The organism is Natrinema sp. H-ect1 (genome assembly GCF_041821105.1).
In the GTDB taxonomy this organism is placed as follows: Archaea; Halobacteriota; Halobacteria; order Halobacteriales; family Natrialbaceae; genus Natrinema; species Natrinema thermotolerans.
In genome coordinates, this window is sequence record NZ_JBGUBA010000003.1 from 445,710 (window position 1) to 555,646 (window position 109,937).

Below are 109,937 nucleotides of genomic sequence, written 5' to 3' on the forward strand. Positions count from 1 at the left end.
GGCCTGCTCGCGGTCCATGTCGTCGGCCGATTTGGGGCCGGAACCGACTACCTCCGTCATCAGGCGTTTCAACGGCCAATCGCCGAACTCCTGGGATGCCTGCGCCATGGGCGAGGCTTCGGACGGCCACCGCAAAAACCCCGCGTTTCCGGGATTCCCGCGGCCGTCAAACGACGGGTTCGATGTCGCTCGAGCGACGCGGCGCCACGGCGATCGTCCGGCGCTCCCGTCCGCCGAGACGACCCGAAAACGATACGGTCCCCTTCTCCCTAGGACGACCAATGAGTGCCCTGTCGGGGAACTGGCGCGACGCCATCGACGACGTGGACGCGGCGCTGATCGACGGCTATCAGAGCGGGTTCCCGATCGAGGAACGCCCGTTCGACCGCGTCGGTGCCGACCTCGGGATCGACGAGTCCGCCGCGGTCGACCGCGTTCGAGCCCTGCGAGAGGCGGGGATCGCCCGCCGGTTCGGAGCCGTCCTCAACCCGCCCGTGATCGGCTCTTCGACGCTTGCCGCGATCCAGGCCCCCGCGGACCGCTTCGACGAGATCGCGGCGATCGTCAACGAGTACCGGCAGGTCAACCACAACTACGCCCGCGACCACGAGTGGAACATGTGGTTCGTCGTCACCGCCGGCTCCCGCGAGGCCCGTGACGAGATCCTCGCCGAGATCGAGACCCGAACCGGCTGTGACGTGTTGAACCTGCCGATGCTGACCGATTACTACATCGATCTCGAGTTCCCCGTCGTCAACGCCGACCGCTTTGCGCGCGAATCGCTCGAGGCCGGCACCGACTCCTCGGCGACCCGGATCAGCGAGGCGGCGACAGGCGATCTCTCCGCGCTCGAGGCCGACCTCCTGCTCGAGATTCAGGACGGCTTCCCCCTCTCGGCGACGCCGTACCGGGACATCGCCACGGCGCTCGACGCCCCCGTCGACGACGTCCTCGCGGCCGTCGAACGCCTGCTCGCGACCGGCTGTATCAAGCGGATCGGCTGCGTGATCAACCACGTCGCTACGGGCTTCGACGCCAACTGCATGGTCGTCTGGGACGTTCCCGACGAGGACCTCGACGCGTGGGGCGAGCGGGCTGGCGGGTTGCCCTACGTCACCCTCTGCTATCATCGGCCCCGCCGGCCCGAGCAGGACTGGCCGTACAACCTGTTCACGATGATCCACGGCCGCGATCCCGACGCGGTCGACGAGAAGATCGACGAACTCGCCGCCGATTACCTCCCCGTCGACCACGAGCGACTCTACTCAACCGAGACGCTGAAACAGACCGGCGCGCGCTACGACGACCTGCTCGGTACGTAGCCGGGACGACCGCTCTCGTCGGTGTCGACGCCGCTACTCGAGCAAGTCGGGAGGCGGGAAACGTATTTCCCTTCTCGTCGCTTACGAGGGGACACAATGATGGCGACGACCCACGCGCTGCTGGGACTGCTCCTGGCGTTGCCCCTGCTAGCGGTCGCTCCGGACCTCGCGCCGGCCGCGTTCCTCGCGGGACTGGTCGGTGGGGTGGCTCCCGATCTCGACCTCTACACCGGCCATCGGAAGACGCTTCATTACCCCGTGTACGGCTCGATCGCGACGGTGCCGGCAGTCGTCATCGCGGCGCTCGTCCCCACGCCCGTGACGGTCGCGATCGCCGTCGGTCTCGCGGCCGCGGCGCTTCACGCCGTCGCCGACGCAGCCGGGAGCGGCCTCGAGTTGCGGCCCTGGCAGGGGACCTCCGAGCGGGCGGTCTACAGCCACTATCACGGTCGCTGGGTTCGCCCGCGACGGTGGGTCCGATACGACGGCGCTCCCGAGGACCTCTTCGTCGCCGGGGTCGTTGCGGTGCCGCTCGTCATGCTCGGCGACGGCCCCGTGACTGCTCTCGCAGTCGGCCTCGTCGCGGTGTCGGCCGTCTACGTCCTGTTGCGCAAGCCGCTCGCGACCGTCGCCGAGCGACTCGTTCCGTTGCTCCCGGCGGCGGTTCGCCCTTACGTCCCCGCGCGGTATCTGTGACGGGTCGGCACGACTGAACGGTATTTTTATCAGTCAGCGCTCCAACCGATTCCGCAATGAACGGAGAACGGACGGCCGAACGCGGCGTCCGAGCGGCACTCGTCGCCGTCCTCGTCGCGGGCGTACGCCAACGCGATCCGGGTGCGGTCGTCAACGCCATTGTCGCGTTCGCGGCGACCTACACTCCCGACGTCGTCGAACGCGTCTTCGGACTCGAGTTTCGCCCGTGGCAACGCGCGTACGTCGACGGTGCGATGCTTACCCACGCCATCGGCATGCTCGGCCCCTACGACGACGTCTGGTGGTGGGACCACCTGACTCACGCCTATTCGTCGACGCTCGTGGGCAGCGCCGCCTTCGCGGCCGCCCGTCGCCGCGGTGACGATCCCTCCCCGCGCGTCGTCGCCGCCGTCGCCGTCGCCGGCTGCTGCTGGGAACTCCTCGAGTACGTCATCCATGCGACCGCGAACCGGCTCGGTCTCGAACCGGTACTGGTCACCTACGGCAAACGTGACACCGCGCTGGATCTCGTCTTCAATCTCATCGGGGCCGCCGTCGTCCTCTTGCTGGGCGACCACGCCCTCGAGAACTTCGCCCGAGTGCCCGCAACCGACGACTGATCGGCCGCTTCGGAATACGGACTTCGAAGTCGTTCCGGCGGACCGTCTCACTCGAGCGCGTCGGCGACGACTTCGATCGGCGTCGGCGGTTCCTCGGTGGCGTCCGGCCGGTTCTCGAGTTGCGTGCGACAGGACGCGCCGGGAGCGACGACCCGGCCCCCGGGACTGTCCTCGACCTGCTCGTAGAGGATCTCGGCGATGGCGTCGCTCATCGAGGCGTGTTCGGACTCGTAGCCGAAACTGCCGGCCATCCCGCAACAGCCCGAATCGAGCGGATCGACGGCGTAGCCCGCTCGGCGAAGGATGCCGACGGCGTGGTGGTCTTTCGCGACCGACTGCTGGTGGCAGTGGCCGTGATAGACCAAGTCGTCGGTGGCCGCTCGCTCGTCGAAGGCGATCCCCTCGTCCAGTCGGAAGGTGTCGAGGTACTCGCAGACGCCGTACGTACTCCCCGCCAGCCGCTCGGCGGCGTCCGAGCCGAGCAGGTCGAGGTAATCGGACTGGAACATGACCGCGTCGGAGGGCTCGATGACGACCACGTCCCAGCCGTCGGCGACTCGCGGCGCGAGCGCAGTGACGTTCTCCCGGGCCGTCTCTCTGGCTTTCTCGAGGAACCCCTTCGAGAACGCGGGCCGGCCGGTGTCGCCGAGGTCGTCCGGGACCGCGACGTGAACGCCCGCAGCCTCGAGGACGCGGACGGCCGCCTTCCCGGCCTCGGGGTGGCTGTAGTTGGTGTAGGTGTCGGGGTAGAGGATGGCTTTGCGGGTCGCGTTACGCTCGTCGATTCTCGCGCCGCCTCGCTCGTGGAACCAGTCCCGGAACGTCTTCGCGCGGAACGTCGGCAGCGGCCGGTCCGAATCGATCCCGACGACGGCCTCGAGGGCCGTGCGTGCGCCCGGCAGTTTCGGGAGGACGTTCGAGAGCGGCGCGAGCCGGCTCCCCCACTTCGAGAGGGTCGCGACGTTGGCGAAGAGCCGATCGCGCAGCGTCGCGCCGTTTCGCTCGTGGTACTCGTGGGTGACTTCGGCCTTGAGCTTCGCCATGTCGACCTCGCTGGGGCAGTCGATGGCACAGCCCTTGCAGCCGATACAGAGATCCATCACCTCCTCGACGAACTCGTCGGAGACCGCCTCGTCGGGGTCGAGATCGCCGCTCATCGCCCCCCGGAGCGCGTTGGCCCGGCCGCGGGTGGCCGTGATCTCCTCGTGGCTCGCGCGGTAGGTCGGACACATCACGCCGCCGGTCGTCGACTGCTCGCCCCGACAGCCGCCACAGCCGTGACAGAGTTCGACCATCCCCTGCATCCCGTTGTCGGTGTCCCACTCGAGTGTCGGCTCGAAGCCGGCGTCGAACTCGTAGTCGGGATCGAACCGGAGATTCTCCCGGAGGTCGGTCGGTTCCGCCTCGCGGAAGACGACCTGTCCCGGGTTCAGGATCCAATCGGGATCGAACGCCGTCTTGAGGTCCTGAAAGGTCTCCCAGAGGTCGTCGCCGTAGCGCTTGCGATTCCACTGGGTACGGGCGCGGCCGTCGCCGTGTTCGCCCGAGACCGAGCCCCCGAGTTCGACCACGAGGTCCGTCACGTCGTCCGCGATGCCGTGGAGTTGCTCGAGGCCGATCTCGGTCTTCGTGTTCACCAGTGGCCGGACGTGAAGCACGCCGGGCCCGGCGTGGGCGTAGAAGCTCGCGTAGGTGTCGTGGGCCTCGAGGATCGCCTCGAAGCGCTCGACGAACTCGGGGAGCTTCGCCGGCGGGATCGCGGTGTCCTCGATAAACGAGATGTGTTTCGCGTCGGTGGTCCGCGAGAGCAGGATCGGGAGGCCGGACTTCCGGAGCTTCCACAGCTTGGCGCGCTCGGGTGCGTCGTAGGCCTCGAGCGCTGCGAGAGCGGGGGTTTCGGTATCGCTTCTCGGTGCGTCGTCGGCCGGCTCCCCCGCCGGCGTCGCCGACGGGACGCGGTCGGCCAGCAGGCCCGCGACCTGCGCTTTCCCGTGGTCGGCGTCCGCGGCGTAGAACTCCACGAGCAACACGGCGTTGGTCTCTTCGGGGAGGGTCTCGGTAACGGGGCCGAACTCCGCCGTGTCGCGGGCCAGATCGAGCAACACGTCGTCCAATACCTCGACCGCCGCGGGATCGTGTGCGAGGATCGGCTCGACGTCTTCCATCGCCTCGTGGAGGTCACGGTAGCAAAGCAGGGAGACGGCCTTCGTCTCGGGGACCGGCTCGAGCGAGACCGTCGCCTCGGTGATGATCGCCAGCGTACCCTCGCTGCCGGCCAGTAGCCGCGCGAGGTTGACAGTGCCCGGCTCGCCGGTGTCCTCGCCGCCGGGAAGTTCATCGCCGCGGGCCTCGGCGACGAGCCGGTCCAGATTGTACCCCGAGACGTTGCGCTTGAGGTCGGGGTAGGTGTCCGCGATGCGGTCCGCGTCCTCCTCGAGGATCCGCTGGACTTCGGCATAGATCCGGGCCTCGAGGTCGCCGTCGGGGTCGGCCCGCTCGCCGATCTCCTCGCGAGTACTCTCGCCAAAGCGCGTCACGGTGCCGTCCGCGAGGACGGCCTCGACCCCCTCGATGTAGGCGTCGGTCTTGCCGTACTGCAGCGAGTGAGCGCCCGTCGAGTTGTTGCCGATCGCCCCGCCGATCGCGCTCTTGTCGCCCCACGCCGGATCGGGGGCGAACTTGAGATCGTGTGGCTCGAGGGCTTCGTTCAGCGTCCCGAGGATCGTCCCCGGCCGGACCGTCGCGGTCCGGCCCTCGGGATCGATCTCGCGGATCCCGTCCATGTGCCGGGTGAAATCGAGGACGACGGCCCGGTTGACCGTCTGTCCGGCGAGGCTCGTTCCCCCGCCCCGCGGGAGGACCGGGATCTCCCGCGCCTCACAGTACTCGAGGATCCCCGCGACGTCGGCCGTCGACTCCGGGAAGGCGACGGCGATCGGCGTCAGCTCGTAGGCGCTCGCGTCGGTCGCGTACAGTTGCCGGGAGTAGGAGTCGCCCCGCACTTCGCAGTCGACGACGGCCTCGAGGTCCGCGACCAGCGCCGGGCGGTCGACGTCGTCGCTCCGGTAGTCGTAGTTCGCGCGCCGGTCGGCGGCCGGGTCAGCGCTCGGCTCGAGGGACATGCGTTATCCTTCCACAGGCGCGGCTAAAAGCGCCCGCATTGCCGACAGTACTGGGGCTCGCTGGCGTCCGGTCACTCACGAGTCAATGGGAAGCGACCGGACGGCCGCTCTCGAACCGTCCGGCCCGCACGTGGGGGCGAGGTGCTGGGAGTGGTGACCGAGCGAAAAGTGGCCCCGTCGTTTTCCCACGTGCGCCCCCGGGGCCGCCGTCCGATCTCGCGGACGGTATCCGCTTCTATGGGGGACGCCGCAACAAACGATCTGCCTAACTAGTTGGGGGTTGTGCGCGCTCGAGCGGCGACGACTGCGGCTGTTACACCACGGCCGTCATGTCGCCGTTACTCGTCCCAGTCACCGCTCGTGCCGACGCGTTCGCCGTCCTCCCAGACGTAGTAGCCCTCGCCGGTCTTCTTGCCGAGCTTGCCGGCCCGAACCTTCCGGCGCAGCGACTGCGGTGGCTTGAACCGCTCGCCGAGTTCCTCGCGGAGGTATTCGGCGATGTGCAGGCGGACGTCCAGTCCGACGTGGTCGGTCAGCTCGATCGGGCCCATCGGATGGCCGTAGCCGATCTCCATCCCCTCGTCGATGTCCGCCGGGCTGGCGACGCCCTGTTCGACCATCCGGATCGCCTCGAGCCCCAGCGCCAGTCCCAGCCGCGAGGTGGCGAAACCGGCCGTGTCCCGGACGACCACGTCCTCCTTCTCGATGTCCCGGACGTAGTCGATCGCGAACTCCTCGGTTCGCTCGTCGGTCTGCTCGGCGATAATGATCTCGACGAGATCCATGATATGCGGCGGGTTGAAAAAGTGCAGGCCGACGGCCCGTTCCGGGTTCTCGAGGGCGCTTGCCATCTCGGTCACCGACAGCGAGGAGGTGTTCGACGCGATGACCGTGTCCTCGCCGGTCGCGTCCTCGACGTCCGAGAACACCTGCTGTTTGAGGTCCATGTCCTCCGGCACCGCCTCGACGACCAAGTCGGCGTCCGCGACCGCCGCCTCGAGGTCGGTCGTCCCCTCGATGCGCTCTAAGGCCGCCGCCATCTCGTCTTCGGTAAGCTTGTCCCGGTCGACCCCGCCCTGGAGGTTCTCCCGGATCCCCTCGAGGCCGTCCTCGACGAGGTCGTCCTCGACGTCACGCAGAACCACGTCGTGGCCCGCCGTCGCGGAGACCTGCGCGATGCCGTGTCCCATACTCCCGGCTCCGAGAACTGCGATTTGCATGTGCGAATCCACAGACGATGCGATCAAAAGCGTTCCTATCACTCCCCAGCGGCCGGCTGCCGACGCCTTCCTGTGGACGACTTCTGGCGATGTCAATAATATCAGTATGATGGCCAAAAAGAGATCCTGTATTATTTCTTTGATTATGCAGTCAATACGTCGGGCCATCCATCGAACGTAGTATACTCCCTTAGCTGGCCGCGTTCGCCAACAACTGCCGGTCTGCAGCCGTACTGTACTCCGGGCGGTCCACAGTGACTCGGTCGACGATTCGAGACCGTTTCAACTCGAGGTGATCGATAGTCGGACGATAGCGCCTCGAACGGTCGTTTCGCCACGAGACGTTCGTCCCGTCGCGTGGGTCGGGCCCTCGGTCGCCTCGAGTTATTCCCGATGATATGTCTGAACCATATGTATTATGAATATATTATAGTTTAGTTCATCGACGACCATCGAATGCGTTCGTTGCCACTGGCGGTCGGGTTTGCCGGCGTTCGCCTTGGGTCGCCGGTCACCGGCCGTTATCTGTCTCCGTACACGTGCTTTCGGTTTTACAGGCTCTGTTCGGACCCTTTGCTGACGCGCGATCAATTGGCGCCCGATAACAGCCACAGTTCGTACGCTACGAAGAGAGGTGACCGGATCCGGAATGCACGGAACAGTGAGCGGTTTTCGACGTCGTTCTGATATCGACCGGTATCCCTGTCAACTGGACACTGCTTCGATGTTCGAGAGGCAGTCTGCTGCGTATTTCGCCGAATTACCGACGTATCGAGCCAGGTCCGGTTCCACTCTCCGTATCACGGAACCCCGTCGCCGCGGAGCGATTGGCTACACGAATCCGTTCTGGCAAACAACTGCATCTCACTATTCGAAAACTTCCGTCACGCATACCCATGCCCGTCGATTTGGCTGGCATCAAACGCTTCTCCAACCGTCTCGTCTGATTGCTGTGACAGAGCGACCAGGAGTTTGATTCGGGCCTTGTGGGCTGGAAGGTTCGATGCGAACAGCACGCCCTCTTCCTCGAGAGCTGCGCCACCGCCTTTGGACCCGTACACTGGCGAGACGACACCGTTGCGACACCGCGTCGCAATAACGACGACAACGTCGTTGTCAACGGCGTCACCGATGGCATCTGCAACGTTTGCGGGAACATTTCCGAGTCCGAGCGCGTCGACGACGATTCCATCGACGCCGCGATCGATGGCGTGACTGATCTGTCTTCCGTCGGTGTCCGTCGACGTCGGTACGACCTCGACGGTCGCCGTGATACCTCGTGTGGGGAGCGTCACCGATAGACTCTCGGGTCGCCGGTAGAACCAAAGACCGTTCGGTGTCCGATCGGCGACCGGTCCGTAGTTGCCCGAACCGTACGCGTCGGGATTGCTGCTATGTTCTTTCGTTACTGGTCGCGCTGCGTGAAGACGGTCGTTGAAGAAGACGTAGGCACCCGTCCGAACGTGATCGTGACTCGCTGCCGCGAGGGCCCCGTGAATGTTCGCCGGCCCGTCGGGACTACGGCTATCGTACGGTCGTTGTGCGCCAGTGAGGACGACTGGGACGTCGACGTCGAGTACGAGATCGAGGTAGTACGCGGTCTCTTCGATCGTATCGGTTCCGTGGAGGACGACGACTCCATCGATATCGTCGGCAACGGCTCGCACACGATCACTCAGTGTCACGAGATCGTCGATTGTCAACTCCGAACTCGGGGCTTGCGTGAGTTGTTCCAGTTCGATATCGACGTGTTCGAACGTCTCCGGATAGGCCTGCACTAACTCCTGTACTGACTCGGTCGGGACCGTCCCGGTGTCGCTCGAGGTACTCACGATCGTGCCGCCGGTAGCAATGACGTACACAGTCGACATACGTCGTACTGCCCGAACAAAACCTATATCGGTTATGATTGACATTGGCCACGACGATCTCCGCTCGGTAAGAGAACCCTGCCGGGTACCGCACGGAGAATATCTCGACGAATCGGTCGTGCTGTCTCTGGTACCCGGACGATGCATAGCCGGATACACTTTCGTCATCAAAAACGCTGCAACGGAAGTCCCGATCCTCGCCTAGAAGCCGAGGGTCATAAACCCGAATACCAGGCAGAGATAGGCGATAACGATCCCGACTGCGGTCAGCGGAATCGATTCGACGAAACTGTACCGTCCGTTGATCCGGGTTCCGTCGGTTTTGCTTCCGTTCTCGATCGCATCGACGTCGATTTCACCGTTGTCGATGGCGTCGGTCGTCGGCATGACTTCGGGCAGATTCTTGCGGCGAGCATCGAACTTGTTCAGTGCGATGACAGCGCCCGCAGTGAGGACGACTGCTAGCGGGAGCAACACCAGCGGCGACGTCACACCGACTGCGTACAGGAGCAACATGAGGACCGTCACGCCGGCTGCGGTCATCGCGAACGGAATCTGTGTCGTCACGTGATCGATGTGGTCCGAACCGGCGAAGATCGACGACATGACGGTCGTATCACTGATCGGTGAGACGTGATCGCCCCAGATCGCGCCGCCGAACAGCACTCCCATGAGAACCGGCAGGATCGACAGTCCGGACATTTCGTAGCCAAGCGGAATCGCCAGCGGGGTCAGAATAGCCATGGTCCCCCACGACGTTCCCGTCGTAAACGCGATGAACATCGCCGCAAGGAAGATCAGCAGCGGTAGGAACGAGCCGGGGATGCTACTGTCGACCATGACGTCAACGATATACTGGGCGGTTCCGACCTGCTCAGCGGCGTGACCGATACTCCACGCGAGGACGATGATCGCGGCCGCGATCATCATCGTCTTGAACCCGCTAATCACGGTATCGCTCGCTTCCTCGAGGTCCATGGTTCCGAATCCGACGGCACCGAGCATGCCGACGGCCATGAACGCGAACGAACCGTATAGGAGACCGAGTGCGACATCGGTTTCCTGGAACGCAGTCGCGATATCGACACCGGACTGGTGGCCGCCACCGAGCCACCACATCGAGACGAGTCCGACGACCAGCAGCGACAGAATCGGTGCGAAGAAATTGATCAGCGTCGGGTTCTTCTCGCTCGGCTCACCGACGTCGGTCGTGATGTCCGAGAGCGGCGTCGCGTCGTCCCGTCGAGTTTTCTTTTCTTTGCGCGCCCGCCACTCCGCGTTCAGCATCGGACCGTAGAATCGCTGCGTAATCGAAATGAATCCGACCATGAAGAACGCTAGGAAACAGTAGATGTTCCATGGAATGCTCTGCAGGAAGAGTCCGAATGCGGTGATGCCGACTTCCTCGGCGGTGAACCGGGCAGCTTCGAACCCAACGATGATCATCGATACTTGGTACCCGATCCAGTTCGAGACGGGTCCGAATGTCGTCACCGGCGAAGTCGTCGAGTCCAGCACGTAGGCGTGCATCTCTCGAGAGGTGTTGTTTTCCTGAGACAGCTCACGAGTCGCGTTTCCAGTCACGATGGTACTCGTATACGAGTCGAAGAAAATGAAAATCCCAATGAGCCATGTGAGGATCTGCGAGTCTCGTGCCGTGTTCACCCGATGACCGATCCAGTTCTGGAGTGCGATGATCCCGCCTGACTTGTAAATAAACGCGGCACCAGCGCCCATGAACATAATCAGAATTAGAAACTTGGTGTCAAACGGTGATCTGACGACCTCGACGATCCAGTCCATTGACAACGCTGTTGCTGCGATCGGATTCCAGTCGGCGATCATCAACGCCCCGATCCATACCCCGGCGAACAACGACACGAGTACTTGGCGCGTATACATCGCGAGTGCGATCGCGATAATCGGCGGTGCCAGCGCTAGTGCCGCAATCGGAAGGGATTCGTATGACATACACACCCACTGTCTGAGTTGTACTATTTTAATCTTTTGAAGGAAAATCGGGAGAGCGCGCGGATGGGTGCCTGTAGTGCCGTTCTCTGCGGGATATTCAACGGATATCGCGGGAAAATCTATACGGACACCATTCAAGTTGCCCGTATAGCGGCTACAATTGATCGATCATCTCCTCTCTCGTCGATCCCGGGGTCGATTACAGGAGTCCCTGTGAGACCAGTTCCGTCTCGAAATTCGGGACGACTCGCTGCAGGATGTCGGGAAATTCCTGGTGGAGATCGGCGTCTTCGATCCGGTACGCCGGACCGGAGACGGTGAATCCGCCGATGACGGCCCCATTGGGGCCCTCGGCGACGACACCGGCAACGCGTTTGCCCGGAATCGACTCTTGATCGTTGATCGCGTAGCCCCGTTCCCGGATGCGCTCGAGTTCGGCATCGAGTTCCGCCCGTGACGTGATCGTCTCCTCGGTGAGTTCCGGGAGGCCCCACCGGTCGTCGATTTCGTCGATGCGTGACTCCGGCAATCGAGCGAGGATCGCCTTCCCGATGGCCGTCGTATGCATGTACTCGTAGTTGTTGAGCCGGGAACTTGGCTTGGCGGAACTACCGACCGAATCGAACAGTGTCACGATGCGACCATTCTCCTCGATTCCGAAATCGGATTCCTCGTTCGATTGCTCGGCGAGTTCGATGACGTACTTGCCCGCCAACTCGTATACTTTGCTGCGGTTTCGAACGTACATCCCGATGTGATAGAACCGCGCCCCGAGTCGGTATTCGTCGCCTTCGGAGGCGACATAGCCGTGTTTCGCGAGGGTATAGAGGTGTTTGTAGACCGCACTCTCGGATAACTCGAGTGCCGCCGCGAGTTCGGCTGGCGTCGCCCCGTCGAGTTCCTGAATCGCCTCGATCACCGCTAACGATGTTTCGGTCGTCGTCAGCAGTTGGCTGTCAGTCATACTTTCTCCGTCCGTTCGAGCCCCTATAAATCCATGTATCATGGAACCGCTGCCATTCAGTACAGCGACAACCCCACGATGACGTCGATAGTTGGGTCCCTTCCCTTGCTCAATACGAGCAGCCTGGTAACCGTGTGTCGTGATTTGTCGCTTTCCGCTTCTTGGGAGAAATCGGCTGTCTTCGGTATCCTACCTGAATCGCTGAACCGGAAGATGGGTACTCCATCCTCCCTGTCCCATCGCTTCGATCCACCACTGCTATTACATTCATATATGTGTAAATACGATCTCCCGATCCATCGCAAAACTGCGCCGGAAGCAATCCATGTATGGTAGAACGAACCCACGATCGGCGTGGACACAGCCCGAAATCAGGTCTCACCCTGATTTGTATTTATGTGTATCCAGCAACCTCTCTCATTATCGATGGTTGGGAACTATCTAGTTCTGTACCCCTCGACTATCACTTTTCAACCAAGAGTTCAATGTGGTCATTGATGGTGGCAGTATTGTATAAAAACTTCAAGAATGGGGCCCGATGCTTATCCGATTTCCCACTGACGAAGTATAGGCGCGGTCAACTCACTGTGATAGCCACATCGACCGACGAGAAATCTGTCCTCGGAACGATCGTTCTTTCGCGGAGGTTCTGTGGAAATTCAGCTGTCGATCCGTCCCATACCGACCAGCTAATACAACATCGAAAATCAACTTTGTCTCGAGGTGTGTTGTAGCATACAACCAAGACCACCTTTCGTTGATATTGTCAGAAACCCTCCAATAGGGGCCTATAATGGTGTCGCTGTCCTCAGACTGATAAATATCACTTTGTATATTATACTACTTTGAGAATGTTTCGTATCGAGTGGCGAGCGAACCGCAGCGATGATGGCAATCGACAATACTGTCGTCACCGGAGAATCTATCGGATGGCCAAACGGGGTCGCTCGAGGGCGGAGATGGCCGGGTATTCTCTGCCGGTTGTGCGAGCAGGTGCGCAATGACTTTCAGTTGCCACTTAGCGGTTCGCCGTTCAGGCCACTGATGCGGCACAGAACGGTGCGTCTTTACCGCTGTAGCGAGAGGGAACAGTTACCAATGAGCGACCGCCAGCCAGTCGTCGTGCAGGCAGTCAGAACTCCACAGGGGAAACACGGTGGCGTCTTCGCCGAGACCGGCAGCGAGGAGTTGTCGGTCCCGCTCGTCGACGAGATGCTCGAGCGGACGGGCCTTACCGGCGAGGACGTCGACGACATCCGGTGGGGCTGTGCCAAACAGGTCAACGAACAGAGCAACAACATCGCGCGGGTGATCGCTCTCCTGTCCGATCTCGGTGAGGGCGTTCCCGGCACGACGATCGACCGGCTCTGTGCCTCCTCGGCGGAGGCGATCATGAGCGCCAGCGACGCCGTCCGGGCGGGCCAGCGCGACGTCATCGTCGCCGGCGGCGTCGAGAACATGTCCCGCAACGAGCGCCGGAAGGGGATCGACTCCTACGCGGGCATCGCCGAGCAGTACGACGCGGCCGGGCTCGCGATGGGCCAGACCGCCGAGAAAGTCGCTGAAGAGTTCGACATCAGCCGCGACCAGCAAGACGAGTACGGCGCTCGGAGCCAGCAGCGCGCGGTCGAAGCGACCGAGGACGGCAAGTTCGACGCGGAGATCGTCCCGATCGAGACCGAGGCGGGCCTCGTCGAGGAGGACGAGGGGCTCCGTCCCGGCACGACCAAAGAGAAGATCGCCGGCCTTCCGCCAGCGTTCCGCGAGGAGGGTACCGTCACCGCCGCCAACGCCTCGCAGGTCTCCGACGGCGCTGCCGGCGTCCTCATCACGAGCAAGGCGTTCGCCGAGGAGCAGGGCCTCGAGATCATGGCCGAGATCGAGGACCACAACGTCGCGGGCGTCGATCCGACGATCATGGGTGTCGGCCCGGTCCCCGCGGTACGGGGAATCTGGGAGCGCAACGGCCGCTCGGCCGACGACTACGACCTCGTGGAACTCAACGAGGCCTTCGCGAGCCAGACGATCTACTGCCGGGACGAACTCGGCTTCGACGACGATCGGTTCAACGTCAACGGCGGGGCGATCGCCATCGGCCATCCGCTCGGCGCGTCGGGTGCCCGCTTGCCCGTCACGCTGATTCACGAACTCCAGCGCCGGGGCGGCGGGCTGGGGCTCTCGACGATGTGTGTCGGCTACGGGCAGGGTGCGGCCGTCGAGTTCCGCGTTCCGGAGCAGTAACGACGCCGTTCCGTCTGCGGTCCTTCTCCGAGTTCCGTGCCGGAAAACCCGTTTCAACTCGGTTGATCGTTCCTCGAGAGCCGTGGGACGGCCCTCTCGGCGGGCGGCAACCACCGTGAAAAAGACGGCGTGGATCCGTGATCGTCGTGCCGGTCTAGAGGATCTGGTCGGCGATGATGTTCTTCTGGATCTCGCTGGTGCCCTCGTAGATCTTCGTGATGCGGGCGTCGCGGTAGTAGCGCTCGGCGGGGTAGTCCGTGACGTAGCCCGAGCCGCCGTGGACCTGAATGCCCTCGTCGGCGACCTCGACCGAGATCTCGCTCGCGAAGTACTTCGCCATGCTCGAGTACTGCGCGGCGACGTCCTGGTTGTTCTGCTCGACCTGGGTCGCGGCGCGGTAGGTCAGCGAGCGGGCGGCCTCGACCTTGGTGGCCATCTCGGCGATCTTGTGCTGGATGGCCTGGAACTCGGAGATCTTCTGGTCGAACTGTTCGCGCTGGTTGGCGTACTCGATGGCGGCGTCGAGTGCGCCCTGGGCGGCACCGACGGCCTGGGCGGCGACGCTGGTGCGGCCGGAGGCGAAGAACTCCATCAGCTGGTAGAAGCCCTTGTCGACTTCGCCGATGACGTTCTTCTCGGGGATGCGGACGTCGTCGATGACGACTTCCGCGAGGTCCGAGGCACGGATCCCGAGCTTGTTGCTGATCTTGTCGGTCGAGACGCCGTCGCGGTCCATCTCGACGAGGAAGGCGGTGATGCCCTTGTGGCCCTCGCCGGGGCTGGTCTTGGCCATGCAGACGCCGACGTCGGCGACGGTCCCGTTGGTGATCCACATCTTGTTGCCGTTGAGGACGTACTCGTCGCCGTCCTTCTCGGCGACCGTCTCGATGCCGGCGACGTTCGAGCCGTGGGCGGGCTCGGAGATCATCGAACAGGAGGCGGTCTCACCGTTGGCGATCTGGGGCAGCCACTCCTCTTTCATCCACTCGTCACCGAACTCGACGATCATGTCCGTCCCGAAGCCGGCCGAGCCGACGGCGGAGCCGATCCCGGGGTCGGCACGCCAGAGTTCCTCGGTGACGATCGTCGAGGAGATCTTGTCCATCCCGGCCCCGTCGTACTCGAGCGGGATGTTCGGCGCGACGAAGTCGTACTCGGCAGCCTTCCTGCGGAGTTCCTCGGGGTATTTCCCCTCCTGATCGTGTTCCTCCGCGACCGGTTTCATCTCGTTCTCCCCGAACTCGCGGACGGCCTCACGGATCGCTTCGTGTTCGGCTGACAGCTGGAACGTCATAATAGATTGCTTGGGTTCGTCTTACAAAGTAGCTTCGGATACAATCCCCGGTTGGTGTTGTTAACCCGACTGCCGGATCGTCGGTCACGATGGAAACCGGCGACGGCCGGCGGCGGGCCGCCCGCGATCAGGCTGTCGGGGCGGGTTCAGCCGTCTATTGCTCGTTTTCGCCTTCGCCACGGAGTTCGAACTTCTGGACCTTCCCGGTCGTCGTCCGGGGCAGTGCCTGCACGAACTCGACCTCGCGGGGGTGTTTGTACTCCGCGAGGTTCTCGAGGCAGTACTGCTTGATGTCCTCGGGCGTCGCCTCGGCGTCGGGCGTCGTCACGACGAACGCTTTTACGGTCTCGCCGCGGCGCTCGTCCGGTACCCCAACGACGGCGGCGTCGGCGACGTCCTCGTGTTCGAAGAGGAGTTCCTCGACTTCGCGCGGGTAGACGTTGTACCCGCCCGTGACGATCATGTGTTTCTCGCGGTCGACAACGTAGAAGAAGTCGTCCTCGTCCCAGTAGCCGATGTCGCCGGTGTGGAACCAGCGCTTGCCGTCCTCGTTAGTGAAGGCCTCCTCGTTGGCCTCCGGCAGGCCGTAATACTCCTTCATCACGTTGGGGCCGTGGATGACGAGTTCGCCGGTGATGTCGTGGATCGCGGCCTCCTCCTCGTCGATCGGGCCCTCCGCAACGCGGGGGACCTCCTCGAAGTCCTCGTCGACGATCTTCGCCTCGACGCCCTCGAGGGGCTGGCCGATGCTGCCCTTCCGACGGCTCTCGTTGGTGTTGGCGTGGGTGACCGGACTCGTTTCGGTCAGACCGTAGCCCTCGTTGAGCTGGACGTCCCAGAGGTCCTCGAACCGCTCGAGGACTTCCAGCGGGAGACTCGAGCCGCCGGAGTTGGCAAAGCGCAGGGACTCGAACTCGTAGCTCTCGGCGTCCGGGTGGTTGATCATGTCGTTGAACATCGCGGGGACGGCGAACATGATGGTGATCTCGTCGTCCTCGAGCTGGTTCATCACCTCGGTGGCGTCCCACTCCGGCACCGGGTAGTAGGTGCCGCCGCTGTACATCGCGCCGTTCATGACGACGGACATGCCGTAGATGTGAAACAGCGGGAGCGTCCCGATGAGTCGGTCGGAGGCCTGGAAGCCGCCCGGCGGGATGACGGCGTTGGCCCGGGTCGTAAAGGCTAGGTTGTGATGGGTCAGGAGGACGCCCTTCGGCGTGCCCGTCGTCCCGGAGGTGTAGGGCTGGACCGCGACGTCGTCGTCCGCACGATCGACGACGGCTTTGGTGTCCTCGGCGAGGAAGTCGTCGAACTCGGTCGCGCCATCGACGTCAGCTCCGACGCTGACGACCTGCTCGACGTCCGTATCGTCCTGTACCTCGAGGACGTTGGGGACGAGGTCGGCAAGCGCCACGACGGCTTTCGCCCCGCTGTCGCCCAGCATGTGGCTGATCTCACGGGACTTGTACTGGGGGTTCATCGGGACGATGATCCCGCCGGCACGCAGGGTGCCGTAGAAGGCCGTGACGAACTGCGGCAGGTTCGGCAGGTAGATGCCGACGCGGTCGCCCTCGCCGATGCCACGATTCTCGAGGGCCTGTGCGAACTGTCCGGCTCGCTGCCAGAACGCCTCGTAGCTCAGTTCGGTCCCTTCGTACGCGATCGCGGGCGATTCCGGGTTCGCATCGACGGTCTCGACGACCTCCGTCACGAGGTTTGTCATACCTTGTGTATGGTTACCCCGGTCGCAAAAGGGTTGTCACTCGGCGCTTCCATTTACTTCGGTTGTTTTCGAGAAAGCGCGACTCGAGTGCCCTGTCGGGCCTCGATCAGTCGAGCGTCGTCGGATCCATGCCGGACTCGGTGCCGGTGTTGTTCGGCAGATCGTAGCCGACGACGTATCGGGCGTGTAGCAACGCGGCGACGATCGCTGCTGCGGCGACGAGTTGGATGGCGATGTGGACGATCGAGCCGAACATCGCGATTAACGCCAGGACGAGATAGAGCGCGCGAGTGATCGCGGAGAGACTCTGCGCTCCGTCGAATCCGATCGTCGTGACGATCAGACCGACCGTGCCGGCCAGCACGACGGGAAACGCGAGCAGCGTCTCGCTCGACCAGTAGATGAGACTCTCGTTCGCGATGAACGCGTAGGGGATGACGAACCCGGGCGCACCGAGCCGGAGCGCCTGCTTACACGACTGGAGGAAGCTCGCGCCCGCGATCCGTGCGCCAACCGCGACCGAGATCGCGACCGGCGGCGTGATCGCCGACAGCATCGCGAAGTAGAACACGAACATGTGCGTCGCGATGACCGGCGTCCCGAGATCAGTGATCGGCTTCGCGACCAGGATCGCCACGAGGATGTACGCCGCGGGCGTCGGCATCCCGAGCCCGAACAGGATGCTCGCGATCATCGCGAGGAACAGGACGACGAACAGCCCGCCGCCGAACCCGAGGAGGCTCACTTCGCTCATCCCGATGATGCTCGTCGCGACGCGGGCCGTCAACCCGGTCCCCTCGAGGAGCTTGATAATTACGCCCATGGCTGCAAGGACGCCGACGAGCGGTGCCATGTCGATGCCGCCCTGTTTGAACCCGTCGAGCGTCTGTTTGGTCGTCCGGGCTACACTTGCGGCGATTTCGTAGCCCGAGACGTCTTTCGTCTCGAGTTCGACTCCGTCCTCGAGATCGACTTCGAGGAATCTGACGACGAGGTTCCGGACGTACATCACACCGATGGTCGTGAAGATGGTGTACATCCCCGCCGCGAACGGTGAGTATCGGAGTACTACGAGCGTCACCAGAAGCACACCCATCGGGATGGTAAAGTGCAAGCCCCGGAGGAGGAGCCGCCAGTTGAACGACGTCAGGTCGCTCGAGATCCAGCCGAATTTGAGTATCGTGAAGTGAACGGCGAGACAGACGCTGAAGTAGAACAGCGCCGCCGGAATGACGCCTGCCTGCACGATGTCCAGATACGGGACCTGAATGATGTCGGCCATCAGGAACGCCGCGACGCCCATCACCGGGGGCAGCATCTGCCCGCCCGCGGAGGCGACCGCCTCGATCGAGGCGGCGACGTCGTCGCCGACGCCCTGGTCCTTGATCATCGGGATGGTGAAGCTGCCGGTCGTCGCGGTGTTGGCCGCCGCGCTACCGGTGATCGAACCCATGATCATGCTCGAGATGACGGCGATCTGGACGACGCCAGTCCGGAGACTCGTCCCGAGTTCCTCGCCGATCTCACGGACGAAGTCCATCAGACCGTAGGTCTTCGCGAGGCCGGCGAACATGATGAAGATCGCGACCCACGTCGACCCGACTCGCATGAGCGTGGGGTCGTAGACGCCACTGATCCCGACCGCGCCGTTCTCGGCGATCTGTTGCCAACTCATCCCCGAGTGGCGAAACACGCCGAACAGCTGCGTGCCGACCATCGAGTGAGCGTACAGGACAGAGAGGACGGCGACGGCCGCGATGACCGTCCCGAACGCTCGGCGAGTCACGTCGATCGCGAGTGCGATCAGTATCCCGCCGATGATGTGATCTGTCGTGTTGTATCCGAGGATGAACGCGTCTCCCTGAAGCCGGGTGAAGTTGAAGTAGACGTAGGCCGTCGCTGCAACGGCTGTCACGGCTAACGCGACGGCGACGTAGGGGTCGATCACCGCATAGATGCGACGGAGTCTCGCTTTGGCGTCCAAATCCGGCGATTGCGATGGCGATTCGACCGTTACATCGTCACCGGCTCCGTCGTCAGCGCTCTTCCCCGTCACGCCGAACCGATCCCCGGCGTAATCGAGATAGTACAGCGCCGTCCCCATCCCGAAGAACAGGATCATGTACCGTTCGACCCGCGTCACCCACGCCGGCTCGCCGACGATTCCCTCTAGCGGCCATCCGAACACGAGCGAGACGGCGTACAACAGAGTGAACAGCGTCAGACTGGCCCCTAACGCGTAGGTGGTGAGGTCGAATGCGCGCAGGGGAACCCCTCGTTCGGAACGCCGATTCGTTGGAGACATCGATACTACTTCTCGTCGGCTCGCTCGAAGTCCTCGTTCCAGACGCCGAGTTCGTCCTTGTAGAAGTCTGCCGCGGCGGGGTGGAACGGAACTCCGTCGTACATGTTCTTGACCCAGAAGTCGTTGCTCTCGAAGGTTCCTAGGAGACCGTGGTAGTCTGCGAGTTCCGCCTTCTTCTCGTGCATCGCCGTGAGGAAGTCGTAGACGGTATCATAGTCGAGGTCGTTACGCGCGACGAAGTTGTATGCGAACGTCGGAGCGGACACCTCGCCCGGCGTCGTCGCGTTCTCGATCTGGCCGGTGTCGACCGTCTGGGACAGCAACCGTTCGTCGTCCTCCCACGACTGCGCGGTCGAGTCTTCAACGTCGAGGACCTTCATGTCGACCTCGCTCGCGATCTGCTGGAGCCAGCTCGGGGTTATCGAGAAGTTCATCAGCGTCCCCACTCCGACGTCGAGTTGGTTCTCGTTCATCGCACCGCCCTGGCTACCGTAGCTCACGCTCGCGCGCTTGTAGCCGTCCGTAGCGTAGCCGAGCGCCTTCTCGAGGGCAGGTGCGGTCCCGGACCCCTCCGGCGTCGGCGAGACGTTCGTACCGGACCCGATGTCCGACAGCGTCTCGAGATCCGAGTCGTTGGTGATGAAGAACCACGGTAGGTCGTAGTAGTGGAAAATCTGGACCATGTCGAAGTTGAGCTGGCCGTACGGGTCGTTGCCCTGCTGAACGTCGTAGGCCGACCAGTTCTGGATGTAGACCATCTCGGCGTCCTCGCTCTGGAGAGCGCCGATGTTCGCTTCGGTCCCCTGGCTCGTTTGCGCTTCGACGAAGAGGTCGTCGGTCTGATCGTTAACCGCACTCGCGAGACCCTGGTTCGCACTGTAAGCCGTCGTACTCGAGGTCGAAGTTCGCATCCGGACGGTCTGCTCGTCGCTGTTTCCGCTCCCGGAACAGCCAGCCAGTGCCGTCGCCGCACCGACGCCTGCAGCTGCGAGAACTGATCGTCGAGTCGAATGCCTATCCGTGTGCTTGTGTTCCTTCGCCATGGGGCATCTCTTCATAGTTACCTGTTATAGTCCTTCCGCTATCTGTTGGAATTGGATCCTTATTGATGGCGCCGGATTGCAGTCATCCAGCCGACAGTATTGCTGACGGACGGGCTCCCTGTTCGGTCAGTGACGGTTCTGAGCGGCCGTCCGCCGTCGTTTCGGTGATCGCTAACGTGGCAAGCGGTATCGCAATACCTATTGTGCCATTCCCGTAGGTCTAGGTATGCTGGATTTCGTTCAGCTCGAAGAAGACCTCGATCAAGAAGAACGGATGATCCGGGACACGGCCCGGGAGTTCGTCGAAGAACACGTCAAGCCCGACATCGGCGACCACTTCGAGGCGGGGACGTTCCCGAAGGAACTCATCCCGAAGATGGGGGAACTCGGCTTCTACGCCCCCAATCTCGAGGGCTATGGCTCGCCGAACGTCTCCGAGACGGCCTATGGCCTGTTGATGCAGGAACTCGAGGCCGGTGACTCCGGGCTGCGTTCGATGGCGTCGGTCCAGGGCGCGTTGGTCATGTACCCGATCCATGCTTACGGGAGCGAGGAACAGAAAGAGGAGTGGCTGCCGGAGATGGGACGGGGCGAGGCGATCGGTTGCTTCGGCCTCACCGAACCCGAACACGGCTCGAACCCGTCGGCGATGGAGACCCGCGCCGAGCGCGACGGCGACGGCTACGTCCTCAACGGCTCCAAAACCTGGATCACGAACTCGCCGATCGCCGACGTCGCTATCGTCTGGGCGCGTGATCAGTCGGCCGAGGACGATCCCGTTCGCGGGTTCCTCGTCGAGACCGACCGCGACGGCGTCACGACCAACAAGATCGACGACAAGCTCTCGCTGCGGGCCTCGATCACGGGCGAGATCGGCCTGAACGACGTCCACGTGCCCGAGGAGAACGTCCTCCCCGGCGTCGAGGGAATGAAGGGGCCGCTGTCCTGTCTCACGCAGGCCCGCTACGGCATCGCCTGGGGCGCGGTCGGGGCCGCCCGCGACTGTTTCGAGGAGGCCCGACAGTACGCGAAGGATCGCGACCAGTTCGGCGGCCCGATCGGTCGGTTCCAGCTCCAACAGCGCAAGCTCGCGGAGATGGGCACCCAGATCACGCTGGCACAGTTGCTGGCTCACCGGCTCGCTGAACTCAAAGAGCGCGGCGAGATGCGGCCACAGCACGTCTCGATGTCGAAGCGAAACAACGTCCGCATGGCCCGAAACCAGGCCCGCATCGCCCGCGAGATGCTCGGCGGCAACGGCATCACCACCGACTACTCGCCGATGCGACACATGTCCAACCTCGAGACGGTCTACACCTACGAGGGCACGCACGACATCCACACGCTCGTCCTCGGCGAGGAGTTCACCGGCATCCCCGCCTACCAGTAACGCCGCGTCGCCGGTTCGCGTTCTCTCCCGTTTTCTCTCCTCCATCCCAACCACTGATTCTGCTCCGGCGGGGATCTCTCCGACCGAACCGACTCGGCTTCGGAAACGACCGTCCCGCTCGCCAGTACTCCCGTTCCAATATCCGAAATATTAATTGCGCCTTCCGAACAGTATCCCACATGGGCATGGATCGAGATGGGGACGACGGGGCCGGGGTTTCCACGACGCGGAAGACGTTCCGGCTCCTCGAGGCACTCAAAGACGAGGAGGGGGTCACCATCGCCGACCTCACCGAGCGGACGGATCTTCCCAAAAGCACCGTCTACCGCCACCTTCGGACGCTGACGGAGTTAGGGTACGTGATCGAACGAGACGGTCGCTACTACGTCGGGTTTCGGTTCGTCGAACTCGGGGAACAGGCCCGGTCCCGGAAGACGGGATACTCGGCCGCGAAGCGAGCGGTGTTCGAACTCGGAACGGAGACCGACGAACGCGCGGTGTTCATCGTCGAAGAGGACGACGACGCAGTCTACGTCCACCGCTACGGCAGCCTCTCGAACTCGATGATCGGCCAGCGTCGACCGTTGCACTCGATGGCCTCCGGGAAAGTGATTCTCGCGGAGTGGGACGACGATGCCGTCGCGGCCTACGCCGAACGGACCGGTCTCGAGGCACACACGGAGAACACGATCACCGATCCCGACGCGCTCTTCGACGAACTCGAGCGGGTTCGGGACCGCGGCTACGCGGTGAACGAACAGGAACATATGGACGGCCTTCGTGGGATCGCCGTGCCCGTCTATACCCCTGCCGACGAATTCCTCGGTTCGCTGGCCGTCTTCGGGCCGACGAGTCGGTTCACCGACACCTACGTTCACGACGATCTGGCGACTCGCCTCCGGGACAAGGCGGGCGAGATCAAAGTCACGCTCGCGTACGGGTGATTGTGCCATCTCGCTGCCCGACTGCCGCTCGGTCCCCCTGTTCCGCTGGCTGGAACGTAATCGATTCTTTCGTCTCGAACGACCAACAATCCGTCATGCGACCCGATTCTCGGGTTCAGTGTTCCGCTATGTGAAACACGTCTTTCGAAATGTTCGAAGGCCGCCGTCAGCACCCATACGCGTTCCCCCCGCTCTACAATCGGTCGCACGATGACCGAGACGACCGATCCCAGACCCGACGGTGTCTACCGAACGGGTAGGCGGTGGTCCCCAGCCGAGAGTTTATACGACATTCCGCGGCCAAGCGGGGTATGTCGGACCACACCCGACGACCGCGACGCACGATCCTTCAAACGCTCAGTGCCCTCGGCATCGGGGCAGCCGCCACAGTGACGACTGCCAGTGCGGCTGACGACTCTCACCCCGATGCTTCCCCAGCTCGTGGACGGCCGCCAGTCGACGACGCGGCGACCGGCGATGGAATCGACGGCAGCGATCTGTACGTCGGCGTCGTGGATCGGATCGTCGACGGTGACCACGTCGTCCTCCTGCTCGAGGACGGTGAGGCGGTCGTCGACCAACTCGTGTTGCCGGCCGAACGATTCGACGGCATGGAACCGGACGACGTTTTCCTGACTGCCGTCATCGACGGCGAGTTACGCGCCCGCCGACGCCTGCCGTCGAAACCGACTGACTGTCACGACGACAGATTCGACCGCATTTCGGAGGAGTTGTAAGCCGGTTTCACGGTCGCTCCGATCCGATCGTCCCGGAACAGTCCTGCCGGCTGAGCAGTGTGAACTTCCCACAGGGCCGGAATCAGCAAGTCCAAGGCGTAATGCTTGGCGGCCCTTCGATCCGACCACGATGGTGGACACAGCGGACGCGTTCGGAATCGGATTGGATCGACCTGGGACCACCAGCCTCCGTACCGCTTTCTTTGCCGTCTGGTTCGTCGACCTCGTCGCGACAGTGGGCTTTTTCACCGTCCCGTACGCCTACGAACTCAACCCCGTGACGGTCTTCCTCCACGATCTCTTCGGGCTCGCCGGTGTCGTCCTCGCCGCCGTCATCTACGCCGGTGCCGTGATCGCGATCGGCTACGTCCTCTCGAGGCCGTTCGACGTCGGCTTCGTCGTGGCCATCGTCTGCTGCTACGCCCTCTTCGCGAGCAACAACGTCGTCCTGTTGGTCTCCCGGGAACCGCTACTGACGCCGTTGATGCCGTGATCGGCATCGACTGTGGCGACCGGCCGTCACTCCGTTTCGGTTCCCCTTGAGTCGCGGCCAGCATCGGGAAACGCATATCCCCTGTCGCGCAGGCGGATCCAGTCCGGTGTTGCCGGTCGAGACAGTCGCCCGACCGTCACTCAAACTATTACAGATATATGCCTGTATAACTCGGCTGGCCGGGCGTCCCTTTTCGATGACCGCTCGATCGTCCGTACCGTACGCGTAGTCGGCGAATCCGATCGATTTCGCCGCTGTTGGCCGCTGTTTCACGGTGGGCCGATACACTGGCGATCGGTTCTGGAGAACCGATCGATACCAGCCTCCGTTCGCCGTACTGCCCCACGTTGGTCTCGGGTCGTAACGGGGACTAATACTGTCCACCGACTCGGTACGGCCGATTCGGCGAACACAGTTTGAATGTCTTATACCCGACTATACTTAGATACTACCAGAATTAATATACTAAAGACTCTCTATCGCTCTGGCGATTCGTGCGTGACTAAGATGCTGATAACAGTCTCAAAACGGCAGTATTCAGTGCTTGACGTAACCAGTGTTTCTCATTGATGTGAGTCAACTCGTTTCGAGATCGGCAACCTATAACCGGTAGAGCGTACGCTATTTAGCTTTTGGCATCCATAGGACCTTCTTTGGTTCCTGGGCCTCGAGATCGGCGCTCTCACTCTATCTACTCTTTCGTAACTATCTCCAAATCTGGTATGACTGTGCCACTCACGAGATTCGGACTGCGGATCGTCGCGTTCGTGTGAGTGGTGCCCTGTGTTTTAAGCGGCCACAGCTGTCGCTCAGCGACAATTGGATCTTCCGCCGGCTCACGTCCGTCGCCTCGAGACGCGGTCCGGTCGCGCTCTCTGTGTGGCTCGAGGAATCGCTCGCCGCAACCGTCTAGATCGACTCGGAGTCATATCGGAGACGGACGGTCCGGTCACCAACTGCGGCTGCTGTGGCACAGGTCCTCGTGGCAGCGCGTATGCATGACTTTCGTGGTCGATCGTCGTGAGAAGTGGGTCGATTGTCGTTCCGCCGCTCACAGCTCACTACGTTCGCGTTGTTCGCAGTAGAAAGGGGCCAACTCGGATTTGAACTACGCCAAGACGGTCCTGCTCGCCTCGCTACGCTCGGCTGTGCGGGCGTGCGACTTCTCTACTTCAAATCCGAGCAGGATTCCATATTTGCGGCTCGCGAGGTTGCTCGCCGCAAAAGTATGGGCCAACTCGGATTTGAACCACCGGAAGACGGTCTCACTCGCTTCGCTCGTGAGCGTGCGACTTCCGTAATTCAAATCCGAGTTGATTGTATTTCCGCTGCTCACGGCTCACTACGTTCGCGTTGTTCGCAGCAGAAATGGGCCAACTCGGATTTGAACCACCGGAAGACGGTCTCACTCGCTTCGCTCGTGAGCGTGCGACTTCCGTAATTCAAATCCGAGTTGATTGTATTTCCGCTGCTCACGGCTCACTACGTTCGCGTTGTTCGCAGCAGAAATGGGCCAACTCGGATTTGAACCGAGAGCCTCCACCTTATCAGAGTGGCGCTCAACCTAATTGAGCTATTGGCCCGCGTCCGTCCTTCGCACTCAGTAGTTGCTCGGTGGGACGTTTAAGCGTTTCTTTCTTCCCGACCCGTGCGAACCGCTACCGAGCGAGGGGATCGTCCTCGTCGTCGCCGTCGTCCGGCCGCTCGTCCTCGAAGTCGATCGTGTAGGCGTCCTCATCGTCGACGCTGTAGGCGTCCTCACCGAGATCATAGGTTTCACCGTCGCTCGAGTCGCCGACGTCTCGAGTCGGGTCCTCGTCGGGGAAGCCGAACGTCCAGACCCCGCCGCTGGCGAACCCGCCGGTCTTCTTGTCCGCGTAGGGGACGACTACGTAGCGTTTGAGGGCCATTCGGATCGGGACTCGGGTCAGCGGAACGGCCAGTAGGAACCCGAGCAGGTCAGTCACCAGTCCGGGGGTCAGCAGGAACGCTCCGGCGGCGATCAGCAGGCCCCCGTCGAGCAGTTCGTTCGTCGGGGGCTGTCCCTGAGCCATCGACCGTTGCATCTTCCGGATCGTCCGCCGGCCTTCGGCGCGGACGAGGAGCATCCCGACGAGGCCGGTCAGGACGACGAGCAGTATCATCCCGACCCAGTTCAGGAACCCGAACTGGGTGACGATCACCGCGAGCAACACGGCGTCGAGAAACGGGATGAGCAACAGCGCGAAGATCCACCGGAGCATACCACGATCTAGCCGCCGACGGGTGAAAATCTTTTACTCTCAGCCTGGCAACGGAACCGAGCCGCGTCGGGCCGACTGCGATACGCGAACGAAGGGCTTACGCCCGCGACTCCCGTCGCCCCGGTATGGACGATACGACCCGCGTCGAGTGGCGCGAGTGGGGACAGGCGGCCTTCGACGAGGCCGCCGAGGCCGACCGCCCCGTCTTGCTCTCGCTGACCGCGACGTGGTGTGACCACTGCCACGAGATGGACGAGGAGACCTACGCCGAGCCCCGGATCGCGGCCAACCTCAACGACAGTTTCGTCCCCGTCCGGGTCGACGTCGACCGGTACCCGCGGGTCCGCGACCGGTACAACATGGGCGGCTTTCCGTCGACGGTCTTTCTCGCCCCGAACGGCGAGGTCCTGACCGGTGCGGGCTATCTCGGCCCCGACGGGATGCGTCAGGTCTTAGACAGCGTCCGGACCATGTGGGAGACGAAAGGCAGCGGCGCGGCCCGCATTCCCCGGCCGCTGCGGGAGGACAACCCGCCGGCCGGCGAGCTGACCGCCGAGATCGAACAGGGGATGCTCGGCCATCTCACCGACACCTACGACGAAACCGCCGGCGGCTGGGGCCAGAGCCCGAAGTTCCCCCTGCCCGACGCCCTCGAGTTCGCGCTCAAACGCGACCGCGAGATGGCGCTGCGGTCCTACGACGCGGTCAGTGCGAACCTGTTAGACGAGTACGACGGCGGGTTCTACCGGTTCGCGACCGACCGGGACTGGTCGGGACTCCAGCGCGAGAAACTGCTCGATTCCAACGGCGCGTTGGTGCGGGCCTTCGCCAACGCCTACCTGCTGACCGGGAAAGACGAGTACCGCGACCCCGCCGCCGATACCATCGACTACCTGACGACGACGCTGTGGAACGACGAGGTCGACGCCTTCGCCAACAGTCAGGCCCCGGGCGACGCCGACGCCCACAGCCTCGACGCGACCGATCGCGCGGCCGCCGACGAACCGCCGGTCGATTCGGGCGTCTTCGCCGGGCCGAACGCGCTGGCGATCGACGGCCTGTTGACCTACTACGCCTACACCGACGACGAACGGGCCCGCCGCTACGCCGAACGCGCGCTCGAGACCCTCCGGACGGACCTGCTCGCCGACGGCGTGGTCGCGCACGCACGCGAGGACGCGATCGAACGCGACGGGGACGGCGACGCGCTTCCATTGCTCACCAACCAGGCCCGCACGCTGGCGGCCCTGACGACGGTCGCGAGTACCATCGAGACGGACGCGCTCACGGACGCGACCGCGGTCGCCGATGCGACGATCGAGCGGCTCCACGACGGGGACTCGTTCCTCGACGGCCCTGCCGAGGGTGTCGGGCTCTGTGATCGCCCGCTGCGGCCGCTGGACGCCAACGTCGCCCTCGCGGACGCGTTGATCGATCTGGCGGCGCTGTCCGGCGAGGACCGCTACCGCGAGTACGCACGGAACACGCTCGAGGCCTTCGCAGGGGCCAGCGAGCGCTTCGGCGTCCAGATCGCCCAGTACGCGACGGCGACCTCCCGACTGCTCGAGGGCCCGCTGGTGATTCGCGTTGGCGACGACCCCGGCTCGGACCTCCATCGGGCGGCGCTGCGGATGGCCGACCACGAGAAGGTGGTCGTCCCCGATGCCGACCGCGAGTCGGGGACGGCGTGGGCCGAACTGGGCGAAGCCGTGTCAGCCACTGCCGAAACTCCAGCCGAGTTGAGCGACGCGGTCCAGCAGCTTCTCGACTGACGTTCGGTCCCCTCACGGCCGACGCCGTCGAAACGCCAAACTACCACAGTGTTTATGTCTCTTCAGCGGGTTGCTCTCGGACATGGCCAGTCTCAGGGATCTCGGGCTCTCCGAGTACGAAGCTCGAGCTTACCGATCGCTACTCAACACCGGCCCCACAACGGCCAAAGAGTTGTCCCGGGCGAGCGACGTCCCGATGGGGCGGATCTACGACGTGTTGAACAGCATCGAACAGTACAATCTCGTCCGCAGCCAGACCGCCAGCCGGCCGAAGAAGTACGTCGCCGTCGAGCCCTCGACGGCGCTGGACCGGCTCCTCGAGGACAAGAAACGCGAACTCGAGGAGAAGGCCGACCAGTACGAGTCGATCGTCGACGACCTGGCCGACGAACTCGACGCCGCCGAGCCCGTCGAGGAGCAGTTCTGGACCGCCGCGGTCGGCCCCGAGGAGACGAAGGACCTGCTCCTGGAGCGGTTGGCGGCCGCCGACCGTGACATCGTGATGGTCTCGTCGCACCCGTCGCCCCAGTGGGACATGCAGGCCGCCAGCGAGGAGATCAACGCCCAGCTCGAGGACGCCCTCGATCGAGGCGTCTCGATCGACCTGTTGATGACGCGGGAAATGGTCGGCTCGATGTCGGAGGAAGTGGGGCGGCGCTACCGGGAAACCCTCCAGCAGCGAGACGACTTCGACGTCCGTACGAACGACGACATTACGGGCTCGTTCAACATCATCGACGGCGTCGAGGTCTGTATTCAGGTCCCTAACCCGCTGTCCTCGGGCGAGGCCTTCGCCATGATCGATCTGAAGGATCCGGAGTTCGCCGCGAACGTTCACGAGGAGTTCGTCCCGCGGTGGGACGAGGCCGAGTCGCTCGAGTTCTAACGGTCGATCTCGTCGCGCAGCGTTCCCAGCTTGACGACCCGCTCGGCGTGGGCGTTGTGCTGGTGGATCGACTCGTCGTTGGACTGACTCATCGTGATCACCGCGTCGTCGTCGAGGTGGTCGAACTCGTCGACGACGCCCTCCGCCAGCGCGCGCACGCAGTCCTCGACGAACTTCGCGTCGGCGTGGGCCGCGTAGGTCATGTGGTCCTCGTCGGGCCGTTTCGCGAGGTTGTAGATCCGCGCGCTCATCGAGTCCCGGGCGATGTCGATGATGTCGTTCAGATCGACCTCGGGGTCGCCACTGGCCTCGACGGTCAGCGTCGCGTGCCCTCGCTGGGAGTGGCCCGGCTGCGGGACTTCATCTAAGAACTCCGTGATCGTCCCCTCCTCGACGCCTAAGTCCTCGAGGGTCTCCTTCGCGCGGGCGGCGGACATCCCCTGCGAGCAGGGACAGACGGTCATCCCGGTGACCGTCGCGCCGATCTCCTCGCGGGTCCCCTCGTCGGTCGCCGTCGCCGAAGCGACGATGTCGACGGTGTGTTGGGTCTCGCGGTCGCTCGCGGGGGTCTGCTCCCGGCGCATGAACTCGGCTTCCATCGAAACCTCGGTCTTCGAGGTGTAGTCGTGTTTCTCGAGCAGCCGTTCGGCGGCTTCGCCACAGACCTCCTCGACGCCGTAGGCCTCCTCGCGGGTCGCGTCCTCGAGGATCTCGTCGATGACCTCCATGTTGCGGCTCATGTCGGCCCCTTTGCGCCAGCCCGGAAGGTCGACGAAGACCTCGAACTCGGCGGTGAGGACGATCGGTCGTTTGCCCTCGCGGGCGATCTTGACGAGCTTGTCGACGCCGGTGACGCCGACCTGACTCAGGCCGACGGTGACGTCGGGTGACGTGGCCTGCACGTCCGGCAACTGATGACTCATTGGCCGCATTCAGGGTAGCGGGCGATTCAACCTTTCGGAACCGGGGGTCGCTTGCGCCTCGATCTCGACGGCGGCTCGAGCCGTCGTTTCTTTAAGTATCTCTGGTCACAAGGTGGAGCTATGACGGGAGGTCGTCGTTCTCCGGGATTTTCGTTCGACAGTCACGACGCCGTTCTCGGCCGGCGTCGGAGGGGTGACGCCGGCATCGCTACTCACGAGTCGCGCGACCGATTTGCGAGACGCTCCGCTATGTCCCACGGGATCGAGAGGACGACCAGAAAGACCACCATTGCACCGAGGCCGATGAGGACGTCGTCCGTGACGCGTCGTGCGAGAAAGACGGCCAACGCGGAGCAGCCGATCCTCGCCACCCGGTTCAGGTCCCACTCGAACAGTGCGTCCCGGAGAGCGGACATCGATATAGCTAGCACGGCACGAGTTATAACGCTTCTTGACTGTCCGACATGTTTCCGCCGGGACGCAGGGCTCGTCTCCGCAGTCTCTCACTCACAGCCGTCGTTTCTTTAAGTATCTCTGGTCACAAGGTGGGGATATGACGGGAAGACGACGGCCGTTCTCCGGGTGTTCCGTTCGGCAGTTGCAACGCTCCCTCCGAGCTATCGCGACGGCCGGGGGTCGGCCCTTAAGTGCCTCTGGTCACAAGGTGAAGCTACGAAGGGCATTCGTCACCCGGTCTTCTCGCGGTGTCGTTCTCACCGGCCTCGAGCGACAGCTATGACTACCGTCTCGGCAGTCGTCCGTACGACCGTCGACGACCACTTGACGACGATCGAGCGCGCCCGCGACGTCGCGGTCCCGTTGGCGGTCGCCCGCGGCAGCCACGCGTGGGGCGCGGCCAGTCCCGCTAGCGACTACGACGTGGGGTTCGTCTTCGTTCCGACCGACCTGCGTCGGTACGCCCACCTCGAGGGGCCGCCGGAGACGATCGTCGAGGACCGCGGCGAATTCGAGTATCAGGGCTGGGACGTGCGGACGTTCGCGGGGTTGCTCGCGGACTCGAACGACGGCGCGATCGATCTGTTGCGGAGTCCGATTCGATACCGTCGCGCGTACGACCCCGCCCCGCTTTGGCAGTACATCGAGCGGACGTACAACCCGATCGACCTCTATCACGCGTGGCGCGGCATCGCGACGGGCAACTACCGGAAGTACATCTCGCACCATCTGGTCCGAAGCGACGACGAACTGTTTCCCATTCTGGAAGCGCGCGACGACGAATACGTCGTCGAGACCGACGACGGGACGACGGCGGTCGCGGCTGCCGACGAACGCTTTCGGGAAACCCAGACGAAACCCACAGTGAAGCGAAACCTGACCATCTACAGGGCGGCGATGGCCGCGCGGTACCTCACGGCGACCGGGGACCGCGGCGACCACGACCTGCCCGCGCTCGAGTTCGAGTCGTTTCTCACCGAGCAGGCACCGGCCGTCTTCGACGCCGACCGGATCGAACGGGCTCGAGACCTCCTCGAGCGAAAACGGGCCGGCGAGGGCAGCGAGCGAGTCGGCGACGCCGTGGGTCGGCCGTTCGCCCAGCCGCCGCGGGAGATCGATCCGGACGTTCACGCGCGGGCCGGCCCCGACCCGGCCCGACTCGACGGGTTCGTCGACGACCTGATCGCGGCGGTCCGATAGCTCGCGCCGGCGTCGTTCTTTAAGTGTCTCTGGTCACAAGGTGAAGCTACGAAGGGCTTTTCGCGAACCGCCAACACCCTCGAGCGACGGCGTTGCTCTCCGAACCGGCAGTGAACCGTCCGCTCGAGTTTCCGCCTGCCCCGGAAAACCTGTTAGCGGACCTGTCAGTCCGTCCAGCCGATCGATCCCACGGAGCGAGCCTTTTTCACGCTCCCTCTCCGAGCGACAGACGATGCAAGACGACGGTGCCGACTCCGGTCCAGCTACCGAGCCAGTCGCGGCCGAGACCGACGGCTCCCACGCCGATCCGGACGGCGAGCGCCGCCTCGAGACCCGACCCGGCTCCGGCTCGCTCTCGCGGGCGGACGTCCAGCGCGACTCGACGGTCCGCCAGTGGGGCGTCGTCACGCCGAGTGCGACGGTCATCGGGCGGGCGGAGTCGCCCGACGCCGACCTCTCCGAGAGCGTGCGCCGTCTCCACGACGAACAGCACGCGGCCACGCCGGGCTACAGTGAGCGTGCCCACCACCTCGATCGACTGCGGACCACGCAGGCGCTGTGTAACGCCTTAGAGGTGACGCCGTGGCAGCGCGATCTGGCACTCGGCGTCATGGACGAGATCGATCTCACCGAGTTCGGTAGTCAGCGCGCCATCGAGAAGGTCGCGCTGGTGGTGATCCGCCACGTGGTCGACGTCGACCGGAAGCAGTACTTCGGGCTCGACGAGATCGACGCGCAGGCGCTGTCGGCCGACCGCATGGAGGAGCTGTTCGCCCAGTACCGGGCCCACGACATCACCGACGAGGAGACGTTCGAGCGGCTCGCAGCCGACTACGGGCTGGATACGACGAGCCTGAACCGGCTCCGTCGTGTCCTGAAGGAGCAACTCGAGGACGAGTTGCCGGCCTACGGCCGCAATCCCTACCGCGATCCGAACCTGCCGGACGCGACCGAGACCGGTGACGCATCGCCGTCCGAATCGGAGTCGTAGGCGGCGTCCGCTGGACCCCGTTCGCACTGTCTCTCCGGCCGCGGCCTGAGCCGTGGCCGCCGCTGCCGGGGACCGGCGACTTTTCCCTCTCAGAACCCTACCGGTGTTATGACCGACGCTGACACCGGCCCGACTACCGAGGCGACCGATCGTATCGAGATCTACGCCGACTACGTCTGTCCGTTCTGTTATCTGGGGACCCGCTCGCTCGCCCAGTACCGCGAGGGCCGCGACGAGCCGCTTGCCGTCGAGTGGCACCCCTTCGACCTCCGACGCGGGAAGCGAAACGCGGACGGCTCGATCGATCACGACGTCGACGACGGCAAGAGCGACGAGTACTACGAGCAGGCCAGACAGAACGTCCGCCGGCTGCAGGAGGAATACGACGCCGAGATGGCCCAGGAGATCGCGACCGACGTCGACTCCTTCGACGCGCAGGTCGCCTCGTGGTACGTCAAGGGGGAGTACCCCGAGCAGTGGGGGGCATTCGACGAGGCGATCTACACCGCACTGTGGCAGGACGGGCGTGACATCGGTGACGTCGACGTGCTGGCCGATCTCGCCGACGACTGCGGGCTACCGGTCGATGAGATCCGCGACGCGGTCGCCGACGACGGCATCCGGGCGGAACTCGAGGACCTGTTTGCGGAGGCCCAACAGACGGGCGTCACCGGCGTTCCGACGTTCGTCTCGGACGGCCACGTCGCCCGCGGCGCGGTGCCGCCGGAACACGTAGAGCGACTCGTCGACGGCCAGTAGTCACTCGAGTTTGTCGAGGCCGTCGAAGAAGTTGGCCTGTGGGCCGACGAGCGTGACCGGGTCGGCCGCCAGCGAGACCGTCACCGTCGCGGGCGGCTCGAGTTGCTGTCTGTTGCGGCCGTCGCTGATCGCGTAGGCGGTGTCGGCATCGGTGACCGTGAGGCTGATTTCGGTGTCCGGTTCGACGACCAGCGGCGGCATCGACTCGGTCGCGGCCATCTGCGTGACGATGACGGCGTTCGTCGCGGGGTGGACCAGCGGCCCGCCCTCGCTCAAGTTGTAGGCGGTCGAGCCCGTCGGGGTCGCGACGAGGACACCGTCGGCGTGGCTCTCCGCGTACGACTGGCCGTCGACCCGGACCTCGATCGTCGCACCGCCGCCGTGGCCGCGTCGCCGCCCGTGGACGACGATCTCGTTGAGCGCGGGCGCGAGCGTCCAGTCCTCGTCGACGCCGGTCGCCCGGAGCCGCGCCAGTTCCCGGCCCTCGACGCGGCCCGTCCGCGCGATGTCCGCGACGACATCGGTGACGACGTCGACGGCGTTCTCGGGGGCGACGGCGTTGAGAAAGCCGACCTCACCGAGGTTGACTCCCATGATCGGCACGGGGCTGACCTCGCGGGCGACGAACAGCAGGGTCCCGTCGCCGCCGATGCTTACGACGAGGTCGCGATCGTCCATCGAGTCGACCGGTACGGGGGTCGCCGCGATCGCCGCGCCCGTGGCCTCGTCGACGACTGCGCTCGCGCCGGCCGCCTCGAGTGCGTCGACGAGGGCGGCGGCGAGGTCCTGTGCACGCTCGTTGTCGCGCTGGGCGACGATTCCGACGGCGACGTCCATCGGCGGCGGCTACCCGCCGCTACGTCAAAAACCCACGCTTGTCCGGCCAGCGGCAACAAGCTTAATCCGGATGGAACGATTCCGGTCAGGTGAACCCCTGCGACGACCCCGTCGCAGTGTCCAGTATGGCGTCGGCTTTCCCGTCTCCCACCGGCGATCGCAGTCGACACCAGCGACCGCTTTCTCCGAGGGCCGCGCTCGACAGGTGGTCCCCGTGAGCGACGACGCGGACGATCCGGACGACGACTGGTTCGAGCGCGCACTCGACGACGAGGCCGATGCCGCGGGCGACCCGGACTCGAGCGCGGGCGACGATCCGGCGGCCGTGGACGACGACACCGGCGACCCCACTCCCGAGGACGGCGACGAGTCCCTCTTCGAGGAGGACTTCGGCTCTGCCCTCCACGATACTGACGCCCCGGCCATCGACGCCGACGTCGGCCCCGGGACCGACGGCCCCGAGGGGTTCGACGACCTCGATTTCGTCCTCGGCGGCGACGAACCCGACTTCGACGAGGCGGTCGACTCGGATCTCCCGCGACTCGACCTCGGGATCGAGGGGCTCGACCGGATGATTCAGGGCGGCATCCCGAAGCGGTCACTGCTCGTCGCAATGGGCAGCGCCGGCACCGGGAAGACCACCTTCGGCCTGCAGTTTCTCACCCACGGCCTCGAGCAGGGCGAACGCGCGGTCTTCATCACGCTCGAGGAGAGCCGCGAACGCGTGATCAACAGCGCGACCGAGAAGGGGTACGGCTTCGACGAGTACGTCGCTGACGGCCAGCTAGCCGTCGTCGACGTCGACCCCATCGAGATGGCAAACAGCCTCGCCTCGATCCGCAACGAACTCCCCGCGCTCGTCGAGGAGTTCGACGCCTCGCGGCTCGTCCTGGACTCGGTCTCCCTGCTCGAGATGATGTACGAGGACCGCGCGAAACGCCGCAACGAAATCTACGACTTCGCCCGGAGCCTGAAGGAGGCGGGCGTCACCGCCTTGCTGACCAGCGAGGCCTCCGCGGAGACCGCCTACGCCTCGCGGTACGGGATCGTCGAATATCTCACCGACGCCGTCTTCGTCCTGCAGTACGTCCGTCCCGACGACTTCCGGGAGACGCGGATGGCGATCGAGATCCAGAAGATCCGTAACGCGAACCACTCCCGGGAGAAAAAGCCCTACGAGATCACCGGCGAGGGGATCTCGGTCTACCAGCAAGCGAACCTGTTCTAATGACAGTTCACACATCGGTACATTCAATCTGGGCGGTACAGGCGTTCATGGTCCGGTAAGTGCCACTTATCGATGTGTTCAAGCCCCATACTTTTGCGGGCGGGAACCGGATATGCCCGTATGGCGCAACGGACGACGGCCGACGAAACACTGCCACGAGAGGAACTCGCGGCCTACCTCAAGGAACTCGCGACGGAGTTCGAGGGCGAGAGCGAGGCGGTCTCGATACGGGTCGGCAACAAGAACGTGTCACTCAATCCGCCACACAACATCGACGTCTCGGTCGAAACGGTCGAGCGGTCCTCGATGCTCCGGGGCGACCGCGAGACGGTCGAGATCGAACTGAGCTGGAAACCCTAACATGGCTGCCGCAGACTCGATCCTGATCTTCGTCCTGAGCCTGCTGGTTGGGACGATCGGTATCCTCGCTGGCGCGCGGTTGGTGCTTGACAGGGACGCGAGCTTCGTGAACGCGGCGATCACCGCCCTCATCGGGGCGGCCGCCTGGGGGATCACGAGCTTCTTCGTCGGCTGGGTCCCCATCCTCGGCGTGTTGCTGATGCTGGTCATCTGGGTCGGCGTCATCAACTGGCGCTACCCCGGCGGCTGGGGGTCGGCGGCCGCGATCGGCTTCGTCGCCTGGATCGTCGCCGTCGGCATCCTCTATGCGCTGGCTGCCGTCGGCTTCGTCACCCCCGACGCGCTCGGCATTCCGGGCATCTAGGACGTCCGCCCGGATCGCGTCGGTGTTCCCGTCGCCGGAGACGGAGGGAAACCCCTTTTTCCGTTCGGGCGAGTGGTCCACCTAGACAGCAATGTACGAGACGATCCTGCTTCCGACGGACGGCAGCGACCACGCGGCGACCGTCGCGGCCCACGCCATCGACGTCGCGGCCACCCGTGACGCAACCCTCCACGTCCTCTCGGTCGTCGACGACCGTGCCTTTCTCGTCCTCGATGACAACCGCGTCGAGCAGGTCCGCGACGACCTCGAGGCGACCGCCCGCGAAGCCGTCGACGAGGCGGCGACCCGTGCCGCCGACCGCGGCGTCGAGACGACGACGGCCGTCGACACCGGAAACCCCGCCGAGTGCATCGTCGACTACGCCGCGAGCGAGCCCGTCGACCTGATCGTCATGGGGACCAGCGGCGACGAGTACGAACGGAACGTCGTCGGTAGCGTCTCCCAGCGGGTCGTCCGCGAGGCCCCGGTCCCGGTCACTACGGTCGGCCCCGACGTCTGAGTCCCGGCCCGCCGATGGTCGTCCGGGGGCGGTCCGAACCGTGTCCGAAACGGTCGGCATAATTACACACGGTTTGATATATACCCCGTCGCTAGTCCTTGAGAGATGCGTCGCTCGATCGTCATCGGAGCGGTACTAATCGTCCTCGCGTTCGTGTTCGTCGGCGGTCCCTCGATGTTGCTGTCGCTGTCATCCGACCAGACCGCGGCCGGCGGACCCACGGACGGGGAATCGAAGCCGACGCCGGAGTTGGTCACGCCCGAGGACTCCGAGAGCAGCTTCTGGGAGTATCTCAGCCCGCGAAAAGGCTTCCAGAAGCGCAGTCCGATCAACGTGATCGTCCGCGGCGATACCGAAGACGTCGAGCGAGTCCTGATCGAATCCGACGGCGGCGACTGGTCCGAAGTGAACGAGTCGGAGGAGGTGGCTCTCCCCGATACGTACGCGATTACCGCCGGCAACGAATCCGACAACGAGACGGACCCGATCGCGGAGTCGGGAGCGAACGACACCGCGGGTAACGTGACCGCCAACGACACCGAGAACGCAACTGCCAACGACACCGAGAACGCAACTGCCAACGACACCGAGAACGACTCGTCCGGTCGCTCGGGCGTCCTGCCGAACCTCAACTGGGGCCAGGCCGACGGCGGCACCCGCTACGCCTACGTCGATCCCGGCGGGAACGAGAGCGGCTACTGGACGACCGAGACGCGCCAACTCGAGGACGGCACCTACTACGGCCAGCGCTATCACATCAGGCTCTACGAGAGCCCCAACGAGGACGACGACTGGGTCATCATGCAGACCCACTCCGAACACTTCGACTGGTTCACGCTCAGACACCGCGTCCACGGCTCACAGGACGCCCAGACGAAGATCGAGCAGGAGTTCATGGAGCATCCGGCCGTCGACGTCCAAGACGACGTCCGACGGATCTACCTCGACAACAGCAACTCCTCGGACGCCGACGGCTGGGCGACGCTCGTCGAACTCGCCGGGCTGATCGTCGTCCCCACGCTGGTCGGCGTCGGAACCGGACGCCGCCGCCTCGAGGCCGGCGGGAGCGCCGAGGGATCGACCGAAGAGCGGGTCGCGCGGCATACCCCCCATGCGATCGACGATCACCTGACCGACGTCGACCGCCAGCGACTCGCCGCCGCCTACGACCGCCTCGAGGCCGGACACGTCCTGTTGGTCCTGGCTATCCTTGTGCTGTTCCTGGGGGTCCGGATGGGCGGACTCGTCCTCGAGCGCCGAGCCGCGTCGCTGACGCCCCACCAGATCGCCGCGATCCTCTATCCGGTGATCGCGATCGGGATCCCGACCGCGACGTACCTGATCGCACGCGGGCTCACGCGGCGACTCGACGCCGCCGTCATCGCCGCGGGCTCGCTCGCGGCCGCCATCTGGATCGATTACGGCTGGCTCGGCATCACCGCCCTGCCCGTCGACGTCGTCCTCCAGCGGATGCTCGTCGTCGTCGCGCTCGGATTGATCGCCGGCGGCGCGGCCAAACGCGCTGCGCGCAGTTCGAAGTTCAACGACATGCTGCTGGTCGGCTCGGCGATGTGGGTGCTGGTACTGGCCGGCACGCTGTTTGGCTACTTCTGAGCCCGCTTCCGGTCGTTTTTCGACCCGACAGTGACCCTCTCACCCGTTCGAGGGGGTGCGTCCTGTGCCGAGACCTTAAGTCCTTCCGCCGTCGTTACCAACATGACATGGCAAGCCCCACCCGCCAGCGCGAACGCGATCCTGAAACGACAGAAAAAACGCAGGAACCGGAGCGCGAGCGGGTGTGTGACGAGTGCGACGGCGGGACACTCGTCAAAAGCGAGGACCAGGGCGAACTCGTCTGTGACCAGTGCGGCCTGATCGTCGAGGGGAGCAACATCGACCACGGTCCCGAGTGGCGCGCGTTCAACCACTCCGAGCGCCAGAACAAGTCCCGGGTGGGCGCGCCGACGACCCAGACGATGCACGACAAGGGCCTGACGACCGCCATCGACTGGAAGAACCAGGACGCCTACGGCCGCTCGATCTCCTCGGACAAACGCAGCCAGATGCGCCGCCTGCGCAAGTGGCAGGAACGCATCCGCACCAAAGACGCCGGCGAACGGAACCTCCAGTTCGCCCTCTCCGAGACCGACCGGATGGCCTCCTCGCTGGCCATCCCCCGCTCGGTCCGGGAAGTCGCCTGCGTCATCTACCGTCGAGCCCTCGACGAGGACCTCATCCGTGGGCGCTCGATCGAGGGCGTCGCCACCAGCACCCTCTATGCCGCCTGCCGGATGGAGGGCATCCCCCGCTCGCTCGAGGAAGTCGCCGCCGTCTCCCGCGTCGAGCGCAAGGAGATCGGCCGCACGTATCGGTACATCGCCCAGGAACTCGGCCTCGAGATGGAACCGGTCAACCCCAAGAAGTACGTCCCGCGCTTTTGCTCGGAACTCGAACTCTCCGAGGAGGTCCAGGTGAAGGCCAACGAGATCATCGACGTCACGACCGAGAAGGGACTGCTCTCGGGCAAGTCCCCAACCGGCTACGCCGCGGCCGCGATCTACGCCGCCTCCCTGCTCTGTAACGAGAAGAAGACCCAGCGGGAGGTCTCCGATGTCGCCCAGGTGACCGAGGTGACGATCCGGAACCGGTATCAAGAACAGATCGAAGCGATGGGGATCCACGAGTAAGTCGGCGCTCCTCCGTTTCTCACACGGGCATCGACGACACAGATAGCTGCTATCGAATCCCGATGTCCTCGAGAAATGCGCCGGCCGGGAATTGAACCCGGGCCGCGAGCTTGGGAAGCTCGAGTCCTACCACTGGACCACCGGCGCTCACTTCGTTCGCGCCGTGGATCGCAGTTCCGTCGGAACTGCTCACCACCGGCGCACTGTACTCGCCCAATTCTACCCACCGATCCCACTTCAACGTAGCGCTCTCGAGCGAGTCCGACGACCCGCGAAAAGAACCCGGTCTCGAGTTGCAGGATCTGCGGACGGTCCGTGCCCCTTACCTATCGGCCGTGGTAGCGAGGGACGGCGAGACAGTGTGTCCGGGTTGGGGTAGTGGGCATCCTTCAGCCCGTCTCGGCTGCGACGCGCAGTTCGTTTCTCGCACACGGACCTCCCCTGTTCGATCGGCACAACCGTCACACAAGCCGTTCAGTGACGACAGAACCGTTCCATCGAAACCGAACGCCCGGTCACTTTTTTCCGGTTAGGCGAGCCTATTAGGTCACCGCAGCCGTACCCTCATGTATGATCGATCTTCGGTTTTCGGAGTCGGAACTCGAGCGGCAGCGCGAACACATCACGTCCTTCATCGACGAGCGGGTCGCGGCCGCGGGGGCCGACGGTGCCGTGCTGGGCCTTTCGGGCGGAATCGACAGTACGCTGACGGCCTATCTCGCCGTCGAGGCGATCGGCACCGAGAACGTTCACGGGCTCGTCCTCCCGGCGACGGTCAGCAGCGAGGAGAACATGAGCGACGCCGAACGGGTCGCCCAGGATCTGGGGATCAGCTACGACGTCCTCGAGGTCGAGCCGATCGTCGACGCCGTGCTGGCGGCCTACCCCGAGGCCGAAGGCGACCGCGAGGCGGTGGGCAACGCTCGCGCCCGCGTTCGAGCGGTTCTGAACTACCTCGTCGCGAACCACGAGGTGCGACTCGTTCTCGGGACGGGCAACCGGAGCGAGGCCGCGGTCGGGTACTTCACGAAGTACGGCGACGGCGCGGTCGACTGTCATCCCATCGGCAACCTGTATAAGGGGCAGGTCCGCCAACTGGCCCGCCACGTCGGCGTCCCCGAGGAACTCGCCGCCAAGACCGCCACCGCGGAGCTGTGGGCCGACCAGACCGACGAGGACGAACTCGGGATCGGCTACGATACCCTCGACTCGATTCTGGCGACCCACATCGACGGCCCGCTGTCGGTCGCCGCGACCGCTCGACTGCTCGAGGTCGACGAGGACACGGTCGAACGGGTTCGCGGCATGTACGAGCGCAGTGCCCACAAACGCACCGCCCCGCCGGCTCCCGAGCAGCTGGACTGACTACGACTGCCGGTCTCGCCACTCGTCCTCGAGCAGCCCGTACCAGTAGGTGTTCCAGTACTCTCCGTCGACGAACTGGGACTCCCGGCTGGTCCCTTCGCGGGCGAACCCGACCGACTCGAGGAGCCGCTGTGAAGCCTCGTTGAACTCGAACACGTGGGCCTCGATCCGGTGGAGGCCCAGCTGGTCGAAAGCGTACGCGATCATCAGTTCGGCCGCCTCGGTGCCGTACCCCTGCCCGTGTTCGTCGGGGTCGATCCAGTAGCCGACCTCGCCGCGCCTAGCCTCCCAGTCGATCTCGCGGAGGCCGATCGTCCCGACCGGCTCGCCGTCGGCGGTGATCAGCAGGTGGACGCCGTCGTCGGCACAGACGACGTTCTCGAAGAACTCCTGTTCCTGTGTGCGGTTGATCGGACGAGAGCCGCCGATCGGTCGCCAGATCGCCGGATCGTTGATCGCATCCCGTAAGTACTCGAGGTCGTCTTCCTCGATCGGTCGGAGATCGACCCTCTCGCCGGGGAGGAACGTCGAATCGGGCATGGTCCCGGATCTCGTCACATGGAGAAAAAGATTATGGACCGCTCACATGTCTCGTCACTCGAGCAGCGCGTCGACGTCGTCGGCGTGGGCGGCCACGAGGTCGGCGAAGGCCGCGGCCTCGCGTCGCTCCTGGGTCGCGCGCTCGCCGTCGTCTCGGAGCCGGCGTTTGAGGACTGCCAGCGCGTCCGTCGCGTTGTCAGCGATTTCCGCGGCGACTGCACGGGGCTCGTCCTCGATCCGCGAGATCAGTCCCATCCGCAGGGCCGCCTCGGCGTCGATCGACCGTCCCGAGAGGGCAAACTCGAGGGCGTCGCCCTCGCCGAGGACGCGAGGCAGCCGGACGGTGCCGCCCCAGGCCCCGAACAGGCCGAAGCTGACGCCGGGTTCGCCGTAGGTCGACTCGGGGGTTCCAACGCGGACGTCACAGGCCAGCGCGAGTTCGAGGCCGCCGCCCCGTGCGGGGCCGTCGATCCCCGCAACGACGACTGCGGGCGAATCCTCGATCGTTCGGGCGACCCGCTGTCCCAGCCGCGCGAACTCGGCCGCGCGGTCCCGATCACCATCGAGGGCGGCAACCTCGTTGAGATCGGCACCGGCGGAAAAGGCCGGTCCGCGCCCGCGCAGGTAGATTACGGGTTCGTCGGCATCGGCGACCGCCGCTTCGAGGGCCTCGAGCCCGTCGACGGTGAGTGCGTTGCGGGCCTCGGGGCGGTCGATCGTCACGGTACGAATCCGTCCGTCGGCGTCGATGTCGATCATGCCAGCAGTCGATCCGGCGTTTCCAAAGGTCTTTGGCTCCCCCGTCGTAACCCCCCGCTAATGGACAAGGCCGACAGCTGTCGGCGTGCCGCCGCCGAGGCCGTCGCGGACGTCGAACCACCACAGCTACACGAGTATCTCGGATCCGTTCTCGATCGAGCGTCGATGATACCCGCGGCGCTCACGCTCGAGAGCGCCGCCGCGATGGCGACCGAGGGCCACGGTTTCGACGAACAGCACGACCACGGGTTGGCCGACGGGACGACCCCCGACCGGGACCGCTCGTCCAGCGGTGACAACGACGTCGTCACCCACGCGGCCGGCGTCCAGCTCATCTACGAGGGGCTGCGACTGACGCGGGCGCTCGCCCACGACGAACCCTGGACGGCCAGCGACGCCGACGCGGGCGACGGCGACCTCGCGATCCTGGCCGCCGACATCCTCGTCGCGCGGGGCTTTTACCTGCTGGCTCGCACCGAGGCCGCCGGTACAGCCGTTCGCACCGTCCAGTCGTTCGGCCGCGACCAGACTCGGCGGGCCGACCTCCTAACGGATGACGATCCCGACCCGACCGGCGCGATCGACGACGACCCCACGGCGATCGACGCCAACCTCGAGCGCGACGTCCTCGAACTCGCGGTCCGCACCGGAGCCGTCGCCGTCGGTGAGACGCCCTCGCCGCGGCTGCTGGCCGTCGCCGAGGACCTCGCCGACGCCGCCGGCACCTCGTTTCCCGCCGTCGAGGACTGTCTCACCGATCTCGGCCCGTCGGTCTCCGACCGCTCGCTCGAGGACCACGCGACCGACCGGGCCACGTCGGCGACCGATCCCTGATCCGGCCTCGAGACTCCGAGACGGCACCGCGACACACCGCCGCATGGCTCCCGTGGATCGAAACGCATAAAGACATCTCCGATCAACGAAGAAGTACGCGCCTGGGTAGCTTAGCGGTAAAGCGCGTCCTTGGTAAGGACGAGAGCCCGGGTTCAAATCCCGGCCTAGGCTTCCTGCGTTTTGGTTAAATCTTGAGCTTATAAAGACGGATGCTGGTAGAACCGTCTCTACTTCTTGCCTCATCTGCGATAGTGGCGGTCTGTCAGGAGGTGAGCGCGGGTGCAATTGATCGAGACCGCGCCCCACGAGTTCGCGGCTCACTTTCTCTTCGATGAGTACGGTCTCGATCCGTTCTTCGCGTGCGACCGACGGATCAAGGACGGAGACGGGAGCCAGCATGCGGAGTTCGAATTCGAGGGCGAGTCATGGCAAGTGACACTCTCCTACCGAGACTCCGGCCTCGAGCATCCCGGCGAGCAGCTCCCGACTGGCACTGACTTCCGACTCGCGGAGATGCGCGAATTCGACCTCAGTGTTGAGAGCGGCGAAGATGTCGTCGGCGAGCGGTCGTTTCACGCTCATATCGCGCCACGATGGCAGGGAATGAGAAGCGAGGGTGGTAACGAAATCAGCGTCCCCGACGATCTCGACGAAGGAGTGAATCTTCACGTTCAGGGCTCGAATATCGAATTCGATTGTTATCATCCACTGATCCAGCATGCGGCGCGTGCGGTCGGAATCAATAGTCGGTACTTCGACGAGCTACACGAGTTTTCGACGATCCTTGATGCCGAGCGATACGTACGCATCGACAAGAACGAGAGCGGCCCAGTACATGCGCGGGACGGTCCGATAGCCCAACTGGGTCACCTGCTCGAGAACGACCGCACGGGGCGACGCAAACTCGTTCAGTACGACAGCGATGAACACGCTCGAGATCGTCCCGGATACTATCACACGGCGACTCTCGGCCCACGACGTGTCCGTGAGGCGTTTCCATCGCACGAGTTACCGAAAGAGGTGAAACACTACTACGCGCAGCAGGCGGTGAGCCTGGACAACAACCGTTCGATCGCACATCCGAAAGTCGGTGTGTCCTACCAGCGATCGTTCTGGAAGGAGCAACTCGATGCGTCCCCGGCCGATCTCGAACGTCTCAATCGTGAACTCGAGGAGACGCTTCTCAGCGTCCTCGCGGAAGCCGGTCTTCCGCTTCGATCGGGGGCCGGAACCTACGTCGACGATGCATACTTCCTGGCCAAGGACTCTGACCGCGATCGCGATATCATCGAACTCGACTTCACGCAAATCAAGCACCGTCAAGAGTCGGTCGTTATCAAGCACCTCGCGGACGGGATCGCCCCGACGGCGTGGGAATCCCTCGAGGTTCTCGTCACGGACGGTGGCGAGGTGAGTCCACAGGATATCGCTGACGAGACGGGCCGCCATCCAGGGAGTGTCCGTAGGGCCCTGAACAGAATTCCGGAGCTGGTCGAGCGGGAGTATGGACGGATCTCTCTTCGGTCGAAGTACATCGCGGATCTCGTCCACGACGCAGTGAAAGAAGCCAAGGAAGCGACGAGACGAGCTGCGGAAGCCGGTGCCAAGGCGATCGAAGCGGCCGAACGCGGACTCGATCAATCGACGAGCGCGTTCATCGCGTGGGCCGCAAAACACGATATCGATGTCCGAGATCGCGATGGGGAAGAACTTCGGCTGGAGTTTGGTGTCGTAGACGATATCAAGCGAAAGATCCGGGAAGGCTACGAGCTGTGGACTGCTGCCGATATGCCCGAGGACCGCTACCGGATGGCCAAGATCCAATACGAGAAAGAGATCGACTCTGGCCTCCGATCGATCGATAAGAGCGAGACGAAATCCTTTGCCTCAGTAGCGTGGCATCACCTCGGCTGAACCCGCCTCAGTAGTGGCAACACTATCTAGCGTGGCGATTTCGAAGCAAACTCTGCTTCTTTCTGCATAGCTCGGTGTCCCACCCCCAGGGGTACGGCACGGGAAGGCAGGAATGTGTTTTGCTGAAGTCCCCCTTAGGGACACCCCTAACAGGGAATCGAACGATCTTTGAGATTTGATCTTGCGCCACTCTAAGTCCGTGAATCCAGATATTTGAATACTATCTGTTATTCGAGCATCGAATCTTCAACTCCAATAAAATCCTCGTAGATACTAATAGCATCCCTGAGTCGACCTTGCTCTTCAATTATCGTCTCTTCAGAACTATGGTATCTGTCTAATTCATGAGCATACTTATTTCGACTTCTTTTAATAAGGTCGATGACTGTATACTCATCTTCTTCGATAAGTTGGTAGAACCTGCAAATGTTCAGAACCGTATCGAAGTTGTCATCCTCGTCTACAAATATGCCACTATTGTCATTAGGTTTTATTTTCTGCAAATGGTCCTCAACTAAATTATAGCAATGCGACTCAAAGAAGACGGAGAGAAGTACAATGAGCGGTCCTTTCTGTCCCTCTTTGTACGCTCGTAGTACCTCATTGAAGTGGAAGACTGTAGATTTAAACGAGTTCACAAACTCTTCAACATCAGGTAGATCTTCGATATCAATATTCTCGATTTCTTCAAGTATATCCGATATAGGGCCACACAGATCTTCTTGAATTTGTGCTGGGTCGGTAAGGTTTACCTCGATCACATGCTGAACATCTGAATTAGGGACGTACTGACTATGTCCGTCCGAATTGTGTATAGTAACTGTTACTGGAATATCAGAATTTTCCTCATATGCACCAGTTAGATTCTGTCCAATCCAAGTAGAAGCTGCCTCAAAGGACGATCGCTTAACGTATATTCCAATTACTGGGATCTCCATCTTTTTCTCTGGAAACCACCGTTCGATATTTTCGATCTGATCTAAGCTCTGTGGAAATCTATTCACTTCCTTCACGATAAGGATGTCTGGCCGTTCTCCTCGAAGGAAATAGGTTGAAAAATGCATCTGCGTCTGTACATTTATATTATCTCTGCCCGAAATGTATTCACAATCCTTTAGAGCAACCTCAACCATCTCCTCCAAAACTGCTTCCGGCATTACCATATCATCTATTGGAACCACTCCAAAAGAAATCTGTTGGAAATTGTCTTCATATCACTTGGAACTCGGGACCCTTCCGTCTGAATAAGACGTTTTTTAATATCGTAGCCTATTATCGATTTATGAAAGTCAATCTACCTATGGCTGTATCCGAAATACTTTTGAGTGGACTTGCAACGTTATTTGCAACGCTGGTAGGCGTCTGGATCGCATTCCAGTTAGATAGGAAGTCTGAAAATGTAAAGAAGAAGAAACGAGCCTTCCAGCATTTGAAAGCTGTTCAAAAGGAACTTGAGCAGAATGAATCGATCGGCTGGAACACTCATTCATTAATTAGAGAAATGCAGGAACTGGACGAACCAGAGGCAGATCACTATGCCCCGCAACTGTTTATGACTGATGCATGGGATGCAGCAATTGGTGATCAGCTTATTGATATTATTCCCGCAAGTCTGTACTATGAGCTACAGGAACTCTATCAAGAGACAAAATCAACAAACGAACTTATTAGACGACTCCGAATTGAGGCAATTGATCCCCGACTAGGTGATATAATTCAGGATGGCTCATGGAAATTCAAAAACTGGACATATTCGGTTTACTACTACGATCAGAACAGGGATGAGGTGGAACATCTTGGCCTTGGTCCGCTTATACTGAGGCATTGTCGGGATATCGCTGGTGATGCTAGCAGTTTACAACAGGAACTTGATGAAGTGATCAGCGAATTAGAGAAAGAATTAACAGAGAATGGTGAAGAGCAGGCCGGAAATGGACTAGATTGAAACTAATATTCGTCCTCATAGGCCCTGCGTACATTTAATCGATTTTGTCGGACAAATGACCTCATTGGAAGAGACTAACTATTCGTCAGCCAGTTTGTCGTACTTCTCGAGTACGAGACTGAGATACTCGTCGGTCATCCGGCGGGGATTCTGCACAGTGTCGAAGTCCTCAAGGATGAACTCGGTCTGATTACGGTCGAGCCCGTACGCATGGAACGCCCCGGCATCGAGTTCTGCCTGTAGATTCTCACGCTCATCTGGTTCTGTCACTGCGTCGGTGTTGAGGCGATCGCGCATCTCGGCGAACTCGTCGCCGTAGCAGTTGAGTTTAGCAGCTCGTGTCCAGATGTGATCGAACCATTCGTCGCCTTTGGTAAGCCGAGGGGCCTGTGATTCCATGATCTTGTAAAACACCAACGTTGAATCAATCTTTGTGCGCATCAAGTAATCGAACGGAACACTGTTTATCAGTCCCAGAGCAACGAATAGTTCTTTATCGGTGAAAATCCGCTCATAAACGCTATGAAGGGGATTCTCTGCTAAATCTTCTTCACTGGGATTGATCTTGTACGGTCGGAACGTCGGGATTTTGTGATGACAAACAACACCTTTTGGAATTACCGATGCAATCATGGTTCTCTCATCTGTAGATCGAGCAATATCTCGATATGCGATTCGATACTCAGTACAGTCGAGGAGTACGTCAGCCTCAGATAGCCCTTCGCCACGGTGCTCTTCTAAAAGTTCGTTCACGAACCCAATTTGAGATCCGGTTCCATCGAATGCATCGTAGAGTGCTCGCTTGAGTTTTCGCAAATTCTTTTCTCGAATTCGACGCTTTGCGCTCTTATCCGGGTCAATATCTTCAGCTACACTCCAGAATTTAGCTGATTCAATATTAACGAACGAAGGGTCGTAACTGAACTGATATATATTGCTTCCACCGTAAACTGGATAATCTCCATCAGACTTATTTTCTACAAATCTGTTAGAATCGTTGGTACGATCTAGTTCTCGATATGGATCCAAATACCAACCATCGTATGATTTGTCACTAACTGGAGGATGGGCGAGGATGGTGTTGAGAACGTCTACTTCCTGTTGAGACTGAAGGTACGGGAAGATTCGCGCCTCTGGGGAGTAATCCCGTAGAACCCGGCGAGGGATTGTCAGCGCTTCTTCATCGAGATCGTCCAGTATATCCATACCTACCTGCTGGAAGATGCCATGCAAGTCTTCAGTTCGACCACTATTTTTGAATGTGAGAATCCCAAAATTGTACTGGTTATGTATCTCTGGGAAAATGATGCCTCGATTCTCGAAGGTCACGAGTGATCTGATTGTCGTCTTGTCTAAGAGGTGAGTCCGGAGATCCTTAGTCGATGCACCGTTGAAGATGGCACCAGGGAGGACTTGAGAGACATAGCCTTCATCCTTTGCTAACTGGAATACACGCTCGAGGAACAGTGCCGACAAATCATTTTCAGTGCCCTGCGTTTTGCCCCCTATTTTAGGCGTCTGCATCTGGTATTCTGAAGAACCGTGGAAATATTCTGTAGTTATCTCTATCTCATGTTTGTAATCCTCCCACGCCTGTTTGATCTCAGGGTCACCAAGTAACTCCTGTTGGCGTTTGTCTTTTTCACTTGGGAGAAGTCCTCTAAAATTCTCATCATACCTCAAGAAGAATTCATCCCTATTCGGAGTAAGCATGTCCCACGGTGGGTTTCCTACAATTACGTCGAATCCACCGTCAGCATATACTTCGGCAAATTCGAGTACCCAATGGAATGGCGTGTAGCTGTCGAGATCGTCCTGAGTAACGTCATCAACGATATCCTGCAAGTCGTTGAGGATGTCCTGGTCGAGTTCTCCGCGGTACTCCTCGAGCAGGTCGAGCGCGTTTTGGCGGTGCTGTTCGGCCTTTTCAGGAAAAGCTTTGTACTCTTCGTAGAGTTGGATCTCATTGATCACGTCCTCGTAGCGGGATCTGACGCTGTCCTCGGTCCATCGCTCGAATGTCGCGAGACCTTCCTCTGTCTCCTCGGGGAAGCCAACATAGCCAATCAGCGAATTACCCTGTCGGACATTGAAAGTGATATTTGGAAGTGCCAACTCCTCAGTGTCCAGTTCCTCTACGTCTTCCTTCTCGAGTTCAGCAATGATTGAGAGCCACAGACGGAGCTTACCGATCTCGACAGCCGGCTCCATGATATCGATACCATAGATGTTGTTCTGGATGGTGGTCCGCTTCACGCGGTGTCGGTTAGGGTACTCCTCCATCTTCGTCCACAACTCCTGACGGATGTTGGTGATCTCCTCGACAACGGACGTGAGGAAGTGACCACTCCCCATGCTAGGATCGACAACGTAGAACTCGTCAATGTCGGCCAATAGTCGAGTGATGAGACTGGTGGTTCCAGGGAGATCGTCGATCAACTCATAGATAGTTTCGTACTGGTTGACCTCGGCTTCTGGCCAGTCTCGCTCCTCGATTAGAGTCTCTTGAAACTGCTCCTTGAGTGCAGGACGAATTGTCTGTTCGGCGCTAAATCGTGTGATTTCTTTGGGTGTATAGTACGCACCCAAATCGGCGTTCTGATCGCCAGGGTCAGTGGTCAGATAATTGATCGTCTTTTCGAACACGGAACCCAGCACGCTGGGATCGATATCTGTGGGACCACCGTCAGCCGAGAACTGATACCGCTCGAGCAGTTCGATGATGGATTCCAGTACGCTGTCCCGAACGTCGAACTCACGTTCGTCGACATCGTTTTCGGTGCCTAACTCGGGGCGGAACAGACCACCGTTCAGGTAAGGGATACCATCGTAAAGTTTGGTGTTCTCGACCTGTGAGGAACGGTCTTCCGACTTCTTGTTGAGTACTTCGTAGAATAGCGGGTCGAAATATGTCTTATAGAGCGACTGGGGGTGAATGCTCGGGTCGTATGTCTCGGCGAGCGTGCTGAGGAGCCCTGGTTGAACGATGTGCTTATCCTCAAGGAATTTAATGAAGATCAGCCGATTCATTAGGTCGACTGAAAAGAGGCGGGTGTCATCACCCGTCGCATCCAGAGGAGCGTCGACACCGTCGCCGACAAGACTTCTCTCACGCCGCTCTTCCTCGTCTTCGACGACGCCAAAGACGTACTTGATATAGTCGTCGTAGAATTCGTCCGTAATAGCCTCCTGCTTTTGCTTGATGACAGCCTGAGCGTCATCGATAATCGAACAGAAGTTCTGGAAATCGAACGTCCGGATCAGTTCGGCGACGAGTTCACGCTCTTCGTCAGAAACGACCTCTATAGGGGAATCGTCACCTGTTGTCTCGTTCTCGTAGAGAGTGCGGACAACCGGCTGAAGGTCAACCTTGCTGATGATGTTGTGCGTGTATGAGTTGGCATCGTATCGGACGAAGATCCAAACCAACCCGTCGGTCGCGAAGCCGAAGTCGGATTCGAACTCACGCTGGCTGAGCCACGATTTTACCTGATCGAGTCCGTGTCCTCGCCCTTCGAGATGCTTCTTCAGGGGTTCTGCTTCAATTAGGAGTCGTGACGAATCGACACCAGGAACGTTTCGGAGTGAGACAGCGTAGTCAGCCTGTTCACCGCGAGTTGTAGAGAAGTCGCCTGCTTCGTACCCATAGTCCTCATATCCAAGCGCATCCAGTAGCGGTTCGATTACTCGATCCTTGGTGGTTGGCTCAGGGTCAAGACGGTCTTTCGTGTACTTCGACTTGAGAGTATACTCGCCACGTCCGCGTGAGAACGTCTCGTCGAGGATGTCGTCATCTATCTGTTCGCGAAGTCGTCGGATCGACTGAGCAAGCGCCTCTATGATCCGGTTCTCGTCTTCTTCTGAGACCTGCGTCTCGAATTCCTCAATATTGAACTCTGTTTGGATCTCCCCAGCCGACATTATCTGACTCTTCGTTTTGAGTCATTGGAAAAGAAGGTATGCTTATCACTTCGTATTGTGACTGCTCTCTAACGTTTCGTCCCGATTGGCGTTGATCCCGGATGGACCGTTTCAGTCTCGGTCGTACTCTCTCCACTGAGATAGTTTACTTTCCCACGTTCTCGACGAATCGCTTCAGGTGAGAATTCTCCGAGGTAGTGTCGTCGAAACGTCTCCCAATCATCCCAGCCACCCCAGTCCATCACGACCGACGGGAGTACACCCTGCTCGAGCAGATTCGTTCCCCACGTTCGACGAAGGTCGTGGACATCGAGGAACGACCAACCACGATCTCCGCTTTCAGCCTGAAGACGTTCGGCAGCTCGCTGCACCCACCGGTAGACCGTCTTGGCAGTGATGTCGACGATCGGCTCATCCGGTGCGATCCCGGCGGCATCCGTATGTGCCTCGATGTACGTCGCCAGGCGATCAGGAACCGGCGGCTCACGGTAGTGTTCCTGCTTCGCAACATCTTCCCAGACACGCAAGTGTGTCCCGCTCGGTGTCTTGACGATATCAGCAGGTGTGATCTGTACGACCTCGCAGCGGCGTAGTCCACATCGACCAGCAAGCAAGAACGCGATCATTTGACGATTGTTTTCCGCCTCGTCGATCACAGCCTGCAGTTCATCTTCACTCAACCACACGCGCTTACCCTCGCGTTGAGGGTACGACTTGAGTCTCATCGCTGTCCTCGACTCTCACTTTTAACCCAACAAACCATGAAGAATGGGAATATCAGTACGGCAATCGGCCCTAATCTCGAGGTGAATTGTCCTCGAAGAGTGGATTCGCGGACACCATCTCCAACTGGACATAGTGAACTTCTACTAATATCGAGTTGTGACACGATCCTGTTGACGGGTAGGCTGGAGTGACGAGTACTTTGTAGTCTGTCTCTCAGAGCATCAAAAGCTATATTTTTCTCCCTACTGAAGGAGATTATAATGTCCAAAGATTGGATCGGTACTGAAGACTTTGCCAGCTATATATTGTCTAAGGGGTGAACTGGATATGAGTAATACTGGAGATCAAAATCACTATATGAAATATACTAATATCGAGGATGGAATTGCAAGATTCACCCTCTACAAGAATAATAAGGCGATTCATGGGTTCAACGAGCGTATTGAAAATGTTCCTGATGAGTACGACATAGGTGATTACTTCTCTACGCAAATTAACTCTGAGGACCCTGATGAGACCGATTTCAATCCCGAGAATCTCAACTTCGATCCCGAATTAACCGAGAAAAAAAGAAAAGAGAATGAAGAAGTGATCGATGAGTTCAAACGGTTACAATCATCTGCCGAAAAAGAATTGGAAGAATGAGTGGGAGTCCTGCACAGAAAATTTTCTCACTCGATGTCGGTCAAGCAGATGCTAAACTTGTCGTCTCTTCTGATGGCACGAAGACACTCATAGATGCAGATGAGTCGAAAGTGATTGATGAATTAGATCGGGTCTTTGAGGAAGAACTCTCAACCGATAACGATAAAGAAAAAACGATTGACCACTTTATCGCAACCCACCTTCATCAGGATCACATACTTGGCCTTTTCGACCTGAAGCAATCCGGGTACAAAATAAACAGTGCTTCACAACCCAACTTAGCAAGATTTGAGGTGGGTGAAAAAAGGGGGCAGGTTGATCCGGACCTCTTTAGAAACTACATTGAAGCACTGTCTGAGCACGGTATTGCAGCAGACGATATTAATAACCTCAGCAGTGGGGATACTATTGAATCAGTCTCTGGCGAAATTCTATCACCACCAGCAAAATCGGGGACTGTTCCATTTAAGAGCCCAAAGACAGAACGCGAGCGGAATTTAAAACCTGAAAAGGCAAACGAGAACGGCCTCGTTATTAAACTCGAGTCGGAGGGAGGAAAATCGACGCTTCTTATGGGCGATATGCAAGATAGTAGCGCCCACCACGGAGAAGACTGGCTCGTCAAACAACACAAGGATGGCAACCTAGATCTAAATGCAGATACACTGCATATCGGCCATCACGGTTCTGATAAGGCTACAAAAGATGGGTACGGCGACACAAACAAGGGGAGTTTCCTTAGCGCTGTTAATCCAGATCAGGTAGTTGTATCCAGTGAATTAGAGAGTGAATATTCACATCCCAGAGATGAGGTATTGGAACGGCTTGAAGAGCATGGAATAGATGTCTTCTGGACGGGTGTCCATGGGACAATCAAACAGGAAAGTGACAAAGAAGCGGAAATAGAACAGATCCCTGAAGTTGATGCCTCATCCCCAGCCGATATTTTGGCACTGAAGTACTTCGCAAAAGCCAATGACGTGACTCAGGAGGAGATCGCTGCTCTTGAAGAAGGCTCAATCTCTGCTGAGGATCTTCCACGAGACACGCCAGAACTCGCGTTCAAATCTGATTATCTCGAGACTGCATCCAAAGCCTCAGACACGATTCGACGCTACCCCAAAGATGCCGAGAGACTCACCCTCAATCGCTTCCCCAACGCGATGAGCACCGAATACGTAAGCGTCGACGAACACAGAGCCGAACCATCTGTCGCAGAAGGCAATGCAGATGATCTCTCGCAGGAAGCCCAACAAGTGAGTCAATCACTTGAAGCAGCCACTGAGGCGTCCCTAGAGGACATTCGAGAGCAGCGCCAGAAAGCCCTCCAGCGACTCGCTGATACGTCCCCACAGTCGATGTCTCGGTCTTCACAAACGGCGTCCACAACATTGGACCAGTCTACTTCACACATCCACACCGGAACGAAGCAATCCGGTCAATCAGAAGAATCTGATAAGCGAGGCCGAAAATAAACCAAATCCATTACCTGATCCGTGACTGAGCCAGCCGGTACGTCTGCTCAGAGATATTCAGTCTGAGTGAGTGTTTGTTATGAAGATATTCGAGTAGTTGGCTTGCTTTCGGATCGTGGTCGAACGCCTTTGGATCGTGGAGCGCAGCTGTAAGCATGATCTCGTAGAACCGTTCACCGACGTCGTCGTCATTCTGAAGAATGATCGAATCCAGTTTGTCCGTCCGGAATTGCACGTAGGGGTCAGCGAATCGGTCCTCTGGATAGTCACATGGAATTGCCGTGGTGGCCGTCGCCGCGGCGATCCCAACGTGGGCATCGGTTGTCTCCACCAACACTCGTTTGAGAACGTCCGCAATCGCCATCGTCGAGGATTCGTCAAGCCCTTTAGCGTGAGCGAGCGCACGACAGCCATACACTTTCGCGAGTCGACCACCGTCGACGATTCTGGTGAGCAACAAATCCAGGTCGGATTCTACGATACCAGGCTGTGTCTCAGCCAAGACAGCGATCACCCGCATTGCATGGCCAGCAACGGTCCCACCGGACTCTACTGGTCGCGTGTCAGCCAACAATTCTACGAAGTCCGTGCTGTAGCGCTCAACCTGTTCAGGTGTTTTTGAAGCAACCTCTGCAAAGAGTTCTAACGCCGAGACAGCTTCTGCTGCGCTCCCATTCTCGATGTTCGTCCACCAGTCTTCGATTTCAGAGTGATCTATTCGTTGCGTTTCTGTCCTGCTTTGAAGCTGTGTGGTTCGAGTATTCTCTCCCCCTCCTTCCTCGTTATCAGACATTAATGTAGGAGAGGAAACAAAGGTATGTAATACTATTCAGTAGCCTATCGAGACAGCACGATAGTCATGTCAGGGTGTAACCCGAAATGAGTGTCGCTAAATGGACTTCGCGATTCACTCCTTCTCTGGAACATTTTCTTCGATGAGCTCATAGACGCCACCGCCAATATTTTTCACAATTTCGTGCTCTCGAAGCCGCTTCAACCGACTGGAGACATATTCTCTCGAGTAGTCTAATTCGTCGGCTAAGTTACTGGGTATATTTCGTCCCTCTCTGAGAGCACCGATGATGGCTTTGTCTGCGCCATTAAGCTCGCCTCTGTCTAACGCCATACGCTATTGTTTAAATCCCAGAATATTAGTTACTGTGGTCCACTATTTGATGGCCACTATATGTGGTTCACATATAGTAAGATATTTGCGCTCTGTGATTGAATGACGGCATAGCACGGAAACGGCCTTAGAAAGGTCGGGGCGTTGCAGCGCCCTCGACCGTGCTGGACAAGCCAGCATGATGAGTTACGAGAACGACGCGGATAAATCCGATGTAGAGAGTCAGAAGTGCCCGACGCTCGCGACACGGAGGTATCGTACGGATGAGTAAGCCAGACTGGGAAGATATCGGCCGAAAATTGCTCCAGAAGGAACTCGAGCGAATAAGCGAAGAAGTCGCCCGAGACGCCTTTTCGACATCGGCACGTCGCCTCGATCGCGGCGAAGAGCTACGAGCAGAGGACATCTACAGAATGCGCGCAGCGATCGACGAATTGCAAGAGATCACTGAACTGGCTGCTGAGGCAACACAGGGAGTTGCATCACTCCCTGATGTCTGGGATGTTCTCGATGAGGAAGCCCGATCACGATATGTCCAGCGCGCTCGAGAGCAACGTTTGAAGACGAAAGACGAGTAGCAAGAGCAAACCGGGTAACATCAAAAAGCTCCACTACCAGCCCTCGATCTCGCTGGTCGATTCGCTTTCGATCTGCGCGCGGTAAACGACCCAGTGAGATAATCCCCTTCTTTCCCCTTTTATTCCTGCTCGATGTTGCCTCGAGTCCCCTTGCTTTTGGCTGGGTATCGCTGGTCTCTCACTGCTTGAGTGGGGAAATATTCCCTCGACCACCTGCTACCCCCCTGAACCCCCCTCGTTTTTGCTGGTCATCTCTGCCTTGAACCCCCTTGCCGTCCCTGCCTTTTCCCTGGTCGTTTTGCCTCGATCAGAGCGACCACCCCCTCGAGCAGCCGCCACCACCCCCTTGCTTGCCTGATCGTTGCTGCTCTTTCGCTGCTCGAGCCAGACAAGGTGCCCCCGACCGACTCCTACCACCCCCTTCAGGGGCCCCTTCTGACTGCTCGAGAGTTGCTCGTATCCCCCTTGCCGTCTCCGCCTTTTGGCTGGTCGTCACTGGTCGTCTCTCCCTGAACCGTTTCGACCAGTCGCTCGACCAGCCATGACCACCCCCTCAAGGGCCCCCTTCTGGCTGCTCAAGACTGGGTCGTATCCCCCTGCCGTCCCTGCCTTTTCCCTGGTCGTTTTGCCTCGATCCAGATGGCTTCCCCTCGACCAGCAGTTACCACCCCCTTGTTTGCCTGGTCGTCGCTGCTCTTCCGTTGGTCGAAGTTGCTCTACACGTTCTTGTTTCTACCTCAGAATTGGCCTCATTCATCTGGGATCGATCGGAGGGCTTCCCACTCTTCGTCAGTGAGATCAGCGTGTCGTACCAGACCAGCGATTTCGCTATCGCTCAGTGGCTCGCCCTGTCTCAACTTCTCACGAGCCCCGTCGTAATCGATCTCCCAGACGCTCCAATCCACATCGATATTCACGGTTGCCTCCGCGGTTAGCCTGTTTCCGCGCGAGTCGGTGTGTTCTCGGTACGAACTTGCCTGTTCGATACCCTTCTCCACGATCTCCTCGAAGTCCACGGAGGTCTGTGTACTAATCGCGTGATAGAGAAATCCGATAGTGAATGCCGCCCCATCGTAGACTTCGATCCCCCTCGACTGATTTGGAGCTGGCGGGGGAGTCATGTCGCTGAATATGGTCTCGATCTCCTGCTCATCCAAACAGCCCAAGAGTAGTTCGAAGTCGAGCAGCCCGTTCCTGATTCGATCACGGAGTCGTTGGCGTGATTGGGCCTCGACGTGTTCCTCTAGATCTTTTTGACCGAACAGATACTCGCGGTCGTCGTATGTGAGAAGCCCAGACGGTCGGCTGCGCGGCTCGTCAGTATAGTGGAGTTGCAGCTTCCACTCTTCGACTCTCTCTTCGTCCTCGTTATCGTAATACGGCATTAGCTATGTCTACTAATGGTGTAATATAAAAAACTAATTAGGAAGCGCACATTGTGGCTGATATGTCGTCGACCGAGTGGACGAGCATCCCAGTACACCCGGACGTGCGAAACGAAATCCGCGAGGAGAAACCGGCCGGAGAGTCCTATACGGAATTCCTGCGAGGTCTCCTCACTCAACAATCGGCTGACGACGAGAAGACACAGTAGCAGGCATATACCAACGGCTCAGCGGTGTTGGTCCACGGCGACAGAACACTGGAGTGTACCAGCACTCCAGGGTTCTCCCCTTCATCCGGGGCGGGTGTCGCCGGCGAAGCAAACGACAAGGGAGCCGATGGCGAGGATCGGAACTCCGTATAATCTGATATGCAATCATTGCTTATCAGGATTCGGGTTCCGTCTCGTTTTCGGCTCTAGTCTGGCCGGCTTACTCGGCTGCGAAGACTGGACGCATGGACGAGATCAGCGACTCCAACCCGATCCGTAGTAACGTAGATTCAGACGAGATGATCTTTGCGAAAGGCGATCGCGCCAGAAAGTGGTGGTGTCACAACTGTAGTAGCGAAGCGGCTGAGGGGGTGCGTTTCTGAAATGAACGCACTTGACTCTGTAGAGGAAGTCGATCCGGAGACGTTCATCCGCAAAAATCGAGAGAAGGTATTGGCGGTCATACGCCAGAGCGATGATCCGTTTGCTCGCGCCTGCGCTTGGACGCTACTGGATCGATATACTCCAGACAAGGAACTCGATAGACTTCACGACGAACTCGATACGGTCATCAAGAGGGAATAGTGATGTCCGTTGTTTCAACTCCCTCGGTCAATGGGTGTGGCACTCTCGTCGATTTCGTCAGCGAGGTCGAGCGCCTCTTGGAGGAACTCGTCATCCTCCATGAGGAGGTTGACGACTGTCATTCGGTCTTCGACCTCGTCCATGATCGACGGATCATCAGCGACCTGTTGGAGTGCAAGCCGCTTGATGGTCGTTTCCGTTTCCTGGATATCGTCGAGAGCGTCGTGATCGAGAGCATGGTTACACCACATGCAGACGGGCTTATCTTGGGGAGTCTTCTGCCGGCAGTTCGGGCAGGAGATGGGAGTGTACTCTTCAGGATTTTCCGTCTCGACATCCTGTCCGTGGAGTTCGGCGTACTCTGCAGCTCGGTCGTCTCCGTACATCGCGACGTAGTGCGAGATCGCGTCACTCCCGCGTTTCCGCCCTTGTCGGTCCTCGATGAAACTCTCGTTCTTCCCGAGCTTCGCGAGCCAGGTTGCGTTGCTCTTCCGGAAGTTCTTCGGAGTAACTGGCTTCTCAACCCCAACACGGTCAGCAGCACGCTTGAAGTACCGCATGAAGGTCGTGTACGACATTCGTTCCCCGTTGCTCTTCACCCACAGATAGGCGTCGTCGTTGCCAGGACGCGGGTGTACATCGCCGAGGTAACGGTTCAGATATGGAACCGAGAGGATCAACGTGACAGAACGTTCGCCAGTTTTCCCGTCGACTTCGATCTCAGTCCCGTACTCGGTCTTCTTAACGTCGCCGACCCGCATTTCGTAGAGCTCGGAATGAGGTCGGAATCCGCCCTCGAACTGAACCGCGAACAGCGCTTTGTTTCTAGTGTTGTCTGTTCCGTCATTGATGAGCGCGAGGACGTCTTCTTGCCAGTCGAGCATATCCGCTCGCGACGGTTGCGGATCGTAATTTCGCGGTGTATTTGCCGACATCCAGTCGATGGACTCCGGCGGCTCACCTTTCGGCCCGCGTCGAAGAGCGTGCTTTCCGACTGCTCGAATCGCCAATCGGTAGTCGCACTTCGTCCGCGGGTTGCTGTAAGTACGATTGATCCAGCGAACGATCTCCTCTGCAGCGTCTCGATCCTCGAGTGCCTCGGTCAGTCCACCGACTTTTTCGGCCGCTATAACGGCATGTCTGAGAATTTTCTCGTGCCGATTGTCGGAATAGTCGTGGAGATCCATCTGGTCAGAAAAGAGAAGGAGCGTATCGATATCGTCTTCAGAGATGGTGTCGTCCACGTACTGCTCTCCTTCGTAGTAGTTCGCGGCCCCGCCTGCCCGAATTCGGTCTCGGAGACCATCGATCTGATCTCGCTTGCTCATGTCACACTACATGACTCTCTCCGACAGGATTTAACCATTTGGCTAGAATCTCGGCCTAGGCTTTTCGTTTTCGTCGCCTCGAGTCACCGAGCCCTAGCTATCGGGTTCGAGTCCTGATCAGCGCGGTATCGGACGATCCTCCTCGAGGAGCGTCGTCGACACCGGGCCGTTCTCGGAGAACTGCAGTTGCACGGCGCTTACGAGTCGGTTGCGATCGCAGGCAGTTCGGTAGTGATCGTTCCGCCGGTGTCTCGTGTTGGTGTCTCGAATGCCCGTTTGTACGTCCTGTCAGCAACCGGTTTCGTACGACTTCGTGCGCGCACACGGCGATAGCAACAGTGTCGACTGGTGTCCGCGCTGTCGGACGACGTAAAACGAACGCGATCGGACGGCGATCAGTGGTCGGTCAGCAGGCGTCGCAGGATGTCCCCGTAGGCGGGCCGGGTGATGAGGACCCCGATGAACACGCCGAGGATGGTGATGATAGCGAACCCGCGGAGATCACCGAGGCTCAGCACCGCGAGTGGCGAGAGGGCGACAACGGTCGTCGCAGCGGCGGCCCCGATGACCCAGAACGCCTTGCGGAACCGCGATTGGAAGACGCGTTCGGAGCTGACGTCGCCCTCGTCCATCACCTCGTCGGCGATGATCACGAGGTCGTCGACCCCGGTCCCCACGACGGCGATGAACCCGGCGACGTGGGAGAGATCCAGCGGCATGCGTATCAGCGCCGCGAAGCCAAGCAGGATGACCACCTCGGCGATGGCCGTGACGATCATCGGCAGGGCGACGCGGGTGTCGGTGTATCGGGCGTAGACGACGCCGCTGACGGTGAGGACCGAGAGCAGCCCGATCAGCAGCGAGTACTGTTTGAACTGGTCGGCGTGGCCGGGCTCGATCGAGTAGACCTGTTCCTCGCTGAAGTCAAGCGGTGCGCGCAGGCTCCCCGCCCGGAGGTTGACCGAGAGCGATTGGGCCTGCTGTTGGCTCGGCGCACCCATCTGGAACGTCGGATCGTTCTCCCACGATCCCTCTCTCATGCTGGACGCGAGTCCGTGACTATTACCCATACTGTGGGCGTCGACGACTTCGCCATCGACGACGGTCAGCAGGCAGTACCGCTGCCCGTCGTGGTCGAAGTCGACGCCACCGTCACCGGTACGGAGGCCACAATCCCCGATCCCTTCACTAGTGAACCCGAGATCGTTCATCTGCTGTTGGAACCCCGGCGCAGCCTCGTCGCTGACGAGTACCGGAACCGCGTAACTCTCCTCTCCCTGCTGTTCCGGTGGGTCGACGTCGACGATATCGTCGCCACGCAGGACCGTCTCGTTCGTCTGTGTCCCGTTCTCGTTCGGGTAGTAGGCGACGACCTCGACCTGGCCCCGCTCCGAGAGGATGGTCCGGAGTTCGTCGGCGTCCATGTTGGGGACCTCGACGACGATGTAGTGGTCACCACTCACCGTCGTCGACTCGTAGGCCGTCCCGCCCGAGAGGCCCGCGGCGTTGATCTTCGTCTGGATCGTCCTGATCATATTGTCGCGGGTACTCTGGGTGACGCCGTCGCGGATGTCGTCCTCGGTGGCGTCGACGTCAGCCGTCTGCAACGCCGCGGCGAACTCCGACTGGCTGACGTTGTCGTTGAACACTTCGGCGGTGACGGTCCCGTCGTCTTGGACGTCGACGCTGACGTCCGCCTGATCGAGGTCGAGTTCGCTCTGGAGCGTCGACTCGACGCCGTCGAGCCGCTCCTGATCGACTGTCCCGTCGTCGCTGACCGCGCCGGTGTCGATGTCCTCCGCGGTCATACCGGCGACCGGGACCCGGATCCGGGTCCCGCCCTCGAGTCCGAGCCCGAACTCGAGGTTCGTCGGGCCGCTGTCGACGCTGTCACTGGCGAGGCCGTCGTCGGCGACGATCCCGCCGGGGATAAAGAGCGCGACGACGGCGAACACGAGAAACGCCCCGAGCAGGAGGACGCGCCAGTTGCCCTTGATGGCGCCGATCGGACTCATGAGCGGACCCCCTCGAACTTGTACCAGCGAAGCAGGCTCAGGTTCAACATGTAGGTGTTCAGCAGGTCGGCGGCGAGACCGACGAACAGGATGATCCCGATCGATGCCAGCAGGCTGATCCCGAAGACGTACGCGGAGACGCCCATGACGAGCATCGCGACCATCGACGTGACCGTCATCGTGACGCCGGTCCGCATCGCACGGTGGGTACTCTCGTAGAAGTCACCGCTCCGGCGCAGGACGTGGTTGTTCAACAGGATGTCGGAGTCGACGGAGTATCCGATGAGCATCAGCAGGCCGGCAACGGTGCCAAGCGAGAGCGGGATGCCGGCCAGCCGCATGAACGCGAGCGGGATCACGAGGTCGGAGAACGCGGAGATGACGATCGCGATCGAGGGCACGAACGTCCGAAAGAGCAGGAAGGCGATCGCGCTCATGCCGACGAACGCGATGACGAGCCCGAGCATGGCCGTCTGCTGACTGTTCTGGCCGAAGCTCGCTGACGTCGACGACACCGACTGGACGACCTCGGCGCTGCCGTCTTGCTCGAGATTGCCCTCGGCCTGATCGCTCAGGGCCTGCGAGTCAGTCGACGAGAACTGGACGATGTACTGGTTCTCGGTGCCCGTCCCGGTCACCGACTCGGGCTGTTCGTCGAACGCCGCGCCGATGTTGCCTTCCGCCGTCGTCGTCTGGACGGTCAGTTCCGTCCCGCCGGCGAAGTCCATGCCAAGCGGCACCGGCGTCCCGTACGCGAGGAACGCGCCGCTTAACACGAGCAGTGCGACCGCGAGAACCGCCAGCGGAACCGCTGCGAGCTGGCGATTACTGTACCGGGTGTAATCGATCTCCGGTACGTCGAAATACCCCATATACCGGACTACTTACAGCCCCTCGAAGTAAGCCTTCTCAATTCGGCACGGGCGAGCGGCCGATCGGACCGTGGTCAGTCCGGCAGGTAGCGGACGCTCAACACGCCCTCGTCGGCGGCCGACCGGACCTCGACCCGGACCGCCTCGAGCCGGGCGGCCCGGGCGATCGTCTCCTCGTCTTCGAGGACGTCGTCGGCGGCGGCCGCGACCTCGTCGCCGGGGACCCGGAAGACGTGGATCTCGCCGGTGCCGGCCCGCTCCTCCTGGACGAGGTCGCCGATCTCGGCGTCGGCTGCCAGCTCTTTCTCGTAGGTGGTCGGCTCGAGGTCGCTGTCGACCAGTTCGATCGAGCGCCGATCGTCGACCTCGATCACCTCCCAGGTGACTTCCATCGGCGGCTCGGGAGCGACTGTCGCCTCGAGGACGTCGTGGACCTCGAGGTCAGGGTTGGACGCGAGGGTGTGTACCTGTGCGGTCTGGACGTCGCGGACGACCGCCGAGTCGGGCTCGGCGTGGGTCACGACGAACGTGCCGGTTCGTTCGGTCATGGACGCTCGTAGCCGACGGATCGGTTTCCGGGTTTCGGCTTTCGATCACCGGTCGACTCTCGGTTCGGTGGCCGATCCGGTTCGACAGTCGCTCGAGCGGTGTTCGGACCAGGGCTCGAGCCATCGAACGGGTCGTCAGAGGACCGTCCGGAACCGACGGCAGTCTTTTCAGCGCTGTCGTGTAACTCGTTCGCATGGGTGATGCCGAACCGGAGGTGGTGCCGGCCGTCGAGTCCACTGCCGACGCCATCGCTGCGATGGAGATTCGCGGGGCGGCGACGATCGCCGACGCGGCCGCGGCGGCGCTGGCGACCCAGGCCGAGGGGAGTCCGGCCGAGACGCCGGCGGCGTTTCGCCGCGGGCTTCGAGCCGCCGCCCGAACCCTCTATGAAACCCGTCCGACCGCGGTCAGCCTGCCGAACGCGCTCCGATACGTGCTTCGGGGCGTCGACGGCGATACCGTCACCGAGTTACGGGCGTCGACGATCGACCGCGCCGCGTCCTTCCGGCGCGATCTCGAACACGCCCGGGAGACCCTCGGTGGGATCGGTGCCAACCGGTTACGGGACGGCGACGTCGTCCTGACTCACTGCCACTCGACGGACGCGCTGGCCTGTGTAGAGGCCACCCTCGAGGACGGGAAAGCCCTCGAGGCGATCGTCAAGGAGACCCGGCCCCGCAAGCAGGGTCACATCACGGCCGCACAGTTGCGCGAGTGGGGGGTGCCGGTGACGCTGATCGTCGATGGGGCGGCCCGGCGGTACCTGGACGCGGCGGACCACGTGCTGGTCGGGGCCGACAGCATCGCGGCCGACGGCAGCGTGATCAACAAGATCGGCACCAGCGGACTGGCCGTCGTCGCTCGCGAGCGCGGCGTGCCGGTGATGGTCGCTGCCCAGACGATCAAACTGCATCCGGATACCCTGACGGGCCACACCGTCGCGATCGAGACCCGGGACGAACGCGAGGTGCTGTCCGACGAGGAGCGCGCGTCGATCCGCTCGAGTGACGCGCCGGACGGGTCGGCCGGCGAACCCGGAAGCGAGGACGGGCTGACCGTCGAGAACCCCGCGTTCGACGTGACACCGCCGCGGTACGTCGACGCGATCGTCACCGAGCGCGGTCAGTTCCCACCCGAGAGCATCGTGACACTCATGCGGGAACTGTTCGGCGACACGACCGAAGAACCCTGGGCGGAGTGACGGCCTCTCGATAGTCAGGCCGTCGACGCGGGCTCTCGAGATCTCACCACCGTTCGCACGGTCGATACGCCGGTTCTCGGACGTCTAGTGGTCCGAACCGCGTTCCGGGACGACGCGACAGCGGCCGAAATCTTCAACACTGTGAATCGTCCGGGATCGGAAAGTGTTAGTCACTGGTGACAGCCATTGCCCCGTATGGTGTTACCCGAGGGGTTCGTCGTTCCGCCGTGGTACATGGTGGTGCCGGCCGCCGTGATTCTCGGGGGGGTGATCGCGCTGCTGTGGGCGATCGAACCACCCGTGACCGACCGGACCGTGCTGGCCTTCGCTCCGTGGATGATGTTCGGCGCGACGTTACACGTCCTCTACAAGATGGGGGCGTTTCCGTCGACCATCGAGCCCCTGTTTACCGCGCCGATGGTCTACGTCGTGACGGCGATCATCGCGGGACTGGCCTGGGTCGTCGGCGTCTTCCTCCACGTCGGCGGCCTCCAGCCGACGATCCCCCGCTTCGTCGGCGTTGCCGGGACGGCCTTCTTTACCGTTTTCACGATGTTCGCGCTCTTCCGGAGTATCCAGACGGGGACGTTCGACCCCTTCTGGCCGGTCATCTCGGTCGTCATCGCCGGCATCGTCACTGCACTCGCCTGGCTCGTCCTGAGCCTCTGGTTTACCGACGTCGCGGCGACCACGGGTACGACCGGCGCGCTCGTCGTCTTCGCACACACGCTAGACGGCGTCACGACCGCCGTCGGCTACGACGTCCTCGGGGCCGGCGAGAACGTCCCGCTGTCGCTGCTGTTGCTCGAGGCGGGGGAGGCGCTGCCGACCGCCGAGTACGTCGGTGCCGGGTGGCTGTTCGTGCTGGTCAAGGTCGCGCTCGCGCTGGTCATCGTCGGGCTGTTCCGCGAGTACGTCGCTGACCGGCCACAGCAGGGCCGGACGGTCCTCGCCCTCGTCGCCGCGGTCGGGCTCGGTCCGGCCGTTCACAACGTCCTGTTGTTCACCGTGATGTGACCGTGGGCCGGTTCCCCGCGTCGTTCGCGTCCGTCCCTCAGCGTCTGCCACCGAAACCTAGGTTTTTGCCGGCCGGTCCCGTCCCTTTACTATCGGCGAATGGATTCGATCACCGTACTCACGGCCGGCCACGTCAACTGGGACGTGACCCTCCGTGTCGACAGACTGCCCGAGAGCGACGGCGAGGCGGCGATCCGATCGCAACGCCAGTCGGGCGGCGGCAGTGCGGCCAACGTCGCCGCGGCGCTTGCCGGCCTCGGCGTCGACGTCGGCCTGATCGGCAGCGTCGGCGACGACGACAACGGCCTGCTCGCCCGCCGCGAACTCGAGGCCGCCGGCGTCTCCCTCGAGGGGGTCCGCGTCGTCGAGGACGCCGCAACGGCGGTGAAGTACCTGCTGGTCGACGACGACGGCGAAGTCGCGATCCTCGGCAACGACGGCGTCAACGAGGCCGTCGGGCCGGCGGCCCTCGAGCCGTCGCGGATCCGGGCGGCCGATCACGTCCATCTCACGGGACAGCGACCGGAGACGGCCGCTGCGATCGCACGGATCGCCGACGAGGCCGGTATCGGGATCAGCTTCGATCCCGGTCGGCGGCTCGCCGACCGCGAGTACGGCGAGCCGCTCGCGCTGGCTGACGTCGTCTTCGTGACCGACCGGGAGGCCGCCGCCCTGTTCGACGACGACCCCGACGGGGCCGCCGACGACCGGATCGTCGTCGTCACCTGTGGGGCCGACGGCGCGGAAGCGTACGCGCCGTCGGGAACCGTCGTTCACGCGGGGTTCGACATCGACCCCGTCGATACCGCCGGTGCGGGCGATGCCTTCGCCGCCGGCTTTCTCACGAGGTGGCTCGCGGACCGCGATCTCGAGCGGGCGCTTGCGACCGGCAACGCCTGCGGGGCCGTAACCGCGAGCCGCGAGGGGGCCCGGAGCGCGCCGACCGACGCGGAACTCGAGGCGCTCCTCGAGCGCCGCCCCTGAAAAGGCGTAACGATCGGTCGCGCACCGTCACGTCGCCGCCGTGTGGTTCTCACCCGGTGTCGTCTGACGGTAGGTATATGGGCCGGGCCGTTGGCCACTCGACTGAACAGTCACGATCCCGTGACTGAGAGACATGACGGAAGGAAGGGTAACCGAGTCCCACGGATGCGGCCTCAGACGGCGCATCCAGTACGACCGAGACGCTGACGAACCGCCGAGTATCGCCGCTGCGACCGCCCTGGCCCGCTATCACGGTCACGATGTCACGGCGGCCAGCACGCAACTGTACGACTACGTCGACCCCGACGCGCTCGACGCACTGTTCGCCGACACCAATCGCGGCGACGCTCGAGCGACGGGGATCGTCGAGTTCGAGGCCGACGGCGCGATGGTCACGATTCGGCCCGATTGCGTCGAAGTGCGTCCGACGGGCTGATCGGGGACGGGAAGGGGGTGGCGTCGAGAGTTGCCGAGCCGAACCGGTCGCTTCTCGACCCTTCCTCGAACCTTTTTTCTCACCGCCCGCGGAATCCGAGGGTATGGCGACGCAGCCACACCTGCTGGTCGACGACGGCGACCTGACGGACATCGCATTGCTCCCGGGCGATCCCGGCCGGGTCGATCGCATCGCCGACCACTGCGACGAGTCGGAGACGATCGCGCGCAACCGCGAGTACAAGGTCGTCAACGCCACCTACGAGGGACGGGAGCTGACGATCTGTTCGACGGGGATCGGCTGTCCCTCCGCGGCGATCGCGATCGAGGAACTGGCGAACGTCGGCGTCGAGACGTTCCTCCGGGTCGGGACGACCGGGGCACTCCAGTCGGGGATCGAGATCGGCGACATGATCGTCGCGACCGGCGCGGCGAAAAACGAGGGGACGAGCAAACGGTACGAGGCCGTCGAGTACCCCGCAGTACCCGACTACGACGCGCTGTCGGCGCTGGTCGACTCGGCGGAAGCCAACGGCGAAGCGGTCCACGTCGGCCCGATCGCCTCCGACGACGCCTACTACGCCGAGACCGACGACGCCGTCGACGACTGGGAGGCCGCGGGCCTGCTGGCGGTCGAGATGGAGGCCGCTGCCGTCTTCTCACTGGCCCGTCGTAAGGGACTGGCCGCCGGCGCGATCTGTACCGTCGACGGCAACCTCGTCGAGGGCACCCAGAAGGGCACCGACACCGAGGACGACGAACTCCCGGACAAGGCCAAAAACAACGTCGGCCGTGCGATCGACATCGCGCTCGAGGCCGCGACCCAACTGTAACGGCCGCGACGACGCTATTCTTCGTCGCTCGAGCGACCGAACAGCCGTTCGCGTAGCGACCGCTCGGTCGGGCGCTCGGCCAGTAGCACGGAACACTCGAGGTCGTCGACGACGTCGGAGACGAGCGAGCCGCGGACGAGCCGCGAGAGTAGCCCGCGCTCGGTCGCGCCGACGATCACGAGCGTCTCGTCGGCGGCCTCGCGGGCGATCGCGCCCTCGACGTCGCCCGAGGTGTCGACGGTCAACACGGCGTCGCCGATGTCGTGGTCGGCGGCCCACTCGGTGAGGAACCGTTCGCCGGCCTCGCGCTCGCTCTCGTCGACGACGTGGAGCAGGTCGATCGAGGCTCCCGTCGCCGAGCGCAGCGTCCGCGCGACCTCCGCGCCGAGATCGGAGTCGGGCCCGCCGGCGGTCGGCAGGAGGATCCGACTGGGGTCGTACCCGCGGTCTTTCAGCACGAGGAAGTCACACGGGAGGTCGCGGGCGACTTCGTCGAGCGGCCCTTCGGCGCGGCCCGCCGTCCACGGTCGGTCGCCGCCCCAACCCATGACGACCAGATCGGCGTCGTGGGTTCGTGCGGCGTCGAACACCTCCTCGAACGAACGGTGCGAGACGATCGTCGTCGTCTCGAGCGGCGCGTCGTAGTCGGCGGCGTGGTCGCGGGCCCGCTCGAGCAGTTTTTCCGAGTCGGCGTCGATCCGTTCGAGTCGCTCGGCACCGCGGTCCAGCGGCGTCTGGTCAGGGACCTGCACGATGTGGACCGCGTGGACGACGCCGTCGCGGTCGGCCGCGAGCGTGCTGGCCAGTTCGATCAGGTGTTGTTCCGTTCGTGGGTTGGCCAGCGGGACCAGCACGCGGTACTCGCTCGAGCCGTCGGACTCGACCGTCGACTCGGTCATTCGACTACCTCTAGGCTCGAGACGACAAAAAGAACGAGGGACCTACGCCGCCGTTAGCCGTTCCGCCAGCGTCGTCGTCCGATCGGTCAGCGTTTCCGTCGTCGCCGAGGCTTCCTGCAGGCGGTCGTTAATCGTCGCGAACAGCCGATCGAACGCGAGGGTCCCGTCGTCGTCCTCCCAGTCGGCCGTCTCACGGACCGCGAGCCCGCAGGTGTCACAGGTCGGCCCCGACTCGAGGGCGTCGAAACAGCCGTGACAGCGATCGAGCCCGGTCGCGACGGTTTCGCTCAGCGTCACGACCTCGCGAAGCGCCGACTGGAGGTCGGTCGCGGTCTCGGAAAACGCCTCGAGGGCGTCCGCGGCCGCCGGCTCGTCGGCGTCGCCCTCGAGCGCGGCCAGTCGCTCGAGGCGGGCGTCGACGACGGCGATCGCGAGCAACACGTCGCGTCGGTGTCGCCGGTACTGTGCGATCGATTCCTCGAGGGCGGCGTCTTCCCCCTCGTCGTCGAGTGCGGACTCGAGGTCGCCGGGGAGTGCGGTCGCGACGGAGGCGAACGAGGCGACCGTCGAGATCGTCTCACCCTGGATGCGGGTCGTCTCGCGGACGTGGTGAAACAGCTCTTCGGCGCCGGTCGGCGTCGCTGACGGCGAGTCCGACAGCGTCCCGAAACAATCCGCACAGACGGTTACGAGCGCGCTCTCGTGGACCTCCCCCTCGAGCGCCACGTCGCCGACGGGGTAGGCTCGAAGCGCCTCGGTGTCGTCGGCAGTCCCGCAGTGTCGACAGGTCCGCGCGTCGCGGTCGAAGACGGCCTCCCGATCGGCGTGCCAGTCGCGTGCAGTCACGAGCGAGCGAAGGAAGGGCGTCGACAAAAACGCACCGACAGGGTGCCCGGCACGAATCGAGGCCAGCGCGTGGGAAACACTAACCCGTCGCCTCCAGTACACGTCGGTATGGTGGCTTCCGACGAACCCGACGACGAGTTCGAACTCGAGCGCGCACACGACCGAACGGAACTCGCGGCCGTCTTCCGCGAGTTCGCGACCGCCTTCGAGTCCGGCCGCCCGGTCCGGCTGAACGGCGAGGGACGAAGCGTCAGGGTTGCCGTCCCCGAGCGGGTCGTCGCGGCGTTCGAGGCCGGACTCGGGGCCGACGAACCCCAGGTCGGTGAACTCGAGATCGAACTCGAGTGGGACGATCCGGCCGGCTCGAGCGTACGGATCACCGACCGCCCGGCCGACGGCGACGCTGCGGGTGGTGGTCGGGACGAGACGTCGGCTGCGGCCGACGTCGACCCCGCGGCGGCGGTGATGCCGCTCGAGGGACTCGCCGGCGACGGCTCGACGGGGGATAGCGGGACGGACGAGACGCCGGTGACGGCCGAGGGGGACGACACGGCAGAGACCGACGAGACGAGCGAGACCGGCCGGACGAGCCGGTTCGAGGTCTACGAGGACAGGGGCGGCGAGTGGCGCTGGCGGCTCGTCCACTGGAACGGCAACATCGTCGCCGACAGCGGCGAGGGGTACGCCTCGCGGTCAAACGCCGAACGCGCGGCCAGAAGCGTGATGCGAATCGCGCCGAACGCGACGATCGAACGCCTCGAGTGAGGGCCGGACCGTCTGCCGACTCGAGCGTCGATCTGCGGGGTCTAGGCTACCGCCGGACCTCGTCGCCCTCGAGATCGACGTCCAACTCGGCGGAGTGATCGACCCGTTCGTATTCGAGCGAGGGGCCGGCGTCGGCCGGGACTGCGTTGTACTCACGGAGGAACGCCACGATGCCGCGGCGGCCGCCGAAGTCGCCGCGATAGCGTCGGAAGAGTCGGGGGACCGTCGCCGTCTCGGTTTCCCGGTCGTAGCTGACGTTTTCCTCTAAGAACCACTCGATGGCGATGTCGAGTTCCTCGTCGACGTCCTGGGGCGAGTAGACCGCGATCGGCGGACAGTGATCCGTTGCGTGACTGATCGCGAAGTGGATCCGGGGATCGCAGTCGTCGAGGCGAAACTGCCGTTCGAACGAGGAGGGAAACGGGCGCGGGAGATAGCCCATTCCCCACGGCAGCTTCGAACTCCGGAGCAGCCCGTGTTCGATGTCGTTGAGACTCAGCCAGACGCCGCCGACGGGGACCCGATCGCGGGCGAAGAACTTCCACGCCTCGAGCAGCCCACCCTCGTGGAGGTCCGGCTCCTCCGATTCCAGCAGGAGCTGGGCGTAGGCGTTGTAACAGTTGAGCCAGAAGGCGAGTTTCCCCTCGCGGCTGGACAGCGCCCGCTCCAACCGCGACCGATCGATCGTCGCGAGGTGGTCTCGCAACGGCTCGGCGTCGCCCTCGGTCTTGACCGTATACAGGAGATCGGCCGAGAGGGAAAGGGGATCGAGCTGAGTCGACATTCGGCTAGAAATACACGTACCAGCCTCTTGAAGCCGTGTGACGCCTTGCTACGACAGTCCAGAGTGGCGATACGTTCATGCCGTGGTTTTATGCCAGCGAACGGAGAAATAATGGGCGTGAATATCAGCAAGGGATTTCTGCTCGTTCTCGTCGGGCTCTTCGCCTATCTCTCCCTGTTGCTCGTGTTGCCGTTCTCCCAGTACGTCCTCGGCGCTATCCTCATCGCGTACGTTCTGTATCCGCTCCAGCAACGCCTCGAGGAGCGGGTCGCGCCCCCGATCGCCGCGTTCGCGCTCGTCGGGCTCGCGGTCGCCGGTTTCGTCGTTCCGCTGGTCGTCATCGTCGCCGCGATCGCCAGCGATGCCCGGCGGCTCCTCGAGCAGGTCAACACCGACTCCATTCAACTCGGCGAACTCGAGCGTGCCATCGAGGAACAGACCGGGCAGTCGGTCGATCTCCCGTCGGCGCTGGCCGACGCGGCACAGAACGTCGGGACGATGGTCCTCGAGAGTTCGACCGAGTGGTTCAGCGCGATTACCCACACGCTGATCGGGCTCGGGCTCGCGATCTTCCTGCTGTACTACCTGCTCAAGGACGGCAGCGACCTGCTGACGTGGATGCGGGAACTGACGCCGCTACCTGACGACGTACAGGACGACTTTTATCAGGAACTGGACGAGGTCATGTGGGCCGTCCTCGCCGGCCACGTCATGATCGCGATCATTCAGGGGACCATCGCGGGACTGGGACTGTTGGCGACCGGCGTCCCGAACGCGGCGTTCTGGACCGCGATCATGATCGTCCTATCGCTGATCCCGCTGATCGGGTCGTTCATGGTCTGGGGGCCCGCCGTGATCTATCTCTTCCTGATCGAGGAGCCGCTGCTTGCGGTCGCGCTGTTCGTCTACAGCATGATCGTCGTGGGCCTGTCCGACGACTATCTCCGCCCCATCCTCGTCGATCGGTACGCGGAACTCAACCCCGCCGTCATCATCCTCGGGGTCCTCGGCGGCGTCTACGCGTTCGGCGTCATGGGGCTGTTCTACGGGCCCGTCGTCCTCGGCGCGCTGATCGCGGTTCTCGACGTGATGAACGACCACTACGACCGGCTCGAGGACGAGCCCGGGATGCGGTGATCGGCGACCGACTCGAGCGAGCCGCTACGACGAGTCACCGGTCCCTGCAAGCAGTTCGTCGACGAGCCGCGTGAACCGGTCGACGAGCCGATCGGGAACCGTCGGCGTCACCGTCGTCAGGAGCCGTCCCGTCGCCTCGGGATCGGCGAGATCGAGGACGACGCGGTTCCGGTCGTCGTAGCGTTTCTCGACGATGTCGTGTGCGACGAGCCGATCGACGTGGTACTCGAGGGTGCTGCGTGCGATCCCGAGGTCGTCGGCGATATCGGCCGGCGCGGCGTCCTCGGTCTCCGCCAGTGCGACGACGATCTCGCGGGCCGTCTCCCGGCGAAACAGTGCCAGCGCGGCCCGCTCCCACTCGTCGTAGGTCGGCGGATAGTAGTGGGTCCGGCCGTAGAACTCCTCGCGGACGAGTCGGCCGTCCTCGAGCAGCCGCCGGATGTGGTACTGTATCTGTCCCGGCGCGAACGCCGACTCCCTGACGAGTTCGTTGAAGTGGACGCCGGCGTTGTCGTCGACGTGTGCCCGAATTCGCTGTCGCGTGTCGGTCATATGAGTCCCCGCAAACCCTGGCGTCGGCTAGCGCCGGGGGGCATATAACGGGTGGCTCGCGTTCCCGGCCGCCGAGAACCGCGGCCCGATCCCGGTCCGATCGGGCCGACGGTCGTGGTATCACGACTCTCGGAAGGGTTATCCGTGTATTGCTCCTCTCTTTGGTTGTAATGGCGAAAGGCAACGTTGATTTCTTCAACGACACAGGCGGCTACGGTTTCATTTCGACTGAGGATGCGGACGATGACGTGTTCTTCCACATGGAAGACGTCGGCGGCCCGGACCTCGAGGAAGGCACCGAGATCGAGTTCGACATCGAACAGGCCCCCAAGGGTCCCCGCGCGACGAACGTCGTCCGCAACTAACGTCGCCGTCAGTGTCGGTTCGACGGCGCTGTACGACGATTCGATTTTTCGAGACGCTCCGTATCGAGCCGCGGCTCCCGACTCCGGTGAGTGAGAGCCGAGCCCGACGGCGCGGGGGCGACTCGAGCCCGACACCGAAGCGAATAGGTAGCCACCGGTCCGAGTAGCGGTATCGATCGCATGGTGCCCGCAATGTCGGTCGCCGAGGGGTGGCTCGACCCGCAACTCGCGCCCGTCCTCGTCGCGATCATCGTGCTGGCCGCGCTCGGGACGACCGCGCTGTTCGTCGTCGGCGTCGCCGCCTACGCCCGGCGTCGAACGGCTCGCTACTGTTTGATCGCGGTCGTACTGGGTGTGCTTGTCGTCCGGTCGATAACCGGACTGGGAACCGTCCTCGGGCTCGTCCCGATGACGGTCCATCACCTCGTCGAACACGGCTTCGACTTCCTGATCGCACTCTTGCTTCTCTATGCGGTCTATCGGAGCGGCACGGCCGGCGACGGCCGAGCCGCCGAGTTCGACGACTAGAAACCCGTCGGGTCCGTACCGCGACCATGCGCGTCCGTCGTTACATCTACGACTCCGATCGCGCCGCCGACCACGTCGACGACGTCCTCGAGCGGCTCGCGGCCCGCGAGGAATCGATCGATCGGCAAGACGTCGCCGCGGCCGACGACCGGGACGACGCGATTCGGCAGGCGATGCTGGCGGTCCGCGAGTCGGTCCGCATCGGCTCGAGCCCCGACGCGATCTACGACGAGAACGGCGATCCCGACTTCTCGGCGGGCGTCCTCATCACCCAGGCACCGACGGGTCGGCGGAGCCTCCACACCGGCCGGGCCGCGCTCGAGGCGCTGTCCGAAGCGGCGGGGACCGATTCCGACGAGACGTAACCGTCGCGCCGCCACTGTGTGAACAGGCCCCGAAGCCACGCGGCCGGGATCCGTCGGGCTTTTGACCTCGCGCGCCCGATCAATCATCGAACGAATGGCCCGATATCACATCGAGACCTACGGCTGCACGTCGAACCGCGGGGAGAGCCGCGAGATCGAGCGGCGGCTCCGCGACGCGGGCCATTACCGGGTCGACAGCGCCGACGAGGCCGACGTCGCCATCCTCAACACCTGCACCGTCGTCGAGAAGACCGAGCGCAACATGCTCCGGCGGGCCGAGGAACTGGCCGACGAGACGGCCGATCTCTTCATCACCGGCTGTATGGCCCTGGCCCAGGGCGAGGAGTTCGCACGAGCCGACGTCGACGGGCAGGTCCTTCACTGGGACGAGGTCCCCGAGGCCGTCACCAACGGCGAGTGTCCGACGACGACCCCCGACGCCGAGCCGATCCTGGACGGCGTCGTGGGTATTCTCCCGATCGCGCGGGGCTGTATGTCCGACTGTTCGTACTGCATCACCAAGCAGGCCACCGGCAAGATCGACTCCCCCTCGATCGAGGAAAACGTCGAGAAGGCCCGCGCGCTGATCCACGCCGGCGCGAAGGAGATCCGCATCACCGGGCAAGACACCGGCGTCTACGGCTGGGACGAGGGCGAGCGCAAGCTTCACCGCCTGCTCGAGCGGATCTGTGCGATCGAGGGGGACTTCCGGGTGCGCGTGGGGATGGCCAACCCGAAGGGCGTCCACGGCATCCGCGAGGACCTCGCCGACGTCTTCGCCGAAAACGACGAACTCTACGACTTCCTGCACGCGCCCGTCCAGTCGGGTAGCGACGACGTCCTCGGGGACATGCGCCGCCAGCACCAGGTCGAGGAGTATCTCGAGGTCGTCGAGACGTTCGACGACGCCCTGGAGTACTGGACGCTGTCGACGGACTTCATCGTCGGCTTCCCCACCGAGACCGATCACGACCACGCGCAGTCGATGGCTCTGCTTCGCGAGACCCGGCCGGAAAAGATCAACGTCACGCGCTTTTCGAAGCGGCCCGGCACCGATGCCGCCGAGCTGAAGGGGCTTGGCGGGACGATCAAGAAGGAACGCTCGAAGGAGATGAGCGAAGTCAAGCGCGAGATCGTCAGCGAGGCCTACGCCGACATGGTCGGCGAGGTCCGCGCGGACTGTCTCGTCGTCGAGGACGGTACCGCTGACTCCGTGAAGTGTCGCGACTCGGCCTACCGGCAGATAATCGTCCAAAACGCCGACGACTACGGCATAGCGCCCGGCGACTTCGTCGACCTCGAGATCACGGCCCACGAGACGATGTACGCCTTCGGCGAGCCCGTGTAGCGAGTCGGTAGCCGACCCGACTCGTACAGACCAATCCTCAGTTGCCGGGAACCGGCTCTGGGAGCAAAGTGGCTCCGGTGCGTATCAACGAATATGAACGAGTCAGCCGACCGGCCGACCCGCTGTCCGCGGGAGAAACGGGACGGCGAGATGGGCTGTGATCCCTATCGGGTCATGGACCTGCTCAACGACGACGACGCGCGAGCGGTGTATCTGTACGCCGAGGAGCCGACGACGGTAAACGAGATCGCCGAGGCGCTGGATCTCCCGCAGTCGACGGCCTATCGGAAGGTCGAGAACTTGGAGGAAGCGGGACTGCTCTCACAGCTCAACGAGCGGTCGCGGACCGGCATGCCCGCCCATTACACGCAGGCCATGGATCACGTGTCCGTGACCTACGACGATCCGCTCCGGATCGAGTGTGAGTGCAACGGCAGGACGCTGTACTGTGAACACTGAGACGGTCGCCTGTCCGTCAGTGTCGGTGGGATCGGCTCGTCCTGGGCCCACCGGGAACGGGACAGCAACCCGTCTGCCGTCCCTACAGCTCCGCGACGGCGGCCTCGATCTCCTCGCGGGGGAGCGGCGAGATCCAGTCGTCCGCGACGAAGGCGTACTGGACCTCGCGATCCGCGTCGAGGACGAACGCCGACCGCCACGGCGTCGAGACGTTCGCCATATGGTCGCGGTCGGCCAGCAACTCGAGCGACTCGCTGACCTCACCGTCGACGTCGGCGAAAAAGCGGAACCCGGGCTCGTCCAGCCAGCGCAGGAACTCGTTTTGTGCGTACGGGCCGTCCCGACTGATCCCGAGGACGGCGACGTCCTCGAACTCGCCCCAGCCGGCCCGGACGAACTGTTTCCACCAGTTCTGTGCGATCGCGCTGAACGCGAAGCCGGTCGCGATCACGACGCCGCCACGCTCGCCAAGCGCCGCGGACAGCGCCGTCGACCGGAACGTCTCGCCGTCACACAACAGCGCCTCGAACGCCGGCACCGTCTCGCCCTCGATCGGTGGCATACCCCGAATCGACCGTCGACCGACTAAAACCTCCGTGCCGCGGCAGCCTATCGCTCGAGACGGGCACCTACGCTTTTGTCGCCGCGACCCGAACGGGCAGGTATGGTTACCCTGTACCAACTCGAGGGCTGTCCGTACTGCGAACTCGTCGCCGACCGCCTCGACGAACTCGACGTCGAGTACGACAGCGTCTGGGTCGAAGGACTCCACTCGAAACGCAACGAGGTCAAGCGCGTCTCCGGCCAGCGGCAGGTCCCGGTCATCGTCGACGAGGACCGTGGGATCACGATGGCCGAGTCCGAGCGGATCGTCGACTATCTCGACGCGACCTACGCCTGAGACGGGTTGCTGTACCGATTTACCGGTACAACTGCGACCGCTCTACAGTTGCACCGGTACTGACATACAGGAGACCGTATGGGAACCCCGCCTCGCTACTCCTCGTCGAGCCCGTGGGGATCCAACCCCGGGTCCTCGACCGCAGGTGCGCCGATCGCGAGGACGACGCCTTCCTCGTCGCCGACGTTGCGGTGGCCGTGGCCGACCTCCGGCTTGGCGACCCAGAACGTTCCGGGGCCCGCGTCGACGTACTCCGCCTCGCCCGAGCGACCGAGTTTCAGCGAGAACTCCCCCTCGAGGACGTAGTATAACTCCTCCTGCTCGGCGTGGGCGTGATACTGGATCTCCTCGCCGGGCTCGAAGTACCACAGCTTCAGGTTGACCGCGTCGGTGTCGAAGAAGTCATCGAGCGCGCGGATCCGCAGGTCCGGCGGGATTTCCTCGACCTCGGAGAGGTCGGTCATCGGGACATCGTCGGTGTGGACAACGTCGTAGTCCATGCTACCGTATGGCACTACCGGGACCAAAAGCGTCCGGTCGTCCCGCACGGATTGCTGGCTCTCCGAAAGCGCCCGTTCGCGACCGCCCTCGAGCCGTCGTCGCTACTCGAAGCTGATCGCGTCGTCTTCGCCGGCGACGGTCGCCCCCTCCTGTGCGGCGAAGGCCTCGCGCACGCGGTCGTACGTTTCGTCGAGCGCTTCGACGATCACCGAAGTGTCGCCGATGACCGGCATGAAGTTGGTATCTCCCTCCCATCGCGGGACGATATGGGTGTGGAGGTGGTCGTCGATGGAGCCGCCGGCCCCGTCACCGAGGTTCAAGCCGGCGTTGAACCCGTTCGGCTCGAGTGCGGCATCGAGCGCGTCGAAGGTTCGCTGTTTCAAGCGGGCGTGATCGAGCAGGATCGGGTCTTCAAGGGCCGCGTACTCGCCGGTGTGGGTGTGTGGAATCACCATCGCGTGGCCCGGGTTGTAGGGGTAGTTGTTCAGCATGACGAACGCGTGTTCGCTTCGCGCAACGATCAAATTCTCCCGATCCGAGTCCTGATGGGGCAGTTCACAGAAAACGCAGTCCTCGATATCGGCGTTTTTGTCCTCGCGTTCGATCCACTCGATCCGCCACGGTGCGAACACCTGCTCCATGTCGGATACCACTCGAGGCGCGCCTAAAGCGTTTCAGTCCCGCCGCTCGGGGCGATTGTAGGGGATTTTGTTGCCGCTTTCCGGCCGTTGTCTCGGGAATAAACGCTCGTAACGCGTCGAGCGTTGTCGATAAACGAAATAGGACGCTCTCGTCCGGTCTCTCGAACGAAGGCAACGCCGTCTTGCGGTTTTGACGACTCACCCTTCAAAATGAAGCGTGGGTTTAAGATGGGACTACTGCAAGTAATCAGGTAATGGCAACGACTGACGACTCCTTTAACGGGATGACCGAACACTGCGAGGAGTGCGAGTTGGAAACGCTTCACGAGGTTTCGGTCCAGATCAGAACCGAGAGCATCAAACAGGAGAACGCCCAGTTCTCCCGCGAACCGTACCGCGTGAGCGAGTGCCAGCGCTGTGGCAATCGCTCGAGCCAGCGGATGAACAACGCCTGAGAACGCCGCACTGACCGCGGCCGGTCGGTCTCCCGTTTTCTCCCCCTCCGCGGATCCCTCGTTTCGGCCCAGTGCCGATTTCGGTTCGAAACCGACTGCGTTATTCAGTCGTTACTTCGCAGCCGTCCTCGGTGACGATGATCGTGTGTTCCTTCTGGCTGACGAGGAAGCCGTCGTCTTCCTTGAGAACCGGATAGCTGTGGACGATGTCGTTGCGCTTGAGCCGCCGCAGCGCCATCTCCGGCCGGTCCGTCTCGAGCCAGCGGGTCGCAAACGGCAGCGTCCGGAACTCCTCGGTGATCTGCTCCAGGGCATCGCGGGCCTGCCGGTTGCGGACGGTGCCCTCGCGCTCGAGCGAGAAGATCTCCTCGCTTGCACCCTCCGAGACCTTGCCGCCGCCGTCGGTCGCGAACGGTTCGATCGCGACGACATCGCCGACCTCCAGCGTCGTCCCCTGCGAGACGGCGCGGTTGGGGATGTTCGGACTGGTGTGTTGCTCCCAGTGGCCCAGCCCGTGTCCGGTGAGGTTGACGACGGGGTTGTAGCCGTAGCCGTCGATGACGTCTTCGATCTCGGCTCCGATCTCGCCGGTCCCGACGCCGGGTTCGACGATGTCGAGCGCGGCCTCTAAGGCCTGTTCGGAGGCCTCGGCGAGTTCCGGATTGCCGGAGAGGTCGACGGTGACGGCGGTGTCGGCCAGCCAGCCGTCGACGTGGACGCCGATGTCTAAGTTGATCATCTCTTCGCCGAATGTCGTCTCGTCGTCGATCGACGGCGTCGCGTGGGCCGCCTCCTCGTCGACGGAGATATTGACGGGGAAGGCGGGTTCGCCGCCCAGTTCGCGGATGCGATCCTCGGCCCACGTCGCGACCTCGAGGTGGCTCGTGCCGACCTCGACGCGCTCGGCGGCCTCCGCGCGTACCTGCGCGAGGATCTCGCCCGCCTCGCGGTGTTTCTCGTACTTTTCGGACTCGAGGTCCACGTCGGATTCGGCCATGCACCGGGGTTGTACCGGTCGACAAAAAGAGGTTCCGTCTCTCCGACGGCCTCGGTCGGACCGATCAGTCACAACGCGGCCGATCCGGTCGGTCGGTGATCCACTGACAGTCGGGACAGGCGTCGATCCCCTGGACGTTCGCCAGCGGTAACCCACACTGCGGACACCGCCGGATCGCGTGCTGTGGTACTCGGAGCATGGTTCCCCAGATGAATACGTCGATAATAAAACTACTTCACGACGATCGTCGAAACGCAGGCGATAGCGTCCCGTTCGTCGGGAGAGCAGTCGAGACGGTCCGGTCGCGAATCCGACCGTTCGGGGAAGAAACGACGTGTATACCGCGTGTGGCAACGGTAGAGACTGCGCCGTTAGGTGCTTTCCGGCCGGAAATCCCGCGACTGGGAATCTCGCTTCCGGTAACCCCGAAACGGCCGCCACGCGTTATACCGATCGGCGGACTCGTCCCGAGTGGCGTGAGAGACGCCAGCCGGGCACGTCACTGGCACGCTGATTCGTCCGAAACGCTCGCCGTCCCGAGGCCGGCAGCGAGGACGACCTCGGCGGGTGGATCCCGGGTTCGGGACGGCACCCACGGCCGGTTCGCGGTGAAGTGCTGGTTTTGCGGCGAACGCACCCATCATTTAGTGGATTTTTATCCCGTGGTGGACAGTCATCGAGAGCGATTCCCCGCTCGTCGGCCGTTCTCCGTCGGTTTCGGGCCCAGTAAGTCGACTGCGCATCGGTCAAGTTTTGCCGGCCCGCGATGGAAATGGTAGACCTTTTACCCCCATCGAAGAACCGTATAGACGAGATGAGCTACGACAAGATCGAAGTCCCCGAAGACGGGGCGCAGATCACGCTGAAAGAGGGTACCGACGACGAACTCGAGGTACCTGACAACCCGATCATCCCGATTATTTACGGCGACGGCGTCGGCAGCGACGTCGGCCCCGCCGCACAGAAGGTCCTCGAGGCCGCCGCGGAGGAGACCGGCCGCGAGATCAACTGGATGCGTCTCTACGCGGGCGAGTCCGCACGCGAGAAGTACGACGAGAACCTGCCCGACGAGACCGTCGAGGCGATCAAGGAACACCGCGTCGCGATCAAGGGCCCGCTGACGACGCCTGTCGGTGCCGGGTTCCGCTCGCTGAACGTCGCGCTGCGAAAGAAGCTCGACCTCTACGCGAACGTCCGACCGACCTACCACCTCGACGGCGTCCCGTCGCCGGTCAAGAACCCCGGCGAGATGGACATGGTCACGTTCCGTGAGAACACGGAAGACGTCTACGCCGGCATCGAGTGGGAGGCCGGTACCGACGACGTCCAGGAGGTCAAGGAGTTCGTCGAGAACGACATGGGCTTCGACAGCACCATCCACGACGGCCCCGTCGGCATCGGCGTCAAGCCGATCACGGAGTTCGGGACGAAGCGACTCGTCCGCCGCGCCATCGACTACGCCCTCGAACACGACCGCGACTCGGTCACGCTGGTCCACAAGGGCAACATCATGAAGTTCACCGAGGGCCAGTTCCGCGACTGGGGCTACGAGGTCGCAGAAGAAGAGTACGGTGACGAGGTCATCACCGAGGACACGCTCTGGGAGGAGAAAGACGGCGAAGCGCCCGACGACGCGGTCGTCGTCAACGACCGCATCGCGGACAACATGCTCCAGCAGATCCTGACCCGGACCGACGAGTACGACGTCGTCGCGACGATGAACCTGAACGGGGACTACATGTCCGACGCCTGCGGTGCCCAGATCGGTGGCCTCGGCATCGCCCCCGGTTCCAACTTCGGCGACGGCCTCCTGCTGGCCGAACCCGTCCACGGCTCCGCACCCAAGTACGAGGGCCAGGACAAGGTCAACCCGACCGCCATGATCCTCTCGGGCCGCATGATGCTCGAGTATCTCGGCTGGTCCGACGCCGCCGACCTCGTCCGCGACGCCGTCGAGGAGACCATCTCCTCCGGCAAGGTCACCTACGACTTAGAGCGCCAGCTCGAGGACGCCGAGAAGCTCGCCACCAGCGAGTTCGCCGAGGAAGTCGTCGCGAATATCGAGAAGCTTTCGTAGAAAGCTTCTCACCCTCTCGCGGCATCTACTACTCTCGATTTCTTTCGCTACCGACGCCGATCAGCGATGGCCGGCTCGCAGCCGTTTACCCCTCGATCGACGGGCGCTCGTGTTCCCTGCTTCGTAACGCTCTCACGGGCGGCCGTCGTAGCCCCCGTCGATGGACGAACGCGACCTCGCGGTCCGGATCGCCGACACCGACCGAAAACGAACGGACGCCTTCGACGTTCGCCACGCGGTCTTCGTCGCGGAACAGGGCGTCGACGAAGAACTCGAGTACGACGACCACGACGAGACGGCGACCCACTTCGTCGCCTACGACGGCACGGAGCCGATCGGCGCGGCCCGGCTGCGCGAACCCGAGGACGGCGTCGGCAAGGTCGAACGCGTCGCCGTCCTCGAGCCCCGCCGCGAGGAGGGCGTGGGACGGGCGCTGATGGCGACGCTCGAGCGTCGGGCCGCCGACGAGGAACTCACGGCGCTGAAACTCCACTCCCAGACTCACGCCGCCGACTTCTACCGCGAACTCGGCTACGAGCGCCACGGCTCGGAATTCGAAGAGGCGGGGATTCCCCACGTGGAGATGCGTAAGTCGCTAGCGTGATCCGTCGGGGCCGCGGTCATCCGTTGGCGCTCGAGCGAGTGCCGTCCCGCCGCCGGCGTCGGCCGCCCGTCTGACTGACTTTCAAGAGTGCGGCCGTGGGCATCGGAGCTATGCAACAGGACAGCTACGTCCCCCTGACCGTCCCCGAAACGACGCTGACGAGGCTGCGAACGACCGGCCGAATCGTCCTCCCGCTCGCGGTCGCGGCCGCCATCACCTGGCTCGGGGTCGTCGTCTTCCTCGAGGTCGTGACGACGCTGCTGACGTAGGGGACGGTGGACTGGCGAGGCACGCTCGAGGCGGTCCGTCGAACCGCTCTCGAGTACGACGTGGGAGCCGCTGGAGCGACCGACGGCGGTTCCGCGTCGAGACGGCGGTGATCGACGGCGTCATTCCCCGCGCCAGCTCGGGTCCTTCCGCGGCGGGCTGAAGACGTCGATGCCGCGGACGACTTCGTCGCCACGGTTTTCCGCGGCATGGGGCTGGTCGCCCGGAATCGCGTAGGAGTCGCCCGGACCGCAGACGATCTCCGTTCGCCCGTCGCGGTCGTCGCCACCGACGAGAAAGGTCAGTTCTCCCGAGCAGATGTACCCGGTCTGTTCGTGTGGGTGGCTGTGTTCCTCGACGACCGCGCCCGGTTCGATCTCGAAGTGCTGGACGTTCATCGAGTCGGTACCGGCAAGCAGCGCCAGATGGACGCCATCGGCGGCCTCGGCCGGCTCGCGGTCGGTCAGGGAGACGCGTTCCATACGACCGTCGAACGATGATCGCCGATATAATTCCACGGGTTCCGATCGATTCCGGCACCCACCGATCGACCCGTGCCGGGACGTGGGTTGCCGACGACGGATCGCGACCGGAAAGCGTATCAACTACATATGTTAATGGAGCAACATGAATCCGTACGTACTGCTCGCCGGGGCGATCCTATCGGAACTCGTCGGTACGACGGCGCTCAAACTCTCCGAGGGGTTCTCTCGGCCGCTCCCGAGTCTCGTCGTCTTGCTCGGCTACGGCGTCGCCTTCTATCTCCTCTCGTTGACTCTCGAGGAACTGCCGGTCGGACTCGTCTACGCGACGTGGGCCGCGCTCGGAATCGTCGGCGTCGCGTCGATCGGCGTCGTCGTCTTCGGCGAGCGCCTCGATCCGGCGGCCGTCGTCGGGCTGGGACTCGTCCTCGCCGGCGTCTACTGTCTCAACGTCGTCTCGGACGTGGCCGCCCACTGACGCCCGCGGGGGAGTAGCGAACCGCCGGCGATCACGTTCGCCGTGCGTGGCGAAGGTTGAACTGTCCCGAGGAGCCATCTCGAGGCATGTACGCCGTCGTCGGCTGTAGCGAGTGTTCGAACCTCTGGATCATCGAGGGCCGTTCGGAGACGACCCAGTGTCCCCGCTGTGGCGCGCGCAAAGCCTACGAGAAACGCAAGAAGTTCGTCGAGACCGACGACGCGGCTCATGCCCGCGACGTGCGCGCCTCGATGCTCGCGAACCGACAGGGCGAGGGCGAGGCCTTCGCCGAACTCGACTCCTTCGACGCGCTCGAGGACGAGGTCGCCGACGGCGTCGTCGACGACGAGGAGTACCTCGCGGAGTCCGGACTGGACGTCGACGCGGTCGACGCCGCCGGCGAGCGCGACCCGCGCGGCCCGACCCGAAGCGGGAGCAAGCGAGAGATCGTGGAGTCGGCCCTCGAAGCCCTCGAGGAGCCGACTGAGGGCGAAATCATCGATTACGCTGCCGAACGCGGCGTCAAACCCGAGTACGTTCGGGACGCTCTCGAGAAGCTGACGCGCCGGGGCGTCGTCAGCGAGAGTCGCGGCCGGTATCGGCTGCTGTGAGTCTCCCGTCGCGGTGCCGGCCTACCGACCGAGGTCTTCGTGGGCGCTGGCGAGGTGGTTCGACGCCAGCGCACCGAGCAGGGAGAGTTCGCCGGCGAGCGCGCCGACGGCGATGATTTCGGCCAGCGCGTCGGCGTTCGAGCCGGGCGGATCGCCCCCGCCTCGCAGCCCCAGAACGTCCAGCGCCTCGGCCTGGGTCGGGAGTTTCGTGCCGCCGCCGACGGTCCCGACCTCGAGCGAGGCCAGCGAGACGCTGGCGTAGAGGTCGGTGGTGCCGTCCTCGCGCTCGCGGGCGTCCATCGTCGTGATGGTGTTGGCGGCCTCGACGACCTGGGCCTCGTCCTGCCCGGTCGCGAGGAAGGCCGCGCCGACGACGTTGGCGGCGTGGGCGTTGAACCCCAGGCTGCCCGCCTTGGCGCTCCCGACGAGGTTCTTGCGGGTGTTGGCCTCGGCGATGGCGTCGGCGGTCGTGTGCAACCGGTCCTCGACCAGTTCGCCGGGGATCACGGCGTCGGCGGTGACCGAGCGGCCCCGTCCCTCGACGGCGTTGATGGCGGCGGGTTTCTTGTCCGAACACATGTTCCCCGAGAGCGCGACGAGCGAGGCCGGCGTCTCGCGCTCGACGAGTTCGCAGGCCTCGCCGGTGGCGATCGTGGCCATGTTCATGCCCATCGCGTCCTTGGTGTCGTAGGCGAAACGTAGGTAAACGGAGTCACCAACGACGTAGGGCTCGACGTCGAGCAGTTCGCCGTGGCTGGTGGTGGACTCGGCGGCCTCGGCCAGCGCCTCGAGGTTCTGAGAGACCCAGTCGACCGTCTCGGCCGCCTCGGCGACGCCCGCGACCCGAAACACCGGGGCGCGGGTCATCCCGTTTTTCGTCACGCGGGCGTCGGCACCGCCCGCGGACCGGATCACGCCCAGCCCGCGGTTGACCGACGCCAGCAGTGCCCCCTCGGTCGTCGCCAGCGGCAGGTAGTGATCGCCGTCGGCCGCACCGCCGTCTACCGGGACCGGCCCCACGACGCCCATCGGCACCTGTGCCGCGCCGATCATGTTCTCGATGTTGGGCTCCGCTCGCTCGGCGTCGAAGGCGTAGTCGCCGATCGCCTCGAGGTCGGTCCCCGACTCACGTTCGACCAGCAGCCGTCGGGCCGCGGCCGCGGTGTCGTGGTCGGCGTGGTCCTCGAGTTCGTGAATGCGGAGGTCCCCCTCCTGCACCCGGTCGGCGAGGGTCTCGGGATCTGTCATGGGTAGGCCGAGACGGGGCCGGCCCCTAACAGTTGCTGATTGGCCGCGGTCACTCCGAGCCGAGATCGAACGAGAAGTCGCCGCCGGCGGCCCGATACCCCGTGACCCCCTCGTAACAGACCAGCGCCAACAGCGCGCCGGTCCCGATCGTGGCGATGACGAGTTCCCGGAGCCCCTCGGCCTCGGCGGCGAACGCGACTGCGAATACGGCGGTCGCGAGCGCGGCGAACCGGAGCCTGCTTCGGGGCCGAATCGTCGCGTCAGTGGCTGCGAGATACAACTGCGGAATGGCGACGGCGACCCCGGCGAACAGCAGTACCGCGACCACCGGGCCGTCCCGAAGCGAGACCCCGAACTGCCCCTCGAGGACGACCGAGACGGCGACCGCGAGGACGAACACCAGCAGCGAGCCGAAGAGGACGCGACCTTCGCGATCGATCATACTGGCCGGTCAACGCGGGGCCGGGTCAACGTTGCGCTCGGTTGCAGTCTCGGCGACTGTCGGCGTCGCAGTCGCGGGCGGGGGCGGTCCCGTGTCGCCGATCCACGGGACCGCTCGAGGGGGTCGATTTTTGCCGCTGGATCGAGAGGACGGGAGCATGGACGTCGGACTCATGGTGACGGACTTCGGCGAGACCGATCTCGCGGACGTGGCTGTCCGCGCGGAGGACAGCGGCTACGACGCCGTCTGGCTCGGCGAACTCTGGGGGGCAAGCAGCATCGTACAGGCGACCGAGATCGCCTGCCGGACCGACGAGATCGGTATTGGCACCGCGATCGTGAACGTCTACTCGCGGACGCCGGCCGTCCTCGCGATGACCGCCGCCTCGCTTCAGGACGTCTCGGACGGCCGGTTCACGCTCGGCCTCGGAACGAGTACCGCCACCGCGGTCGAGGGGCTCCACGGGATGGCGTTCGACCGGCCGGTGCGACGCGCCCACGAGACGATCGAACTGGTCCGCGAACTGACCGCGGGCACCGGCGACCCGGTCGACTACGAGGGCGAACTGCTCGAGTCGTCGGCGTTCCCGTCGATCGAGGTCCCGGTGTCGATCTACCACGCCGGGCTCGGCCCGGCCAACCGCCGGGTCGTCGGCCGGCTGGCCGACGGCTGGATTCCGCACAACGTCCCGTTCTCACGGCTCGAGACTGCCTTCGAGGAGGTCGCGGCGGCCGCACGGGAGCGCGACCGCGACCCCGACGCGATCGAGATCGCGCCGTACGTGCCGGCGGCGGTCAGCGACGACCCCGAGGAAGCACGCCAGACCCTGCGTCGGCACGTCGCCTACTACGTCGGGAGCGGCGAGGGGTACCGCCGGGCGGTCGCGACCGAGTTCCCCGACGAAGCCGATCGGATCGCCGAAGCCTGGCGGGCGGGCGAGAAGGGCGAGGCGGCGGCCGCGGTGACCGACGCGATGATCGCGGATCTGGGGGTGGCCGGCACTCCCGAGACGGCTCGCGAGCGGCTCCGGACTCTCGTTGCCGAGACCGGGATCGACCATCCGATCGTCGTCGTCCCCGAGCCCGCTTCCGATGACGTCGCCGAGGCGACGATCCGGGAACTCGCGCCCGACCGGCTGTAGGCGGACCGAGTGGCGGGACGGATCGGCACGCCCGCGGTCGTGCGATCCGGCAGCCGACGCCGCGACCGATCACGTGGATCTCGCTCTCGAGCCCGACTCCGAGACGTCCGTCGCCGGCGCTACTCGAGCCCGACTCGGCACCCGGTCTCGGCCGATTCGTAGGCGGCCTCGATCGTCCGCAGGTCCGCCAGCCCGTCCGCGCCGTCGGGTTCGGGTGTGGTACCGGTCAGTACGCAGTAGCCGAAGTAGTCGAACTCCTCGCAGACCTCGTCGACGGACGGGCCGGTGTACTCCATACAGACGTCCCCACTCTCGACGACCATCTCCTGTGGAACGACGCCGCCGAACGGCGACTCGATGTGGACCTTTCCGTCGGTGCCGACCAGCTCGAGCTGGCTATTGGCGTGGGCGTCGAAACTGGCGGTACACGAGGCCGTCGCGTCCGTCTCGAACTCGAGCTGGACGGCGACGTGTTCGTCGACGGCCGCGAAGGGGCCGCCGCTCGAGTGCGTGGTCGCGTACACGCCCGTCGGCTCGCGATCGAGCAGGAACCGGACCGTGTTGAGCGGATAGATCCCGAGATCGACCAGCGCGCCGCCGCCGGCGAGGGCGGGATCGAGCCGCCAGCTGTCGGGCCCCGCGGTCTCGAGCAGCGGGTTGGAGGAGCAGCCGTGGAGCAGGACGACGTCGCCGATGGCGCGCTCGCGGACGAGGTCCCGCGTGCGCCGAACCGTCGGCTCGGTCTGGAGCCGGTAGGCCGTCATCAGGGTCACGCCGGCGTCGGCACACGCGTCGACGATCTCGCGAGCGCGGTCGACGGTCGTCTCGAGGGGCTTCTCACAGATAACGTGCTTGCCGCGGTCGGCGGCCGCGATCGCGTACCGTCCGTGGGTCGCGTTCGGCGTCGCGACGTAGACGGCGTCGTAGTCGTCCGCGCGATCGCCCGCGAGGAAGGCGTCGTAGTCGACGACGGCGTCGACGTCGTACGTCTCGGCGACGTCCGTCGCCCGATCGGGGGAACTCGTCACCAGCGTCGTCGTCTCGCAGTAGGCCCCCGCGTCGATCGCCGGCAGCGCGCGCTGGCGTGCGAAGCCGCCGATTCCGACGACGGCGAGGCGAACCGTGCCCGCCGCCGATTCGCGCTCCCAGTCCCGTCGGGTGAAGTCCGCGAAGGCGTCCTCGAGTGCCATACCGCCGCTAGGGCGGCGAACCGAAAGGCTCCAGTGTCCAGATCACGAACTGTCTCGGCTACGGACCGGTCGGTTCGCCCGAACAACTGATAGCTGGTTTTCGATCGTTCTACCAGCCGATGGTATTCCCCCGGAACGCAGTATCGAAGGAAAAAATTATTCAATATGCGTCTCTGAGTTGTAGTCACTCACAGGTGACGTCCAATGGCTAACATGGAAACGGCGGAGCTGGAAACCGACCTAAGTCTGTTCAAATACGACAACCTAGAGCAGTTGCCCCCCCAGTACCGGGAGCTCGAGGAGTCGGAACGAACGGACCGCATCGAGGCGGCCCTCGAGGAGTTGGGCGACGACGTCGTCATCCTCGGGCACAACTACCAGCGACGCGAGATCGTCGAACACGCCGACTTCATCGGGGACTCCTACCAGCTCTCGACGGAGGCGGCCGAGGCCGACGCCGAGTACGTGATCTTCGGCGGCGTGACGTTCATGGCCGAGAGCGCGGACATCATCACCGACGACGACCAGTCCGTGATCCTCCCGAGCATGGAGGCCTCGTGTCCGATGGCGGGGATGGCCGAGGCCCTGCAGGTCGACAGCGCGTGGGCCGAGATCACGGCCGCCGCGCCCGACGACGACATCATCCCGATCACCTACATGAACTCCTACGCGGACCTGAAGGCCTTCTGTGCGAGCCAGGGTGGGCTCGTCTGTACCTCCTCGAACGCCCACAAGGCCTTCGAGTACGCCTTCGACAAGGGCGATAAGGTCCTCTTTCTCCCCGACAAACACCTCGGGGAGAACACGGCCCACCGGCTCGGTATGGAAGACGAGATCGCCCAGTGGGACCCCTGGGATCCGGCGGGGAAAGACGCCGACGAGGTCGCCGAGAGCGACATTATCCTCTGGGACGGCTACTGTCAGGTCCACGAGCGGTTCACCGCCGACCACATCGCCGAGATCCGTGCGGACCACCCCGACGCGAAGGTGGTCGTCCACCCCGAGTGTCGCCGCGAGGTCGTCGAGGCCGCCGACCGGGTCGGTTCGACCAGCACGATCTGCGAGACGGTCGAAAACGCCGACCCCGGCGAGACGTGGGCGATCGGCACCGAGATCCACCTCACGAACCACCTCCAGCGCTGGCACCCCGAGGTGAACGTCCTCCCGCTCTGTGGCGACGCCTGCATGGACTGCAACGCCATGCGCCAGATCGACCCCAACTATCTCACCTGGGTCCTCGAGGAACTCGTCGCGGGCCGGGAACACAACGTGATCGAGGTCGCCCCCGAGGAGAAGGAACTCGCGGAAGTGGCCCTCGACCGCATGCTCGAGATCTGAGATGACCGAAACCGACACCAGCACGGCGACGACGACCGACGGCGAAGTTACGGACGTTCTCGTCGTCGGCAGCGGCATCGCGGGCTGTGCGGCCGCTCTGTCGGCCGCCCGGGAGGGCGCGGAGGTTCTCCTCCTGACGAAAGCGACCAAACCTGACGACGCCAGCACCGACTGGGCCCAAGGTGGTATCTCCACGACGCGGGGCGACCCCGACTCGCTCAAATCGGATATCATCGACGCCAGCGACGGTACCGCCGATCCCGACGCCGTCGAGACGCTCGTCGCGAACGCCGACGACGCCGTCGAAGACGTTCTCGTCGACACCCTCGAGGTCGCGTTCGACGAGAGCGAGGACGGCGAGTTCGACTACACCCGCGAGGCGGCCCACTCCGAGTACCGGATCCTCCACGTCGACGCCGCGACCGGCTCGCACATCCTGCGCCCGTTCCTCAACTACGTCGACGCCCACGAACACATTGAGGTCCGTCAGGACACGGCGGCGCTCGAGTTGATCACCGCCGAGGGGCGGGTCCATGGCGTGGTAAGTGACGAACAGTCGGAGGGTCACCCGATCTACGCCGGCGCGACGGTGCTGGCGACGGGCGGCATCGGCGCGCTCTACGGCCGGTCGACCAACCCCGACGGCGCGACCGGCGACGGCATCGCCATGGCCGCGCTCGCGGGGGCCGACGTCGAGGACATGGAGTACGTCCAGTTCCACCCGACCGCCTATGCTGGCGACGATCCCTTCCTGCTCTCGGAAGCCCTGCGCGGCGAGGGTGCGGTGCTTCGCAACGGGGACGGCGAGCGGTTCATGGAGGACTATCACCCGCAGGGCGATCTCGCACCACGGGACGTGGTCGCCCGCGCAGTCGAAACGGAACGCGAGGAAACCGGCGAGGTCGTCCTCGACGTGAGTCCCCTCGAGTTCGAGGCGGAGTACCCCGCCATCGCCGAGAAGTGCCGGGATCGGGGCATCGAAGGCGACGAGATCCCCGTCGCGCCCTGCGAACACTTCCTGTGTGGCGGCATCGCCGTCGACGACCGCGGTCGCACCTCGCTCGACCGGCTCTACGCCGCCGGGGAGTGTGCCCGCACCGGCGTCCACGGCGCGAACCGGCTGGCGAGTACGAGCCTGCTCGAGGGGCTCGTTTGGGGACTGCGCGCGGGTGAGGACGCTGTCGGGTTCGATCCGGAGCCCGTCGAGGCGCCCGAACTCCGAAACCGCGACCCCGACCTGCCCGACCGGTTCGCCGCCGAGAAATTCACCCGGTTGCAGCAAACGATGGACGAGTACCTGGGGCTCGAGCGCGACCCCGAGGAGATCGCCCGCGCGGGTTCCGTCCTCCGGCGGCTCAAGGGCGAGGTCGACGCCTACGTCCGCACGCGGACGACACGCAGCCTCTACGAACTGCGCAACGCCAGCGTCGTCGCGCTGTTGATCGCGCGTGCGGCGAGCGAGAACACCGAGTCGATCGGCTGTCACTACGTCGTCGACGCGGAACGTCCGCCTCGAGCCTGACTGGACGAGCGGTCGCACGGGCCGACTACCGGCGTCGGCGAGTCGGACGGCCCCTGCTACCAGTGCCCGTTCCGCTTTCGGAACGCTTGAAGTCACCTGTGGAGAATGTCGAGCGTGGCCCGCGCTCGCCTCTTCGCCTCCCTCTGTGGACTCGTCTTCTTCGTCAACCTCGCCAGAATCGTCTTCGCACCGCTGCTCGACGTGTTCATCGGCGAGTTCGCGATCGGCGAGGCGACGGCCGGACTCATCGTGACGCTCGCGTGGGTCGGGAGCGCGTCGCCCCGATTGCCCACCGGCTGGCTGCTCACGAAGGTCCCGAGACACTACGTCGTGATCGGTGCGGGAACGATCCTCGCGGTTGCGTCCGGCCTCGCCGCGACCGCGACGACGGTCCGTCATCTCATGATCGGCGCGTTCCTCATGGGAATCGCCTCCGGGGTGTACTTCGTCTCGGCGAACCCGCTGTTGAGCGAACTGTACCCGACGCGGATCGGCCGCGTCATGGGAATCCACGGGGCCGCCAGCCAGCTCGCCGCGGTGATCGCCGCTCCCTTCGTTGCGCTCGCCCTTCTCGTCGACTGGCGGCTCTCGCTGTGGGCGATCGCCGTCGGGGCGGCGCTTGTCACGGCCTACGCGTGGTACGCCGCGAGCGGGACCGAGATGCCGGCGGCCGGACGGGACGACCGCGACTTCGTCGCCGGCGCGCTCTCGGAGTGGCGGATCATCGTGACGGCGCTTGCCATCGTCGGTGCCGCGTCGTTCGTCTGGCAGGGCGTGTTCAATTTCTACGAACTCTACATGCAGTCGAAGGGGCTCTCCGACCGCGCCGCGGGGACGATGCTCACGGTCGTCTTCGCCGCCGGGGTGCCCGCGTTCTTCCTCGGCGGCGACCTGGCCGACAGGCTCCCGAAGGTCCCGTTTCTGCTCGGGATCGTCGGTGCGTTCTCGGCGTGCCTGCTCGCGCTTACCGTCGTCGACGGACTGATCGCGCTGGTCGTCCTCTCGGCGGCCATCGGGGTCGTCATCCACACGCTGTTTCCGGCCACGGACACGTATCTCCTCGATACGCTCCCGGACTCCGCGCGCGGCAGCGCCTACGCCGTATTCAGTTCCGCGTGGATGCTCACGCAGGCACTCGGCTCGTCCGCGCTGGGGCTGTTCATCGAGCGGGGATACACCTACGACGCGGTCTTCGCCGTCGCCGCGCTCGGTCTCGCCGCCACGATCGCGGTCCTCATCGTCCTCGAGCGGACGGGGCGGCTCCCCGAGTAGCCCGTAGATCGCGACGAACCGGCTCGGTCGCGAGTTCGAGGCCGCACCAAGCGGGTCGCTTTTTTGCCGGGCGCTCACAGACTCGCGTATGATCACCGACGTGCAGGTCGAACGCTGGCTCCGCGAGGACGTGGGCCACCACGACGTGACGAATCAGGTGCCCGGCGAAACGACCGGGCGACTCGTCGCGAAAGAGTCGGGCGTCGCTGCCGGCCTCGAGGCCGCGACGGCGGTCTTCGACTACCTCGACGTACCCGTGACCGACCGCCTCGAGGACGGAACCGAGATCGAACCTGGCGACGAACTCCTTCGGGTCGAAGGGGCCGCACGCGAGGTGCTGCGTGGGGAACGCGTCGCCGTGAACCTCGCGGGCCACGCCTCGGGGATCGCGACGCGGACGCGCGAGGCAGTCACCGCGGCGCGAACCGAATCGGACGACGTCGCGATCGCCGCGACCCGCAAGACCACCCCCGGCCTCCGCGGGGTCGAGAAGCGGGCGGTCGTCGCGGGCGGCGGCGACACCCACCGGCTCGACCTCTCGCATATGGTCATGGTCAAGGACAATCACATCGAAGAGATGGGCCTCGAGGGGGCGATCACCCACTTCGACGAGCGGACGTCGTTCGCGACGAAGATCGACGTCGAGGTCGAACGCGTCGAAGACGCCCCGCGTGCGGCCACAGCGGGTGCCGATATCGTCCTGCTGGACAACATGACGCCCGACCGGACGCGGGACGCGGTCGCGGAACTCGCCGACTACGACGGCGTGTTGGCCGAGGCCAGCGGCGGGATCGCCGTCGCGGACGTGCCCGACTACGCCGCCACCGGTGTCGACGTGATCTCGATGGGGTCGCTGACCCACTCGGCGCCGTCGCTCGATCTCTCCTTTCGAACCGGGAACTGACGCCCACTTACTCCTCGCTCCAGGCCTGAACGTCCGACTCCTCGAGGAAGAGCGAGGGATCGTCGTGGGAGAACGTCACCCAGCCCGCGACCGGATCGGCCGCGACGTGAACCAGCAACTCCGCCTCCAGCAGCGCGGTTTCGAAGACGGATCGACACGCCGAGACGTCGTAGACCAGCGGGACGAGGACGGCCGTCTCGGTCTCCTCGTCGCGTTCGACCGCGAGCGCCACCCGGCGATCGCCGTCGCCCTCCTCGAGGGGCCGGTAGTAGACATCGGCCGCGGAAATCGTTACGTCGCCGTCCTCGATCAGTCCTTCGACGAGTTCGTACGCCGACTGCGAGACCGCGACATCGAGCCCGGTCCGATCCTCGCTCTCGACCGGTGAGACGTCGGTCGGTTCGAGGACGACGGCGTCCCAGCCCTCCTCGCGGTACTCTTCGGCGATTCCCGCCGCGTCCTCGAGGAGGTCGTCCCAGACGGCGTCCGTCCCCATCGAGTCCTCCGCCGTCATCGCCGCCCCTCCGGTCCCGTCGGTGTGTGCATACCCGGGGGAACGACGTGGAGACGAAAAACGTTACCTCACTTCGGGGATCGTGGTAGCGGTCCGATATTATTAGGTGATGGCGAGTCGACACGTCACGCATGTCCGCCCGCGACGACTCGGGACGCGATCGCAAACCGTTCCCGAAACGACTGGGTGAACTCGCCGTTTCGATCGTCGTCCTGACCGGCGTGACGGTCGTGGTCGGCTACGGCGGCTGGGCCGTCCTGACGCTGCTCGCCAAGCTGGGCGGTCCCGATCCGGAGACGGCCGACGGGGACCCGCTCAGGGAGCGACTACTGGCCTGGCCCGAACGGAACCGCGAGTTCATGCGAAACGACGGCTGGGGGGAACTCCCGCTGAAACCGTAGCCCGACGCGAGCGGCCGACTCGTTCCGTCACGGCTCGGACTCCGCGTCGTCGATCGAACCGACAGTCGCATCGCCGACCAGTTCGTCCTCGAGCGCCCGGCGGACGGGCTCGGGATCGGCCGGGCCGTCCGCGTCCGCGACGGTGCCGACCGACGCCGGCTCGAGCGAGAGCCCGAGCGTGCCGTAGACTCCCTCGAGAACGTCTGCGAGTCCTTCCCGGTTCGCGACGAGGACGACGCCAGCGACGAGCGCGGCGTCCTGCCGGACCCGCTGGGCGATGCCGACGACCTTCCGTCGCTGCCCGTCCCTCCCCTCGGTCGACAGCGAGTGGGTCCCCGGACAGAACGCGTCGTCGGGCTCGCCCCTGACCGGCGAGGGGCCCAGTCCCTCGAGCGCGCGTTCGACGGCGGCCGTGGCGCGCTCGTAGCGGTCGGTGGTCCCCTGCCGATACTCCGCGACCGGCTCCGCACGGGCAAAGGCCAGCGTCGTCTCGCCGTCGTAGGCGACCGCCCGCCCACCGACCGACCGCTCGATCGGCGGGAACCCCCGGTCGTCGGCCGCCTCGCGGGCGCGGTCGTACCCCTCGAGTTCGGCGTCCCGGCGGCCGAACGCGACCTGTCGGTGGGGGACCCAGACCCGGACGGCGGGCTCGCCGTCGGCGGCGCTCGAGAGCAGTCGGCGGGTCGCGTCGCGATCGGCGGGGATCGAATCGGCCCGTCCACGAAGCACGCGCATATCGGCCGTTCGACTCGGTGGGTCTAAACGGTCACGCCACCCAGCGTCGGACGACCGATGGCCGTTACGCTCCCCGAAGCAGTCCTGGCCCAGTACGAGCGCTTCTCGCTGTACAACTCGCCCTATCCCGCCCACGACGGCGGCTGTGCGATCGACCTCTATCCGGGGACGCTCGCCGACGGGCGGACGACCGCCGCGCCAAGCCCGGTCGCCGGCACCGTCCGGGAGACCCGCACCGTCCGCGCGCCGCCGAAACCCTACGCGCCCGACCACGACCACCTGATCCTGCTCGAGCCAGCGGCCTCGAGCCCGCTGGCCGGCCGCACGGTCCGGATTCTGCACGTCGAGCCCGCGGTCGCGGCCGGCGACCGCGTGGCGCGTGGCGACTCGCTGGGGCGACTCGTCCGCGCGGGCTTTTTCGCGCCGTGGGTCGACAACCACCTCCACGTCGGCGTCCGGGAGCTGGACCAGAACCCCTACCGGGCGTCGGGCTCGCTCCCGCTGGAACTCGGGGTCTCGGTCCGGCCCCTCGAGTGGGACGGCACCGGCCGCGTTCGATCGGCCGGCGACACCTACGCGGTACTGGATGCGCCAGTGCATCCGAATCCCGGCGCTGAATTCGTCGGCGTGGGGGCCGACGGCGGCGGCGTCATAGACGGCGGGCTCCCCCACTACGACGGCGGCGGACTGCTCGAGCGCGGCGAGTCGCTCGAGGCCGACGACCCGGCCGAGACGGTCGTCTCGCTGAACGGCGATCGCCTCGGCGTCGCGACCGGCCGGACGATCGCGTGGGACGACCTGACCGTCACGGCAAACGGCGAGCCGATCACCGGGGTGTCGCTGTTCTGTGCCCGCGACGGCGCGTTCGGTGCGAAACTGATCTGTCCCGATCGCCGCTTCGAAGTCGGGACGGACGTTCGCGTGCGGGTCCGCTCGAGCGACGAGCGCTGATCGATGCCCGTCCCGGACCGCGGTCCGCGAACCAACGGCGGACAACGGGAACGACTAGAAACGTAGCTGTCAAGAGCGTCGCCGAGAGACGGGCGGCTATGACCGAGGACACCCCGACGGAGGCCATGCTCGAGGAGTTCGACGATCGCGAGAGCATGCTGCAACACTTCCTCGACGAGAACCAGGAGTTCCTCTCGTGGCTCGGGACGAGCATCGATCACGTCGGCGACGGCACGATGACGATGTCGATCCCCTACGACGAGAAGTTGACGAACACGCGGCCCACCGCCGCCGACGACGAACGGGCGGACATGCACGGCGGCGTCGCCGCGACGCTGATCGATACCGTCGGCGGCCTCTGTCTGCGGACGGCCATGGACGATCCCTTCGGCGCGCGGATCGCAACCATCAACCTGAACCTCAACTATCTCCGGCCGGCGACGGGGGATCTCGTGGCGACGGCGGACGTCGTCCGGGTCGGCGGCAGCGTCGGCGTCAGCGAGATCGTCGTCGAGAGTACGACGCCCGACGGGGAAACCCACGAGGTCGCGATCGGGCAGGGCGCGTATCGGGTCTTCCGGGGCGACTGATCCCGGTCACGGCCGCGCTCGTCGCGGCTCCGCCTCGTTCTCGCTCTCCGTCGGTCACCGATCGGCGTCGTCTACGAGTCGGCGGTCAGTATCCGCAATCGAGCCACGAACGCCGCGGTAACGAGTCCGAAGACGAGCGCGGGCAGAAACGCACTCGCCGAGACGTAGTACCAGAACACGTACGCGCTACCGGCGGCACCGAGCAGGTACACCGGCAGTAACCGCCGTTCGTTCATTCGGACGGTCCCTCCATCGTCGATCCGTCGCTCGAGTTATCGCCGACCACCACACGTACCGATCGAACCCCGCTCATACCCCTTCGTTCGACTGACGGGGGTAAACATCTGCGGACCGGCAACCGTCGGTCGAGCGTCCCGCTCTCGCGAGCGACCGTGTCCCCGTCGATGGCAGTCCTCGAGTGTCGGCGGCGCAGCGACTCAGCCGTCGGTGGATACCATCCGCAGCCGAACGACGAGATAGCCCGCGACGAGGGCGAACGCACCGGCGTACAGCCACGTACCGTTCGTAATCGCGTAGCTGAACGCGATGGCGTTGAGCGCGATACCGACAAGATACAGCGGACGCAGTCGCCGCCGGTTCATGTGCGATCACCGCCCGTCGCCGACTCGAGGCGCGGACCGTTCGCTTCGTCGTCGAGTCGTGATCGACCGGAGTCCATAGCCGACCCTTGGACCGACGGCCGTGAAAAGGCAGGGGCCGAGCGAGCCACCGTCGACGGGCGGTTACGCGAACGCGATCTCCGCGCTCGGTTCGACCTCGCCGAACAGCCACGCGGCGTGATCGAGGGCGTACTCATGGTGGTCGTCCTCGATCGCGCCGATGCAGTCCTCGAGCATGATCGGCCGGAAATCCCGTAGCCCCGCACTACCGCCGGTGTGGAGAACACAGACGTTCGCGAGGGTCCCACAGATCACCAGGTCGTCGATCCCGCGGGCGTTCAGCCATCCCTCGAGTTCGGTGTTGTAAAAGGCGTCGTAGGTGTGTTTCTCGATCACGTGGTCCCCGTCTTCGACGGGCAGCTCGTCGACGATCTCGGCCTCCCACGAGCCCTCGAGGACGTGTTCGCCCCACTGCTCGAACTCGTCGTAGTAGTGGGCGTCGTCGAACTGTTCCGGTGGGTGGACGTCGCGTGTGAAGACCACCTGCGTCCCGGCCTCGCGAGCGCGCTCGAGCAAGTCGGCGATCGGCTCGATGACGGCCTCGCTGCCCGGCGCGTACAGCGAGCCGTCCGGATGACAGAACCCGTTTTGCATGTCGACGACCACTACCGCCGTGCGATCCGGATCGAGTTGCATGCCTGGCGGTACGAACGGGATCGTCAAAACGTTCGCGCCGGCCTCGAGGCGGTTCGCGTATCGCCCGCAACTCGCGGCTCACCGCCCGACCGCCTTTCATGCGACTGCCGAATACGGAACCCGCTGGGACGAGAACATCGCTCCGTTCCGCGAACCCCTTCGATCCGATCATGAAGTACGAACGCCTTGAGGAGTACGGCGCGATCGGCGACGGAAACACGGTCGCCCTCGTCGGCCGCGACGGCTCGATCGACTGGTGTCCGTTGCCCCACGTCGAGTCGCCGAGCGTCTTCGCCGCCCTGCTCGATGCCGACCGCGGCGGCCGCTTCGCCGTCCGCCCCCGGCAGTCGTTCGAGTCCGTCCAGCGCTACCGAGATCGGACGAACGTCCTCGAGACGACGTTCCGGACCGCCGGCGGCGCGGCGACGGTGACCGATTTCGTGCCCGTCACCGACGCCGACGACCGGCCGCCCGCCGTCTACCGGAAACTGGACTGCGAGGACGGCCCGCTCGAGGTCGCGATCGAGTTCGACCCCCGATTCGACTACGCGCGGGACGTGCCCGAGATCGAGTCGACGGCCGACGGCGTCGTCGCGACCGGCGACGACGAGCGGGCCGTCCTCGCGAGCGACCTCCCGCTCGAGCCCGCGAGCGACGGCCCCGGAGCGACCGCGACCGCGACGCTCGCGGGCGGCGAGACGCGCTGGCTCGCGCTCGGGTACGGCGAGGGAATCGCCTTCGAACCGTCGCGGTATCGGGAGGCACTCGCTGGAACGATCGACTACTGGCGCGACTGGGTCCACGACTGCGACGGCGGGGAGCGTCCCGTCGGCGACCGGTGGCACGACCTCGCGGTCCGGTCGTCGCTCGTCCTCAAACTCCTGATTCACCGCGAGACGGGCGCTGTGTGTGCGGCCCCGACGACCTCGCTGCCCGAGGACGTCGGCGGCGTCCGCAACTGGGACTACCGCTACAACTGGATCCGCGACGCGGCCTTCACCGTCCGGGCGCTGGCCGAACTGGACCACCTCGAGGAGGCGCGGTCGTACTTCCGGCTGTGTCTCGACCACTGTCGGCACCACGACCCGGCCGACGTGCCGCCGGTCTACGACCTCCACGGCGGGGCCGACCTCGAGGAGCGCGTCCTCGATCACCTCGAGGGCTACCGCCGTTCGGCCCCCGTTCGCGTCGGCAACGCGGCCCGGAAGCAACACCAGCTCGACGTCTACGGCGAGTTGATCCTCGCGATCTACGAGAGCGTCCGCTACGGCGAGCCGATCCGGGCCGACGACTGGGCGGTGGTCCGTGACTTCGTCGAGTACGTCTGCGACGGCTGGGACGACCCCGACGCCGGGATCTGGGAGGTACGGAGCGACCCCGAGCAGTTCGTCTACTCGAAGGTGATGTGCTGGACGGCGCTCGATCGCGGGATCGAACTCGCCGCGGCCGCCGACGGCGTCGACGCGCCCCTCGAGCGCTGGCGGGCCCGTCGCGAGGACGTTCGGGCGGCGATCCTCGAGCGGGGGTTCAGCGAGGGAACGAACAGCTTCGTGCGCGCTTTCGACGACGAGGACACGCTCGACGCGGCGAACCTGCTCGTTCCGGTCGTCGGGTTCCTCCCGCCCGACGACGACCGCGTCCGGGGGACGATCGACGCGACGCTGGACCGGCTGGCGACCGACGACGGACTCGTCCGGCGCTACGAGGGCGACGACGGCCTGCCGGGGGTCGACAGCCCGTTCGTCGTGTGTTCGTTCTGGCTCGTCACTGCGCTCGCGCTCGCCGGGCGGACCGACGAGGCCCGCGACCGCTTCGAGTCGGTCCTCGAGTACGCCAGTCCGCTCGGCCTGCTGTCCGAAGCGATCGACGAGGAGACCGGCGAACAACGGGGCAACTATCCGCAGGCCTACAGCCACATCGGGCTGCTCAACGGCGCGCTGTACCTGGCGGACGCGACCGGCTCGGGCGACGCGTCGCCGGCACCGCTCGGGAGCGAGGCTGACGGCGTCGATTCGGAGACGGAGATCGTCCGGCGATCGAACGACGACGAGTGAGACCAATGAGCGACGACAACACCAACGACTCGAGCGAGGAATCGACTGCGGTGACGACAGACGCGCGAGAGCGCCGTTCGCGACCCGACGACGGCGACGGAAGCGGAGCGGACGGTTCGAACGGGAGCGGCGCAAACGACGGTGGCGACGGAAACGGCGACGGCGGCGACTCGATGCGGCCGGGCGAGATGATGCTCAAACATCCAGTAAAGGAGACCTGGGTCCAGTACGCCGTCATCTCGCTCGGTATCTGGCTCGTCGCGAGTACACCGGCCCTGAACTACGGGAGCGCGTTGATGGTCTGGAACGGCGTCGTCAGCGGGCTCCTCCTGATCGCGCTGGCCGGGCTCACGATCTACCGCGAGAGCGGCTACGCCAACTACGCCAACGGCTTCGTCGGTCTCTGGCTCGTGTTCGCGCCGATCGCGTTCTGGGCCCCGACGGCCGCGGCGTACGCAAACAACGCGCTCGTCGGGACCATGGTGATCACGTTCTCGGTGCTGATCGTGATGCGCTCCGAGATGGACGGCCCGACGATCCCGCCGGGCTGGTCGTACAACCCCTCGACGGGGGCCCAACGCGCGCCGCTGATCGCGCTCGGCATCTTCGGCTTCTTCGCCTCGTGGTACATGGCTGCCTTCCAACTGGGCTACATCGAGCGCGTCTGGGACCCGCTGTACGATCCGGGAACCGCGGCGATACTGACCTCGAGCGTCTCGGAGGCGTTCCCGGTCTCCGATGCAGGTCTCGGCGCGGTGGCCTACTCCGTCGAGGCCCTGATGGGCTTCATGGGCGACCGTCGGCGGTGGCGGACGATGCCGTGGATGGTCGCCTTCTTCGGTGTCGTCGTCATCCCGCTGGGCTTCGTCCAGGTGCTGCTTGTCATCAGTCAGCCGATCATGGTCGGGACGTGGTGTACGCTCTGTCTGCTCTCGGCTTTCGGCATGCTCTGGATGATCGCGCTGACCGTGGACGAGGTCGTCGCGATGGGGCAGTTCCTCGTCCGGCTGATGCGACAGGGCGACAGCCTCTGGACCGCGTTCTGGATGGGTGGAACGTTCCCAGAAGACGAGGCCGGCGTAAGCGAGAACGCGATGAGAGAGATCGACGACCGTCCCGCCAGCGAGCCGTTCTGGGGCGTCTCGACCCCGTGGACGCTGCTGGGAGCGATGGCGCTCGGCGCGTGGCTCATGCTCTCGCCGACCGTCTTCGGAACGACCGGACTCATGGCCGACAGCAGCCACCTCGCCGGCTCGCTGATCGTTTCCTTCACCGTGATCGCGACCGCCGAGCCCGCTCGCACGGTCCGATTCTTGAACGTGCCGCTGGCCGCGTGGGTCGCCGTCGCCCCGTGGCTGCTCGACGGCGTCCCGACGCTCGCCGCGATCAACGCCGGCGTCGCCGGGGCGCTCGTGGTGCTGCTCAGCGTCCCGCGGGGCTCGTTCGAGGACCGCTACGGCGGCTGGGAGGAGTATGCAACCCTCCGGACGTTCGATCGGCTCAACCCGATCAGTAGCTAACGATGGCAGGATCCACTGACTCCGAAGTCGTCGTCGTCACGGGTGCATCGGCCGGCGTCGGGCGAGCCACCGCTCGCGCGTTCGCCGAACGGAACGCGAAGGTCGGTCTCCTCGCACGCGGCGAGGACGGTCTCGAGGGCGCGCGCGAAGACGTCGAGAACGCGGGCGGCGAGGCGGTCGTCGTCCCGACCGACGTCTCGAACTACGACGAGGTCGAGGCGGCGGCCGAGACGGTCGAAGACGCGTTCGGCCCGATCGATGTCTGGGTGAACAACGCGATGGTGTCGGTGTTCTCGCCGGCCGCGAAGATGACCGCTGACGACTACCGTCGCGTCACTGCGGTCACCTACCTCGGCTACGTCTACGGCACGCAGGTCGCCCTCGAGCGGATGCGCCCCCGCGACGAGGGGACGATCGTCCAGGTCGGTTCGGCGCTGGCGTATCGCGGCATTCCGCTCCAGTCGGCCTACTGCGGCGCGAAACACGCGATCCAGGGCTTCACCGAGTCCGTCCGGACCGAACTCATCCACGACGACTGTGACGTGCAGTTGTCGATGGTGCAGATGCCCGCGATGAACACCCCGCAGTTCGAGTGGTCGAAGAGCCGGATGCCGAAACAGCCCCAGCCGGTGCCGCCGATCTATCAGCCCGAGGTCGCGGCTCGAGCGATCACGTGGACCGTCGACAGCGGCGAGGACGAACTGTGGGTCGGGCGGTCGACGGTGAAAGCGATTCTCGGGAACCGTCTGATCCCGCGACGGCTCGACAACTACCTCGCCAGCGGCGGCTACGACTCCCAGCTGACCGACGAGCCGACCGATCCCGACCGGGAACACAACCTCCACGAGCCGGTGGCGGGCGATTTCGGTGCGCACGGTCCGTTCGCCGACCGAGCGCGCGACCGGAGTTACCAGCTCCAGGCGTCGATGCATCGGCGGGCGCTCGCCCTGCTCGTCGGGCTGGCGGTCGCGATCGCGAGCGCGGTCGTCGGCCGCCGACTCGTCTCGCGCGATACCGACTGGTGACCGCCCGCGTCGGCGGGCGCGCGGCGTAACCATTGTCCTTTTTACATTCCTGTTCAAACGGATAGCTATCACATCGTATGAGATCGACCTCCGCCCGTTCGTCCGTCGCCCTCCTCGCAGTCGTCCTCGCCGCAGTGTTGGTAACCGGCGGGGTCGCCGGACCGGTCGTAGCGACGACCCCGACTGCCGACTCGAGTAGCGCGATCGATGCTTCGCCCGCCACCGAGTCGATCGCTGCCTCGAGCGCAGTGACGGAACCGCAGACAGACCGCCCCGCCGACCCCTCGACCGAGGACACCGTCGGCTACGTCGAGGGCTACTGGTACGACGACGAACTACCGGTCGACGACCGCAGTGACGCCGTCGTCGACGAGTCCGAACTCGACGCCGTCGTCTACCGGTCGATGGCCCGCGTCGAGCGGATCCGGAACCTGACCTTCGAAGACGGCGTCGACGTCGATGTCGTCACCCGCTCGGAGTATCAGGAAACCAACGACGACCGGTTTACCAATGTCACCGACGCCGACCGTCTCGAGGGCAACGTCGGGTACGAGGCGCTGTTTATGGTCGACCGGGACACCGATGCGATGAACTCGACGAAGTCGGTCTACGGCGGTTCCGTCGCCGGCTACTACGACCCCGAAACCGACGAGATCGTCATCGTCTCGAACAACCCCGAGACGCCGGAGTTAGACGAACTCACGCTCGGTCACGAACTCGTCCACGCCTTGCAGGACCAGCGGTTCGACCTCGAGTCGCTCGAGGGGACGACCCAAGACAGCGATACCGGGATCAGCGGCCTCGTCGAGGGCGACGCCAGCCATGTCGAAAACGAGTACGAGCGTCGGTGTCGTACCGACTGGGACTGTCTCACGCCCAGCGGTAGTGGTGGGCAGGGCGGCGTCGGCGACGTCAACTGGGGGATCTACTTCAGCATCTACCAGCCCTACAGCGACGGCCCCGACTACGTCGACCACCTGCGCGAGCAGGGGCCGGGCTGGTCCGCGGTCAACGCCGCCTACGACGACCCGCCGACGACCACCTCGGCGGTGATTCATCCCGGTTCCGACCGCGAACCGGCGACCGTCTCGGTGCCGGACCGCTCGAGCGAGGACTGGCGACAGCTCAGGATCGACGGCGAGGTGGCCAACGACACCGTCGGCGAGGCGGGGATGGTTGCGATGTTCGCTGCCGACACGGTCGATCGGAACCGCGAGCCGGTGATCAGCGCCGACGACTTCTTCCGGGGCGGCACCGGGGAGTACGACTACGACCAGCCGGCCACCGACGGCTGGGCCGGCGACGAACTGGTCGTCTACACGAACGACGACGCCGACGCCGCGAGCGGCCCCGGCGCGGCCGGCGACGCCGGCTACGTCTGGCGGACACAGTGGGACACGGTAGACGACACCGAGCAGTTCGTCGACGCCTACGGTCAGTTGCTCGCGACCCACGGTGCGGAATCGGTCGAGGACCGACAGGACACCGCCGTCATCGAGGACGGCGGCTACGCCGGCGCGTACTACCTCGAGCGCGACGGCCGAACGGTGACGATCGTCCGCGCGCCGTCGGTCGCGGAACTGCCGAACGTCGAGGCCGGTGCCGCGCCGGCAGGCGAGAACGAACTCCTGGCCCTCGAGGAGGGAGCCGAGACCGTTCCCGGCTTCGGCGTCGGGGTCGCGGCGATCGCGCTCGCACTGGCGGCGGTCGTCGCCCGCGTCGCCGCCGGCCATGGACGGAACTGACCCTCGGGCGGATCCCGGTACGGCCCCCCGACCGATGACTCTTTGATCGCGTCGCCGAATACCCACCCAATGTCTCGAGTACGGCTGTTCGCCGTCCTCGCGCTCGTCGTCCTCTCGGGCTGTGCCGTGCCCGGCACCTCCGACGGGTTCGACACCGATCGCGACCTCGGCTACGTCGACGACTACGCCCACGACGACGTCTTTTCGTTCGACACGAGCGACGGCCTCTCCGAGTCCCAACTCGAGGCCGTCAAATACCGCTCGATGGCGCGGATCGAGGTCGTTCGCGGGCTCAAGTACGAGCGCGACGTCGACCTCGAGATCGTTACGCGCGAGGAGTACCGCGCCCAGCGAGGGGCGACCCGCGGGAACGGCTCGGCGTTCCGAAACGAGGTCTGGCGCGGTGCCTTCCTCGTCGACGGCGAGACGGATGTCGACCGGGCGTTCGATGACCTCTATGCCGATTCGATCCAGGGCTACTACGTGAACGATCGGATCGTCATCATCGCCGACGACGCCGACGAGATCCGGATCGACCGGCGGACGCTGGTCCACGAACTGACCCACGCCCTGCAGGACCAGCACTTCGGCATCGGCCGCGAGAGCGAGACGATCGACGGCCTACGTGCCGAGAACGGGCTGCTCGAGGGCGAGGCGGGCTACGTCCCCGCTCGGTACGATCGCCGTTGTGGCGCGGCGTGGCAGTGTCTGTCGGACCCACAGCCGCCGGCAGCCAGCGGCGAGGCGCTCACCCGGCGACCGTTCAACGCCGGGCTCTTCCTCTCGATCTACGCCCCCTACGCCGCGGGACCGCCGTTCGTCGCCGATCTCCACGACCGTGGCGGGTGGGCGGCCGTCGATCGCGCTCACGACGATCCGCCCCGGAGTACCGCACAGTTGCTCCACTCCGAGCGGTATCCCGACACCGAGCCGGTTTCCGTCGAACTGACGGATCGCTCGAGCGACGGCTGGGACCCCGTCTCGGACGACGGCGAGCCGCGGACGGAGACGGTCGGCGAGGCGACGCTGTTCGCGACGCTGTGGGCAAACGGCGTCGTCGACCGGCCGCTCACCCGCGGAGCCGGCGAGCGATCGCCGTACAACTACAGCCATCCGGCGACCGCGGGCTGGGCCGGCGACGGGTTGCAGGTTTATCAGGCGACCGACGACACCGACCGGACGGGCCACGTCTGGCGGCTCGCGTGGGACAGTTCGGCCGACGCACGCGAGTTCGCCGACGCCTACCGCGGACTCCTCGAGAACCGCGGGGCCGAACGAGTCCGGACGGCCGGCGACGGCGTCTACCGCATTCCCGACGACGAGTCGTTCGACGGCGCGTATCGTGTCTCCGTCACCGACGACCGTGTCGAGATCGTCGGCGCGCCGACCGTCGACGCACTCACGGCGATCCGTCCCAGGGAAACGGACACGCGGCCAACGCCGTCGCTCGAGGCGGCGGACCGACCGTTGTCGGCCGCCGCTCCCTCGGTCTCGCCGGCGACCGTCGCCACGCCGTAGACGGGCAGTTTTTTTGTCTCCCACGGGAAACCGACGATATGTCAAACCCGTTCGGCACCGTTCCCCCGGACGCGATTCTTGCGGGGGAAGCCACCGACGCCTACTTCGAGCGGACCCGGGCGACGCTCGAACACGCGGACAAGAACCCACACGTCGTCGCCGAAGTCACCGCCGACCAGTTCCCGACCGGCGATTTCGACGTTTTCACCGGCGTGAAAGACGTCGCGACGCTGTTCGAGGGCCGCGACGTCGACATCGACGCGCTCCCCGACGGCCAACTGTTCGACGGCGGCCCCGTCTGCCGGATCGAGGGTCCCTACCTCGAGTTCGCCGCACTCGAGACCGCGCTGCTTGGCTTTCTCTCGCAACCGAGCGGGTTCGCGACGGCCGCGCTCGAGGCGCGGGTGGCCGCGCCTGACTCGCTGGTGCTTTCCTTCGGTGCGCGCCACGTCCACCCCTCGATCGCGTCGACGGTCGAGCGGGCCGCGCTACTGGCCGGACTGGACGGCTTCTCCCACGTCGCGGCCGGCGAGATCCTGGGAAGGGAGGCCGGCGGCACGATGCCCCACGCGCTCATGTTTTGCTTCGGCGAGGGCAACCAGGCCGACGCCTGGACGGCCTTCGACGAGGCCGTCGGCGAGGACGTGCCCCGCATCGCGCTGGTCGACACCTTCTGGGACGAGAAAAGCGAGAGCCTGCTGGCCGCCGAGACGCTCGGCGACGACTTGGACGGCGTCCGGATCGACACCACGGGATCCCGCCGGGGCGACTTCCGCCACATCATCCGCGAGGTCCGCTGGGAACTCGACGCCCGCGGCCACGAGGACGTCGACGTCTTCTGTAGCGGCGGGCTCGCGCCCGAGACGATTCGCAACCTGCGCGACGTCGCCGACGGCTTCGGCGTCGGTAGCCACATCACGGGTGCCGACTCGGTCGACTTCAGCCTCGACATCGTCGAGATCGAGGGCGAGCCGATCTCCAAGCGCGGCAAGCTGTCGGGGGTCAAAGACGTTTACCGAACCCCCGACGGCGGCCACCACGTCGCGCTGGCCGATCGCGAGGCACCCGACGACGGCGAGTCGCTGTTCGAGCCGCTGGTCCGGGACGGCGAGGTCGTCCGGGAGTTCGACCTCGAGGCGGCGACCGATCGCTGTCTGACCGACGCCGCTGCCGTCGACTTCGGCTCGACACTCGAGGAGTAGTTCCGGACGACAGCCGTCGCTGTGCGTTCGAGACGGATCGAGCGGCGGAAAACAACGTGGCGTCTAGATCTCTTCGATGCTGCCGTCGGCCTCGCGCTCGCGGAAGACCTGTCCCTCGAACAGCGTCACGACGACGTCGTCGTTCTGCCAGGCCCCCGGGGCGAGCTTCGCCTTCCGGCAGGTCCGATCGAGGTACTCGCGGGCGCTCCAGTCGTTCTCGACGGGTACCGTCGGGTAGAGCCAGCCGCCCTCGCCGCCGTCGATGGCGACGCCGTGGGTCCCCAACTCGAGGTCGGCCAGCGGATCGTCCGTCAGGACGACGCTCTTGACCGTACAGACCGACACCGTGAGGTTCGGCAGCTCCGAGGGGCTGACCTCGGAGCCACAGGAGTCCTCGCTGGCGGCCTCGATGGCCGCGTCGACGATGACGTGGCCGAGCTGGTCGTCCGAGTGGTAGCCGCCCGCACAGCCCCGCAGGCTCCCCCGGCCGCGGGTCGACTCGAGGCGGACGAACGCCCCGGTCCGCTCGTAGAAGGCTTCGCGCATACTGCCCGGTTGTTCTCGTTGCCCGTGTTGTACGTAGGATTCGACGGATTCTCGCGCGAGTTCGACCGCGCGAGCCCCGTCTTCGTAGGAGAGGTCGACGCCCTGTCGCTGGGACATACAGATGGACAAGGGGATAGTCGTCCTAAAACGCTTCCATTCGTCACTGGGTGGTTTTTGAGACCCCGATCGGGGGACTTATTCGCCCCACGAGCCTATACCCAGTGGGAGAGAGAGCCCGGCCGCCGCGATGGTCGTACCGGTGACGGTATGACCACCTAACGTGATGCATCCCGTCGGGATGCATCACGCTCTAACGTTGCCCGTCCCTCCGGGACGCGCAACGCTCGCGAGGAAAGTCCCCCCACCTGTTCGGGCAGGTGACCGGACGCAAGTCCGGAGCGGGAGACCGCTGGCTCTGGAACAGAAACGACACGTCTCGGCCCGACCGATGACGCGTGCGAATCCGACCGAGAGGAAGGAGAGTTGACCCGCAGAGGGCGGCGGTCGCAGTGACGTGGTTCGAAACCACAGGTCGTGTTCGTCACGGCCGACCGCTCACGGACGGCCGAGGAGCGATGGAACGGCGAACCCTCACCGGTGCAAGTCCGCGCCGTGGTAGCCCGAACGCCCCGCGGCACCGCCGCGGACGGCGCGGACGCTCAGCCGAATGCCGGGCCGAACAGAAGGGGGCTTACTCCTCTCACCCAGTTTTCGCCCTCGAGCGGTCGCTATCCTCGCAGAAACCTCTGACAGAAGTTATTTATTCGCTGTCACGCTCGGTTCTGATATGAACAGCCGCGAAGTCGTCGTCTATCTCGGAGCCATACTGCTGGCGTTCATGGGGTTACTCGTAGCTGGTCTTGTGGCATCTGTCCTCGAGTTCAACGCAGACATGGTGGAAATCGCAATGTTGCTCGTGTTCTACGGGATCGCACTCGGCGGCGGCCATCTGTACCTCGCGCTCCGAAACGAGGGCAGCGACGTGCCACCGTCCGCACGATGGCGATATCTCGCGGTTCTCATCATCCTCCTCGTCGCAGGTGCCGCACTCGCCGTTAACGGTGAGCAGACCATCGCAACGATCGAACTCAGGACGATCGGACGGGCCGTTATCGGCGTGACGATCGTCGGCTACGTCCTGACTGAAGCCGTCGACGGCTATCGGACGGTTCGCTCGAGTTGATTCGCCAATTTCCGCGGACACGTTTCATCGACATCAGCCGCTCGCTTCGCTTACGGTTTGGTGTCGGCAGAAACGCGTCCTGACGGAGTCTCACGCGAGCGATAGCGAGCGTGAGGCACGTCAGGACCAAACGACGCAGCGAGTGCTGAACATCGTGAAGCACTCGTAAGGAGTGAGCGTCCTGACGGAGATTTGAACTCCGGTCCCTGGCTCCGCAAGCCAAGAGGATAGTCCACTACCCTATCAGGACTCATCTCTTCATACCCCGGTGAACATTAAAGCCCTTTCGAAAGGCCCCCGTCGTCGTCCCTGATTCACATGGTCTGCACGTGAAGGTTTATATACAGAACCGGGGCCAGTCGAGGGCGTGACTCCCCACTGGCACCCCCTCGAGCGAGCGGTCGACCGCGGCGGTTCGACGCGATCAGAATCGACCGACGGAGCCGGATCGTCGGCCGCCGTCTGGCCCTGGCCGGGACGCCGAATGGATAACGCTTATGCGCGGGCTACCCATGCACGAGCATAGAATGAGCGATATCGAGGGCGTATACGAGGACCTCGAGGCCGACGTCTCCCTCGAGGAGTTTCGCGAGGCCGTCGAGCAGAAAGTCGAGCAGATGGGTGGGCTCGCGGACGAGGAGACGGCGGCGATGCTCATCGCTCACGAGATCGGCGAGAGCGAAGTCGGCGGGATCGCCGACATCGAGCCCGGCATGGAGGAGGCGAAGTTCGTCGCCAAGGTGATCTCGATCGGCGAGAAGCGCACCTTCGAACGCGACGGCGAGGACGAGGACGGCCAGGTCGTCAACGTCGAGGTCGCCGACGAGACCGGCTCGGTACGGGCCGCCTTCTGGGACGACCACGCCGAGGCCGCGATCGGGGAACTCGAGGAGGGACAGGTCCTCCGGATCAAGGGCCGCCCCAAGGAGGGTTTTTCCGGCGTCGAAGTCAGCGTCGACGACGTCGAACCCGACGACGACACCGAAGTCGAGGTGCAGGTTTCCGACACCTACGCCATCGAGGACCTCTCGCTCGGCCTCTCGAACGTCAATTTGGTCGGTCTGCTGCTCGATACCGACAGCGTCCGCACCTTCGACCGCGACGACGGCTCGGAGGGGAAGGTCTCGAACCTCGTGCTGGGCGATTCGACCGGCCGGATCCGCGTCACGCTCTGGGACGAACGGGCCGACCTCGCGACCGAACTCGAGGCCGGGACGACCGTCGAGGTCGTCGACGGCTACGTCAAGGAACGCGACGGCCAACTCGAGTTGCACGTCGGCAACCGCGGCGCGGTCGAGGAGGTCGACGAGGAAGTCGAGTACGTCCCGGAGAGTACGCCCATCGAAGACGTCGAGATCGGTCAAACGGTCGATCTCGCCGGCGTCGTCCGTTCGGCCGACCCCAAGCGGACCTTCGACCGCGACGACGGCTCGGAGGGACAGGTCCGCAACATTCGGGTCCAGGACGCGACCGACGACATCCGCGTGGCGCTGTGGGGCGAGAAAGCCGACATCGATATCGGCCCCGGCGACGAGGTCGCCCTCGGCGATGTCGAGATTCAGGACGGCTGGCAGGACGACCTCGAGGCCTCCGCGGGCTGGCAGTCGACGGTGACGGTCCTCGAGTCCGACTCGGGGGCGGCCGGCGAGGGGGAGGCCGACAGCTCGAGCGACGAGAACGCGGGCCTGTCCGCGTTCGCCGGCGACGGAAGCGCGGCCGAGGAGACCGCGGCCGACGGAACCGGTACGGCGGACTCGACTGGTGACGGCGAGTCCGGCGACGCGGCGGCTAAAACCGCCGCCACCGACGGCGCTGCCGTCGCCTCCGACGAGCCGACCGACGGCGAGGAACTCGAGTTCACGGGCGTCGTCGTGCAGGCCGGGAGCCCGGTCGTCCTCGATGATGGAGAGACGACCATGAGCGTCGCGACCGACGTCGACGTCGGGCTCGGCGAGGAGGTAACCGCCCGAGGGGTCGTCCGCGACGGCCGCCTCGAGGCAAACGACGTGTTCTGAGGTCGCGAGCAACCTCATCGAGCGCCTAGGAAAAGCGTTAAGGGAGTTAGCTTCGCCTATGAATATATGAACGTCGAACTCCCGTTCGCCCCGGTGGATACGATCATCCGGCGGAACGCGGGCGATCTTCGGGTGAGTGCCGACGCGTCGAAGGAACTCGCAACGCGGATCCAGGAACACGGGAGCGAACTCGCGATCGACGCCGCCGAGGAGGCGACGGCGGACGGGCGCAAGACGCTGATGGCCCAGGATTTCGGCGTCGAACGCGTCGTCGACAAGGACGACCTCGAGTTACCGGTCGCACCGGTCGACCGCATCGCGCGACTCGAGATCGACGACCGATATCGCGTCTCGATGGACGCCCGGGTGGCACTGGCCGACATTCTCGAGGACTACGCCGACAACGTCGCCCGCGCGGCGGCGATCCTCGCGCGCCATGCCGACCGGCGAACGATCACCGACGACGACATCGAGACCTACTTCTCGTTGTTCGAGTGAGCAGATGCAGTTCGGCTACAGCGAGATCTGTCTCGCACACGATCCCGGTTCGCGCCACCCCGAGTCGCCGGACCGGCTACGGGCGATCCGCAAACGGCTGCAGAAGAAACACGGCGTCGAGTACGTCGAGGCCGACCCCTGCGACCTCGATGCGATGGCGACCGTCCACGAGCGCGAGTACCTCGAGTCGGTCCGGGAGTTCTGTGCTGACGGCGGCGGCAGCTGGGACCCCGACACCACCGCCGTCGAGGAAACGTGGGACGCGGCCTCCCGGAGTGCGGGGTTAGCCTGTTGGGCCGCCGAAGAAGCCCTCGAGGGAGCGACGGGCCGTGAGACGCCCTTCTCGATCGGGCGTCCGCCGGGCCACCACGCGGTCTACGACAACGCGATGGGGTTTTGCTTCGTCAACAACGTCGCCGTCGCCGCCCAGCACGCACTCGATCACGACGCCTACGACGTCGATCGGGTTGCGATCATCGACTGGGACGTCCACCACGGCAACGGCACGCAGGACATCTTTTACGACCGCGGTGACGTCTTCTTCGTCTCGCTCCACGAACAGGGGCTCTATCCTGGCTCCGG

The 109,937-nt window shown here is 64.0% G+C and carries 109 protein-coding genes, 4 tRNA genes and 1 other RNA gene (2 of these 114 cut by a window edge); 66 read left to right on the forward strand and 48 right to left on the reverse strand.

All coding sequences use genetic code 11. The annotated features are described in order from the left end of the window. Positions 1-108, reverse strand: partial view of an anthranilate phosphoribosyltransferase gene (locus tag ACERIM_RS10505; protein ID WP_006649866.1) — the 5' portion only. It extends 960 nt beyond the left edge of the window; only the first 108 of its 1,068 coding nucleotides appear in the window; its start codon is at positions 106-108; its stop codon lies off the left edge, out of view. A gap of 173 nt (positions 109-281) precedes the next feature. Between ACERIM_RS10505 and ACERIM_RS10510 the strand changes: the two genes are divergently transcribed. The 3 genes from ACERIM_RS10510 to ACERIM_RS10520 all read left to right on the forward strand — a co-directional run bounded on the left by ACERIM_RS10510 (position 282) and on the right by ACERIM_RS10520 (position 2,638). Continuing rightward, the gene (locus tag ACERIM_RS10510; protein WP_006649867.1) at positions 282-1,322 is read left to right on the forward strand and encodes an Lrp/AsnC family transcriptional regulator; all 1,041 of its coding nucleotides are present in this window, start codon (positions 282-284) and stop codon (positions 1,320-1,322) included. Between the two features lie 96 nt (positions 1,323-1,418). Beyond that, complete coding sequence (locus tag ACERIM_RS10515) at positions 1,419-2,018, forward strand: metal-dependent hydrolase (protein ID WP_373632497.1); 600 nt, start codon at positions 1,419-1,421, stop codon at positions 2,016-2,018. 56 nt (positions 2,019-2,074) lie between these two features. Continuing rightward, positions 2,075-2,638 carry a hypothetical protein gene (locus ACERIM_RS10520; protein WP_373632499.1) on the forward strand — a complete coding sequence of 188 codons (564 nt, stop codon included), beginning with the start codon at positions 2,075-2,077 and terminating at the stop codon, positions 2,636-2,638. Between the two features lie 47 nt (positions 2,639-2,685). Here ACERIM_RS10520 and ACERIM_RS10525 read toward each other — a convergent pair whose 3' ends face one another. The 5 genes from ACERIM_RS10525 to ACERIM_RS10545 form a co-directional block, all read right to left on the reverse strand. Next, entirely contained in the window at positions 2,686-5,760 is a 3,075-nt protein-coding gene (locus ACERIM_RS10525; protein ID WP_373632501.1) for an FAD-linked oxidase C-terminal domain-containing protein, read from the reverse strand. 338 nt (positions 5,761-6,098) lie between these two features. Beyond that, on the reverse strand, positions 6,099-6,980 hold the full coding sequence (locus tag ACERIM_RS10530) for a 3-hydroxyacyl-CoA dehydrogenase family protein (protein WP_373632503.1): 882 nt from the start codon (positions 6,978-6,980) through the stop codon (positions 6,099-6,101). A gap of 884 nt (positions 6,981-7,864) precedes the next feature. Further along, positions 7,865-8,851, reverse strand: a complete 987-nt coding sequence (locus ACERIM_RS10535) for an asparaginase (RefSeq protein ID WP_373632504.1) — start codon at positions 8,849-8,851, stop codon at positions 7,865-7,867. A gap of 201 nt (positions 8,852-9,052) precedes the next feature. Continuing rightward, entirely contained in the window at positions 9,053-10,822 is a 1,770-nt protein-coding gene (locus ACERIM_RS10540) for a Na+/H+ antiporter NhaC family protein (protein WP_172704576.1), read from the reverse strand. Positions 10,823-11,021: 199 nt separating this feature from the next. Beyond that, complete coding sequence (locus ACERIM_RS10545; RefSeq protein ID WP_006649873.1) at positions 11,022-11,786, reverse strand: IclR family transcriptional regulator; 765 nt, start codon at positions 11,784-11,786, stop codon at positions 11,022-11,024. 1,098 nt (positions 11,787-12,884) lie between these two features. On the opposite strand from ACERIM_RS10545, the gene ACERIM_RS10550 reads away from it, so the two are divergent. Next, positions 12,885-14,027: an acetyl-CoA C-acyltransferase gene (locus tag ACERIM_RS10550; protein WP_373632508.1), complete on the forward strand. Its 1,143-nt coding sequence runs from the start codon at positions 12,885-12,887 to the stop codon at positions 14,025-14,027. A 154-nt stretch (positions 14,028-14,181) separates the two neighbouring features. On the opposite strand, the gene ACERIM_RS10555 is transcribed toward ACERIM_RS10550, so the two are convergent. The 4 genes from ACERIM_RS10555 to ACERIM_RS10570 all read right to left on the reverse strand — a co-directional run bounded on the left by ACERIM_RS10555 (position 14,182) and on the right by ACERIM_RS10570 (position 20,392). Then, complete coding sequence (locus tag ACERIM_RS10555) at positions 14,182-15,321, reverse strand: acyl-CoA dehydrogenase family protein (protein WP_373632509.1); 1,140 nt, start codon at positions 15,319-15,321, stop codon at positions 14,182-14,184. A gap of 154 nt (positions 15,322-15,475) precedes the next feature. Continuing rightward, the gene (locus ACERIM_RS10560; RefSeq protein WP_049965517.1) at positions 15,476-17,044 is read right to left on the reverse strand and encodes a long-chain fatty acid--CoA ligase; all 1,569 of its coding nucleotides are present in this window, start codon (positions 17,042-17,044) and stop codon (positions 15,476-15,478) included. A 106-nt stretch (positions 17,045-17,150) separates the two neighbouring features. Then, the gene (locus ACERIM_RS10565; protein ID WP_373632510.1) at positions 17,151-19,349 is read right to left on the reverse strand and encodes a TRAP transporter permease; all 2,199 of its coding nucleotides are present in this window, start codon (positions 19,347-19,349) and stop codon (positions 17,151-17,153) included. A 5-nt stretch (positions 19,350-19,354) separates the two neighbouring features. Continuing rightward, positions 19,355-20,392: a TAXI family TRAP transporter solute-binding subunit gene (locus ACERIM_RS10570; protein ID WP_373632511.1), complete on the reverse strand. Its 1,038-nt coding sequence runs from the start codon at positions 20,390-20,392 to the stop codon at positions 19,355-19,357. A 226-nt stretch (positions 20,393-20,618) separates the two neighbouring features. Between ACERIM_RS10570 and ACERIM_RS10575 the strand changes: the two genes are divergently transcribed. The 4 genes from ACERIM_RS10575 to ACERIM_RS10590 all read left to right on the forward strand — a co-directional run bounded on the left by ACERIM_RS10575 (position 20,619) and on the right by ACERIM_RS10590 (position 23,956). Then, positions 20,619-21,782 carry an acyl-CoA dehydrogenase family protein gene (locus tag ACERIM_RS10575; RefSeq protein WP_373632513.1) on the forward strand — a complete coding sequence of 388 codons (1,164 nt, stop codon included), beginning with the start codon at positions 20,619-20,621 and terminating at the stop codon, positions 21,780-21,782. Between the two features lie 179 nt (positions 21,783-21,961). Beyond that, entirely contained in the window at positions 21,962-22,726 is a 765-nt protein-coding gene (locus tag ACERIM_RS10580; RefSeq protein WP_373632515.1) for an IclR family transcriptional regulator, read from the forward strand. A 311-nt stretch (positions 22,727-23,037) separates the two neighbouring features. Further along, positions 23,038-23,463 (forward strand): hypothetical protein, encoded by a 426-nt coding sequence (locus ACERIM_RS10585; RefSeq protein WP_006649880.1) that lies wholly within the window; start codon positions 23,038-23,040, stop codon positions 23,461-23,463. Between the two features lie 130 nt (positions 23,464-23,593). Further along, positions 23,594-23,956, forward strand: coding sequence for a hypothetical protein (locus ACERIM_RS10590; protein ID WP_006182752.1), 363 nt, complete (start codon positions 23,594-23,596; stop codon positions 23,954-23,956). Between the two features lie 1,509 nt (positions 23,957-25,465). Here ACERIM_RS10590 and ACERIM_RS10595 read toward each other — a convergent pair. After that, positions 25,466-25,539, reverse strand: a tRNA-Ile gene (locus ACERIM_RS10595). Between the two features lie 75 nt (positions 25,540-25,614). After that, the gene (locus ACERIM_RS10600) at positions 25,615-26,199 is read right to left on the reverse strand and encodes an FxsA family protein (RefSeq protein WP_006649881.1); all 585 of its coding nucleotides are present in this window, start codon (positions 26,197-26,199) and stop codon (positions 25,615-25,617) included. A 125-nt stretch (positions 26,200-26,324) separates the two neighbouring features. Here ACERIM_RS10600 and ACERIM_RS10605 point away from each other — a divergent pair, with 125 nt between their 5' ends. Next, positions 26,325-27,971, forward strand: a complete 1,647-nt coding sequence (locus ACERIM_RS10605) for a DUF255 domain-containing protein (RefSeq protein ID WP_373632517.1) — start codon at positions 26,325-26,327, stop codon at positions 27,969-27,971. A gap of 82 nt (positions 27,972-28,053) precedes the next feature. Then, the gene (locus ACERIM_RS10610; protein WP_006649883.1) at positions 28,054-28,857 is read left to right on the forward strand and encodes a TrmB family transcriptional regulator; all 804 of its coding nucleotides are present in this window, start codon (positions 28,054-28,056) and stop codon (positions 28,855-28,857) included. Here the strand turns inward: ACERIM_RS10610 and mptA are convergent. Both mptA and ACERIM_RS10620 read right to left on the reverse strand, forming a co-directional pair. Continuing rightward, a complete protein-coding gene (gene mptA, locus ACERIM_RS10615; RefSeq protein WP_006649884.1) occupies positions 28,854-29,780 on the reverse strand; it encodes a GTP cyclohydrolase MptA in 927 nt (308 codons plus the stop codon). The two genes, ACERIM_RS10610 and mptA, sit on opposite strands and share 4 nt — an antisense overlap. 212 nt (positions 29,781-29,992) lie before the next feature. After that, positions 29,993-30,196, reverse strand: coding sequence for a hypothetical protein (locus ACERIM_RS10620; RefSeq protein WP_373632519.1), 204 nt, complete (start codon positions 30,194-30,196; stop codon positions 29,993-29,995). 319 nt (positions 30,197-30,515) lie between these two features. Here ACERIM_RS10620 and ACERIM_RS10625 point away from each other — a divergent pair, with 319 nt between their 5' ends. The 3 genes from ACERIM_RS10625 (at position 30,516) to ACERIM_RS10635 (ending at position 33,186) form a co-directional block, all read left to right on the forward strand. Beyond that, on the forward strand, positions 30,516-31,436 hold the full coding sequence (locus ACERIM_RS10625) for a DNA polymerase beta superfamily protein (protein ID WP_373632520.1): 921 nt from the start codon (positions 30,516-30,518) through the stop codon (positions 31,434-31,436). Positions 31,437-31,668: 232 nt separating this feature from the next. Beyond that, positions 31,669-32,427 carry a hypothetical protein gene (locus ACERIM_RS10630; RefSeq protein WP_006182746.1) on the forward strand — a complete coding sequence of 253 codons (759 nt, stop codon included), beginning with the start codon at positions 31,669-31,671 and terminating at the stop codon, positions 32,425-32,427. A 108-nt stretch (positions 32,428-32,535) separates the two neighbouring features. After that, entirely contained in the window at positions 32,536-33,186 is a 651-nt protein-coding gene (locus ACERIM_RS10635) for a DsbA family protein (protein WP_006649887.1), read from the forward strand. Here the strand turns inward: ACERIM_RS10635 and ACERIM_RS10640 are convergent, their stop codons facing one another. Next, positions 33,187-34,023: an NAD(+)/NADH kinase gene (locus ACERIM_RS10640; RefSeq protein WP_006649888.1), complete on the reverse strand. Its 837-nt coding sequence runs from the start codon at positions 34,021-34,023 to the stop codon at positions 33,187-33,189. 205 nt (positions 34,024-34,228) lie between these two features. Here ACERIM_RS10640 and ACERIM_RS10645 point away from each other — a divergent pair, with 205 nt between their 5' ends. From ACERIM_RS10645 to ACERIM_RS10670, 6 genes are all read left to right on the forward strand, one after another. Further along, a complete protein-coding gene (locus tag ACERIM_RS10645; protein WP_373632522.1) occupies positions 34,229-35,251 on the forward strand; it encodes a KaiC domain-containing protein in 1,023 nt (340 codons plus the stop codon). A gap of 120 nt (positions 35,252-35,371) precedes the next feature. After that, positions 35,372-35,611: an amphi-Trp domain-containing protein gene (locus ACERIM_RS10650; protein ID WP_373632524.1), complete on the forward strand. Its 240-nt coding sequence runs from the start codon at positions 35,372-35,374 to the stop codon at positions 35,609-35,611. A gap of 1 nt (position 35,612) precedes the next feature. After that, positions 35,613-35,975 carry a hypothetical protein gene (locus tag ACERIM_RS10655; protein ID WP_049965528.1) on the forward strand — a complete coding sequence of 121 codons (363 nt, stop codon included), beginning with the start codon at positions 35,613-35,615 and terminating at the stop codon, positions 35,973-35,975. Between the two features lie 91 nt (positions 35,976-36,066). Continuing rightward, complete coding sequence (locus tag ACERIM_RS10660; protein WP_006182740.1) at positions 36,067-36,495, forward strand: universal stress protein; 429 nt, start codon at positions 36,067-36,069, stop codon at positions 36,493-36,495. Between the two features lie 105 nt (positions 36,496-36,600). After that, positions 36,601-38,109, forward strand: a complete 1,509-nt coding sequence (locus ACERIM_RS10665; protein WP_373632526.1) for a hypothetical protein — start codon at positions 36,601-36,603, stop codon at positions 38,107-38,109. A gap of 107 nt (positions 38,110-38,216) precedes the next feature. Next, the gene (locus tag ACERIM_RS10670; protein WP_006649893.1) at positions 38,217-39,182 is read left to right on the forward strand and encodes a transcription initiation factor IIB family protein; all 966 of its coding nucleotides are present in this window, start codon (positions 38,217-38,219) and stop codon (positions 39,180-39,182) included. 76 nt (positions 39,183-39,258) lie between these two features. On the opposite strand, the gene ACERIM_RS10675 is transcribed toward ACERIM_RS10670, so the two are convergent. Beyond that, positions 39,259-39,329, reverse strand: a tRNA-Gly gene (locus ACERIM_RS10675). A gap of 423 nt (positions 39,330-39,752) precedes the next feature. On the opposite strand from ACERIM_RS10675, the gene ACERIM_RS10680 reads away from it, so the two are divergent. Beyond that, positions 39,753-40,547, forward strand: a complete 795-nt coding sequence (locus ACERIM_RS10680) for an NAD+ synthase (RefSeq protein ID WP_373632529.1) — start codon at positions 39,753-39,755, stop codon at positions 40,545-40,547. On the opposite strand, the gene ACERIM_RS10685 is transcribed toward ACERIM_RS10680, so the two are convergent. After that, a complete protein-coding gene (locus tag ACERIM_RS10685; protein ID WP_373632531.1) occupies positions 40,548-41,087 on the reverse strand; it encodes a GNAT family N-acetyltransferase in 540 nt (179 codons plus the stop codon). It lies immediately after the preceding gene. 54 nt (positions 41,088-41,141) lie between these two features. Then, positions 41,142-41,846 carry an enoyl-CoA hydratase/isomerase family protein gene (locus tag ACERIM_RS10690; protein ID WP_373632534.1) on the reverse strand — a complete coding sequence of 235 codons (705 nt, stop codon included), beginning with the start codon at positions 41,844-41,846 and terminating at the stop codon, positions 41,142-41,144. Between the two features lie 60 nt (positions 41,847-41,906). Here ACERIM_RS10690 and ACERIM_RS10695 point away from each other — a divergent pair, with 60 nt between their 5' ends. From ACERIM_RS10695 to ACERIM_RS10705, 3 genes are all read left to right on the forward strand, one after another. Next, the gene (locus tag ACERIM_RS10695; RefSeq protein WP_006649897.1) at positions 41,907-42,680 is read left to right on the forward strand and encodes a hypothetical protein; all 774 of its coding nucleotides are present in this window, start codon (positions 41,907-41,909) and stop codon (positions 42,678-42,680) included. Between the two features lie 99 nt (positions 42,681-42,779). Beyond that, positions 42,780-42,851, forward strand: a tRNA-Thr gene (locus ACERIM_RS10700). Positions 42,852-42,959: 108 nt separating this feature from the next. Further along, positions 42,960-44,594: a MarR family transcriptional regulator gene (locus tag ACERIM_RS10705; protein WP_373632535.1), complete on the forward strand. Its 1,635-nt coding sequence runs from the start codon at positions 42,960-42,962 to the stop codon at positions 44,592-44,594. 227 nt (positions 44,595-44,821) lie between these two features. Here ACERIM_RS10705 and ACERIM_RS10710 read toward each other — a convergent pair whose 3' ends face one another. Beyond that, entirely contained in the window at positions 44,822-45,757 is a 936-nt protein-coding gene (locus ACERIM_RS10710; protein ID WP_373632537.1) for a hypothetical protein, read from the reverse strand. A gap of 119 nt (positions 45,758-45,876) precedes the next feature. Here ACERIM_RS10710 and ACERIM_RS10715 point away from each other — a divergent pair, with 119 nt between their 5' ends. Next, positions 45,877-46,539, forward strand: coding sequence for a hypothetical protein (locus ACERIM_RS10715; RefSeq protein ID WP_373632539.1), 663 nt, complete (start codon positions 45,877-45,879; stop codon positions 46,537-46,539). A gap of 78 nt (positions 46,540-46,617) precedes the next feature. Here ACERIM_RS10715 and ACERIM_RS10720 read toward each other — a convergent pair whose 3' ends face one another. Together ACERIM_RS10720 and ACERIM_RS10725 are read right to left on the reverse strand one after the other, a co-directional pair. Further along, positions 46,618-50,460 carry an Eco57I restriction-modification methylase domain-containing protein gene (locus ACERIM_RS10720; protein WP_373632540.1) on the reverse strand — a complete coding sequence of 1,281 codons (3,843 nt, stop codon included), beginning with the start codon at positions 50,458-50,460 and terminating at the stop codon, positions 46,618-46,620. A 68-nt stretch (positions 50,461-50,528) separates the two neighbouring features. After that, positions 50,529-51,185 carry a tyrosine-type recombinase/integrase gene (locus tag ACERIM_RS10725; protein ID WP_373632541.1) on the reverse strand — a complete coding sequence of 219 codons (657 nt, stop codon included), beginning with the start codon at positions 51,183-51,185 and terminating at the stop codon, positions 50,529-50,531. A 328-nt stretch (positions 51,186-51,513) separates the two neighbouring features. Here ACERIM_RS10725 and ACERIM_RS10730 point away from each other — a divergent pair, with 328 nt between their 5' ends. Both ACERIM_RS10730 and ACERIM_RS10735 read left to right on the forward strand, forming a co-directional pair. Then, positions 51,514-51,831 carry a hypothetical protein gene (locus ACERIM_RS10730; RefSeq protein ID WP_049899602.1) on the forward strand — a complete coding sequence of 106 codons (318 nt, stop codon included), beginning with the start codon at positions 51,514-51,516 and terminating at the stop codon, positions 51,829-51,831. Then, positions 51,828-53,306: a ComEC/Rec2 family competence protein gene (locus ACERIM_RS10735; RefSeq protein WP_373632543.1), complete on the forward strand. Its 1,479-nt coding sequence runs from the start codon at positions 51,828-51,830 to the stop codon at positions 53,304-53,306. The genes ACERIM_RS10730 and ACERIM_RS10735 overlap by 4 nt, the downstream gene beginning before the upstream one ends. 10 nt (positions 53,307-53,316) lie before the next feature. Here ACERIM_RS10735 and ACERIM_RS10740 read toward each other — a convergent pair whose 3' ends face one another. Then, positions 53,317-54,099: a hypothetical protein gene (locus ACERIM_RS10740; protein WP_373632545.1), complete on the reverse strand. Its 783-nt coding sequence runs from the start codon at positions 54,097-54,099 to the stop codon at positions 53,317-53,319. A 114-nt stretch (positions 54,100-54,213) separates the two neighbouring features. Then, entirely contained in the window at positions 54,214-54,432 is a 219-nt protein-coding gene (locus ACERIM_RS10745; protein WP_373632547.1) for a hypothetical protein, read from the reverse strand. A gap of 263 nt (positions 54,433-54,695) precedes the next feature. On the opposite strand from ACERIM_RS10745, the gene ACERIM_RS10750 reads away from it, so the two are divergent. After that, the gene (locus ACERIM_RS10750) at positions 54,696-55,010 is read left to right on the forward strand and encodes a hypothetical protein (RefSeq protein WP_373632548.1); all 315 of its coding nucleotides are present in this window, start codon (positions 54,696-54,698) and stop codon (positions 55,008-55,010) included. A 749-nt stretch (positions 55,011-55,759) separates the two neighbouring features. On the opposite strand, the gene ACERIM_RS10755 is transcribed toward ACERIM_RS10750, so the two are convergent. Beyond that, positions 55,760-56,395: a hypothetical protein gene (locus ACERIM_RS10755; protein ID WP_373632549.1), complete on the reverse strand. Its 636-nt coding sequence runs from the start codon at positions 56,393-56,395 to the stop codon at positions 55,760-55,762. A gap of 593 nt (positions 56,396-56,988) precedes the next feature. Between ACERIM_RS10755 and ACERIM_RS10760 the strand changes: the two genes are divergently transcribed. Continuing rightward, on the forward strand, positions 56,989-57,189 hold the full coding sequence (locus ACERIM_RS10760; RefSeq protein WP_373632551.1) for a hypothetical protein: 201 nt from the start codon (positions 56,989-56,991) through the stop codon (positions 57,187-57,189). Between the two features lie 14 nt (positions 57,190-57,203). Here the strand turns inward: ACERIM_RS10760 and ACERIM_RS10765 are convergent, their stop codons facing one another. The 4 genes from ACERIM_RS10765 to ACERIM_RS10780 all read right to left on the reverse strand — a co-directional run bounded on the left by ACERIM_RS10765 (position 57,204) and on the right by ACERIM_RS10780 (position 61,952). Further along, entirely contained in the window at positions 57,204-58,517 is a 1,314-nt protein-coding gene (locus tag ACERIM_RS10765) for a tyrosine-type recombinase/integrase (protein ID WP_373632553.1), read from the reverse strand. Positions 58,518-58,912: 395 nt separating this feature from the next. After that, the gene (locus ACERIM_RS10770) at positions 58,913-60,532 is read right to left on the reverse strand and encodes a preprotein translocase subunit SecD (RefSeq protein WP_006649898.1); all 1,620 of its coding nucleotides are present in this window, start codon (positions 60,530-60,532) and stop codon (positions 58,913-58,915) included. Then, positions 60,529-61,404, reverse strand: coding sequence for a protein translocase subunit SecF (gene secF / locus ACERIM_RS10775; RefSeq protein ID WP_006649899.1), 876 nt, complete (start codon positions 61,402-61,404; stop codon positions 60,529-60,531). The genes ACERIM_RS10770 and secF overlap by 4 nt, the downstream gene beginning before the upstream one ends. Before the next feature lie 74 nt (positions 61,405-61,478). Next, complete coding sequence (locus tag ACERIM_RS10780) at positions 61,479-61,952, reverse strand: DUF5812 family protein (RefSeq protein ID WP_373632556.1); 474 nt, start codon at positions 61,950-61,952, stop codon at positions 61,479-61,481. A gap of 194 nt (positions 61,953-62,146) precedes the next feature. Here ACERIM_RS10780 and ACERIM_RS10785 point away from each other — a divergent pair, with 194 nt between their 5' ends. The 5 genes from ACERIM_RS10785 (at position 62,147) to ACERIM_RS10805 (ending at position 66,423) form a co-directional block, all read left to right on the forward strand. Further along, the gene (locus ACERIM_RS10785) at positions 62,147-63,154 is read left to right on the forward strand and encodes a ribose 1,5-bisphosphate isomerase (protein ID WP_373632558.1); all 1,008 of its coding nucleotides are present in this window, start codon (positions 62,147-62,149) and stop codon (positions 63,152-63,154) included. Between the two features lie 195 nt (positions 63,155-63,349). Then, entirely contained in the window at positions 63,350-64,171 is an 822-nt protein-coding gene (locus ACERIM_RS10790; RefSeq protein WP_006649902.1) for a DUF63 family protein, read from the forward strand. Between the two features lie 99 nt (positions 64,172-64,270). Continuing rightward, positions 64,271-65,155, forward strand: a complete 885-nt coding sequence (locus ACERIM_RS10795; RefSeq protein ID WP_373632560.1) for a carbohydrate kinase family protein — start codon at positions 64,271-64,273, stop codon at positions 65,153-65,155. A gap of 133 nt (positions 65,156-65,288) precedes the next feature. Next, the gene (locus ACERIM_RS10800) at positions 65,289-65,591 is read left to right on the forward strand and encodes a HalOD1 output domain-containing protein (RefSeq protein ID WP_006649904.1); all 303 of its coding nucleotides are present in this window, start codon (positions 65,289-65,291) and stop codon (positions 65,589-65,591) included. A 103-nt stretch (positions 65,592-65,694) separates the two neighbouring features. After that, complete coding sequence (locus ACERIM_RS10805) at positions 65,695-66,423, forward strand: nucleoside phosphorylase (protein WP_006649905.1); 729 nt, start codon at positions 65,695-65,697, stop codon at positions 66,421-66,423. Between the two features lie 14 nt (positions 66,424-66,437). Here the strand turns inward: ACERIM_RS10805 and ACERIM_RS10810 are convergent, their stop codons facing one another. Together ACERIM_RS10810 and ACERIM_RS10815 are read right to left on the reverse strand one after the other, a co-directional pair. After that, on the reverse strand, positions 66,438-67,322 hold the full coding sequence (locus tag ACERIM_RS10810; protein WP_373632562.1) for a universal stress protein: 885 nt from the start codon (positions 67,320-67,322) through the stop codon (positions 66,438-66,440). 42 nt (positions 67,323-67,364) lie between these two features. Beyond that, the gene (locus ACERIM_RS10815; protein WP_373632563.1) at positions 67,365-68,168 is read right to left on the reverse strand and encodes an HNH endonuclease; all 804 of its coding nucleotides are present in this window, start codon (positions 68,166-68,168) and stop codon (positions 67,365-67,367) included. A 108-nt stretch (positions 68,169-68,276) separates the two neighbouring features. Between ACERIM_RS10815 and ACERIM_RS10820 the strand changes: the two genes are divergently transcribed. Continuing rightward, the gene (locus ACERIM_RS10820) at positions 68,277-68,933 is read left to right on the forward strand and encodes an amphi-Trp domain-containing protein (protein WP_373632565.1); all 657 of its coding nucleotides are present in this window, start codon (positions 68,277-68,279) and stop codon (positions 68,931-68,933) included. 46 nt (positions 68,934-68,979) lie between these two features. On the opposite strand, the gene ACERIM_RS10825 is transcribed toward ACERIM_RS10820, so the two are convergent. Continuing rightward, a complete protein-coding gene (locus tag ACERIM_RS10825; RefSeq protein WP_006649908.1) occupies positions 68,980-69,717 on the reverse strand; it encodes a DUF547 domain-containing protein in 738 nt (245 codons plus the stop codon). A gap of 111 nt (positions 69,718-69,828) precedes the next feature. Here ACERIM_RS10825 and ACERIM_RS10830 point away from each other — a divergent pair, with 111 nt between their 5' ends. After that, complete coding sequence (locus tag ACERIM_RS10830; RefSeq protein ID WP_373632566.1) at positions 69,829-70,854, forward strand: AI-2E family transporter; 1,026 nt, start codon at positions 69,829-69,831, stop codon at positions 70,852-70,854. 24 nt (positions 70,855-70,878) lie between these two features. Here ACERIM_RS10830 and ACERIM_RS10835 read toward each other — a convergent pair whose 3' ends face one another. Beyond that, positions 70,879-71,406 carry a winged helix-turn-helix transcriptional regulator gene (locus ACERIM_RS10835; RefSeq protein ID WP_006649910.1) on the reverse strand — a complete coding sequence of 176 codons (528 nt, stop codon included), beginning with the start codon at positions 71,404-71,406 and terminating at the stop codon, positions 70,879-70,881. Positions 71,407-71,576: 170 nt separating this feature from the next. On the opposite strand from ACERIM_RS10835, the gene ACERIM_RS10840 reads away from it, so the two are divergent. From ACERIM_RS10840 to ACERIM_RS10860, 5 genes are all read left to right on the forward strand, one after another. Next, positions 71,577-71,771, forward strand: coding sequence for a cold-shock protein (locus tag ACERIM_RS10840; protein ID WP_006182717.1), 195 nt, complete (start codon positions 71,577-71,579; stop codon positions 71,769-71,771). Positions 71,772-71,951: 180 nt separating this feature from the next. Continuing rightward, positions 71,952-72,299, forward strand: coding sequence for a hypothetical protein (locus ACERIM_RS10845; RefSeq protein WP_049905769.1), 348 nt, complete (start codon positions 71,952-71,954; stop codon positions 72,297-72,299). A 26-nt stretch (positions 72,300-72,325) separates the two neighbouring features. Next, complete coding sequence (locus ACERIM_RS10850; protein ID WP_373632569.1) at positions 72,326-72,664, forward strand: hypothetical protein; 339 nt, start codon at positions 72,326-72,328, stop codon at positions 72,662-72,664. Between the two features lie 94 nt (positions 72,665-72,758). Continuing rightward, positions 72,759-74,012, forward strand: coding sequence for a tRNA (N(6)-L-threonylcarbamoyladenosine(37)-C(2))-methylthiotransferase (locus ACERIM_RS10855; protein WP_373632570.1), 1,254 nt, complete (start codon positions 72,759-72,761; stop codon positions 74,010-74,012). Positions 74,013-74,105: 93 nt separating this feature from the next. Next, positions 74,106-74,471 (forward strand): helix-turn-helix domain-containing protein, encoded by a 366-nt coding sequence (locus ACERIM_RS10860; protein ID WP_006182713.1) that lies wholly within the window; start codon positions 74,106-74,108, stop codon positions 74,469-74,471. A gap of 82 nt (positions 74,472-74,553) precedes the next feature. Here ACERIM_RS10860 and ACERIM_RS10865 read toward each other — a convergent pair whose 3' ends face one another. Then, entirely contained in the window at positions 74,554-75,033 is a 480-nt protein-coding gene (locus ACERIM_RS10865; RefSeq protein WP_006649914.1) for a redoxin domain-containing protein, read from the reverse strand. 102 nt (positions 75,034-75,135) lie between these two features. Here ACERIM_RS10865 and ACERIM_RS10870 point away from each other — a divergent pair, with 102 nt between their 5' ends. Continuing rightward, complete coding sequence (locus ACERIM_RS10870; RefSeq protein WP_006649915.1) at positions 75,136-75,372, forward strand: glutathione S-transferase N-terminal domain-containing protein; 237 nt, start codon at positions 75,136-75,138, stop codon at positions 75,370-75,372. Positions 75,373-75,467: 95 nt separating this feature from the next. Here ACERIM_RS10870 and ACERIM_RS10875 read toward each other — a convergent pair whose 3' ends face one another. Together ACERIM_RS10875 and ACERIM_RS10880 are read right to left on the reverse strand one after the other, a co-directional pair. Beyond that, the gene (locus tag ACERIM_RS10875) at positions 75,468-75,872 is read right to left on the reverse strand and encodes a cupin domain-containing protein (protein WP_006649916.1); all 405 of its coding nucleotides are present in this window, start codon (positions 75,870-75,872) and stop codon (positions 75,468-75,470) included. A 102-nt stretch (positions 75,873-75,974) separates the two neighbouring features. Beyond that, positions 75,975-76,514, reverse strand: a complete 540-nt coding sequence (locus tag ACERIM_RS10880) for an HIT domain-containing protein (RefSeq protein WP_006182709.1) — start codon at positions 76,512-76,514, stop codon at positions 75,975-75,977. A gap of 254 nt (positions 76,515-76,768) precedes the next feature. Between ACERIM_RS10880 and ACERIM_RS10885 the strand changes: the two genes are divergently transcribed. Further along, positions 76,769-76,969, forward strand: coding sequence for a hypothetical protein (locus ACERIM_RS10885; RefSeq protein ID WP_006182708.1), 201 nt, complete (start codon positions 76,769-76,771; stop codon positions 76,967-76,969). Positions 76,970-77,069: 100 nt separating this feature from the next. Here the strand turns inward: ACERIM_RS10885 and map are convergent, their stop codons facing one another. Together map and ACERIM_RS10895 are read right to left on the reverse strand one after the other, a co-directional pair. Continuing rightward, entirely contained in the window at positions 77,070-77,966 is an 897-nt protein-coding gene (gene map, locus ACERIM_RS10890; protein WP_006182707.1) for a type II methionyl aminopeptidase, read from the reverse strand. A 64-nt stretch (positions 77,967-78,030) separates the two neighbouring features. After that, complete coding sequence (locus tag ACERIM_RS10895) at positions 78,031-78,165, reverse strand: hypothetical protein (RefSeq protein ID WP_006649918.1); 135 nt, start codon at positions 78,163-78,165, stop codon at positions 78,031-78,033. A 615-nt stretch (positions 78,166-78,780) separates the two neighbouring features. Between ACERIM_RS10895 and icd the strand changes: the two genes are divergently transcribed. The 3 genes from icd (at position 78,781) to ACERIM_RS10910 (ending at position 80,916) form a co-directional block, all read left to right on the forward strand. Beyond that, positions 78,781-80,043, forward strand: coding sequence for an isocitrate dehydrogenase (NADP(+)) (icd, locus tag ACERIM_RS10900; RefSeq protein WP_006649919.1), 1,263 nt, complete (start codon positions 78,781-78,783; stop codon positions 80,041-80,043). Positions 80,044-80,203: 160 nt separating this feature from the next. Further along, positions 80,204-80,647, forward strand: a complete 444-nt coding sequence (locus tag ACERIM_RS10905; protein ID WP_373632573.1) for a GNAT family N-acetyltransferase — start codon at positions 80,204-80,206, stop codon at positions 80,645-80,647. A 110-nt stretch (positions 80,648-80,757) separates the two neighbouring features. Further along, the gene (locus ACERIM_RS10910; protein WP_015299215.1) at positions 80,758-80,916 is read left to right on the forward strand and encodes a hypothetical protein; all 159 of its coding nucleotides are present in this window, start codon (positions 80,758-80,760) and stop codon (positions 80,914-80,916) included. Positions 80,917-81,036: 120 nt separating this feature from the next. Here the strand turns inward: ACERIM_RS10910 and ACERIM_RS10915 are convergent, their stop codons facing one another. Next, positions 81,037-81,396: a cupin domain-containing protein gene (locus ACERIM_RS10915; RefSeq protein ID WP_006649921.1), complete on the reverse strand. Its 360-nt coding sequence runs from the start codon at positions 81,394-81,396 to the stop codon at positions 81,037-81,039. Positions 81,397-81,541: 145 nt separating this feature from the next. Here ACERIM_RS10915 and ACERIM_RS10920 point away from each other — a divergent pair, with 145 nt between their 5' ends. Both ACERIM_RS10920 and ACERIM_RS10925 read left to right on the forward strand, forming a co-directional pair. Continuing rightward, on the forward strand, positions 81,542-81,874 hold the full coding sequence (locus ACERIM_RS10920; RefSeq protein WP_006182703.1) for a multidrug efflux SMR transporter: 333 nt from the start codon (positions 81,542-81,544) through the stop codon (positions 81,872-81,874). Between the two features lie 86 nt (positions 81,875-81,960). Further along, on the forward strand, positions 81,961-82,485 hold the full coding sequence (locus ACERIM_RS10925) for a DUF5817 domain-containing protein (protein ID WP_006649922.1): 525 nt from the start codon (positions 81,961-81,963) through the stop codon (positions 82,483-82,485). A 21-nt stretch (positions 82,486-82,506) separates the two neighbouring features. Here the strand turns inward: ACERIM_RS10925 and hmgA are convergent, their stop codons facing one another. Beyond that, complete coding sequence (gene hmgA, locus ACERIM_RS10930; protein ID WP_006649923.1) at positions 82,507-83,733, reverse strand: hydroxymethylglutaryl-CoA reductase (NADPH); 1,227 nt, start codon at positions 83,731-83,733, stop codon at positions 82,507-82,509. 49 nt (positions 83,734-83,782) lie between these two features. Next, a complete protein-coding gene (locus ACERIM_RS10935) occupies positions 83,783-84,175 on the reverse strand; it encodes a hypothetical protein (protein ID WP_373632574.1) in 393 nt (130 codons plus the stop codon). Between the two features lie 157 nt (positions 84,176-84,332). Here ACERIM_RS10935 and ACERIM_RS10940 point away from each other — a divergent pair, with 157 nt between their 5' ends. Next, a complete protein-coding gene (locus ACERIM_RS10940) occupies positions 84,333-85,316 on the forward strand; it encodes an LLM class flavin-dependent oxidoreductase (RefSeq protein WP_373632575.1) in 984 nt (327 codons plus the stop codon). A 119-nt stretch (positions 85,317-85,435) separates the two neighbouring features. On the opposite strand, the gene gfo6 is transcribed toward ACERIM_RS10940, so the two are convergent. Further along, the gene (gfo6, locus tag ACERIM_RS10945; RefSeq protein ID WP_373632576.1) at positions 85,436-86,506 is read right to left on the reverse strand and encodes a D-xylose 1-dehydrogenase Gfo6; all 1,071 of its coding nucleotides are present in this window, start codon (positions 86,504-86,506) and stop codon (positions 85,436-85,438) included. Positions 86,507-86,710: 204 nt separating this feature from the next. Here gfo6 and nadA point away from each other — a divergent pair, with 204 nt between their 5' ends. The 4 genes from nadA (at position 86,711) to nadC (ending at position 91,542) form a co-directional block, all read left to right on the forward strand. Further along, positions 86,711-87,844, forward strand: a complete 1,134-nt coding sequence (gene nadA, locus ACERIM_RS10950; protein WP_006649927.1) for a quinolinate synthase NadA — start codon at positions 86,711-86,713, stop codon at positions 87,842-87,844. Between the two features lies 1 nt (position 87,845). Beyond that, a complete protein-coding gene (locus ACERIM_RS10955) occupies positions 87,846-89,366 on the forward strand; it encodes an L-aspartate oxidase (RefSeq protein ID WP_373632578.1) in 1,521 nt (506 codons plus the stop codon). A gap of 114 nt (positions 89,367-89,480) precedes the next feature. Then, positions 89,481-90,638, forward strand: a complete 1,158-nt coding sequence (locus ACERIM_RS10960; protein ID WP_373632579.1) for an MFS transporter — start codon at positions 89,481-89,483, stop codon at positions 90,636-90,638. An 88-nt stretch (positions 90,639-90,726) separates the two neighbouring features. Continuing rightward, positions 90,727-91,542 (forward strand): carboxylating nicotinate-nucleotide diphosphorylase, encoded by an 816-nt coding sequence (gene nadC, locus ACERIM_RS10965; RefSeq protein ID WP_006649930.1) that lies wholly within the window; start codon positions 90,727-90,729, stop codon positions 91,540-91,542. Between the two features lie 7 nt (positions 91,543-91,549). Here the strand turns inward: nadC and ACERIM_RS10970 are convergent, their stop codons facing one another. Then, positions 91,550-92,056 carry a hypothetical protein gene (locus tag ACERIM_RS10970; RefSeq protein WP_006649931.1) on the reverse strand — a complete coding sequence of 169 codons (507 nt, stop codon included), beginning with the start codon at positions 92,054-92,056 and terminating at the stop codon, positions 91,550-91,552. 131 nt (positions 92,057-92,187) lie between these two features. Here ACERIM_RS10970 and ACERIM_RS10975 point away from each other — a divergent pair, with 131 nt between their 5' ends. Next, positions 92,188-92,457 carry a hypothetical protein gene (locus tag ACERIM_RS10975; RefSeq protein ID WP_006182691.1) on the forward strand — a complete coding sequence of 90 codons (270 nt, stop codon included), beginning with the start codon at positions 92,188-92,190 and terminating at the stop codon, positions 92,455-92,457. 27 nt (positions 92,458-92,484) lie between these two features. On the opposite strand, the gene ACERIM_RS10980 is transcribed toward ACERIM_RS10975, so the two are convergent. Further along, positions 92,485-93,192, reverse strand: coding sequence for a lipoate--protein ligase family protein (locus tag ACERIM_RS10980; protein WP_373632582.1), 708 nt, complete (start codon positions 93,190-93,192; stop codon positions 92,485-92,487). Between the two features lie 57 nt (positions 93,193-93,249). Between ACERIM_RS10980 and ACERIM_RS10985 the strand changes: the two genes are divergently transcribed. Beyond that, positions 93,250-94,143, forward strand: coding sequence for a hypothetical protein (locus tag ACERIM_RS10985; RefSeq protein ID WP_373632583.1), 894 nt, complete (start codon positions 93,250-93,252; stop codon positions 94,141-94,143). A 98-nt stretch (positions 94,144-94,241) separates the two neighbouring features. Then, positions 94,242-94,733: a PaaI family thioesterase gene (locus tag ACERIM_RS10990; RefSeq protein ID WP_006649935.1), complete on the forward strand. Its 492-nt coding sequence runs from the start codon at positions 94,242-94,244 to the stop codon at positions 94,731-94,733. Between the two features lie 71 nt (positions 94,734-94,804). Here ACERIM_RS10990 and ACERIM_RS10995 read toward each other — a convergent pair whose 3' ends face one another. From ACERIM_RS10995 to ACERIM_RS11005, 3 genes are all read right to left on the reverse strand, one after another. Further along, entirely contained in the window at positions 94,805-94,969 is a 165-nt protein-coding gene (locus ACERIM_RS10995; protein ID WP_006182687.1) for a hypothetical protein, read from the reverse strand. A 201-nt stretch (positions 94,970-95,170) separates the two neighbouring features. Next, positions 95,171-95,335, reverse strand: a complete 165-nt coding sequence (locus ACERIM_RS11000) for a hypothetical protein (protein ID WP_006649937.1) — start codon at positions 95,333-95,335, stop codon at positions 95,171-95,173. Positions 95,336-95,476: 141 nt separating this feature from the next. Beyond that, a complete protein-coding gene (locus tag ACERIM_RS11005; RefSeq protein WP_373632584.1) occupies positions 95,477-96,049 on the reverse strand; it encodes a cysteine hydrolase family protein in 573 nt (190 codons plus the stop codon). Between the two features lie 170 nt (positions 96,050-96,219). On the opposite strand from ACERIM_RS11005, the gene ACERIM_RS11010 reads away from it, so the two are divergent. From ACERIM_RS11010 to ACERIM_RS11035, 6 genes are all read left to right on the forward strand, one after another. Beyond that, positions 96,220-98,103, forward strand: coding sequence for a glycoside hydrolase family 15 protein (locus ACERIM_RS11010; RefSeq protein WP_373632609.1), 1,884 nt, complete (start codon positions 96,220-96,222; stop codon positions 98,101-98,103). Between the two features lie 5 nt (positions 98,104-98,108). Continuing rightward, positions 98,109-99,623 (forward strand): vitamin K epoxide reductase family protein, encoded by a 1,515-nt coding sequence (locus ACERIM_RS11015; RefSeq protein ID WP_373632586.1) that lies wholly within the window; start codon positions 98,109-98,111, stop codon positions 99,621-99,623. Between the two features lie 2 nt (positions 99,624-99,625). After that, positions 99,626-100,648, forward strand: a complete 1,023-nt coding sequence (locus tag ACERIM_RS11020) for an SDR family oxidoreductase (RefSeq protein WP_049965569.1) — start codon at positions 99,626-99,628, stop codon at positions 100,646-100,648. A gap of 77 nt (positions 100,649-100,725) precedes the next feature. Next, positions 100,726-102,393 (forward strand): Hvo_1808 family surface protein, encoded by a 1,668-nt coding sequence (locus ACERIM_RS11025; RefSeq protein WP_373632588.1) that lies wholly within the window; start codon positions 100,726-100,728, stop codon positions 102,391-102,393. A 69-nt stretch (positions 102,394-102,462) separates the two neighbouring features. Beyond that, positions 102,463-103,911, forward strand: a complete 1,449-nt coding sequence (locus tag ACERIM_RS11030) for an Hvo_1808 family surface protein (RefSeq protein WP_373632590.1) — start codon at positions 102,463-102,465, stop codon at positions 103,909-103,911. A 38-nt stretch (positions 103,912-103,949) separates the two neighbouring features. After that, positions 103,950-105,113: a nicotinate phosphoribosyltransferase gene (locus tag ACERIM_RS11035; protein WP_373632592.1), complete on the forward strand. Its 1,164-nt coding sequence runs from the start codon at positions 103,950-103,952 to the stop codon at positions 105,111-105,113. Between the two features lie 63 nt (positions 105,114-105,176). On the opposite strand, the gene ACERIM_RS11040 is transcribed toward ACERIM_RS11035, so the two are convergent. Continuing rightward, the gene (locus ACERIM_RS11040; protein WP_006649945.1) at positions 105,177-105,776 is read right to left on the reverse strand and encodes a TIGR00296 family protein; all 600 of its coding nucleotides are present in this window, start codon (positions 105,774-105,776) and stop codon (positions 105,177-105,179) included. A 106-nt stretch (positions 105,777-105,882) separates the two neighbouring features. On the opposite strand from ACERIM_RS11040, the gene rnpB reads away from it, so the two are divergent. Further along, positions 105,883-106,365, forward strand: an RNA gene (gene rnpB, locus ACERIM_RS11045) — RNase P RNA component. Positions 106,366-106,446: 81 nt separating this feature from the next. Next, entirely contained in the window at positions 106,447-106,842 is a 396-nt protein-coding gene (locus ACERIM_RS11050; protein ID WP_373632594.1) for a hypothetical protein, read from the forward strand. Between the two features lie 177 nt (positions 106,843-107,019). Here ACERIM_RS11050 and ACERIM_RS11055 read toward each other — a convergent pair. Beyond that, positions 107,020-107,092: transfer RNA gene (locus ACERIM_RS11055), tRNA-Arg, on the reverse strand. A 277-nt stretch (positions 107,093-107,369) separates the two neighbouring features. Between ACERIM_RS11055 and ACERIM_RS11060 the strand changes: the two genes are divergently transcribed. The 3 genes from ACERIM_RS11060 to ACERIM_RS11070 form a co-directional block, all read left to right on the forward strand. After that, positions 107,370-108,857 carry a single-stranded DNA binding protein gene (locus tag ACERIM_RS11060; protein ID WP_373632596.1) on the forward strand — a complete coding sequence of 496 codons (1,488 nt, stop codon included), beginning with the start codon at positions 107,370-107,372 and terminating at the stop codon, positions 108,855-108,857. Positions 108,858-108,923: 66 nt separating this feature from the next. Further along, complete coding sequence (locus tag ACERIM_RS11065) at positions 108,924-109,355, forward strand: histone family protein (protein WP_006182678.1); 432 nt, start codon at positions 108,924-108,926, stop codon at positions 109,353-109,355. A 4-nt stretch (positions 109,356-109,359) separates the two neighbouring features. Continuing rightward, positions 109,360-109,937: the 5' portion of a histone deacetylase gene (locus ACERIM_RS11070; protein ID WP_006649948.1), read on the forward strand. Its footprint extends 457 nt past the window's final position; only the first 578 of its 1,035 coding nucleotides appear in the window; the start codon lies at positions 109,360-109,362; the stop codon falls past the right edge of the window.

What these genes read in the sequence shown, in the direction of transcription:
- ACERIM_RS10510 (WP_006649867.1), top strand. Translation starts at nt 282, where the DNA reads ATGAGTGCCCTGTCGGGGAACTGGCGCGACGCCATCGACGACGTGGAC.
- ACERIM_RS10515 (WP_373632497.1), top strand. Translation starts at nt 1,419, where the DNA reads ATGATGGCGACGACCCACGCGCTGCTGGGACTGCTCCTGGCGTTGCCC.
- ACERIM_RS10520 (WP_373632499.1), top strand. Translation starts at nt 2,075, where the DNA reads ATGAACGGAGAACGGACGGCCGAACGCGGCGTCCGAGCGGCACTCGTC.
- ACERIM_RS10525 (WP_373632501.1), bottom strand. Translation starts at nt 5,760, where the DNA reads ATGTCCCTCGAGCCGAGCGCTGACCCGGCCGCCGACCGGCGCGCGAAC.
- ACERIM_RS10530 (WP_373632503.1), bottom strand. Translation starts at nt 6,980, where the DNA reads ATGCAAATCGCAGTTCTCGGAGCCGGGAGTATGGGACACGGCATCGCG.
- ACERIM_RS10535 (WP_373632504.1), bottom strand. Translation starts at nt 8,851, where the DNA reads ATGTCGACTGTGTACGTCATTGCTACCGGCGGCACGATCGTGAGTACC.
- ACERIM_RS10540 (WP_172704576.1), bottom strand. Translation starts at nt 10,822, where the DNA reads ATGTCATACGAATCCCTTCCGATTGCGGCACTAGCGCTGGCACCGCCG.
- ACERIM_RS10545 (WP_006649873.1), bottom strand. Translation starts at nt 11,786, where the DNA reads ATGACTGACAGCCAACTGCTGACGACGACCGAAACATCGTTAGCGGTG.
- ACERIM_RS10550 (WP_373632508.1), top strand. Translation starts at nt 12,885, where the DNA reads ATGAGCGACCGCCAGCCAGTCGTCGTGCAGGCAGTCAGAACTCCACAG.
- ACERIM_RS10555 (WP_373632509.1), bottom strand. Translation starts at nt 15,321, where the DNA reads ATGACGTTCCAGCTGTCAGCCGAACACGAAGCGATCCGTGAGGCCGTC.
- ACERIM_RS10560 (WP_049965517.1), bottom strand. Translation starts at nt 17,044, where the DNA reads ATGACAAACCTCGTGACGGAGGTCGTCGAGACCGTCGATGCGAACCCG.
- ACERIM_RS10565 (WP_373632510.1), bottom strand. Translation starts at nt 19,349, where the DNA reads ATGTCTCCAACGAATCGGCGTTCCGAACGAGGGGTTCCCCTGCGCGCA.
- ACERIM_RS10570 (WP_373632511.1), bottom strand. Translation starts at nt 20,392, where the DNA reads ATGGCGAAGGAACACAAGCACACGGATAGGCATTCGACTCGACGATCA.
- ACERIM_RS10575 (WP_373632513.1), top strand. Translation starts at nt 20,619, where the DNA reads ATGCTGGATTTCGTTCAGCTCGAAGAAGACCTCGATCAAGAAGAACGG.
- ACERIM_RS10580 (WP_373632515.1), top strand. Translation starts at nt 21,962, where the DNA reads ATGGGCATGGATCGAGATGGGGACGACGGGGCCGGGGTTTCCACGACG.
- ACERIM_RS10585 (WP_006649880.1), top strand. Translation starts at nt 23,038, where the DNA reads ATGTCGGACCACACCCGACGACCGCGACGCACGATCCTTCAAACGCTC.
- ACERIM_RS10590 (WP_006182752.1), top strand. Translation starts at nt 23,594, where the DNA reads ATGGTGGACACAGCGGACGCGTTCGGAATCGGATTGGATCGACCTGGG.
- ACERIM_RS10600 (WP_006649881.1), bottom strand. Translation starts at nt 26,199, where the DNA reads ATGCTCCGGTGGATCTTCGCGCTGTTGCTCATCCCGTTTCTCGACGCC.
- ACERIM_RS10605 (WP_373632517.1), top strand. Translation starts at nt 26,325, where the DNA reads ATGGACGATACGACCCGCGTCGAGTGGCGCGAGTGGGGACAGGCGGCC.
- ACERIM_RS10610 (WP_006649883.1), top strand. Translation starts at nt 28,054, where the DNA reads ATGGCCAGTCTCAGGGATCTCGGGCTCTCCGAGTACGAAGCTCGAGCT.
- mptA (WP_006649884.1), bottom strand. Translation starts at nt 29,780, where the DNA reads ATGAGTCATCAGTTGCCGGACGTGCAGGCCACGTCACCCGACGTCACC.
- ACERIM_RS10620 (WP_373632519.1), bottom strand. Translation starts at nt 30,196, where the DNA reads ATGTCCGCTCTCCGGGACGCACTGTTCGAGTGGGACCTGAACCGGGTG.
- ACERIM_RS10625 (WP_373632520.1), top strand. Translation starts at nt 30,516, where the DNA reads ATGACTACCGTCTCGGCAGTCGTCCGTACGACCGTCGACGACCACTTG.
- ACERIM_RS10630 (WP_006182746.1), top strand. Translation starts at nt 31,669, where the DNA reads ATGCAAGACGACGGTGCCGACTCCGGTCCAGCTACCGAGCCAGTCGCG.
- ACERIM_RS10635 (WP_006649887.1), top strand. Translation starts at nt 32,536, where the DNA reads ATGACCGACGCTGACACCGGCCCGACTACCGAGGCGACCGATCGTATC.
- ACERIM_RS10640 (WP_006649888.1), bottom strand. Translation starts at nt 34,023, where the DNA reads ATGGACGTCGCCGTCGGAATCGTCGCCCAGCGCGACAACGAGCGTGCA.
- ACERIM_RS10650 (WP_373632524.1), top strand. Translation starts at nt 35,372, where the DNA reads ATGGCGCAACGGACGACGGCCGACGAAACACTGCCACGAGAGGAACTC.
- ACERIM_RS10655 (WP_049965528.1), top strand. Translation starts at nt 35,613, where the DNA reads ATGGCTGCCGCAGACTCGATCCTGATCTTCGTCCTGAGCCTGCTGGTT.
- ACERIM_RS10660 (WP_006182740.1), top strand. Translation starts at nt 36,067, where the DNA reads ATGTACGAGACGATCCTGCTTCCGACGGACGGCAGCGACCACGCGGCG.
- ACERIM_RS10665 (WP_373632526.1), top strand. Translation starts at nt 36,601, where the DNA reads ATGCGTCGCTCGATCGTCATCGGAGCGGTACTAATCGTCCTCGCGTTC.
- ACERIM_RS10670 (WP_006649893.1), top strand. Translation starts at nt 38,217, where the DNA reads ATGGCAAGCCCCACCCGCCAGCGCGAACGCGATCCTGAAACGACAGAA.
- ACERIM_RS10680 (WP_373632529.1), top strand. Translation starts at nt 39,753, where the DNA reads ATGATCGATCTTCGGTTTTCGGAGTCGGAACTCGAGCGGCAGCGCGAA.
- ACERIM_RS10685 (WP_373632531.1), bottom strand. Translation starts at nt 41,087, where the DNA reads ATGCCCGATTCGACGTTCCTCCCCGGCGAGAGGGTCGATCTCCGACCG.
- ACERIM_RS10690 (WP_373632534.1), bottom strand. Translation starts at nt 41,846, where the DNA reads ATGATCGACATCGACGCCGACGGACGGATTCGTACCGTGACGATCGAC.
- ACERIM_RS10695 (WP_006649897.1), top strand. Translation starts at nt 41,907, where the DNA reads ATGGACAAGGCCGACAGCTGTCGGCGTGCCGCCGCCGAGGCCGTCGCG.
- ACERIM_RS10710 (WP_373632537.1), bottom strand. Translation starts at nt 45,757, where the DNA reads ATGGTAATGCCGGAAGCAGTTTTGGAGGAGATGGTTGAGGTTGCTCTA.
- ACERIM_RS10715 (WP_373632539.1), top strand. Translation starts at nt 45,877, where the DNA reads ATGAAAGTCAATCTACCTATGGCTGTATCCGAAATACTTTTGAGTGGA.
- ACERIM_RS10720 (WP_373632540.1), bottom strand. Translation starts at nt 50,460, where the DNA reads ATGTCGGCTGGGGAGATCCAAACAGAGTTCAATATTGAGGAATTCGAG.
- ACERIM_RS10725 (WP_373632541.1), bottom strand. Translation starts at nt 51,185, where the DNA reads ATGAGACTCAAGTCGTACCCTCAACGCGAGGGTAAGCGCGTGTGGTTG.
- ACERIM_RS10730 (WP_049899602.1), top strand. Translation starts at nt 51,514, where the DNA reads ATGAGTAATACTGGAGATCAAAATCACTATATGAAATATACTAATATC.
- ACERIM_RS10735 (WP_373632543.1), top strand. Translation starts at nt 51,828, where the DNA reads ATGAGTGGGAGTCCTGCACAGAAAATTTTCTCACTCGATGTCGGTCAA.
- ACERIM_RS10740 (WP_373632545.1), bottom strand. Translation starts at nt 54,099, where the DNA reads ATGTCTGATAACGAGGAAGGAGGGGGAGAGAATACTCGAACCACACAG.
- ACERIM_RS10745 (WP_373632547.1), bottom strand. Translation starts at nt 54,432, where the DNA reads ATGGCGTTAGACAGAGGCGAGCTTAATGGCGCAGACAAAGCCATCATC.
- ACERIM_RS10750 (WP_373632548.1), top strand. Translation starts at nt 54,696, where the DNA reads ATGAGTAAGCCAGACTGGGAAGATATCGGCCGAAAATTGCTCCAGAAG.
- ACERIM_RS10755 (WP_373632549.1), bottom strand. Translation starts at nt 56,395, where the DNA reads ATGCCGTATTACGATAACGAGGACGAAGAGAGAGTCGAAGAGTGGAAG.
- ACERIM_RS10760 (WP_373632551.1), top strand. Translation starts at nt 56,989, where the DNA reads ATGAACGCACTTGACTCTGTAGAGGAAGTCGATCCGGAGACGTTCATC.
- ACERIM_RS10765 (WP_373632553.1), bottom strand. Translation starts at nt 58,517, where the DNA reads ATGAGCAAGCGAGATCAGATCGATGGTCTCCGAGACCGAATTCGGGCA.
- ACERIM_RS10770 (WP_006649898.1), bottom strand. Translation starts at nt 60,532, where the DNA reads ATGAGTCCGATCGGCGCCATCAAGGGCAACTGGCGCGTCCTCCTGCTC.
- secF (WP_006649899.1), bottom strand. Translation starts at nt 61,404, where the DNA reads ATGGGGTATTTCGACGTACCGGAGATCGATTACACCCGGTACAGTAAT.
- ACERIM_RS10780 (WP_373632556.1), bottom strand. Translation starts at nt 61,952, where the DNA reads ATGACCGAACGAACCGGCACGTTCGTCGTGACCCACGCCGAGCCCGAC.
- ACERIM_RS10785 (WP_373632558.1), top strand. Translation starts at nt 62,147, where the DNA reads ATGGGTGATGCCGAACCGGAGGTGGTGCCGGCCGTCGAGTCCACTGCC.
- ACERIM_RS10790 (WP_006649902.1), top strand. Translation starts at nt 63,350, where the DNA reads ATGGTGTTACCCGAGGGGTTCGTCGTTCCGCCGTGGTACATGGTGGTG.
- ACERIM_RS10795 (WP_373632560.1), top strand. Translation starts at nt 64,271, where the DNA reads ATGGATTCGATCACCGTACTCACGGCCGGCCACGTCAACTGGGACGTG.
- ACERIM_RS10800 (WP_006649904.1), top strand. Translation starts at nt 65,289, where the DNA reads ATGACGGAAGGAAGGGTAACCGAGTCCCACGGATGCGGCCTCAGACGG.
- ACERIM_RS10805 (WP_006649905.1), top strand. Translation starts at nt 65,695, where the DNA reads ATGGCGACGCAGCCACACCTGCTGGTCGACGACGGCGACCTGACGGAC.
- ACERIM_RS10810 (WP_373632562.1), bottom strand. Translation starts at nt 67,322, where the DNA reads ATGACCGAGTCGACGGTCGAGTCCGACGGCTCGAGCGAGTACCGCGTG.
- ACERIM_RS10820 (WP_373632565.1), top strand. Translation starts at nt 68,277, where the DNA reads ATGGTGGCTTCCGACGAACCCGACGACGAGTTCGAACTCGAGCGCGCA.
- ACERIM_RS10825 (WP_006649908.1), bottom strand. Translation starts at nt 69,717, where the DNA reads ATGTCGACTCAGCTCGATCCCCTTTCCCTCTCGGCCGATCTCCTGTAT.
- ACERIM_RS10830 (WP_373632566.1), top strand. Translation starts at nt 69,829, where the DNA reads ATGGGCGTGAATATCAGCAAGGGATTTCTGCTCGTTCTCGTCGGGCTC.
- ACERIM_RS10835 (WP_006649910.1), bottom strand. Translation starts at nt 71,406, where the DNA reads ATGACCGACACGCGACAGCGAATTCGGGCACACGTCGACGACAACGCC.
- ACERIM_RS10840 (WP_006182717.1), top strand. Translation starts at nt 71,577, where the DNA reads ATGGCGAAAGGCAACGTTGATTTCTTCAACGACACAGGCGGCTACGGT.
- ACERIM_RS10845 (WP_049905769.1), top strand. Translation starts at nt 71,952, where the DNA reads ATGGTGCCCGCAATGTCGGTCGCCGAGGGGTGGCTCGACCCGCAACTC.
- ACERIM_RS10850 (WP_373632569.1), top strand. Translation starts at nt 72,326, where the DNA reads ATGCGCGTCCGTCGTTACATCTACGACTCCGATCGCGCCGCCGACCAC.
- ACERIM_RS10855 (WP_373632570.1), top strand. Translation starts at nt 72,759, where the DNA reads ATGGCCCGATATCACATCGAGACCTACGGCTGCACGTCGAACCGCGGG.
- ACERIM_RS10860 (WP_006182713.1), top strand. Translation starts at nt 74,106, where the DNA reads ATGAACGAGTCAGCCGACCGGCCGACCCGCTGTCCGCGGGAGAAACGG.
- ACERIM_RS10865 (WP_006649914.1), bottom strand. Translation starts at nt 75,033, where the DNA reads ATGCCACCGATCGAGGGCGAGACGGTGCCGGCGTTCGAGGCGCTGTTG.
- ACERIM_RS10870 (WP_006649915.1), top strand. Translation starts at nt 75,136, where the DNA reads ATGGTTACCCTGTACCAACTCGAGGGCTGTCCGTACTGCGAACTCGTC.
- ACERIM_RS10875 (WP_006649916.1), bottom strand. Translation starts at nt 75,872, where the DNA reads ATGGACTACGACGTTGTCCACACCGACGATGTCCCGATGACCGACCTC.
- ACERIM_RS10880 (WP_006182709.1), bottom strand. Translation starts at nt 76,514, where the DNA reads ATGGAGCAGGTGTTCGCACCGTGGCGGATCGAGTGGATCGAACGCGAG.
- ACERIM_RS10885 (WP_006182708.1), top strand. Translation starts at nt 76,769, where the DNA reads ATGGCAACGACTGACGACTCCTTTAACGGGATGACCGAACACTGCGAG.
- map (WP_006182707.1), bottom strand. Translation starts at nt 77,966, where the DNA reads ATGGCCGAATCCGACGTGGACCTCGAGTCCGAAAAGTACGAGAAACAC.
- ACERIM_RS10895 (WP_006649918.1), bottom strand. Translation starts at nt 78,165, where the DNA reads ATGCTCCGAGTACCACAGCACGCGATCCGGCGGTGTCCGCAGTGTGGG.
- icd (WP_006649919.1), top strand. Translation starts at nt 78,781, where the DNA reads ATGAGCTACGACAAGATCGAAGTCCCCGAAGACGGGGCGCAGATCACG.
- ACERIM_RS10905 (WP_373632573.1), top strand. Translation starts at nt 80,204, where the DNA reads ATGGACGAACGCGACCTCGCGGTCCGGATCGCCGACACCGACCGAAAA.
- ACERIM_RS10910 (WP_015299215.1), top strand. Translation starts at nt 80,758, where the DNA reads ATGCAACAGGACAGCTACGTCCCCCTGACCGTCCCCGAAACGACGCTG.
- ACERIM_RS10915 (WP_006649921.1), bottom strand. Translation starts at nt 81,396, where the DNA reads ATGGAACGCGTCTCCCTGACCGACCGCGAGCCGGCCGAGGCCGCCGAT.
- ACERIM_RS10920 (WP_006182703.1), top strand. Translation starts at nt 81,542, where the DNA reads ATGAATCCGTACGTACTGCTCGCCGGGGCGATCCTATCGGAACTCGTC.
- ACERIM_RS10925 (WP_006649922.1), top strand. Translation starts at nt 81,961, where the DNA reads ATGTACGCCGTCGTCGGCTGTAGCGAGTGTTCGAACCTCTGGATCATC.
- hmgA (WP_006649923.1), bottom strand. Translation starts at nt 83,733, where the DNA reads ATGACAGATCCCGAGACCCTCGCCGACCGGGTGCAGGAGGGGGACCTC.
- ACERIM_RS10935 (WP_373632574.1), bottom strand. Translation starts at nt 84,175, where the DNA reads ATGATCGATCGCGAAGGTCGCGTCCTCTTCGGCTCGCTGCTGGTGTTC.
- ACERIM_RS10940 (WP_373632575.1), top strand. Translation starts at nt 84,333, where the DNA reads ATGGACGTCGGACTCATGGTGACGGACTTCGGCGAGACCGATCTCGCG.
- gfo6 (WP_373632576.1), bottom strand. Translation starts at nt 86,506, where the DNA reads ATGGCACTCGAGGACGCCTTCGCGGACTTCACCCGACGGGACTGGGAG.
- nadA (WP_006649927.1), top strand. Translation starts at nt 86,711, where the DNA reads ATGGCTAACATGGAAACGGCGGAGCTGGAAACCGACCTAAGTCTGTTC.
- ACERIM_RS10955 (WP_373632578.1), top strand. Translation starts at nt 87,846, where the DNA reads ATGACCGAAACCGACACCAGCACGGCGACGACGACCGACGGCGAAGTT.
- nadC (WP_006649930.1), top strand. Translation starts at nt 90,727, where the DNA reads ATGATCACCGACGTGCAGGTCGAACGCTGGCTCCGCGAGGACGTGGGC.
- ACERIM_RS10970 (WP_006649931.1), bottom strand. Translation starts at nt 92,056, where the DNA reads ATGACGGCGGAGGACTCGATGGGGACGGACGCCGTCTGGGACGACCTC.
- ACERIM_RS10975 (WP_006182691.1), top strand. Translation starts at nt 92,188, where the DNA reads ATGTCCGCCCGCGACGACTCGGGACGCGATCGCAAACCGTTCCCGAAA.
- ACERIM_RS10980 (WP_373632582.1), bottom strand. Translation starts at nt 93,192, where the DNA reads ATGCGCGTGCTTCGTGGACGGGCCGATTCGATCCCCGCCGATCGCGAC.
- ACERIM_RS10985 (WP_373632583.1), top strand. Translation starts at nt 93,250, where the DNA reads ATGGCCGTTACGCTCCCCGAAGCAGTCCTGGCCCAGTACGAGCGCTTC.
- ACERIM_RS10990 (WP_006649935.1), top strand. Translation starts at nt 94,242, where the DNA reads ATGACCGAGGACACCCCGACGGAGGCCATGCTCGAGGAGTTCGACGAT.
- ACERIM_RS10995 (WP_006182687.1), bottom strand. Translation starts at nt 94,969, where the DNA reads ATGAACGAACGGCGGTTACTGCCGGTGTACCTGCTCGGTGCCGCCGGT.
- ACERIM_RS11000 (WP_006649937.1), bottom strand. Translation starts at nt 95,335, where the DNA reads ATGAACCGGCGGCGACTGCGTCCGCTGTATCTTGTCGGTATCGCGCTC.
- ACERIM_RS11005 (WP_373632584.1), bottom strand. Translation starts at nt 96,049, where the DNA reads ATGCAACTCGATCCGGATCGCACGGCGGTAGTGGTCGTCGACATGCAA.
- ACERIM_RS11010 (WP_373632609.1), top strand. Translation starts at nt 96,220, where the DNA reads ATGAAGTACGAACGCCTTGAGGAGTACGGCGCGATCGGCGACGGAAAC.
- ACERIM_RS11015 (WP_373632586.1), top strand. Translation starts at nt 98,109, where the DNA reads ATGAGCGACGACAACACCAACGACTCGAGCGAGGAATCGACTGCGGTG.
- ACERIM_RS11020 (WP_049965569.1), top strand. Translation starts at nt 99,626, where the DNA reads ATGGCAGGATCCACTGACTCCGAAGTCGTCGTCGTCACGGGTGCATCG.
- ACERIM_RS11025 (WP_373632588.1), top strand. Translation starts at nt 100,726, where the DNA reads ATGAGATCGACCTCCGCCCGTTCGTCCGTCGCCCTCCTCGCAGTCGTC.
- ACERIM_RS11030 (WP_373632590.1), top strand. Translation starts at nt 102,463, where the DNA reads ATGTCTCGAGTACGGCTGTTCGCCGTCCTCGCGCTCGTCGTCCTCTCG.
- ACERIM_RS11035 (WP_373632592.1), top strand. Translation starts at nt 103,950, where the DNA reads ATGTCAAACCCGTTCGGCACCGTTCCCCCGGACGCGATTCTTGCGGGG.
- ACERIM_RS11040 (WP_006649945.1), bottom strand. Translation starts at nt 105,776, where the DNA reads ATGTCCCAGCGACAGGGCGTCGACCTCTCCTACGAAGACGGGGCTCGC.
- ACERIM_RS11050 (WP_373632594.1), top strand. Translation starts at nt 106,447, where the DNA reads ATGAACAGCCGCGAAGTCGTCGTCTATCTCGGAGCCATACTGCTGGCG.
- ACERIM_RS11060 (WP_373632596.1), top strand. Translation starts at nt 107,370, where the DNA reads ATGAGCGATATCGAGGGCGTATACGAGGACCTCGAGGCCGACGTCTCC.
- ACERIM_RS11065 (WP_006182678.1), top strand. Translation starts at nt 108,924, where the DNA reads ATGAACGTCGAACTCCCGTTCGCCCCGGTGGATACGATCATCCGGCGG.